Source organism: Streptococcus sp. FSL K6-1323, assembly GCF_038630745.1.
GTDB lineage: Bacteria > Bacillota > Bacilli > Lactobacillales > Streptococcaceae > Streptococcus > Streptococcus salivarius_D.
On record NZ_CP152039.1, the window covers coordinates 1,338,771 to 1,454,113 of the forward strand.

Here is a 115,343-nt window from a genome sequence, read left to right on the forward strand (position 1 = left end):
CCCAACATAAGATTCATAGCATCTATAATAATGGACTTACCAGCACCTGTTTCACCAGTAAGGACGGTCATACCATTCTCAAAGTTTAGAGAAATCTCTTCAATAATTGCGAAATTCTTTATCGTAATTTCGAGAAGCATAGGCCCTCCTATTCTTCAACCCACTTAATGATTTGCCCCTGTAGTTCGATAGCTGCCAACTCTGACTGAGCTACCAAAAAGAGGGTATCATCGTCAGCAATGACACTAAAAATCAAATGCTTGTACTCATCCAAAAGAATCTTCTTGATGAGGCGGCTTGTCCCAGGTTGAACAACGATATTCATAAAGGCATGTTGACGATCAACACGCAACAAGCGACGGGTCACAACAGAAGTTCCACCCACTCGTCTAGGAGCAGTTGAGAGCCCATAGATGTATGAACCGTCTTCAGTTGGTACCTTGGTAATACCAATTTCATTGATATCACGCGATACGGTCGCTTGAGTAGCCTTTAATCCCTCATTTTGGAGTAATTTTACCAATTCTCCCTGAGTCGTAATTTTATTTTCTTGGACAATCTTTCGGATTAACTCCAAACGATCATTCTTCTTCATTCTTTTTAAACTCCTTATGTGCTTGTGCTACAACGTCCTTAATAGAGGTTTGAGCATCATTTTGAGGAGAACTTGTCTTCTCCAAGTGTGCGAGAAACTCAATGTTACCATGACCACCTTGGATAGGTGAAAAGTCCAGTCCCTTAACTGAAAAGCCATAGTCAACCGCAAAAGCTGTCACTGTTTCTAACACTTTTTCATGGACACTGCTCTCACGGACAATCCCGTTTTTCCCAATTTGTTCACGGCCCGCCTCAAATTGTGGTTTCACAAGAGCAACTACTTGCCCTCCATCAACCAATATCTTAGCTAAGGCCGGTAGAATCAGATTAAGAGAGATGAAGCTGACATCAATTGATGCAAAAGATGGTAATCCTTCAGTAAAATCAACAGGTTCAGCATAACGGAAATTATATTGCTCCATGGAACGAACACGCTCATCTTGACGCAATTTCCAAACCAACTGATTGGTACCGACATCCACAGCATAAACCAGTTTAGCCCCATTTTGAAGCATAACATCAGTAAACCCACCTGTTGAAGCTCCGATATCGATGGTCGTCATGCCTTCAACTGACAGATTGAATACTTCCAAAGCTTTTTCAAGTTTGAGTCCTCCACGGCTCGCATACTTGAGTTTTTCTCCTTTAAGCTTCAACTCTGTACCGTCGTCGATTTTTTCACCGGGTTTATCGTAACGTTCACCATTGATAACATTAACAACTAAACCAGCCATAACGCCACGTTTAGCTTGTTCTCGTGTTTCAAAAAGGCCTTGTTTATAAGCCAAGACGTCTACTCTTTCCTTAGGCATGGAGTCGTAACCTTTCTATGATTTCTATAATACTGTCTTTCTTGAAACCTTGAGTCTCAGCTAGATTTTGGAAAATAGCCTCCGCTTTATTAAGTGATTCCTCGAGGATAGCATGTGATTTTTCAAGACCAAGCAGAGCCGGATAAGTCGATTTTCCAGCAACTACATCTTTTCCAGGTGTCTTCCCAAGTTCTTCGAAATCAGCAGTCACATCCAAAATATCATCACGTACTTGAAAGGCAAGACCAATCAAGCGACCAGCTTCTTGAAGGTTTTCCAAGACCTGTTGATCTTTTTGAGCAACAATACCAGCCGCCACAAAAGGAAAGGTTAAAAGCTTACCTGTCTTATGCTCATGAATCTTAGCCAGTTGCGATAAATCAAGTTCCTGACCTTCACCCTTCATATCCAGCATCTGACCACCTACCATACCGAAGGTTCCTGAGGAATGAGACAATGCTTGAATCAATTGAACTCGAATTTCTGCAGATAGCTCTGTTTGTGCCAGGAGGTCAAAGGGATCCAAAAAGAGAGAATCTCCAGCCAAGATTGCCGTTGCTTCATCAAATTTCTTATGGTTGGTTAAACGTCCTCGACGGTAATCATCATCGTCCATGGCCGGCAGATCATCGTGAATCAAACTTCCAGTATGAATCATTTCAAGACTTGCTGCGACATCGAAATGACTAGGAGTAAGCTCTAAACCAAATCCTTCAAGTAAATCTAAGAAAATCAGTGGACGAATACGCTTGCCTCCACTATCAACTGAATAAAGGATGGCAGTGATTAAATCACTTGATACAGAAAGATTCTTTTTTTGGTAGTAATCACGGATAGCCGCATCAATTTTATTTAGCTTGCTCATTAGGCATCCATTTCCGTTTCTGTACCATCTGCTTGCATAACCTTAACCAGTGTCTTTTCAGCATCTTCCAAGGTCTTCTGCAAATCTTTAGACAAGGCCATACCTTTTTGGAACTCAGCAATAGCATCCTCAAGAGCAACATCACCTGTTTCGAGCTTAGTGACGATGGCTTCTAAGTCCTGTAAATTTTCCTCAAATGTTTTTTTAGTTGACATTTTTCACCTCTACTTCTAGTTCTCCATCTCTCATTTGGACGGTTAATTGATCACCTTCGGTAATATTCTTGGTACTTGTTAAAGGTTTATCATCTTTCTTGACAATGGCATAGCCCCTTGCAACAATACGACTAGTATCTAGAGACAATAAGGCATCCTGTGCCTTTTCTAATCTCACACGCTTACCATTAATGGTATTCTTGGTTGTAGTCACCAATAAACGTTGCAAAGACTCTCGACGGTCTTGGTAGTTCTGAACACTAGTCAGAAGATTTAAGCCTTGTAATCGTTGTCTCAAAAGTTCCGCTTCTTTTTGTTTGCGTGCGAAATCTTGACTCATGAAGGTTTCAAGCCTTGTTGTTAGTCGATCCAACTTTTGTAGATAACCATCGTAAAGGCGTTCAGGTTGCCTAAAGACAACAGATTGTGACAATTTGGCCAAGCGTTCCTGGTTATATTGTATACGTCTCAAACAGGCTTGATAGGCTCTATTTTGTCTTTCACGAATCCAAACCAAGGTATCAGCCTTTGATACCGGAGTCGCAAGTTCTGCCGCTGCTGTAGGCGTAGCAGCTCTACGATCTGCAACAAAGTCAGCCAAAGTTGTATCTGTTTCGTGACCAACACTTGAAATCACAGGTAGACGACTCTCAAAAATCGACTGAACCACAATTTCCTCGTTAAAAGCCCAAAGATCTTCAATAGAACCTCCACCTCGACCAACGATAAGTAAATCTAGGCCATCCCTTTGATTGGCTTTTTGGATATTTTCAGCAATTTCCTGTGCAGCTCCTTCACCTTGAACCTTGGTTGGGAAAAGTAAGATTTCTACCCCAGGAAAACGACGACTAACAGTCGTAATAATATCTCGAATAACCGCACCACTAGGACTAGTAACAACTCCAATTTTTTTGACAAAATTAGGCAGAGCTTGCTTATGACAATCATCAAAGTAGCCTTCTGCAGTCAATTTTTTACGAAGCTGTTCAAACTGGATGGCCAAAGCCCCAATACCATCAGGCTCAGCCTTCTCGATAATAATGGAATAAGAACCACTAGGTTCATAAATCTGGACCCGACCAACGACATTGATCTTCATCCCTTCTTCGAGTTCAAAACCAAGCTTTTTGAAAACCCCAGCCCAAATCGTCGCCTGAATAACAGCCCCTTCATCCTTTAGTGAAAAATATTGGTGACTCGGGCGTCGACGGAAATTGGAAACCTGTCCCGTCAAATATACCCTCTCAAGATAAGGATCACGGTCAAATTTCATTTTCAAATATTTGGTTAAGGATGTGACCGATAAATAGTCTGACACGACAACTCTCCTTTATTTAAGCTATCCTTGAAAACCTGAAGACATTAAAAAAGTTCTGCAGAACTATCATCCCCAAATCTTCTCAGTCGGCTTTTTAATTGTATACACGATTACTTAAAATTATACCAAAAAAGACTGTCAAAAGACAGTCTCAACCACCATTGTCAGGTGTTTTATATGGTTTCATTAATCGGTTGTATATTTTTTTGAAACAACGTCCCAAGAATCGCTTGAACCGTCAATACCACCATAAGCTTCGAGTTGTCCCTTCTTGTCCACACGGAAAAGAAGAACATCATTACCATAGGCATCATAAAGTTGAGCATAAACTAGGTTATCATCATCATCCGTCCATGAATAGACATTCCAACCTAAGTTTTTATAATTTTCTCCTGTTGACCCTTGTTCTTTAGCATAAGTAGAAACTACCCAGTCTTCTAACTGTTGGTCAGACAAGGATGAGGTATCAACTTGAGAGGATTGGTTATCAGATGATGCTGCTGCTTGTTCCTTACTTTTAGCTAACTGACCATTTTTCCATGGATTTGTTACACTCTCTTTTTGGTTATTACTATACCACATCAAGGTAACCACAGGAATAACCACTGCAAGTACTGCAACAACTCCAATTACCCATCTAATGATATTAGGATCTTTGAGTTTATCAAAACTCGTAACTTTTCTTCCCTTTGTAGTTTCATTTTTACGACGTCTAAATTCGCTCACAGCTTTTTCCTCTTTTTCTTGAAAGTAGTCCCTTTTTTTCTTTTCCTCTTGTTCCAAGAGTTTTTGCACTTCCCTACGACCCTGCGGATCACTCGTTTGAGCCAATGAAATCTGCAACTGAAAAATACGATTATCCAAAGCTTGCTCATATTCTTTGGCTGCTTCTCTATCACCATTATCAGCTAAGGCTCTCAGATACTCTTCATTACTGAATTCAGCCATTCACTATATCGCTCCTGCTTCTAAATCGTTTCTTCTATTTTCTTAAAGCCTGAGACTTTTGTCAAGTTACTAGTTTGTAACAAATTCTTACAGCTGTAAAAAGCCGAAGAAAACCACATTCTCCAGCTTATTTCTTGGTTGTTTCTTTATAATACTTACAATAACTTTGAAGAGGACATGTCTGGCATTTAGGATTCTTAGCCAAGCAATGATAACGTCCAAAGAAAATCATACGGTGATGACTGATAATCCAATCCCTCTTTGGGATTTTCTTCATCAGTTCCGCTTCGATTTCCTCTACACTAGCATCCTCTGGGGCGATATTTAGCCTTTTAGATACACGTGAGACATGCGTATCTACAGCAATAGAAGGAATACCATAGACTTCAGCCAATACTACGTTAGCTGTTTTTCGTCCCACACCAGGTAGACTTTCCAATTCCTTATGCGTTTTCGGAACCTGTCCATCAAAATTCATTAAAACAGCTCTAGCAGTCTTGATAATGTTCTTTGCCTTATTCTTATAAAGACCGATTGTTCGCAAACACATCTCAACATCATCAAGATTAGCAGAAGCCAAATCCTCAATTTCTGGATAACGCGCCCACAAGCCTGGTGTAATCTTATTAACAGCCTTATCAGTTGTCTGGGCTGATAAAATAACAGCAACTAATAGTTGGAAAGGAGTTTCCCACTCCAACTCTCCATGAGCATTGGGAAACATCTCCCCCATGAGAGCTAGAGCCTCATTAACACGTTTTCTTCCTAACATTATTGGCCACCCCATAATTGACGGGCTGCATCCATACCTGTTTTGAAGTCATCCGAAACTTGGTGATGGTGCTTCTTACCTTGATGCTCCAAACGACGCTCTTCAACTTGAATTTTCGTCGTAATACCACTCAATTTCCAGTTACGCAGAACCCCTTTGATGTAATTCCAATTTGTCTTGCGGTTAAATACTGCTTCTTTCAAAGCCTCACGGATAAGTTCGGGATCAGTATGTTCTTCTTGGATTTCCTTGTTTAAATCTTCAATAACCATAGGATTCAAGATTCCCAAAGCTTGTTCTAACTCATCTGTTAACTGCTTGATGAGTTGTGTATTTGTAGGCTGACCTACTACAGGCCCCGTCGTTGTCTTTTCATTGCTCACTAACTTATCCAAAACTGCCAAGGCAGGTGAAGCATCTACAACCATTTCAATTTCATTATTAACCTTAATAGTCGTGAAATCAAGGAGTCCAGCCTCAGTCAGTGTCGTAATACTTTTATTAACCTCAGTTGGTGTCTTTCCAGTTGCTTGCGCTATCTGACTAGAAGCCACTTCTCCAATCTGAGTTGTCGTTTGTAGATAGAGAAATTGCCAAACCAGAAAGTCATCCGCAGATGGAAAAATATCCTTAAAGTGGAAAAATAAAGCATTAGGAAGGACCAGATTGCCTGATCGATACTGTTCAAAAAAACTCATATTTACCTTTCAGAGTAGCTAGACACCCCAAAAAGTCTTTATGCGCTCACATAAATCTTTTGAGACTGTCTACTACAAATAACCGTAGAATGAAAAATCGTCTTCCAACTCTTCTAAACGATAAGGTGTTTCTTGATATACCGCATAGTTAATCCAATTGCTAAAGAAGGCAGATGCCGCAAGATTCCAACGAAGTTTAGGCTCCTGATTTGGATCGTCCCCTGGGAAATAGTTTGCCGGTACGTCTGGATTAATCCCTGCATCCAAATCTCTTCGGTATTCTCTGGCAAGAGTATCACGGTCATATTCAAAATGACCGAAACTATATACTTCACGAAGATTCTTACTTGCTAAGATGGATAAACCGACCTCTGGTCCTGACACAACAATATCTAAATCCGTCTTGTTTTTAATATCCTCGAGCGTAACCTCAGTATAGCGAGAGTGTGGTGACACAAAGCTATCATCAAAGCCATTCATAAGGAAGTTTTCAGGCATGTCAACCGTTTGTTTATAGATACCAGATAGTTTCTCTGACAATGGGACCTTGTCGACTCCATGCTTATAATAGAGACCTGCTTGAGCTCCCCAACACAGATGAAGGGTTGAATAGACATGCTTTTTAGACCAGTCAAAAACCTGTGTCAATTCTTGCCAATAATCAACTTCTTCAAAAGGCATTTGCTCAACAGGAGCTCCTGTTACGATGAGACCATCATAATACTTATGCTTAATTTCATTAAAAGTCTTATAAAAAGTTTCCATATGTTCGGCATGGGTATTTTTTGACTTATGACTAGCCATATAAAGAAACTCGACGTTAATTTGAAGTGGCGTATTGGCCAAAAGACGTAGCAATTGAGTTTCCGTAACTTCTTTAGTAGGCATAAGATTAAGGATTAAGACCTCCATTGGTCGAATATCCTGACTACTAGCTCTGTTCTCATCCATGATGAAGACATTTTCCGAACGCAATACATCAAGAGCTGGTAACTTATTATCAAGTTTTATAGGCATAACAATATCTCCATCCTTATTTATTCTATCTTCATATTATAAACCGGGGAGGTATTGTTATCAAATATATATTTTCTCTAGTTAGCTATAGCTTTAAACTATATTTAGAGAGCACCTTTGCTTTAAAAGAGTTAAAAAGGCCCTAAGGCCTTTTGTTAGTTCATAGATAGATTTATCCTGGGAAGTTCATCAATACTTTAGTATCGTAACCTTCGATAGCTTCACGTCCATTAAGACCATCAAGCTCAATCAAGAAGGCACAACCAGCAACGACACCACCTAGGCGCTCAATCATTTCAATTGTAGCTTTGACGGTACCACCAGTTGCCAAAAGGTCATCAACGATAAGTACACGTTGGCCTGGCTTGATTGCATCGGCATGCATACAAAGTGTATCAACACCATACTCTTTTTCGTAATCGGCTGAAATCACTTCACGTGGCAATTTACCAGGTTTACGAACAGGAGCAAAGCCAATACCAAGTTCAAAAGCAACTGGACAACCAACGATAAAACCACGCGCTTCAGGACCAACAATCATGTCAATCTTCTTATCAGTCGCATACTGAACGATTTCACGGATAGCATAGCTATAAGCATTTCCATCAGCCATCAAAGGACTAATATCACGGAAAGTAACCCCTTCTTTCGGGTAGTTTTCAATAGATGCAATATAATCTTCTAATTTCATTTGTTCTTCCTATAGGCTTTTCGCCAAAAAAATATTTACATATCATTATAGCATGAAATAGTAAATTTAGAAAATGCTAACCCTCATTTCGAGACGAATCCTTTCGATTAAGACTCCCCTACTTATACAGCCAATCATAAATTTCCTGTGGTGTTCCCAGAGCCATAAGTTCTTGGAACTTAACTAGTCGTTTCAGATCTTGGAAAATCTGACTGTCCTCAATCTCACGTTTTTCAGCTTCTTTATTGACTGTCATAACACCATTATCAATAGTCACAAAATCCAATTCATCAAAGATTTGAATCATCTTAATCAGAAGAATCTTATCGATTTTAAGATAATGACTGAGCTCATCCAGTTTATAACGAACATCGAATTCTGGGAATTGGTAAATGGTTTTATAGAGCCTTGCAAATTGCTCTCTTGTTCCATAACCTGTCAGATAATAGGCTTCCTTAATGCTATTTTTAAAATAGATAGCTTGGAATTCTTTACCATCAAACCACTCTTTTAATTCTGTCGCTGATTCAGGTAAGGTGTTGAGGACAACCGCAGGCTCTGTGTCTGCTGCTTCTTCTACCGTTGGTAGGCCCTCAGGCAGTGCCATATTTTTTGAGCGGAAATCAAATAATTGAACACCATCTACACGCGCATCTTCTAGCATGAGCTGTAGCGTTGTCTGACCATTCCAAACATTAACAGACAAGGTCACTGCCAATTCCAAACCCTGAGCCTGTTGGAATTCTTGAAGTAGATTACCTTTATTAAAAGCGACAACGTCAAAGCTATCCTTGTCTTGCTTAACCTTAAACTTAAGATGGGCTCCATTTTGTCCCATTGTCCTAGCTTGAGTAACGGTAATATCATGTAGCCAAAAGACTGGCTTTTTATTATCCATACCAAAAGGTGCTAATTTTTCTAGGCTCTTAATGGTATCCAAGCTAAGCTCACTGAGTTGGAGCTCCTCGTCTAAATTAAGCGTATTTTTGGCACTTGTATCAATGTCATTATCGTAGACATAATGACACAAAATATCTGAGAGTTGACCAAGATTTTCCTCCGGAAGGGTCATCCCAGCGGCTCCAGCGTGTCCTCCAAAAGCAGTAAAGATGTCTCGGTGGTCATCAAGGGCATGGAAGATATTGATTGATTCCAAACTACGGGCTGAACCCTTAGCCAGACCATCTTCAATATTCAAAACCACTACTGTCTGGCTGATTTGTTCCATGATGCGCCCTGCCACAATACCGAGGACGCCAGGATGCCAACCTTCCTTGGCCAAAACCTGAACTGGTTTGTCCAAGTCTACCATGGTCATAGCTTCATCAAAGATTTTTTGAACAACTTCCTTACGTTCTTCATTTTTAGCATTGATTTCCAAAGCAATGGCTTGAGCTTCCTCATCGTCAAATCCGGTCAGCAATTCAATGGCTGGATTTGGATCATCTAAGCGTCCCAAGGCATTGAGTTGAGGAGCCAGTTTGAAACCTACCGTTTCTTCGGAAATCGTTGTTGGGTCCACATCTGAAATGCGGAGCAATTCTTGAAGCCCAATTCGCTCAGTAGTCTTGAGAATTTCCAGCCCGACCTTGACCATAATACGATTTTCATCCGTAAGGCTAACCATATCGGCAATGGTACCAATGGCTACCAAGTCCAACATCTCTGTAGGAATAGTTTCAAGGAGGGCAGTTGCCAATTTGAAAGCTACACCACATCCTGCCAAATACTTAAAAGGATAATCGGCATCCGGATGCTCTGGATGGACAATGGCAAAGGCATCTGGAAGCTGTGCCGGCATACTATGGTGGTCTGTAACGATAACGTCCACACCTTGCTCTTGCGCATAAGCAATAGCCTCATTACCCGCTACCCCATTATCCACTGTAACAATGAGTGAAATACCTTCCTGCTCAATGAAATACTTGTAGACACTTTCGTTTGGCCCATAACCATCTGTAAAACGGTTAGGCAGATAGACTCGAGCTTCAGCGCCCATCATTTCAAGAGCTTCCTTGACAATCGATGCTGATGTCATACCATCTGCATCATAGTCTCCATAGACTAAGATTTGTTCATAATTTTCAATGGCCTGACGAATTCTAGCCACTGCCTTATCCATATCATGAAGAAGATAAGGATCATGAAGGTGTGATAAATCAGCCTTTAGAAAGTCTTCAAGAGCATCTTCTGTCGTAATGCCTCGTTCATAGGCAATCTTGGCTGCTGTTTCTGCCAGCCCTCGTTCTTTGGCAAGTTTAAAAAAGCCAGCATCTGGCTCTTTTGTGTTTATTTTCCAATCATACGTTGATGTAATCATGTTTTTATATTTTCTCCCTGTCATCTAGTCTATCTATTATAACATGAATAAATTTATCATAGTGGATAGAAGCCTAAGTTTCCTAAAAAGAGAATGGAAAACATCGGAAGGTGTTTAGACTCGTGCTACATTTCCAATCAAGACCTGCTTTTCTAGACAAAATAATAGTCTGGATATTGCTCCCTTTTTGACTTGTGTTTTCTCAGATATTCCCTTCTCCTCTTTACGTTAACTAACTCTAGTCTACTATCATTTTTAAGTAATATTAGGAAAAACAAGAAAAAGATTCCCTATTTGGAAATCCTCTACATCAATATTTATAAATCATCCCTGTACAAGCTTGCTCTGAAAGTTCGACAAATCCCAGGGATTGGTAAAAGGCTAAATTTTTCTCGCTACGTTCAGTGACAAGGAGTCGTTGATAAACATTGGGGAAAGTCGCTAAAGCCTCTTCTAAGAGTTTCTTTCCGATGCCTTGGCGCTGGTGATCTGGTCGCACCAAGAGGTCTTGCACCAAAAGGACAGAGTGCCCATCTCCTACTAAGCGAATGTAGGCTACCAGCTCTTTCTCATCATAGACTGCCAGCTGCCAGAGACTGGCTTTGACAGCTTCTTCCAACATGGTTGGATTGTTAGTATAATTGGTCCAGCCGACTGAACTGTATAGTGCGAGTAGGTCTGTCATCGCTGGAATTTCTTTTTTATAATGTAACATCTTAACTCCTCTCCAAACTTCCGACTAGTTGCTAATAGGGGTGATTCTGGGACCGCAAGGCCACCATTTCTTCATTAGGCTCCACAGCAAGGACTTTATTTTCTTGCGCTAGGTGGTTGGCTACAAGGCCAAAGCCACTGCCAAAATCAAGCACTCGCTTTCCCTTGATGTCCTTTAATTGCTCAAAAAGGATATCATAATAGATTTGCCCCCAGGGTTGCTGGAGATTTTCTAAATAGGCTTGAATATTAGCCGCCATCTGGCATCCCCTTATTTGTAGTTAAACACATTGGTAGCTAGTTTGTCCGAGATTCGTGGAAATAGCGTGTAGCCTTTGTGGGCAACTGATAAGAGTCGTGGTAGATTAACTTCACGTTTATTTTTGCCCAGAATACGGACAATCTTTTTAGCCACGTATTTAGGACTGAGGACAAACTTTTTAACACTCTCAAGATAGGCTCCAGAGGGATCAGCTTGATCAAAGAAACCTGTCTCAATTGGACCTGGATTGACCGTAGTCACATAGACTCCCTTATCAGCCAACTCTAAACGCAGGGCATCTGAAAAGCCAATTACCGCAAACTTTGTCGCTGCATAAACACTTGAATTGGCTGTCGCAATTTTTCCCGCCATACTAGCAATATTAACGATATGGCCATGGCCCTGTTGCACCATTTTCTCAGCCATCAAACGTGAAAAGGTCAACGTTGCAAAGGTATTGATGTCAAACATGTCACGGACTTCTTGGCTAGTGTAGTTATCATAAGACTTGAATTCACCGTAACCAGCATTATTGATAAAGACATCAATACGTCCAAATCGCTGATAGAGATAATCGACAATCTCTTTAATGGCCCTGTCGTCTCTTAGGTCAATGGCAAGGCAGGTTTTATTTTCCACGTGGCGATAACATTTCTCAAGTTTGTCCTTGTCTCGTCCTAAGAGGATAATACCATCACTGGGTGAGAGCTGCTTGACAATTTCTTGTGCAAGGCCTCCTGAGGCACCAGTAATAGCGATAATACGTTGTTTAGCCATTAAATCTCTACCTCTTCCAAGTCACGAACGATGTGGGTGTTTTCGAAAATCGTTTTGGCATCTGCTGCCATCTTACCGATATCACGTCCCAAGAATCGTGCTGATACATGATTTAGAAGAAGGCGCTTAGCTGAAGCATCTTTAGCGACCTGTGCTGCTTGCATATTGGTTGAATGCCCATGGCTCTTGGCAATTTTTTCATCGCCCTTACCATAAGTAGACTCGTGAACTAAGATATCTGCCCCCAATCCAAGACGAACACTGGCATTCGTCTTACGGGTGTCACCTAAGATAGTGATAACTTTACCTTTCTTAGGCGCGGAAATGAAGTCCTTAGCAATGATTTTCGTTCCATCTTCAAGAACCACATCTTGACCATTCTTAATTTGACCAAAAAGTGGTCCAAATGGCACACCTGCTGCTTTAAGAGCCTCAGCATCCAAGGTTCCTTCGAGATCCTTTTGAACCACACGGTAACCAACACAAAAAATGGTGTGATCCAACTTATCTGCATAAACCGCAAACTTATCATTTTCCATAACCAAGCCTAGCTTATGCTCATCAATTTCCTTAAAATGCACATGGTAAGGTAGGCGTGTCCCAGAGGTACGAAGACTGGTCATGACATATTGTTTAATACCAACTGGACCATAAACTTCAAGGTCAGTTTGTTCTTCACTAGATTGGAAAGAACGACTAGCCAAGAAACCAGGTAGGCCAAAGATATGGTCTCCATGCATATGTGTGATAAAGATTTTTTTAACTTTACGAGGTTTGATTGTTGTTTCTAAAATCTGACGTTGGGTACCTTCTCCACAGTCAAACATCCAGACTTCGTTGATTTCATCGAGTAGCTTCAAAACCAGACTCGATACATTACGAGCCTTGGATGGCTGTCCGGCGCCCGTCCCTAAAAATTGTAATTCCATGACTTTCTATACTTTCTATCTATCGTTTTTTTTATTTCTGGACAATATAAGCCAGGCATTCACGCTGAGCAAAGCCATAATAAACAGTTTGCCCTTTATATTGAGCTAAAAGTTCCACTAATTCATCTTGATTAAAGCTAGCCAACTTAATGACATTTCCCTTCAGCTTAGTTACACGACTTAGTAACTGAGTCTCTGGTGTCAACTCTTCCAACACTTCTTCATCAAAGTAAACCTTGGCCATTTTAATTTGAGTTCCTTCAAGATAAACCTTATACTGTGGGAAAACTTGAGCAAGCTCAAACAAAATACTAGCCGTTGGAACCTCTGAATGCTCTGCAAAGACTAGGGCCACTTCATCGGCATTTTCATAGCAAAAACCATAAGATTTTCCTGAAAGATTGAGACGAATAAAAGGCTTGTGCTCATCAAAAGATGGTGCAGGGTTAAAGAGGTTCAACTCTTTTGAAAGTTCCAAGTAGTAATCCGTCGCTGCTTCAGGAGATTGTTTCTGGTAAATCTCTGCAAAATAAGCATTAATCACGCTTGGTGGTGGTGTAATGAAGGCCAATTTTTGACTGTCCGAAAGGTCTGATAAGGTATTTTCCAGATAGACCTTATCTAAACTTGTAAAACCACCATATTTTAAAGCTAAATCCATATAATCAGTCATAAAATTCTTCCAATTTCCATTTATTTTTCGGTGAAATATAACCTGTAATTTCTTCTACTTCTGTCTCAAAAGTATAGCTATCTAGCAAGGCTAATTGACTCAACTGATAAAGTTTATACGCTTGATCCTGATGAACCTTAATACTAAAAGGTTCAAAAATCTGTTGAATTTCGTCAATCAAGAGTCTTCTGAGGGCCTCACGACTTCCCTTGTCACGTGCTGAGAGACGAACATTAGGAAAGACTGTTGCTACTAGGTTATCAGCTACATCCATCTTATTGTAGATTGCTAGGCGAGGGATATCAGTCATGTCTAAGTCTTTGAGAATGTCTAAGACCACCTTCTCATGTTCTTCGTGATTAGGATCACTCGCATCAATGACATGCAAAAGAAGGTCCACATTACGACTTTCTTCAAGTGTTGACTTAAAGGCAGCAACCAGTTCTGTTGGCAAGTCCTGGATAAAACCAACCGTATCTGTCAAGGTCACTTGAAACTGATCCTTTAAGTAAATTTTCTTAGTCGTTGCATCCAAGGTCGCAAAAAGTTCATTAGCCTCATATTGCTTATCATCCGTCATAAGGTTCATGATCGTTGATTTCCCAGCATTGGTATAACCAATCAAACCAATTTTAAAGGTAGTTGAATCAACACGCTTTTCGCGAATGGTTTCTCGGTTCTTCTCAACAACCTTTAACTGGCGTTCAATATCAGCAATCTGGTTACGAATCGAACGACGATTGAGCTCCAACTGACTTTCACCAGGTCCACGGCTACCAATGCCCCCTGCCTGACGGCTGAGCATAATCCCTTGACCAGCTAAACGGGGCAACATGTATTTTAGTTGAGCTAAGTGAACCTGAAGTTTTCCTTCATGGCTTCTAGCCCTCATGGCAAAGATATCCAAAATTAATTGCATACGATCAATAACTTTTACGCCAAATGCTGCTTCAAGATTTGTATTTTGACGAGGCGTTAAACGGTTATTGACAATGACTGTAGTAATCTCATCCGCATCCACCATGGCCTTGATTTCTTCTAATTTTCCTGAACCCACGAAAGACTTACTATCATAGCGTTCACGTTTTTGGGTATAGCTAGCTACAACCTCTGCTCCTGCAGTTTTGGCAAGACTGGCAAGTTCCTCCATTGACATGTCAAAATGCTCTGTTTCTTGCAATTCAACACCTACTAAAATAGCACGTTCTTGCTGTTTGGCTGTCTCTATCATAGCAAACCCCTTTTCAAAATAGTCAGCTTCTATTATACCACAGGCAGGAGCAAAGAAAAGGTCACAGACCTTAATTTTTTTCAAAGAAAAACAAGTTGGATTAACCAACTTGCTTCTTCTTAATGTTTACGTGTCGGTTTCTTTTTCGAACCCTTACGACGCTTCCCTTGATGAATGCTTGGCGTATTTTGAGAAATGGTTTGACGCATTTTCTCAGTGGCCTTATCAACCTTATCTTTAGCCTTGCCCAATTCTTGAGTGGCCATAGTAACACTCTTCGAAGGCTTGTTTTTCTTAGACTTACTCTTAGAAATAGGTTTCACTTGACTAGTTCCAGACGTACGCATACGGCGAGACATAGCCAAGAGAATTTTATTTTCTTCGTTGAGGTTGGTTTGATAAGCCATTGAAAGCACCAAACCAACACCAATCAAGTTAGAGATGAGCGATGATCCCCCTTGTGAAATAAAGGGCAAAGGAATACCTGTCAAAGGAAGAATTCCCACTGCTGCCCCAATATTTTCAAAAATATGGAAGACAATCATCATGATAAAACCTGTCGAAATAAAGGTATAGAAACGATTGTTAGACTTAAACGTCACTCGCAACATGCGGTAAATGAGGAAGAGATAGGTTAGAAGAACCAATCCACCACCTACCAAACCAAAATCTTCCGCAATAACTGTGAAAATCATATCACTCTCACGAACAGGTACGTTCAAATCCAGGTGATTAAAACCTTTACCGTAAATTCCACCAGTACCAATTGAAATCATGCCTTGTGTCTGTTGAAAGGCGATACCATCTGCATAGGTGAAGGGATCCAACCAAGCTGAGATACGGTTAATCTGGTAGGTTTGCACTCCCATCTTGAGCAAGGCTTCCTTACCCCAATCTGTGATAAATACCATGACAAACAGGGCTAAACCTGCAGCGAAGGCTAAAACAACTGGTAAGATAATACGCCAGGATATCCCTGAAACCACTATGATACCAGCTAAAATAGCCAGAAAGACCAAGGCAGTCCCCATATCTCCTTGAAGAACTAGTAACCCTAAGACAGGAAGCGTAACAGCTACATATTGGAAAAGTAGCAACCAGTCATCTTTTAGGTCAGTCACTTCCTTTCCTTGCTTGGCCCAAACACCAATTCTGGAAAGGAAAAGGATGTAGGATATCTTCATAAATTCTGATGGTTGGAAAAGGGTGACCGATCCAATACTGACCCAGTTTTTTGCCCCTGTCGAGGCCACCAAAGCAGGCGAATAAAAAACAAGGGGTAAAACCATAAGTCCCAGACCAAAAATATAGAGCCAGGGGGTTATCTTCCAAAGAAACTCTGTATTAAATAACATGACAACAAAAGCAAGTACTGAACCTAAGAAAATCCATAGTACTTGCTGAGACATGACTTGCACAAGATTCTTTGGGTAATCAAAATTTGTCGCTATAAATATCGAAACCAAACCAACCAGTAGCAATATGAGAACTGGCAGGAGAATCGAGTAATCTATCCGACTTTCAATAGTATTTTTTGACTTAGCCATGTGTACTCCAAAATAAAGATTTAGCAAGAGTTATTATACCACTTTTTTACCCAGACAAATGACCTGAATGTATAAAAGTTAGACAATTTTTTACGAAAAAAGCAACCACAAAAGTGATTGACTTCTTTCATTCATTACTCTTAATTTGACACGTAGCCTTTTCCTTGAGCGTTGAAGTATACCCATTGCCCTGAAGGAATTTTAACCCAACGATTAATAGCCTTTTCCCCTGTATGAACATCATAGTAAGAGATTGAGCCATCAGGATTCGTAGCAGTTGCCCCCTTCACTTGCTTACCAGTTTGGTCAAAGTAAAGGTGTTGACCGTTGATCGTCTGTTCACCAACAACAACTTCACCCTTGGCATCTGCATAATACCAGTTGTTATCTCCACTAGTGAAGAAGGTTGATACTAACTTATTACCAGTATTCCAGTGGTAGTATGAGCGACTACCATTCGCATTTGTTGCGAAAGCACCTTTAACCTGCTTACCATCAGTATCAAAGAAGAGTTTTTGACCGTTGATAACTTGAGCTCCTGTAACGACATTACCCCTATCATCAGCATAATACCATCTATCATGACCGGTAGTGAAGAAGGTTGATACCAATTTATCACCGGTATTCCAGTGGTAGAATGAACGACTACCGTCAGTGTTCGTTACGAAGCCACCCTTAACTTGGCGACCATTAGCATCAAAGTAGAGGTGTTGACCATTGATGACCTGAGCACCTGTGACATTACGTCCATATGAGTCTGCATAGAACCAGTTGTTGTCCCCAGTAGTATAGAAGCCTGGTGTATGTGCCTTAGTCACAACACCCTTAGCATCGACATTAAAGGTTTGACCATCAACTACTAGTGATGTATCAACAAGTTTCACACCTGTGATTGCATCGTAGTATGAAGTCGTACCATCAGGATTGTTCACGAACTCACCTTTAACTTGTTTACCTGATTCATCAAAGTAGAGTTCGTCTCCATTGATGGTTTGAGCACCACGAAGAACGTCACCTTCGTTATTTGCATAGTATGTAGCATCACCAACTTGGAAGAAGCGATTCTTAACTTGAACACCTTTTTCATTGAAGTAAAGGTTTTGTTTACCTACCTTAGTAAACCCAGTAGCAACATAGCCTTTATTATTGGCGTAGTACCAGTTACCATCTTGTTCAAAGAAGCCTGAGTACTTACGTTCGCCTGAATCACCACAGAAGAACATTAAATGGCCGTCTTTTGTAGGAACGAAGACACCTTTAGCTTGGTAACCATTATCATAGAAGTATTTTTCCTTACCTTCTACTTCAGTCAAACCAGTAGCCATGATACCACCCTTGAAGAAGTATTGGTAGAATTTCTCTTCCTTACCACTATCATCTTTAACGGTAACTTCTTTCCAACCAGTTTGAGTCGTCAATTTACCTGACTTACCATAAACCAATGATTGACCTTTGGCATTTTTTCTGACACCATCAGTAAACATGACACCATTTGGCAAGAAGAAATAGTTAGAACCATCGATAGTTTGTTCACCAGTTACAAGGTAACCCTTATCGTTAAAGTAGTATTGCTTACCGTTATAAGTTACAAACTGACTCTTAGCTTGAGTACCTGATGTTGTGTAATAAGTTACACCTGTACCATCATAGGCAAAACCAGTCTTAGCTTTTGTATCACCAGTCAAGGCTGCTGGGAGGAAGGTACCTTTATCGTTAACGGTGAAGTACAATTTACCATCGCTGAGAACATAGTCAGAACCACGTTTTTGGATGTTTGTACCGTTAAAGTATTTAGCTTCCCACTGTTTAATCTTCACAGATGGATCAATTGTCTTACCAGACGCTTCCATAACTTCTTTGAAGATTTCTGGATAAAGTTTTTGAAGTTTGTCGAGGAAGGCACCACCGTACTGGGCTTGGAAATCATTACCTGATGACTTGGTATTTGTCACATAAAGTTTATTAACCAAGCTAGTATCATCAAGGACCTTACCATGTGTATCAGTACGCGTAGCAGTCACTACTTCTTTACCTGGAAGGGTGTACAATTGGTCTGGAACCCAGTCAGCAATGACCTGAATACCTTGTTTGTGAAGAGCCTTGAGGGCATCACGAAGGTCTTCTTTTGAACCGTATTTATTGTTTTTGCTCATGGCAAAGTCGTAACGGTCTGTGAAGGCATAACCATTTTCAATAATAGAATCAAGGAAAGTGCCATCCTTAGATGAGACATATTGAGGTGCAATCTCAAATGACGTAATACCCCATGACTTGAAGAGGTCTGCGTTAGCTGCAATCAATTTGTTAGTGTATTGACTATCCTCTTTGACAAAGTCTTGGAAGTTTGAGAAGCCTTCGTAAATCACTTGTGCTTCAAGTGCTGCAGAAGAGCTATAAACCTTATCCCCTTCTTTATAGGCTTTTGTTGATGGTTTAGCAAGAACGTTTTGATCTTCAGCCGCACCTACTGGTACCCAAACTGAAAGGTAACCACTCATATCAACAGTCTTAAAGCCTTTGATTTCATCAGCTGTGAAGACAAGATTTCCTTGTGCATCTGTGTATTTAACAATCTTAGTATCTGAATCATTCAATGATGACACAATACCTTTTTCCGTACCAAGCAAGAGTGGACGATAAGCTTGATTCTTGTGGGCAGCTCCCATATTTACGGTAATGGTTTCACCGTCAGCTAATTTCAAATCTGGGTTATTAGCAATAAGAGTCAACATACCAGAATTTCGGCCGTATTTTCCACCTTCTGTATCTGTTTTAGACATCAAATCTTGACCATAACGGACAGAGACAAGAACTTCTTTGTTGTCTTTAGCAGATGACACGCCATCACCAGCAAGGTTGTGGATATAAGATGTTTGACCACCAGCTACATACTTAGGACGCGCTTTAAGAAGAGTTGTGATTTGATCAAAGTATGGTGATTTCTTAGCCATGTATTGACCGTTATCAGTATACAAGTCTCCGTAGTATACACGTGTTGCTGCACCCATTGTTTGAAGCATCAAAGCATAGGCAGCAGGAATATTTGAGTGTGTATATTCCTTATCAACTTTCAACATATCCGCATTATAAATATCGAAAGCCTGTTTCAATTGATCTAATGTGAAAGTGAAACCATCAGTTGTAGGATCAATTTTCTTACTGATGATGTCTGCGATAACCGTTTGAACTTCTGAGTCGTGTGCACGAACAAAGAGGTAGGTTGCAAAACCAAGTTGATCATATGATGTAACTTCCGCACGGTTTGAAAGACCGAAATAACCACCATTAATAAGGTCCTTCATTGATGCATTACGTGCACCAGTACCCTTATTAGTTACCGGACGAGTCAATCCATGAACAATAGACAAACGAAGACCATTGTCCATAGAAAGGGCAGCTGTGTTGTGCTCATTCACATAATATGGGTCATTTTGTGACCAGGCTTCAAGAATTGAGATATTAGCAAGTGCACGAGCTTCAGACTCATTAACCTTGTAAGCAGCCTTCATGTATGAAGACACCAATTGAAGCATGTCAACGCTAACATTATCCACAGCATCAACACGGATACCATCAAAGTGAGCATCCTTGTCCTTATCACCAAAGACGATTTGTCCCCAGTTCATAAAGTAATACAATTGGTTAAGCATTTCTGCTTGAACGACTGGATTAGAGTTGTCAATGTCATTTGAGAGCAAGAATTCATAACCACCATCGCTACCATTAACAATCTTATGATTTTTAATATAACTTGTCGCCGTTTGATTAAGCTTACGATAATCAGAGTTAGCCCATTTAGTTGAATCACTGTTCACAAAAAGAAGCGCACCTTTTTGGAAGTGTTCCTTACCTGGCGATTCAGAATTAATGTTCCATTTATCTTGGTCTTTAACAAAAGCCTCGATTGACTGACGCAACCAGTCTGTTGACTTATTAGCAGCAATCTTAACTTCAATCTTACGTTGGAGGATTTGAGCTGCGGCATTCAAGCTAGTTTGAGAATTTTCAATCGTAAAGACATCTTTTGTTTCTTCACCGTTGCTAAGAGCCTTAGTCATGTAATTCAAGTAAGCTACTTGAGTATCCTTATCAGGCCACCAAGACATCAAAAGTGGACGAAAATCTTTTTCGGTTGACGCTTTCCAAGTTGTACCAGCTTCAAGGATTTCTTTTGGACGGTACCAACTGTCTGCTGTCAAATAACCATCAACAAGTTCAAAGCTTGCTTTAGTTGAATCGTAGGCAGCATTATTTTTTGTAAAATCAGTGACTAGATTTGTTGTTTCTTGTGTAAATGAATACGTTGATGTGCTTGAAAGGGCACCATTTTCATCAAAATAAAGGACCTGACCATTTACAGTAATGGCAAAGTTTTTCTTGTGTGATCCATCTTCTAAAAGATAGTAATATTTACCATCTTTTTCTTTTTTAATATTATCGAGTGAGACTGCAGCCTTAATTTCGGCTTCAGAAAGCTCTTTAGACTTCTCAGTCGTTGGAGCAGCTACTCCAGCATTTGCAGCGACTTCTGATGTTGTAGCTGTTTCTGGTTTAGTAGCAACTTCTGGCTTAGCAGTCGTTTCAGGTTTGGCTTCAACCTCTACTGCTGCAGCTCTATCACTAGTTGTTCCTGAATTTGGTTGAACTGTCGTTCCAGCTGGTTTTTCAGCAGTAACTTCTGCTCGCTCTGTTGTTGTGGCATTTGAAGTATTTGCAACCTCAGTTGTTGTGCCTACCTCTTTTTCAACCACAGGATTTGTATTTTCCCCGACCGTAGTTGTTGAAGGTGATCCATTAGAGTTATTTGTTTCTTCTGCCGAAGCGAGTGAAGATGTGGCAACACTACCACCAACAATGGTAGCCAAAGCTACTGAAGCGACAGCCAAAGTAACCCACTGCTTCTTCACTTTGTGCAGTTTATAGCGTACTTTATTTTCCATATTCAATTTTTCCCCAATATATTTTTTGTCTTAAAATCTACATCTTAAAGACTTACTTATTATATCATTTTTTATTATCAAAAAAAGTTAATAAAACTTATTTTAATGATATTTTTATCACATTAACAATAGATTATAATTTTGTCATAAAAAGACTCGTTCCCATAAAATTTAAAAAGGAGAACCAAAGTCCTCCTTTTTAAATCAATTAGTTTAGCACTCTAGGTGGATAAGCAATACCATTCTTATCAAAGTAAACGTAAACTCCTGGTTGAATTTCTATCCATGTGCTAACAGCTCTCTTACCACTATCACCATAGTAATAGCTAATTCGACCATTGCCAGCACTTACTGTTTGACCTTTTACTTGTTTACCATCCTTAGCGAAGAAATAAGTATCGTCACCAATTTTAACTTCACCAGTCACTGACTTACCATTAGCACCAATGTAGTACCAGTTGTTGTCGCCTGTTGTGAAAAACTCATTAGTCAAGCGTTCACCTGTTGAAGCATTATACTTACTATAAGTACCATCTGCATTCTTAACAACACCACCCTTAACTTGGCTTCCGTCTGCATTAAAGTAGAGGTGTTGGCCATTGATGACTTGTGCACCTGTAACAGTCTTACCATTAGCGCCTGCATAGTACCAAACATTGCCATCAGTTGTGAAGAATTCGTTAGTCACTAGCTCTCCAGAACCTTCTTTGTACTTGCTGTAAGTACCATCTGCATTCTTAACAACGCCACCTTTAACTTGGCTTCCATCTTCATTGAAGTAAAGTTTTTGACCATTGATGACTTGTGCACCTGTAGCAGCAACACCGTTTGCATCAAAGTAGTACCACTTACCATTGATATTTCTCCAAGTATCCTTGATAGCATTACCAGTGTGTGCGTCAAAGTAATAAGTTTTACCTTTAAAGGTTACTAACTTATCTTTAGCTTGGAAACCGTCTTCTCCAAAATATTGTGTGAAACCATCAATAACCGTAACACCTTTAACCATGACACCTTCATTAGTGAAGTAACGGAATTTCACAACCTTAGATTCTTTACCGTCTTTATCAGTTTCAGAAACATCAAATTTAGTGTAACCACCCTTGTACATTTGACCTTTAGAGTTATAAAGGTAGGTATTACCATTAGCATCAATGTAGAAGGCATTACTCAACATGATACCATTTGGTAAGAAACGATAAACGTCTTTACCATTTGGTGAGTATTCACTGTTAGTAACCATGTGACCACGAGCATCAAAGTAATAAGTGTTACCATTGAAGGTTACAAAGGCAGATTTAGCTTGTGTACCACTTGTACCGAAGTAAGTGATTCCTTTACCATCACTTGAGAATCCAGTAATAACCTTTTCTTTACCTGTCAATTGAAGAGGAATGAAGTTACCTTCTTTAGTGACAGTGAAGTATTTACCAGTTGCTTCATCGCTAAGTACGTAGCCAACACCACGTTCAAGAACGTTTGTTCCGTTGAAGTATTCAGCCTTCCATTGTTTCAATTTAACAGAATCATCAATTGGTTTACCAGTTGAGATCATGTTTACCTTGAACATTTCAGGGTATTTAGCTTTAAGTTCAGCCAAGAATTCACCACCGTATTTAGCTTGGTAGTCTTTGCCTGATGACTTAGAGTTAGCCACATAAAGTGAATGGTCGATGATAGCGTCCGCAATCGTACGTCCTGCACCATCAGTACGAGTTGCAGTTACTACTTCTTTACCTGGCAATTGGTAAATTTGGTCTGGAACCCAGTCAGCGATTGCTTGGATACCAGCCTTGTGAAGTGCTTTAAGAGCATCACGTAGATCTTCTTTAGAACCGTATTTATTGTTCTTACTCATGGCAAGATCGTAACGGTCTGCAAAGGCATAACCATTTTGGATGACTGAGTCAAGGAAGGTACCATCGTCAGCAGATACAAATTGAGGTGCCATTTCAAATGATGTTACGCCCCATGATTTGAACAAATCAACATTTTCAGCAATCTTACGGTTAGTGTAGACTGAAGGGTCTGAACCATCTGGAATAGTTTGGAAGTTAGAGAATCCTTCGTAGATCAATTGTGAATCATAAGCTTCAGTCGCTTTAAGAGTCAACTCTCCATCTTTTTTAGCTTCTGTTGAAGGCGCTACTCGGATATCTTGATCATCTGAAGCTCCAACTGGAACCCAAACTGCTACGAATCCAGACATATCAAATGTTTCATAACCCTTGATATCATTCGCACCGAAAGTCAAGACACCATTGCTGTCTGTTTCTTTCACGTAACCTGCTGCGATTGCATCTGCATCAGATGTAAAGTTCTTGATACCATCAGCTGTACCAACAATCAAAGCACGGTATTTTTGGTTGGCATGGATTTTACCCATTTCAACATTAAGTTTAGCTGATTGATCCAAAGTCAATTTTGGATTGTTCACTACAAGTGTTACCTGACCAGAAGTACGGCTATATTTAGAACCTTCTGTATCATCAGCTGTCATGATATCTTTACCATAACGTACTGAAGTGTAGACTTCATTTGTGCGGTAAAGTTCAACATCTGAATTGTCCATCTTACCATCAGTTGGCAACCAGTATGAACGTTGCGCTTGTCCACCAGATACATACTTGATACGACTCTTCATCAAGTTAACAATTGTATCGTAATATGGAGACTTAGTTTCCATGTAGTGACCATTATCTGTATAAAGGTCTCCATAGTAGACACGAGTGATAGTTTCCATGTTTTGCAACATAACAGCGTAGGCTGCTGGGATGTTGTTCAAGGTATATTTTTTGTCGCTGCTGAGCATGTCTTTGTTGTAAATCTCAAAGGCTTGCTTCATTTCAGCATCAGTAATCGTGAAACCATCTGATTTTGGATTGATTTCTTTCTTGATGATTTCAGCAATAATATCTTGAACGTTGTTATCATGGGCACGGATAAAGACGTAGTTTCCTGACGCATCTCCGTATTTCTCGTTGTATTTACCGATTGTAGACTGTTTAACTGTTCCGTCTTCGTTATAGGCCTTACTTCCATCTTTGTTAATCCAGTCAGTCTTAACATCACGTTGTGTCGTGTTGAAAGTATTGTTATACAAAGGACTTACAGCTGGTGTACGTTCTTTGATTGGTTTAGCCAATGAGAAGAGGAGAGCCAAACGTTGTTTGTTTTCCATGGCAAGCGCAGCACCATCTGTCTTGTCATTGTAGTGGTTGTCATTAAGACTCCATGCTTCAAGGACTGAGATGTGGGCAAGAGCGTTTGCTTCAGATTTGTTAACACCATAGTACTCACGGAAGTAGTTTGTGTAGAGTTGAAGCATGTCTGCATCGACATTATCTACCGCGTCGACACGGATACCATCGAAGTTAGCATCCTTGTCACCCATAACGATTGAACCCCAGTTCATAAGGTAGTGGATTTGGTTCAATTGTTCCGCTTGAACAACTGGGTTTGACAAATCTACGTCATTAGCTAGCAAGAAGTCGAAACCACCCATGTGGTTTGGATCTGATTGCTCATCAAGAATTGATTTATCAATTGTACCAGTCTGGTTAGTTGCTGTACGGTTCAAACGACGATAGTCAGAATTCGCCCATGGTGTACGTGAATCATTCACATAAAGAAGGGCACCACCTTGAAGGTGATCTTCGCCGCCACCTTTAGAGTAGTTTTCAGTTTCTTTGTTCCATTGTGGTTGTGTCTTAACAAAGGCAGAGATAGTTTCACGCAACCATTGTGTTGATTTTTCAGCCTGAATCTTTTGCTCAATCTTGATTTGAATGTCCTTAGCAGCAACTTTCAAAGTTTCTTGCTTATCTGTACTTGAATATTTAGCATCCAAGTTAAATACTTTAGACATGTAGTTCAAGTAGTTAACTTGTGTATCTACATTTGGCCACCAAGCCATCAAAAGTGGACGGAAATCTTCTGCAGTTGATGCTTGCCAAGTTACACCATCTTTGATGATAGAAGCTGGACGGTACCAGCTATCTGCAGTCAAATAACCATCAATCAATTCAAAGCTAGCTTCAGATGAATCGTAGGCACGGTTATTTATTGAGAAACCATCAACAATATTTGTTGTTCCTGGTGTGAAAGAGTATGTTGATGAACTTGTAAGAGCACCATCTTTACCGAAGTAAAGCAATTGACCATTTACAGTAATGGCAAAGTTTTCTTTGTGTGAACCATCTTCATTAACATAGTAATATTTACCATCAATGTTTTTGATGTTTTTCAAGGAAAGCGCAGCTTCTACTTCTGAATCTTTCAAAGCAGCTTCTGGCGCCTTAACTTCTGTATTAACAACTTCAGCCTTCACTGTTGCTGGTTGTTCTTCTGCTTTTTCAGTTGTAACAGCTGGTGCATCTGTTGTCACAACTGCTTCTTTATTTGGAACAGCTGCCACTGCTACATCAGCTGTTGTTGCTGTTGTAGCTGCTTCAGCTGTTGCTTGTGTGTTCGTTGTAGTCGCTGTTTCTACAGCATTTGTTTCTTTAGCAGGTGTTAAAACATCTGCTTCTTTTGTATTTGTACGTTTATCGGCTTCTTTGGTTGCTTCAGGAGAAGTAACTAAAGAAGCTGTTGTACCTGAATTTGATTGAGTTACTGTCTTATCTTGAGTTTCATCCGCTGAAACTGAAGATGTTGTTACAGACAATCCTCCCAAGACAGTAGCAAGTGCTACAGAAGCAACTGCAATTGTAACCCATTGCTTCTTAACTTTATGAAGCTTATAGTGTATCTTATTTTCCATTATAATTTTCCCCGTGATTTTATTTGTCAAAATCAGACTGAAATCTATCCGATTTCAAACAATTATATTATATCATTATTTTCTAACTATTTCTCGAATTAATTATTTTTTTATAAAATATATGTTACATAACATTAATATTAGAAAAACTTTGTAACACACCTATTTCATAGGTTTTCAATTCTCATTTTCATATCATTTGATAACTAAAACTATTTTTCATAAAAGCCGCCAAAGTCCTTGATACAATAGCTTTTACAATGATTCTGACTCAAAATTGATATTTGTCAGATTTTTTCTTTAAGGAGCATAAAAAGGCAAAATTTCTTAACGATTCTCGTTTTCAAGAAATTTCACCTATAAATTCATGTCAAATCATATCGTTTTTCACTTAATCTCTCAGATTAAGATTAGATTGATTGATTATTTATTTATCAAAATCAGCATAACCATTTTCATCGAAGAAGACAGTCGTACCGTCTTGGAAAGTAATCCATGTGTTTGTCACACGTTCTCCAAGAACTGATTCGTAGTATTCTACTCCTTTTGGTGTGCTGATTGGGCTACCTTTAACTTGACGTCCCAAATTATCAAAGTAATATTCTTTACCATCGATATTTTGGCGTCCTGTTACAGCCTTACCATCTTTGAAGTAGTACCAAACATTGTTACCAGTTGTCAAGAAACGGTTATTGAGACGCTCACCTGAATCTTTGTCATAGTAAGAAAGTGATCCGTCAGCATTCTTAACAAAGTCGCCTTTGACTTGACTACCATCTTCTTTGAAGTAATAGTTTTTACCACCAACACTATAGGCACCTGTCACGATTTCACCATTATCTTTGGCGTAGTACCATGTCTTACCACCATCAAGAGTGAAGAAATCAGATTTGACTTGGCTTCCATCAGCATTGAAGTAATAGTTAAGGTGGTCAATCGTTTGACGACCTGTAGCGAGGTTACCATCCTTATCAGCATGGTACCACTTGCCGTTCACTTCGAAGAACTTGTCTTTAACCTTGTAACCATTATCTACAGTGTAGTAGCTAATCTTGCCATTTTCAGTAACAAATTCACCTTTAACTTGGGCACCATTTGCACGGAAGTAATAGTCGTGACCGTCCAAAGTAAGGGCACCTGTCACATTTTTACCAGCTGCATCACGGTAGAACCATGTTGAGCCATCTGTTGTGTAGAATTCACCCTTCTTAGCTTGTGCATAGCCTTGATCGTTGAATTCATACCAGATACCATCGATTTCTGCCCAACGATTTGTGTAGGCATTACCTGAATTTTTATCAAAGAAGTAGAGTTTTCCGTCTGGAGTCACATACTTAGTACCTTTAGCTTGGAAGCCATTTTCATCAAAGTATTGCAATCCTCCACCAGCATAAGTCAAGCCAACAGCCATTTCTCCAGTTGGTGAGAAATAACGGAATTTAGCTTCTGTTTCTGAAGTACCTTCTTTCGGTACATCGAATACAAAGTAACCATCTTTGTATTGCTCACCAAAGCTACCAAAGTAATAATATTTACCATCTTGTTGATAAATAGAATCACGAAGCTGTACACCATTTGGCAAGAAGAAATAAGTCTTACCATCGATATCTTGACGACCAGTCAACATATAACCTTCTTTATCGAAGTAATAGTAATTTCCAGCATATTTAATGAAAGCATTCTTAGCTTGGAAACCACTATTATCAAAGTAGGCCATACCCTTACCATCATAGTAGAAACCTGTCTTACCACCTTGGTCTGTCAAAGGTTTTGGCAAGAAGATGCCATTATCAGTAACTTGATAATAGCGACCAGTAGCATCGTTACTGAGAACATAACGATTACCACGACCAAGGATATTAGTACCATTCATGTACTTAGCAGACCATTGCTTGATTTTAACAGATGGATCAATCTTCTTACCAGTTGATATCATCACATCTTCAAACAACTGTGGATATTTCTTTTGGAGCTCATCAAGGAACTCACCACCATATTGAGCTTGGAAGTCCTTACCTGATGATTTAGAATTTGCAACATATAAAGTGTTATTGATATAAGCATTGGCCTTTGGAGTACCATAACTATTTGCACGTGTTGCTGTTACAACTTCTTGTCCTGGCAATTGGTAAAGTTGATCTGGAACCCAGTCAGCAATTGCTTGAATACCTTGCTTGTGAAGCGCCTTAAGTGCATCACGAAGATCTTCTTTAGAACCATATTTGTTATTCTTACTCATGGCAAGGTCATATCGGTCAGTAAAGGCATAGCCATTTTGGATAACAGAATCAAGGAAGGTACGGTCATCAGCCGATACAAATTGAGGAGCCATCTCGAATGATGTGATTCCCCATGACTTGAAGAGTTCTGCATTTTCTGCAATCAATTTATTAGTATATTGGCTATCTTTTTCAACAAAATCTTGGAAGTTTGAGAAACCTTCATAGATAACTTGTGAGTCCAATGCTTCAGTAGCAGAAAATGTCTTGTCAAGTTTCTTATCTGAACCTTTAACACGGATATCTTGGTTATCAGGTGCACCTACTGGTACCCATACACCAAGATAACCTCTCATATCAACAGTTCGATACCCCTTAATTTCATCTCCACTAAAAGTCAAGTTCCCTTCAGCATCAGTGTATTTAATTTTTCCAGCTGCAGCTGCATCATTCTCGTAAGTGACAATTCCCTTATCAGTACCAAGAAGTAATGGACGGTAGGCTTGGTTAGCATGAAGTTTACCCATGTTAACTTTCAAAGTACCATCACCCAATGAGAAATCCTGATTATTGGCAATAAGGGTCAACATACCAGAATGTTTACTTGTTTCTGCTACACCCGTAGTTTGGTCAGCAGTCATAATATCTTTACCGTAACGAACAGATGACAAGATTTCTTTTCCATTGAACGTGTCGACTTTCATCGATTGTCCACCTGAAACATATTTCATACGGTTCTTCAAGAGTGTTGTGATAGCATCGTAGTAAGGAGACTTGGTAGCCATATATTGGCCGTTATCCGTATAAAGATCTCCATAATAAACACGAGTTACCTGCTCCATATTTTGAAGAATCAAAGCATAGGCGGCTGGAATATTGTTAATAGTATAACGTTTTTCTGCCTTCTTCATATCTTCATTATAGATTTCAAAGGCACGTTTCAATTCAGCATCAGTCATGGTATAACCATCTGATTTTGGATTGATTTCTTTTTGAACAATATCACGAATGATATCTTGAACAAGGTTATCATGAGCACGCGCAAAGATATAGTTAGCTTGTGTATCTCCATACTTACTATTATTTGTACGGTCTGTCAAACTGCTAGTAATCAAATCTTTCAATGAAGAGCCCGAACCATAAAGTGCACCCATAATTGCATAACGAAGGTTATTATCCATGGCAAGGGCTGCACCATCATGTTTTTGATTATAATCATTATCATTTAAATCCCAAGCTTCAAGGATAGAAATGTGAGCGAGTGCATTAGCTTCAGATTTATCCACACCAAAGGCTGCGCGGAAGTAGTTTGTATAAACTTGGAGAAGGTCTGCATCAACATTATCAACTGCATCAACACGGATACCATCAAAGTTAGCATCCTTATCACCCATAACAATTGATCCCCAGTTCACAAGATAGTGAATTTGGTTCAACTGCTCAGCTTGCACAACTGGGTTTGAGTTATCAACGTCATTGGCAAGTAGGAATTCATAACCACCCAAGTATCTTCCTGTACCATTTAGAGAACCATCTTGGTTACTTGGTGTACGGTTAAGCAAACGGTAATCGGAATTTGCCCAAGGTGTCTTATCATTATTGACATAAAGAAGAGCTCCCCCTTGAAGGTGGTCAGCAAGGGTATAGTTTTCAGTTGTAGTATTCCACTGGTCTTGTTCTTTTACAAAAGACTCAATTGCTTGACGAAGCCATTCAGTTGATTTTTTAGCTGAAATTTCTTGTTCAATCTTAATTTGAATTGTCTTAGCAGCTGCATTCAATTCAGATTGACTTTGGCTAGTTGAATAAGTTGCGTTAAGGTTAAAGTGTTTAGAGAAAGTATTGAGGTAGGCAACTTGTGTATCTACATCAGGCCACCATGCCATCAAAAGTGGACGGAAGTCTTTCTCAGTTGATACACGCCATTTTTCACCATTTTCCAAAATAGTAACTGGACGGTACCAGCTGTTTGGTGTCAAGTACCCATCTACCAACTCGAAGCTTTCTTTCTTAGAATCGTAAGCACGGTTATGTGAAGAGAAAGCATCAACTAGATTAGTTGTACCTGGTGTGAATGAGTGTGTTGATGTGCTTGTCAAAGCACCGTCTTTACCGAAGTAAAGCAACTGGCCATTAACTGAAACAGCAAAATTTGTTTTGTATGAACCATCTTCTTTGACATAATAGTATTTACCATCAACTTGTTTGATGTTGTCCAAAGAGAGTGCGGCTGTTTCTTCTTTTTCAGTAACACCAGATTTTGGTTTTTCAGCTACTGTAAGCGTTGTATCTGTCGCTGCTGCAGCTGGTGTTTCTGTTGTCGCACCATTTGCTACTGCTGCACGATCTGTTGTTACTGGTGTTGCAGTATTAGTAGTTGTATCTGCTGCAGTGGTTGCTGCCGCAGGAGTTTCGACTGTTGCAGCATCAGCAGCCTTGTCAGTTGTTGTTGCTGTCGCATCTGTCGTAGCAGTTGCTGCAGGAGCGGCTACTTCATGCGTTTCAACGACAACATCGCTTTCAGCTGTCGTAGAGGCAACTGGTTTAGTTGTTTCATCAGCTGAAACTTTTTGATTGGCAACTGTAGCACCACCTACGATAGAGGCAAGTGCTGCCGAAGTGACGGCAATCGTCACCCACTGCTTCTTAACTTTGTGAAGCTTATAATGTACCTTTTTTCCCATTTTAGGTCCTCATTTCATTTTCCTAGTTTGAATAAAATCTACATAATTCAAACAATTTCATTATAGCATATTTTTTTCAGTCAACCAGAGTCTTTATCAAATCATTTCATTTTTTAATCATATTGTAAATTGATTAACATTTCGACAAATATTAAAAACTACCGAATGTAGAAAACGGTAGTCTTTTTCTATTTTTAGGAAAGTTTTTAGAGGTAATTTAATAAGCTATCTCTATTCAATCAGTAGCAATTTAAAAGTCAGCTATTAAGCAAAAACGACGTTATGTTGGACCCTGTAGCTAACTAAAAAGAGCAAGGTTTCTGTGACTAATTTTGCCAGAACCAGTCCTAAACCAATAGCAACTAGACTACTAAGTAAGAAATAGTTACAGGCCAGGAGGACCAAGACCAACATAAAGTAACGAACACTCGATCTAAAGAGAGAGCTTGTCGGATTGAAGACCACATTGGCGTTCAGCAAACACTGGCTGGAAGCCGAAATCACACGAGCTAGCACGACCGAAAGGAGCAGATTTTTCGTCAAGGCAAAGAGCACAAATAAGGCTGTTGCATCAATGACTGAGGCCAAGACGGCCGTGCCAGAGAACTTTAAAAAAGGGCTGTAAATACGGATGGAATCACGAATGGGCCGAAAGTGCGAACTTTTATTTTCCTCCAGATAAACGGTTTCGATAGGGACTTCAGAGATTTGGTGGCCTGATTTTTTGGCTTCAAGCAACATATTAAACTCATACTCGAAACGATTGCCGTCCAGGTTAAGAAGCCATGGAATCAGGTCGGTTGACATGCCTCGAAGTCCTGTCTGAGTATCTGTTACCTTCTGACCAGTTACCAGATGGAAGAGCCCTGCAGTCACCTTGTTGCCGATGCGACTACGTGCTGGTACCTTACCAACAAAGGCACGCGCACCTAAGATAAGATGGCTTGGATTTTCCTCGGTTGCCTTGGCCACACGGACAATATCTTTAATCAGGTGCTGACCATCACTGTCAACTGTGACTATAGGTTGAGCCGAAAGGTGCTGACCGACTACTTCTTCTTGAATATAAGCGAAAGCAGTCTTAAGAGCAGCTCCCTTTCCTTTATTGACAGGATGGGTAAGGACAGTCGCTCCAATAAAAGCCGTTTCGTCGTAATAGTCGTTATAGCCTGGGCCACTCCCATCATTAACAACAATAATACGGGCTTTAGGGAGTTTTATGGTAATATCTTGAACCACCTGAATCAGGCGTTTGTCTGGTTCATAAGCTGGAATAATAATATACATAGGCACTTCCTTTCTGTTTCATCCTATGACTCTTTAGTGACCTCCTCCAAAGCCACCTGGTTGCCCACCACCTTGGGGACCACCGCCACCTTGAGGGCCTCCGCCGCCAGGCATTGAGTTCTCAATCTTAGTTTGTTTTTCACCATTGATAGTAATGTCACCACCGGTATAGGTCGCTGAACCATCGAAGTCAAAGCCAGACTGACCAGTCAGATTGATTGTTCCACCCGATACAATAATATCGCCGTTAGAATCAATTGGATCTGTATCACCCTCACCAACCTCAACATTTAGGGTTCCACCGGTCATCTTGAAGAAAATCTCACTTTGACTGGCATTAGCATTGGCCGCATTGACACCATCATCCGTCGCATAGACATCTATATTTCCACCATTGATGGTCACAGATTTACCTTCGATACCTTCAGTTGATTTTTCAACCTTGTAAGTACCACTATCAATAATCAGGTCGCCGGACGCATGAATACCGTCGTCACCAGCCTTGATGGTCATGGTATTGTCAGACAGATACATGGTACCTACTGAGGTGTCGTCATCATTGTCGACCTTGACACCATCTTCTTCCGCTTCAATGGTCATAGTTGTTCCTGTGATATTGAGTTCATCATTGACATTGAAGGCATCACCGACTGAGGAAATCTTATAGGTACCGCCAGTTATATGAAGGCTGTCATTGGCTTTAATACCGTTGTTTTTCTTGGCATCAATGTTTAGGGTGCCTGTACCGTTAATGGTCAAATCTCCTTTAGAGAAAATCACAGCATCCGCATCTTCATCACTATTAGAACTTGAATCAGAAAGTGTGTTTGTAGTGCCATCTTTAAGTGTCAGATAGACATGACCAGCTTTTGTGGCATTGATTGCTGCATTTGTATTTGTCATGGTAGCACCATCCAAAACAATATGGACATCGTCTGAATCACCAGCGTCTACCTTGATTTGCACACCGTCGGATTTTCCTGAAATGACGTAGGTCCCTGCTTTAGAGATGGTTACAGTTGAACCTGATAGGGCTGCACCATCACCTGAAACATCCGCAGATGAGCCTGATAACTTAATCTTAGTAGCTGAGCTTTCGTTATAAGAGGTATCAGAATCTTTAGAAGTAAAATAGTTGCTGTTGCTGTTGTTGTTCTTATTTGTTTTCTTACTGGTCGTTGCTGTTACAGCACTTGTTTTTGATGTCGTGCTTGACGTCGTCCCAGTTGACTGACTGCTTGATTGGCTACAAGCTGTCATGACTGTTAGGGCAGTCGCACAAGTTAATAAAGTCGTCCATTTTTTTAGTTTTTTTGATTTCATATTATTTCCTCTCGTGTTCGTTTGGATGATTACAGTTTACGGGACTTACCTAAAACATTTCTAAAGGTTAACTAAAATTTATCTTAAGTTAAGTTTGGTGAAAGTTTGGCTTAGGACTTCTTTCAGAAAAGTCCCATAGACTAATAGGCGAGCAAGTAAGTGCTATATAGAAATAGTACATTTTCGCTCAACTTTTCTACTATAAAAAAAGAATTAAAACAATAAGTCGACTGTTTGGAAATAGATGTTTCTACAATAAATTCCCTATTTTCCTGGGAGTTGCTTTACGGCTTTGTATCTTATCTAATTGAACACGCCTACAACTCGGGGGAAAAAGATGGGCCCTGCTTGGAGATAAACTCCTGCGGCTGGTCCCCCTATTTTCCTGGGAGTTGCTTTACGGCTTTGTATCTTATCTATAAAAGGAGTTTTTTCATGATTAAACAATTGGAAACACGTTTTAAACGTATTGAAACAAAATATGTGGTCTCAAAGGAAAATCTTGAAGACCTGCTCACTGATCTTAAGGAGTATTTGGTAGAGGATGATTATCCGACATCTACCATTTCAAATATTTACTTTGATACGGATAATTTTGACGTCATCCAAGATGCCTTAGATGGTAATCACCGTCAAGAGAAAATCCGCATGCGTACCTACCTAGCCAATCCCAAAATTGATAGTAAGGTCTTTTTAGAGGTAAAAGCCAAAGATGATGAAGGAATCGGTCATAAGTTTCGTCTTGTTTCAACTCCACTTGCCATCACTAACTTGCTGACAGACGGTAAGAACCATGGTCAAATCACTGACCGCCAGCTATTACAGGATATCCACCACTTACGTCAACGCTACGATGAGGGGCTCAAACCTCGTATGTATATCTACTACGACCGTTTTTCGATGAAAGAAAAAGAGACTATCGAAGGCTATGCCTACAATAAAGTTCGTGTTACCCTTGACCAAAATCTGACTTACCGTGATGAAGACGTCAGTCTCTTTAAGGGAAATCATGGTTCTCCCCTTCTAGATGAAGATACGATAATCATGGAAATTAAGGCACCTGGGCAAAAACCAGACTGGCTTCAAGCTATCTTAGACAAACATGGTTTGGAAGAGCAAAAATTCTCAAAATATAGCTGCGCCTATCATAAGTCTCAAGGTCTAGACTACGGACCACATCCAGTTCAAGAAAAAGGAGCTGCCGCCTATGTCTAATCTCTTCAATTCTATCTTTAATGATGCGACAGCAACCGCTAGTCCTCTTCAACTCATGCTGGCCTTACTGGTCAGCCTTGTTTTAGGATTGGCTCTAACCTGGACTTACAAATACCGGACCCTCTACACCAGAGAATTTGTTATTAGTTTGACCCTGCTTCCATGTTTGATGACCCTAGTTATCTTCCTTGTTAATGGTAGTTTGGGGACCTCTATCGCCGTGGCAGGGACCTTTAGTCTCATTCGTTTTCGTTCAGCGACTAGTGGTTCCAGAGAACTAATCGCTGTCTTCATGACCATGATTATTGGTCTGGCATCTGGGACAGGCTATCTCTTACTGGCTGTCCTCTTTACCATTTTCCTTCTAGCTGTTTGGCTTCTTTTAGAAAATCGTCAAAGTCGTACTGACAACCAACGTCGTAGACTCCTGACCATTAACGTCCCCTACCAAGACTTGATTGATCAAAAAATCACTAAAGCCTTGCTCAATTTCACCAGTGAATGTGACTTGATTTCCCTTAATACCACAGGTGGAGGTGAAATCATGCAACTGGTCTACGAAGTGGACTTGAATCCCCAAGTGGACGACTTCCAATTGACGAATCACCTGATTTCAAACATTGAAAATTGTGATCTTGCCCTAACCAAAAAAGCTAAAAAGAAAAAGAATTTGTAAGACAAAAAGACATCTCCGACTGATTTTCGGAGATGTTTTTGTATGTTTTGAGGTTAACATTTTCACTTAGCTATAGCCTATACTTCTATGCCGCCAGTATGGAGTGCGAGATTATCGCAGGAATCAAAGTATCATCTAATCATCTTCATCTTGGACAACCTTGCCATCTTGTATGTTAAAGGTATAGCCAATATATCCGGAATTGTCATAATAAGCGGAATTTTCTTTATCAGTTGTGAAATAATAAAATTCGTACTCTCCGTCTGGTAGCTTGCTAGCATCCAGTTTCTTCGCTACCTCTTCTAAATCTTTCTTACTGGTATTTTCTGTATCACTTACTCTTATTGACATAGTAACAATATGTTCATCAATCATTGTTTGATAAGGAATTTGATAATACCCATAAAAATCATCCTTCCCGTTTTTACGGTTTTCCTCAGCTAAATGCTTTTTACGATTACCAGCCTCTTGATCAATCGTAGTATTATCACTGAAGGAGAATTCTTCAATATCAAGGCCTAAAGATTGCCTTTTAAGCTCCTTAAAGAGTTTCTGCTCTTCTTTTTTTACAGATTTTTGTTGTAAGTAGCTTTCCCAGTAATGACCAGGGGTCACATATTCTTCACCATTAACTGTCCAGTCCAGTTTAAACGTAATACTCCCATCTACTGATATGTTTTGATTATCGTAGGTTTCCTCTGAATAGGTATAATCGACATAAATACCTGCACTATCTAGAATCACCTTTTCGATACGCTTAACTTGGACCTTTCCTTTAAAACCATTATGAGCTAAGATTTTTTGCGTTTTTTCCATGGCTTTTGAGTAAGTAATTGGAAGTAGCACTGTGCAACGAACTAAAAGAATAGAACAGAGGAGGAGAATAGCTAAGCAAGAAAGCTTTAAAATATTAGGAGTATTTTTCTTCATAGGACATCCTTCCTTTCCTCAATGATTTGTATAAATAAGCACACCAAATCCTTCAAATAAAACGAGCTTTCTTCACTCCTATTATAGCATTTTAAAGCGCTTTCTTATGGTAGTTAGAAGGATAAAAGATTAGGATGTATCCAGCAAAAAAGCCTGAATATCACTTCAGGCTTTTCATCTTAGTTCAAATCGATTGATATAATCCTTAATAATCCGTTACTTCTTTTCGGTCATGGACATTGCTTTGTTTGCCTTGACGGGCTTTAAGAACAGCTTCAACGTCTTCAGGGCTAACCCCTGTTTCAACGAGCATGACTGCTAGGTGATAAAGGACGTCTGCTGTCTCGTTGGCAATTTCTTCTTTATCAGCATTTTTAGCTCCGATCACAACTTCTGTTGCTTCTTCGCCAACTTTTTTAAGAATCTTGTCTAGACCCTTGTCAAAAAGGTAATTGGTATAAGACCCTTCTTTGGGATTTTTTTTACGATCTAAGGCTTCCTTATAAAGTGTTTCTAACATAGCTACTCCTATCTATCTTGATTGTCATCATATATATCCGTAAAGAAACAGCTGTAGGCTCCTGTATGGCAGGCTGCTCCTTCTTGTTCCACAGCGATAAGCAGGGTGTCCTGATCACAATCTGTCTTGATGCTTTTGACATGTTGGAAATGGCCAGATGTGGCTCCCTTATGCCAAAGCTCATTTCTGGAACGGCTCCAGTAATGCATTTGTTTGGTCTCAAGGGTTAACTGATAGGACAGCTCATTCATATAGGCCAACATGAGCACCTGTCCCGTCTTGTAATCTGTCACAATGACTGGTACCAGTCCGCCTTGTTTGTCAAAATCAAGTTTAACCTCTGTCATTGTCTCACCTCGATTCCTGCATTTGCCAAGACTTGTTTGGTTTCGCCTATATTTACCTCACCAAAGTGGAAGATAGAGGCTGCCAGAGCACCCGTCGCTGTTGTCTTTTCAAAGACTTCTACAATATCCTCAATATTTCCTGCACCACCAGAGGCAATGATTGGAACATCGACGACCTCCGCTACACGATTGAGCATTTCCAAATCAAAACCAGACTTAGTGCCGTCCTTGTCCATGCTGGTTAAGAGAATTTCTCCAGCCCCCAAAGCGACGACTTCTTGAGCCCATTGGATGAGGTCCCTACCTGTATCCTTACGGCCACCTGCCACAAAGACATGCCAGCTCCCATCAGTCATCTTTTTAGCATCAATCGCAGCCACTACACACTGATTCCCAAATTTTTGAGCACAATCAGCGATTAGTTGTGGATTGGCTAGGGCTGAGGAATTGACGGCAACCTTGTCAGCACCAGCTTTGAGCATCTTGTTCATATCTTCAACTGAACGGATACCACCACCAACTGTGAAAGGGATAAAGACCTGATCGGCAACACGACGCACCATGTCTACCGTTGTTTCACGATTATCTGAAGTCGCTGTGATGTCCAAGAAAACAAGTTCGTCACAACCAGCCTCATAATAAGCACGCGCAGAATCAACAGGGTCTCCAACATCTGTCAGATTCACAAAATTAACCCCCTTAACGACACGACCATCCTTGACATCCAAGCAAGGAATAATACGTTTTTTAAGCATATTAACCTCCGAAAGCCTTGAGCTGGTCTAATGTGATATTACCGTTATAGTAGGCTTTGCCAACAATGGTTCCTGCCACACCAATCTCTTCTAGGTGATCTAAGTCAGCTACTTCTGCAATTCCACCTGAAGCAATGACTTTGGCGGTTGTGAGTTCAGATACCAAACGTTTGTAGTGATCAAGATTGGGTCCTGTCAGTGTGCCATCTCGATCAACATCAGTATAGACAAAGAGGGTTACGCCCATCTTTTCCATTTCCTTGGCCAAGGTGATGTAGTCTACATTGCTTGTTTCCAACCAACCTTCGGTAGCGACAAACCCTGCCTTGGCATCAATACCTACGACAATTTTATCGGCACCAAATTCCTCTAAAGCTGCTCGAACGAAGTCAGGATTTTTAACAGCCATTGAACCGATAATGATACGGTCGATGCCAACTTCCAAATAGTCACGAATCTGCTCCAAGGTACGGATACCGCCACCAACTTCGATGCCAAGTCCAGAAACCTTCTTGACCTCTGCAATCAAGTCACGGTTAGTGGCACGACCATCAAGGGCACCGTCCAAATCGACGACATGAATAAACTGAATGCCCGCATCCTTAAAGGTCTTTGCCTGCTCAATAACATCTGGATTGACAACGGTTTGTTGATTGAAATCTCCTTTAAAGAGACGAACAGCCTGTCCATCCTTAATATCAATTGCTGGTAGAATTTGCATCTCCCCTACCATCCTTTCTAACTAAAAAGTCTTTGCTCTCACTAGCTTCTAGGCTTTACATAAACCTGCAAATTTTTCAAGAATACCTAAGCCAATATCCCCTGATTTTTCAGGATGAAATTGGGCCCCATAAACATTGCCTTTATGGATCATGGCTGGCACTTCAATGCTATAATCTGCGGTAACATCAATGTATTGGCTAGGGACATCTGTGAAATAACTGTGAACGAAGTAGACGGCTTGGCCATCTAAACCATCTGTCAAAGGGCTGGCTTGCTTAACAGCCAAATCATTCCACCCCATATGTGGGACAGGTTGCTCCTTGCTGGCTGGAATAGGACAGCAGACACCTGGAATAAAGCCAAGACCATCTGTTTCTTCATGTTCTAGCCCTTTTTCTGTTAAAATCTGCATGCCTAAACAAATTCCCAAAAGGGGAACTCCCTGTGCGACTGCCTCTTTGATAACAGCTACCAAGCCTCTTCGCTCCAGCTCTGCCATAGCCGTTGGATAAGCACCTACACCAGGTAAAATCAAACCATCTGCAGCTAGGATTTTTTCTTTATCGGCAGACAGTTCTGCAGTCACTCCGATTTTTTCAAGGGCACGCAGAACATTTGCGGTATTCCCCGCATCGTAATCAATGACGATAATCATAGCATCCCCTTTGTCGAGTTTACGCCGTGAATGTCAGGATTGACTGTGATTGCCTCACGCAAGGCACGTCCTGTTGCCTTGAAAAGACTTTCTGACTTGTGGTGATTGTTTTTTCCGTGGAGAATCTTGAGGTGAAGATTCATTTGAACATTGAAAGCCAAGGCTTGGAAAAATTCTTCAACCAGTTCTGTGTCAAAATTACCCAATTTTGGATTATCAAAACTAGCATCAAAGACCAAGAAGCTACGTCCAGACAAGTCTAAACTTGCCATTCCGAGGGTTTCATCCATAGGTACAAAAGCCGTTCCATAACGGTTGATTCCTGCTTTATCGCCCAAGGCCTCTTTAAGAGCTTGACCAAGGACAATACCGACATCTTCAACAGTGTGGTGACTATCAACCCAAAGGTCGCCATCAGCCTTAACCACCAAAGACATACGACCGTGGCGGGCAAACAAGGTCAACATGTGGTCAAAAAATCCGATACCTGTTTGAATGTCTACTGGTTCTTGAGCATCTAAATTGAGGCTTAACTTAATTTTGGTTTCAAAGGTATTACGTTCAATTTCTGCTTGTCTCATAACTTCTTCCTCTACTCTCTCAATTATTGTCGTTTCTGACTTCAATTGCCTTGGCGTGGGCCTGCAAACCTTCCGCATAAGCCAAGGTTGTGATATCGTGCTGAGCCTTATTGACTGCTGCCTTGTCGTATTGTGTATATTGGATACGTTTGACAAAATCGTGCACGCCTAAAGCTGATGAAAAGCGACTAGTCGCTGTCGTCGGAAGAACGTGGTTGGCACCTGCATAGTAGTCGCCAATTGGTTCACTAGTAAAGTGACCAAGAAAGACGGAACCAGCATTTTCCACTTTTTCCAAGTAATCATAAGCATTGTCCATAGCAATTTCCAAATGTTCTGGCGCAACCAAGTTCATAAGTTCGAACATGGCATCTGTATCATTGGCAATAATAATACGACCGTTATTTTCGACAGATGGACGAGCAATCGCCTCGCGTGGCAAAAGCTTGAGTTGACGTTCAATCTCACTTTCAACCGCATCAGCCAAGGCTTCAGAATCTGTTACCAAAATGGCGCGTGCGCGTGTGTCGTGCTCTGCTTGAGACAAGAGGTCAGCTGCCACATAGGTTGGATTGGCACTACTATCAGCAATAACACCAATTTCTGATGGCCCTGCAATCATATCAATACCGACAATACCGTAAACTTGTTTCTTGGCAGTCGCCACGAAAATATTACCAGGACCTGTAATCTTGTCCACCTTTGGAATCGTTTCTGTACCAAAGGCCAAGGCCGCAACCCCTTGAGCCCCACCAACTTGGTAAATGCTATCCACACCGGCCAATTTGGCGACTACCAGAATCGCAGGAACAAAATGCTCTTGAGGCGGCGTAATCATAATAATCTCTTTAACCCCTGCAATTTTAGCAGGAATAACATTCATAAGAACTGACGATGGATAAGCCGCAGTTCCTCCAGGCACATAAACACCCACACGATTGATAGGACGAATCAATTGACCACGAATAACACCCTCACTTGGTTGGTCCTCAAAACCAGTCTCCAACTGATGTTTGTGATAGGATTCAATGTTTTCTTTGGCATTAACTAGGGCTTGGTAAACCTCTGGATCAATCTCTTTAAAGGCTTGATCAATCAAGTCCTGTCCAACTTCAAAATCAGTCAAGCCAACCTTATCAAATTTAGCTGAATAGTCACGAAGGGCCTCGTCTCCACGCTTTTTAACGTCTTCAATGATAGCCTGAACCGTGCTTTCAACGTCTCTATTTTCTTTTGACAGTTCCAATTGCTCCTGATAAAGAAGCTCCGCAATTTCTTTATTTGTTCCAGTTAATCGTTTCATTCGAACGGTACCTCCTCGTTCCCTACAAGTGATTCAATCTTACAAATGAATGGTAGAACTTCCTTGTTATTTTTCAAAGAAGCCTTATTAACAATCATTCGTGCTGAAATCCTGCAAATATCTTCATAAACTTTTAAGCCATTAGCAACAAGGGTATTCCCTGTTTCCACAATATCGACAATGGCATCCGCTAGACCAATGACCGGGGCAATCTCAACACTCCCCTGAATTGAAATAATCTCAACATCCTCACCCTTTTGATTAAAATAGTCCGTCGCAATGGTTGGATACTTGGTGGCGATACGTTTACGCTTATGGTCATCAGGATTATAGTCTTCTGTTGATGCTACGGAGAATTTACAAAGGCCAAAATTAAGGTCTAACATTTCCAAATAGCCTGTCGGATGTTCAACCAAAACATCCTTTCCGACAATCCCAATATCTGCGACACCGTGTCTAACATAGGTGGTCACATCTGGTGCTTTGACTAGGAGAAAACGGAAACGTTTGTCAGGACTTTCAAAAATCAAATTACGTCCCTTATCAGCCATGAAAGACATATCAAAGCCAGCTTTTTCTAGTAATTTAACCGTATCTTTCTCAATACGTCCCTTGGTCAAGGCAATTGTGATTTGATTGCTAGTCATCCAAGTCACCTCCAAATTCCACATCATCATGCACTGCTTGATAAACCGAATCGACATCAATGGCCCAACCAACCGCTGTTAACTCGGTGGCACCAAAGCGTTCAAATAGTTTATCGTAACGACCACCTGATACAAAGGCATCTGGTACCTTATCACCGAAGACCTTAAACATCATGCCTGTATAGTAAGGCACTGCTGGCAATTGAGCTAAATCAAGCGTCGTCTCTGGGAGACTATCTGCTAGGCGATTGGTTAAGACTTCCAAACTATCTAGAGCCGTCAAAAAGGCTTCACTGTCTGTCAACTGTCTAGCCTTGGTCAAGACATCCTTTGTCTCACCAAAGAGGAATGGCAACTGTTCCAAGACCTTGTCATATTGACTTGGATTTTCTTTGGTGAATTCCTTGAGCCCTGTGATTGACTTATCACGGATATAGGCCGCTAACTCTGCTTCTTTTACAGCTGGAAGGTCTAATTCTTCAAAAATGAGTTGCAAGAGACGAGCATGTGAAAACTCAAACTTGTAATTTTTGACACCGGCAGCATCCAGAGCCTCTTTAGCAGATATTACAGCTTCTTCCATGGCCCGGTGAACGGGGAATCCTATGATCTCAATACCAGCCTGCGTATGCTCATTGGATAGGCCACGCATCTCCTCATTGTAGTTAAATACTTTTCCAGAGTAAGAAAATTTTATGGGTGTATGAACTTGTGTCGAAGCAATCACGCGCCCAATTTGGCTGGTAATATCCGGACGTAAGCTAACAAGATCTCCATTTTTATCAAAGAAATTGTAGTTACCATTGTCCACAACATCGCTAAAGACTTCGAAATGCTCCAAGGTTGGTGTCTCAATTCGAAGAAAGCCCTTTGTCATCAACAAGTCACAGATACGATGCTCAATCCGATACATGGTACGGGCACGTTTGAAAAGTTTATCGTGCATTCCTAAGGCTAATGTCGTTTTTTTCATGCTTGTAACTCCTGTATTGTCATTAGTACGCGCTCCATCTCATCCTGAGTTCCAATCGAGATGCGTAGTCTGTCTGAAATACGCTCCACTTTTGGAAAATAACGGACATAAATTTTCTTACTTTGGAGATAGTCAAACAATTGGCCTGCTGTCACTCCGTGTGGTTTGACCAAAACAAAATTGGTTTTTGAAGGAAGCACATCAAAGCCGATAGCCTTCAATTCTTGACTAAACCAGTCACGTGTGTCCATAATCTTAGCGCAGCTATCCTCATAATAATCCCAAGACTTAACGGCTGCAGTCGCCAAAACTTCTGCGATGCTATCCACATTATAGGGATTGACTGAATTCTTGACGGCATTGATCACAGCCATTAGCTTTGGACTTCCTATGCCATAACCGACACGCAAGCCAGCAAGTGAGGCGTCCTTAGAAAAGGTCCTTGTGATAAACACATTGTCATACTTTTCTAAGAGAGGTAAGGCAGTCTCCCCACCAAAGTTAATATAGGCTTCATCAATAATCACAACTACTGACTGATTGACCTTTACGATTTCTTCAATTTGATCGAGAGGTTTATAAATACCTGTTGGCGCATTTGGGTTAGTAAGGACAATCCCACCATTTTCAACCAGATAATCTTGAGTATCAATCTCAAATGAAAAGTTCAAGGGCACTTCTCTAAATGGGATGCGATACAAATCTGCCCATACCTTGTAAAAACCATAGGTCAAATCTGGAAACAAAACTTCTTCCTCGCTATTAAAGAAAGCTAGAAAAGCCATTGATAAAATATCGTCTGACCCATTTCCAATAATCACTTGATCAGCAGGAACACCTAACTGATTAGACAGAGCCTGACGTAAAGCCGCTTGATCCAAAGTCGAATACTTGCGTAACTGATGGGCATCAAAGGATGCTAAAGCTTGATGGACTGCTGGACTTGGTCCATAGGCATTTTCATTAGTATTCAACTTAATGATATTTTTCTCAGCAGGCTGACTACCTGCCACATAGGGTTCAATCTTTCGTAATCCTTTGATTTCCATAGTTTATCCTTTCTGTTCAACTCCAACCAAGTGTACGGCTAGCTACAAATGCTAAAAGCAAGGGTAACAAAAAACGCCCTCGCAAAAACAACTTTTGCAAGGACGTTGGCACGTGGTTCCACCTTAATTCGAACAGGGGTCACCCCCTCTTCCTCATGAAGTCGCAAGGTCTCTCTTGTAACTCCCAGTCTCTAACGGAACCACCCGTCGTACACTACTGTCATCCAGAGTTCGCATACGCTCTCAAGAATGTGTCGTCTTTGATCTCATGCGTTCTCAGCTTCCCGCATTCTCTGTGAAACGATCTGACTTTTTCTATCAACGATTTCGATTTTAATTTATTTTACCTGAAAATTCAGAACAAAGCAAGTCTTTTTTGTATATTTTTATAAAAAGTTGAAAATCATGTATATTTAATAGCAGAAAGAAGCCTTTTGAGACTTTCCTTAGGTGATGGCGGACGTTGGTGAAATTATCTGGTGGATGATTCTAGCTATCCAAAAAGTTCCATGACTAAGTTTTGAACTTCATTTCTCAAAAATTCCTAGCACTGGAAATACGATAGATTCAGGCACTTCCATCACTATAGACAGTCTCGTTCTATCTAAATTCCTACCACAAAAAATCAGGCTCAGTTATTTTTTATGAAAATATCTTTAGGGTAATTCCCCATTTTAAAAAATTTCTTCCTATTATGATTTGTATATTTATCCTAAATATTTTTTCAAAGCAAGACAAAAAGCCTGAAGCACAGCTCCAAGCTCTTATGGTTAAGCTAATTTTCTAGGTCTGATAAATCCTGTCATAATACTCAAACAAAGTAGCCCCGCAGCAACATACCAATAAGGCATATCCACGCTAGTCGTACGACCTGAAACCTCAACGATTCCCTTAACCAGACAAGCACTAGCTACAACTGCAATAGACGAATTAAAGAGTAGTTTTGAAAGACGTGTTCTCACCCAAGACATACCCACTCCTGTTAGCAGATAGATAAGTGCTCCAGCTAATGGGGCAAAAAACATCATACGCATAAACATGGACGATTCCCCATAAGAAAAGCGTTCATAGACAAAGGTAAATAGAAGGCTGAAAATAGTTAAAGCAATGTAAGTGAAAAAGTGTTTGCTGGCTGATTTTTTAGTAACCGATGTAAACAATATCGCTCACCGCCCTTTCTGAAATTTTGTTTCCGTTTGTGGTTGGCTTGTTAATGACTTGACCATTGAAGTACATAGTAGATGAGCCACCACCGTCAAGGTTATAGGCTGTCGTCACACCATAGGATTTCATCAACTCTGCCATTTCATAGAGGGTCAACCCTGACGATTCACTGGTACGACCATCAGAAACAATGACAATATAGTGCACACTGCCATCACTCTCTTCGATGACTCCGATGGCTGTACGTGGATTGTCAGCCATAGCTTGACCAACCTCTTCATTTTCCGATACAGCTATCTTGCCATTTTCAACCAAGGTTGGACCAAAGGCGAAGGTGTTCACCACACCTGAATCGACCAATTTTTGAGCTGTTGTATCGCTCTCCTTAAAGGTCTTGAAGCTACCATCTGAGTATACTGCAAGGTCCTCGTAGTCACTGTTTCGATCAGTATCACGATAGACTTGACCATTTTTAATCACATAGCCCGACTGGTTAGCTCCATAATAGTCACCATTGATGGCAAAGATTGCATTATTCTGCTGGGCAATACTTGAAGTAGTGTCGGTGATGTTAGTCCCATAGGTATTTTGTGCCAAAGCCGTTTTAAGGTAATCTGCACTCGAAAGCTTGATATCTGCCACATAGTATGTGGTATCACTGGTTTTACCTGTCGTGATTTTGATATCCATATTGTCATCTTTATAAGTCGTATCCGTCTTAGTTACCTTACCAGTACTGGTAGATGCCGTCGACGACGCTGTGGTTGAACTAGTTGTATTGGCTGAAACCGTTGAGACCGCTGAGGGAATGACAAAGACCTTTAAGAGAGAGTAAACATTTGCCCCCATCAGAAAAAGGGTAAAAACTAAGGCATAGGCATGCCTTTTGAGAAATTTCATAGAAGACCTCCAATTTTGAAAGATAAGATTGAAACCATATGTTCCTTTTACTTGACATTAGCATAACAAGCGAAGCTTAAAATCTTCTATAATTCCCATAACCACGCCTTTTCTTTAAGCTTTCCTTCTGATATTGCCAGAAAGCTTCGTGTGTCGACGTCCACTGTCTATCGTAAGCTCGACCAGTTTACTTTCAAGGAACATTATGACAAGCTCCCTACTGTTATGTCCTGGGATGAGTTTGGGTTCAAGAAAGGGGAATTCGCTTTTGTAGCCCAGAATTATGAGACAAACGAACTCATAACCATCCTTGATAATCGTCGCCAAACCACTATACGAAACTACTTTTTGAAGTATCCATTGAAAGTCCGACAACAGGTACAGTTTATCACGATGGATATGTCTGGGACCTATATGCCACTAGCCAAAAAACTTTTTCCAAACGCCAAAATCGTTCTTGATCGTTTCCACATTATCCAGCACCTTGGTCGAGCATTTTTAAAGACAAGAATTGCTATTATGAACCAGTTTGATAAGAAGTCACTACCCTATCGAGCCTTGAAAAATCACTGGCGACTCTTTCAAAAGGACAGCCGTAAGCTATCGCTCAACTCTTTTTATTCAAAGACTTTCCGACAAACTTTAGCACCACATGAAGTCGTTGAGAAGACTCTAGACTTTTCAGAAGAGCTCGCTAATGACTACAACCTCTATCAGCTTTTGCTTTTTCACTTTCAGGAGAAGAGGGTAGATGAGTTTTTTGAGTCAATAGAGGAGAACATGAGCAAGGTCAATCACTACTTTCAAACGGTCTTTAGGACTTTTCTTAGACACAAGCAATACATCAAGAATGCGCTAGAAACTGACTATTCAAACGCGAAACTCGAAGCGACTAACAAGTTGATCAAAGACATCAAACGGTTGGGCTTCGGTTTTAGAAACTTCATCAACTTTAAGAAACGTGTCTTCATCACTCTAAACATAAAAAAAGAGAAGACCTATCAGGTCCTCTCTAGATGTTAGCTTTTCGTCACCCACTACAGTTGACAAAGAGCCGAAAAAGACAGCTTCAGTTGAAGCTGTCTTCGCTATATAATCATATCTTTTGTAATGCCAAATTCTCTCAAGATCTCCTGAATCTTGTCAAAGTTCAGACGGAAATGCTCCAACTTATGACCATCAGACCCAATAGAATACTTACGACATCCCAAATCCCTAACAAGGCCTAGGGCATAACGGTAAAGGCCCTCGTGATGATAGAGGTACATACTCTTTGCATTCAGTTCAAAAGCCAAATCATTAGCAATCATTTTCTGGAAAATACGTTTGAGTTGTTCTTCATAGACTTTTAGCTCATCAACAGTCACATCAAACAGGCGGAAACCATAGTCAAAGTGGGCCAGAACATCTGCGTCCACACGACCAATAGCGTACTCCAACTTGTCCAGATACTCTTGAATAATGCTTGCCTTGTCCATATCCGCTACCTCATCATCAAGATAATCATTGACCCCATTATGGTGAACAGATAAAAGTTTGAGATCATAGTCCTTACCATCCAGAAAGTCTAAAATATCCCTTTCCCTAGGTTGGTAATAACCAATCTCGATACCACGTTTAATACGATTACCATACTTACGGTTAAGACTTTCAATCTCACGACTATAGGCCTCATACTCGGGCACATCATCCTGTTTGGTATAAGGATTAGAGAGATCATAATGCTCAGTCGTTACAATCTCCCCATCAAAATGCGTCAAATAATCAGTAAAGTTCGCATCCGAATCATAGGAATGATGGGTATGCAAATGGTTATCACGAATAGACATAACTACTCCTTATTTTTCAAATACATTGTAAGTTGCTTATGGGCCAACCAAGTCAAGCTCACCATGATTCCCTCATAAATAATAAAGAAAATCACAAAGCACTGAAGAAAGTACTCTTCTGGCAAAACATTGATAATCGGGTCCAAGATTGGATTAAAGAGCCAACTGCTATCCCCAGGAAAGAGGGCTTCATGAAAGAGCGTAAAAAACTCATCAAATCCGAGAAAAAGCCCCACAACCCCAATAAGGACTGGCAAGAGTGCTAGACTCATATAAAGTTTAACGTAAAGACCAAAGGTCCCTTTCTTCACATTTCGCCAAAGAGAAGTTACTGCTGGATAAGCTAGTAGAATAACAAGCCCCTGTACCAAATGAAAGAGCCACTTCACATCATGAAAATGCTTAAGCCCACTCTCCGATGATGTAAAATCAGGCATGGACAGATGACCAACCCAAGGAAAGGTCAGGTACTGCATGAGGATATTGAAATCATGCCAGAGCTCTGTCTTGCCAAGAATGACATAGTCCAAAAGATGCATCCAATCAATATCAAAATAATAAAAGCCCCATGCCAGATAAATCGTCACTAGGATAGACAGGGCCAAGAGCCAAATCGGAGTCAGAACAGCCTCAATTTTAGTTCGCATCAAAATCCCACTCCACTAGACTAGAAAGTACATGGTCGGGTTTTACTGGTAAATTCGCAACCTCTTCCGCCTTGGTAAATCCAGTTGTCACAAGAAGTGTTGGAAAGTCATTTTTAATGCCAGCTGTAATATCAGTCAAGTAATTGTCACCAACCACGATAGTTTGGCTACGTTCTGTCCCAAGGATTTCAAGAGCCTTGTTCATGATAATAGCTTCAGGTTTACCGATAATGATTGGTTTCACGCGTGTTGCTGCCTCAATAAGGGCTAAAAGGGAACCGGCACCTGGAAGAAGGCCGCGTTCTGTTGGGATATTCAAATCTGGGTTTGTCCCAATAAACATAGCTCCTTTATGGATGGCAAGCGTTGCTTTAACCAACATTTCATAAGTGACTTCACGGTCCAAGCCCACCACAACATAGGCAGGATTTTCTTCGTCTACCGTATAACCTGCATCCGCAATAGCAGATTTAAGCCCAGTCTCACCGATAACATAAACCGTCTTGCCACGATTCATATCGTTCATGTAGTCAACTGTCGCCAAAGTAGCTGTGTAAATGGTCTCAAGAGGTGTTTCCAATTCACACTGATTACGCAAAAGCTCTTGCACCATCTCTGGTGTACGCATACTATTATTAGTCACAAAAAGATAGGGAATCTGACGCTTCTGTAACTCCTTAACGAAGGCTTCTCCCTCAGGAATACGGTCCTTCCCCTTGTAAATGGTTCCATCTAAATCAATCAAATAACCTTTATATGTCATCTTACTCGTCTCCTATTTCTTTCCATTGGATAATGGCCTGAGCATGAATATTGCCATCAACACAAATCTGATGTTGACTGCTCAAACTTTCTTGGTCAAACTCATAGCCTGAATAAATCTCTGATCCATGATGAATTTCCTTAACATACTTGAGGTCAATATGGGCTGGTGTGTACTTGATCAAAAAATCCAAATCGAAAACATCAAACATCCACTCCAAGTACTTGCTATTATTAACGTGGCCATTCATGTCTAGGTCAAAATAACGCACACGATATAAAGTCTCAATTGGATTTTCCAAAGCATTATAGCGAGGTCCTCTAAGCAACTTTTTAGTCTTATCAGCTCCATAAGGTGCTACCACCTCATCTGGTACTTCTGCTACCTTACGCGTTTCATAATCCATGAGAGCAAAGGTAGTCTTAAAGAGCATAATTTGCTGACCAGTTTCATCTGTGATGTAAAAATTACGGTAACAGAAAATCTTATTATAGGAAATAGCTTCCGTTGTAATGGTCACCTTTTCATTGTAGCGAGGCAGACGGTCAATCTCAATCGCATAGTCTGTCACAATCCAAACCAGACCGTACTTATCAAAAACGTCCTTATCCGTATTTCCCAGAGATTCTGACTGCATACCAGATACTTGCAATGAAAACGCCAATAAGTGCGGTAATTTCACCTGATGCGTGATATCCGTCTCATAAAACGGAATCTGATAAGAAATACTAAATTTTAATCCCATCTAATCCTCCAAGATAAATTGCTCAGCGACACTATCACCCAAAAAGAGTCCTCGTTTGGTCATACGAACCACCTCTGGATCCTTGACCAAGAGCCCATCTTCCTGTAGTTTTTTCACAATGTCTCCATAAGTATCCGCGAATGACAAGCCAAACTTCTCTTCAAAACGTTTGATGGACACTCCCGACTTTTTACGCAAGCCAAGGAAGAACTCCTCTTCCATCATCTCCGCCTTAGTCAGATGCTCCTCGTGAAGTCTAGCATGACCATCCTCAGCTATAGCCTTTAGATAATGCTGGATAGGCCCTCTATTGCGATAACGAACACCATTAACATAACCAGAGGCTCCAGCACCCACACCATAATACTCATCATTATTCCAATACATGAGATTATGTCGACTCTCCATCCCAGGTTTGGTAAAGTTTGAAATCTCGTAGTGCTCAAAACCATTGTCTTCCAACTCTTGGATAATATAGTCAAACATCTCTGCCTCCAAGTCCTCAGTCGGAAGATTGAGCTTACCCCGACGCATCTTATTCATAAAGACCGTATGATGTTCCAATATCAAACTATAGAGACTTAGGTGTGGAATATCCAGTTCCAGTGCCTTTCTCACATTTTCCTTGACCTGATCCATAGTTTGACCAGGTAGTGCATAAATAAGGTCAATGGAAATATTATGAAAACCAGCAGCCTTTAAGCTATCAATACTTTCATAAATCTGTGCTTGATTGTGACTGCGACCAATTTGACGCAAGTGCTTGTCATCAAAGGTCTGAACCCCTAAAGATACGCGATTTACAGCTGATTTTTTGAGCACCTCAATCTTATCAACCGTCAAATCCCCAGGATTGGCCTCAATGGTAAACTCCTCCAACTTAGACAAATCCAAATTTTTCTGAAGATTGCTTAAAAGGTAGTCCAATTGCTCCGCAGAAATAGCTGTCGGTGTCCCACCACCAATATAAAGGGTGCGAAGCTCCTTGATATCTAAAAGCTCCCACTCACGAATCAAAGCCCGTAGGTAGTCATCAACGGGCTGATTTTTAATAAAGACCTTGGAAAAGTCACAATAATAACAAATTTGTGTGCAAAATGGAATGTGCACATAGGCTGACGTTGGTTTTGTTTGCATGTAACTATTCTACCATTTTTTAAACAGAAATGAGACCTCGAATGATAAGAGTTTGAGCCAAAAAAGAAGCCATCTCTCCAGATAGCTTCTATTCTTTATTTTGTTAATGAGAATGGGAAAGCATTATAGTTGCTATAATCAAAGGTTGGTCCCAAGTCAGAGATGAATTGAACTGGCGTGTAAGTTCCATTTTCAAGAATAAAGCCAGGCTTAGCTTGAAAACCAGCTCCCCCTATTCCTGTAATACCAGGAAGCAAGGTAGAAAAATCGCCACCCTCCCAAACGTAGAGATTTCCAGAAATTTGAACAGCTTTTGCAGTTGTAGAGCTTTGACGATAGGGTTCGTAATCGACATTGAAATTTGCCTTTGAAGTGATGTTGCCATCAGCATCAACTGTAAAACTAATGTCCGTTGCTTGAGGACTTGTACCAGTCCAAGTTCCAACCAAAGCTGCTGGGACAGGAGCGTCACTTTGGGTATCAGCTGTTGCTTGACTAGACTTGTTTGACTCAGAAGCAACACTACCATTTGTCCCTGCTTGAGCATCATTTCCAGCTGAGGCTTGATTTTTTGAAGAGCTAGCTCCAGGAGCACTCGCTTCTTCTTGACCTTGAGAATCCTTTGAAGATGAAGCTTCTGTCTTTGACTTTTTAGCAGACTTCTTCTCAGATGTTTTTGTTTTAGCAGATGACTTCATTACTTTAGAAGTTGACGTTGTAGATGATGCTGCAGTGTCTTTTTCTGACTTAGAGCCACATCCGACAAGTGCTGTAGAAACAGCTACAGACAACAAAACAAGGGAACAAACACGGATAACTTTACTTTTCATTTTCATAAACCTCTTATATATATTTCTATTATATCTATTTTGTTACAAAAATCAAGTATTTTATGTAATTTTTGTAACAATCATGTAATTAATTGTATCGCTGTCATAAGTTAATATCGTATTTACAAGTAAAAAAAGCCCATCACTCCTAGAGGAATGATAGGCTTCTGCATCTTATTTAGGTACTTCTTACCTGCTAGAGGTATCGTGATTAATCTTTGTCTTGTCTTTCGATATAACCTGAATAGAGATCTCCATAGCTATCCTCTAAGATAACAATGCGCTTGCCACCATCTACAACTGCAAAATAGTAGGAACTTCTCTCATCGTGGTAGATATCATTAACACTCTTAGCCTGATAACCATGTGACTTAAGAGACTTCTGTATTTTATCAAATTCTTTCTGCACCTTATCATTATCTACTTTACCTGATTTGTTCACCAGATATTCTCTTAAAGGTTTAGCAATTAAGATATCTGTATCATCGGAATCTGTAGAAATAACACCATTTTCAGAGATAGTAGCTTTTCCTTCGGCGTCATCATCCTCATCAAATTTCTTCCAGTTACCAACAAAGGCTTTTGGAACCTCTGCCTTATGAAAAAGACATTTCTTTTTTAAATCTTTGGTACTTCTTGATCCGTAGTAGAGGTCTGATAAGAATAAATCTAGAACTAAGTTTGTCCCATCTTTCTGAATCAGATTATAGTATCCAAACACTTTCGTCTTTACCAGGATGATCTCTTTTGTCTGTAATTGGTATTTCTTGTCAAAATCAGCAATCGTTTTTAGTTTTGAATCACTGACGTCCTCTAAGCTTGTTTCAAACTTCTGTCTTACTTTCTGGCCAATAGAGATTTCTTTGATTTCTTCTTCCCTATGGCCTGCAACAAGTTTTGACTTTTTCCCACTTAACTCATAAACCAAACCAGCATTATTACCATTTACCCACAAGCCACCCAAGTTTGTTCCTTTGGAAGAAAACAAAAAGAGGCCAAGACTTGTTGCTACAACAAGAAATAAAGCAATCCCAAGACCAATAAAAGTCTTCTTGCCAAACTTTTTCTTCTTAACAAAGACCATTTGCTGTGAATAAGCTGGGTTGACCATTTGACCACTCATTTGATTTGGTAAAGGCATGACTTCTTCAGTCACAGACTTTCCATTGTTGGAAAAAGTGGCTTGTTTTCCTTCCATAACAAATTCACCATTTAGAAGGGCCTGCTGACACTCCTGAATAGTGGGCTTACGATTATTAATCGCTTCAAAATATTCAATCCATTCTTTTCTATTCATCATCTCTCCTAATATTTCTTAATAGAAAAATCTATCACTAGCTTGGAAGTGATAGATTTCCCAATTATTTAAGCACTTCTTGTGTCTTAGCGTAGTTAGCTTCAACAGCTTCTTTTTCGGCTTTCCACCAGTCTTGGTGATCTGTGTACCACTTGATTGTTTCTTCCAAACCTGATTCAAAGTTTGTGAATTGTGGTTCCCAACCAAGTTCTTCACGCAATTTTGTTGAGTCAATAGCGTAACGCAAATCATGACCAGCACGGTCTGTTACACGATCGTAAGCATCTTTGGGTTGCCCCATTTTTTCAAGGATAAGCTCGAGCACTTCCTTGTTGTTCTTTTCACCATCGGCACCAATCAAGTAAGTTTCACCGATACGGCCTTTAGTGAGGATAGCCCAAACACCAGTTGAGTGGTCGTTAGTGTGAATCCAGTCACGGACGTTTTTACCTTCACCATAAAGTTTTGGTTTAATCCCTGACAAGATGTTGGTGATTTGACGTGGAATGAATTTTTCGATGTGTTGGTATGGTCCATAGTTGTTTGAGCAGTTTGAAATAGTTGCCTTAACACCAAATGAACGCACCCATGCTTTAACGATAAGGTCTGAAGCAGCCTTAGTTGATGAATAAGGTGATGATGGGTTGTATTTTGTTTCTGCTGTGAATTTTTCACCAGGACCTTCACCGTGTCCAGGAAGATCTTCGCGCAATGGAAGGTCACCATACACTTCGTCTGTTGATACGTGGTGGAAACGAATATCGTATTTACGAGCAGCTTCCAAGAGTGTGTAAGTACCAATGAAGTTTGTGTGGATAAATGGTGATGGGTCGTTCAATGAATTATCATTGTGGCTTTCAGCCGCATAGTGAACGATAGCATCAGCCTTAGCAGCCAATTTATCAACCAATTCAGCATCAGCAATATCACCAACAACCAATTCAACACGGTCACCAAGGATTTCTTCAATGTTGGCACGGTTACCAGCGTAAGTGAGTTTGTCAAGGACAGTCACATGAACGTCTGGATGATTGTTGTAGACATAGTGTACGAAGTTTGAACCGATGAAACCTGCGCCACCAGTTACGATGATATTTTTATATTCAGTCATTTTTTCTCCAAAAATTTTAGTTTTTTTATCGTTCCTTTCGCTAGTGAGGGACGCCAGCAACCCTTCGGTTTCATGGCTAAATCCGAAGCCGAAGTCTCCGGATTTCCCTACAAGATTCCCTACGGCAATCTTGTTATCACTAGGGCAGGAACGATACTACCAGGCTCCTTGCAGTCGCAAAAATACTGTGCAAGGTTTATTCTTACAAATCTTCTGCTCTTAGTGGTTTAACGTCTTTGAGCAATGGGTGATTTTTATCTGCTTCTGAGACTTCTGCTTCTTCCAAGTTTTCCCACTTAATATCAAGGCTTGGGTCAGCGTAGTTGACAAAGGCATATTTAGGTTTAAGTTCAAGTGCCCAGTAATCGTTTACGAGGTAGCTATATGACACTTTGTCAGACAAAACTTGGAAACCATTGGCAACACCACGAGGAACAAAGATTCCTTTTGAGGCATCAATAACAGTTTGGTAAGTATTCCCAAACGTTTCGCCTTCACGGAGGTCAACCCAAGTTCCAAGAACCTTTCCTTCATCTGCTACTGAGATGTATTTATCCCAAGGCTCAGCGTGCAAGCCACGCAAAACATTTTTACGTGAGAAAGAAACGTTATTTTGCAATTTTCCTTCTGCAAAGAATGACTCTGGAAAACCAAGTGGCAACATCTTTTCCTTTTGGAAGTTTTCCTTGAACCATCCACGGTTATCTCCATGAACAGGAATATCAAATTCAAGCAGACCTGGGATAGCATCAATCTTGCGGGCAGCTAGTTCTTTACCAAAAAATTGTTCAGTCATTATGCTTCTCCAATCAAACGGAGCAAATATTGTCCGTATTCGTTTTTCTTAAGTGGTTGTGCCAATTCAAGAACCTGTTCTTTAGTGATATAACCCATGCGATAGGCAATCTCTTCAAGGTTAGCTACTTGGACATTTTGCAAACGTTGAACTGTTTCAATGTATTGAGCAGCTTGCAAGAGGCTTTCATGAGTGCCTGTATCCAACCAAGCAAAGCCACGTCCCATTAGCTCAACAGAGAGATCTCCACGTTCTAAGTAAGCCTTGTTAACATCCGTGATTTCAAGTTCGCCACGAGGGCTTGGCTTGATATTTTTGGCAATTTCCACAACATCATTGTCATAGAAATAAAGACCAGTTACAGCAAAGTTTGATTTTGGATGCTCAGGTTTTTCCTCGATAGAGATGGCATTCATATTGTCGTCAAACTCAACAACTCCAAAACGTTCTGGGTCCTTAACTTGATAACCAAAGACTGTGGCACCTTTTTCCTTAGCTTCAGCACGTTGAAGCATGGCAGAAAGACCATTGCCATGGAAAATGTTATCCCCGAGGACAAGTGCAACACTATCGTCACCAATGAAGTCTTCACCAATGATAAAGGCTTGAGCCAATCCATCTGGGCTTGGTTGTACTGCGTAAGAAAGTGAAATACCGAACTCAGAACCATCACCAAGAAGCTCTTCAAAACGTGGAAGGTCCTGTGGCGTTGAGATGATGAGAATTTCCTTAATACCAGCCAACATAAGCGTTGAGAGTGGATAGTAAATCATTGGTTTATCGTAAATCGGCATCAGTTGTTTTGATGCAGCACGTGTCAATGGATACAAACGTGTCCCTGAACCACCTGCAAGAATAATACCTTTCATAAGAAGGCTCCTTTTTTCTCTAATATATTATCTATATTTTAGCATTTTTCAGCCCTCTTGTCACGGTAAACCCTATGTTCTTAAGCTTTCATTAAGAAAATCACAAGTGCCCATTTTCTTAATCCAATCTAAAAAAGGATTTCGATTGAAACCCCTTTAGATTGAGGATAATATCTTGTAATATTCCCTTTGGGGAGTGTGATTATCATCCTCTTAGTGTCTTTGTGCACTCATCCAGTCAAAGATACTGTTATAAGTTTGTCCATTGACACTGGCACGAGAGCCACCTCCATTAGTTGGATCGGTGGCTACCATACCGCTGTAACCGTCCCAATTTTTCGTATTTTCAGGATGCTGAACGCCAATCACCTGGTCATGGAAGAAATAAATCCAAGCCCAATGCCCATCATACTCTGTCCCAGGAAGATCAGTCCCAGTAGCTGTTTCAAAGTATGAGAACCACTTGTTAGTAGCTCCAGAGGTAATCAAGCTCTTATATAAAGGCAAGACACTATTTTCTGGTTGGACTGTTGCGTCTGCCTTTGTGTGAATCAACCACATAGGCTGGTTCTTCAGTTTATCAATTCCAGATTGGTCAACAGTTAGTGGCGCTGCTATTGGAATGAGAGCTGCAAAATAATCTGGATAGGTTGCTCCCATGGTCAAGACCATACCACCACCATTTGAAACTCCCGCAAGATAGATTCGTCCCTTATCTACCTCAGGGTGATTAGCTAGGTAGGTATCAATGGTCTCTTTGAGTTGGGCTGCATTATCTGATCCCCAAGGTGTCTGCGTTTGAACAGCCAGAACATTAACCCCACGCGCCTGATCACCAGTTGTTAAGAAATGGCCTTGAATCTCAGGCTGGGTAAGCGCATAGACGTCATTTGAAAGAAGCGGAATATTCATATCTGTCCCTCTTTCACCAATACCGTGTAACCAGACTATCAATGGTTTGGTGCTATTCCCTGTACCAGTCTGGGCACTATAAGCCGCATACTGCATGTTACCTACCTCTCCTCGCTCGTCGAAAACCTCCGTCGTTGGCATCAAACGATTGTTGATGGCATCTTGCTCAGATGAAACCATCTGTGACTGACTACTACCTTCTGCCACTACTGACAAGTCTTTCATTGATACCATATAACTTTCCAGCCATTGGTTAGTCCAAGTAGAAAGGTTGAAATACATAGGTTCAGCATTCCCACCCATGTTGTAGCGGTTATAAGACGGTAGGCTCAATTCAAGCGTCACGTACTTGCTATTGTCATAATAGACCACATGCCCCTTATCATCAGAAACATAAGAGTTCGTTACCTGACGACTGACCCCTGCTGTTGTAACCTGAGTTGAGCTGTGGACAACCTCTGGCGTGACCTTCTGATTAAATTCAAAAATGACTTTGGTTACAGCCGGTCCAAACTCATAACTTTCTAGAACAATACTTGTCTTTGTCACAGCCAAGTCTTCTGCTGCCCCTGCTTTGACAGATAGGCCTAAACTTATGGCTAGCAAAGTAACAAGGACTGTCACATATACTTTAACTTTTTGGAACATAGTCCCTCCCCTTTTTTATTAGTATTCACCTACAATCGATGAACAGTTACTATTTTATCATTTTCTAATCAAATAAGAAATAGATGCAAAGAAATTCTAATAAAAAGAATCAGCTAGCATCCCTCAATAAGGAGAAATAGCTAACTGATTCATAAATTTCAATATATTGGAGGGCTTTAATACTATTAGTCTTTTTTCTTAACGTACTGAGCCACTGGATAATCTGCACTGTCCAAACTACCAGATCGGTTCATAACCAAATCAACCAAATTTTTTCCAATAAGTGGCCCTGTCGTAAGTCCTGAAGATCCTAAACCAGAGGCGACAAAGACACCCTCAAGCTCTGGAACTTCTCCAAAGAAAGGTGAGAAATCACTCGTGTAGGCTCTAGTTCCCACACGTTCTGAGAAGGACTTGGCCGTACTTAAGTCAGGGAAATAGGTCTTAGCCTCTTCCTCCAGACTTGCAAGTACAGTCTCATCAACTGTCAAATCAAAGCCTTGGTCATTTTCATGGCTGGCCCCTACCGAAATCTTTCCACCAGCAAAAGGAATGACATCCAATTCGCCCTCTGGCATCAGAACAGGTAATCTACCAGTATCCATGCCCTCAAAGAAATAGTCGCGCAATTGCCCCTTTTGGGGGCGAACATCTACGTCAAAACCAAGGGGCTCGAGTGTTTGACCTAGCCAGGCACCACAAGCGAGAATGACCTTATCAAAAGTTTGCCCATTAATCTCGTAAGTGCCATTATCAAGAGGAGATAGTATGACTAGACCCTCTACCTTTTCAAAACCAGAGGCCTCAATCAAAGTAGATGTTAATTCTGCCCCCTCCACTCTGGCACCTCCAGAAGCATAGAGATAACGGTCAAATCCAGTAAATTCAGGGAGGTCGGCAGCATTTTTTATAGAGAGTTCACCAATAATGGGTGATTCTTCTAGCCTAGTTTCTGCATGCTGATACAAACCGTCCAACTTACTATCATCTTTCTTGAGAAGGGCTACACCAGACTGATCATAGAAGCTCGTGTCATAACCATCATTTTCAAGATCTGAAACTAAATCTTGGTAAAAATCGGCTCCCAAACGGGCCATTCGATACCAGGCTTTATTACGACGCTTGGAAAACCAGGGGCTGATAATCCCTGCTGCCGCCTTGGTGGCTTGCCCGAGACCATGATCAAATACTGTAACCTCTGCGTCTTTTTCTTTTGATAAGTAGTAGGCAGCCGTTGAACCGACGATACCTGCACCAACAATTGCTATTTTCATTTTTTACTCCATCTATTTGAAAAGAGCTGAGTCCTATATCAATAGGCACAGCTCTCTAGTATTTTTAACCTAAGGCCACGTCCATGACCATCATGACGACAAAGCCAACCATGAGTCCTAAGGTGGTGACGTCAGTATTACCATTGGTTTGTGATTCAGGAATCAATTCCTCCGTTACCACAAAGATCATGGCACCAGCCGCAAAAGCCAAAGCATAAGGAATAATCGCCATCATCCACATAACAAGAGCAGCTCCCATAACAGCCCCTATAGGCTCCACGATGGCTGACATAGATCCCCAATAAAAGGCCTTGATACGAGATTTTCCATCTGCTCGAATAGGAATAGAGAGGGCTGCACCTTCAGGGACATTCTGCAAACCAATACCGATAGCTAGACCAATGGCTCCCATGAGACCAGCAAGTGTCATATTCCCACCAGCTAGGGCACCAAAGGTAACACCAACCGCCAATCCCTCTGGAAAATTATGAATCGTGATAGCCAAAAAGAGCAAGGCTGTTTTAGACAACTTTTTCTTACGAGGTTGAATCCCTTCTGCTTTTGAGATGTCATTTCCTAAATGCAAATGAGGAACGACGGCATCAATTAAACGGAGGGCAACACCACCAAGCAAGAAGCCAGCTGCCGCAGGGAACCAGGACCATTTCCCATAGCCATTTTGAGTCGCATAGGTTAAAGAGGGATCCAAAAGTGACCAAAAAGAGGCCGCAATCATGACACCAGCCGCAAAGCCCATCATGATATCTAACAATTTACGACTAATATTCTTGAAGAAGAAAACAATGGCCGAACCGACAATGGTACAGCCCCAAGTAAAAAGACCTGCAAGTAAGGCCAAAAAGACCACATTTTGATGTAAAAGCCAAGTCAAAGACACATCCTCCTACAAATGATCAAAAGGATTAGTTGAGGACTGACTCTCAAGTATGGTCACATTCCAATCATGCTCACGTTTCCAAGCCTCAAGTTTTTCAGCAATCTTTGAGATAAAGAGGGCTTCAACATGGTGCCCAGGGTCAATAGCCAAGAGACCATTAGTAATCATTTCTTGCCCTGTATGGTAGTAAACATCACCAGTGATAAAGACTTGTGCGCCCTTTTTCAAAGCATCCTTGTAAAATCCTTGACCACTACCCCCACAAATAGCCACACGGCTAACAAGAGGATTATTATGGTCATAACGAACCAAGCGAACACTGTCCAAGCCAAAAACTGCTTTTACTTTAAGAGCAAGTTCTTCAATGGTCTGTGGCACGATATCACCCACTCGACCGATTCCATGATTTTCAGAAGTCTGTGTTAAATAAGTGGTGTCTTTAATGTCAAGTATGTCACAAAACCAATCATTAAGCCCATCATTGACAACATCAATATTAGTATGACTCACATAGACTGCAATATCATGCTTAACCAGGTCAAGCAAAATATCTCGGTCAGGCGAAGAGACCAAATCCTTAACTGGACGGAAAATTGGAGCGTGTTTAGCAATGATAAGGTCCACACCTTTTTCAATAGCTTCAGCTACTGTATTTTCACGAACATCCAAGGTAACCATGACCTTCTGAATCTCCTTATCCAGACTGCCAATTTGCAAGCCAACCACATCACCTTCCATGGAAAGCTCCTGTGGACAAAATTCCTCATAAGTCTTGATAAGTTCACTAGCTAACATGGTTCAAAACCTCCTTAATGGTTTGAATTTTATCTTCAATAGCTGCACGGTCAGTCTGATTGGCAAGAGGAATGGATCCTAAGGCAATCTCAAGTTTATTGATTTCTCGCTGCCATTTGAGCTGGAAAACCTGAGATTGTTCTTTCATGAGATGAGGACCAAAACGCACTTCCTTGTCTGAAAGGCTCATATGTCCAGCTTCTGCCACCATGATTTCGTAGTATTTGCCATTTTCAGTCATGATGGATTCGGCAATAATCTCAAAACCATTTTCCATCAACCAAATACGGAGATCATCTTCACGATTATTTGGTTGTAAAATCAGACGGTCTACGCCTGTTAGTTTGTCCTTTCCAGCATCTAGGATATCCGCAATAAGACGTCCTCCCATGCCACAAATCGTGATAGTTGTTACCTCATCAGCAGGTTCGAAGGCAGCCAAGCCATTAGCCAAGCGCACGTCGATTTTATCTTGGAAACCAGAAGCTGAGACATTAGCAAGAGCAGATTCATAAGGGCCTTTTACCACTTCACCAGCAATAGCTGAAGTAATCAAACCTTTTTCAAGTAAATAAATCGGAAGATAGGCATGATCACTGCCTACATCCAAGAGTTTTGCGCCTTTCGGAACATAGGTTGCTACGTCCTTGAGGCGTTGAGATAATTGTACGTACATGTTTCATCTTTCTATTTTTTTAAGTCTCTTCAATTATATCAAAAAAGGAGGTTGGTAAGAAATGCTTTTAACACATTTCCTAACAACTTCCTTTTTGTTTATACTTTCTCGCCTGTAAAGACGAAAAATTTAGAAATAATGTAGTTCAATACAATGATAAGGACCTGAGAGAACAAACTCTCGATACCATTTACCCAAGCATGACTATGACCAACAAATTGACCAATAATTTCTGGATAGGTATCAACCAAGAAATAGGCCAGAGCCAAATCCAAGACCAAGGTCAAGAGGCGGGCTCCCACGAACTTAACAAAGCGCGTGACCATACCTGTCTTTTCCTGATTAAAGACAAACATGTCATTTGTAAAAAAGGCAAAGATAATGGCAATCGCATTTGCTAAGACTGCTGAAAGTGTTCCTTGTTGAGTAAACTGGAAAATCAAAGTACGACTAACCATATAGACCAAAGTTGCCAAGACACCAAAGAAAAGGTACTTGAAAACTTCGGTAGCCATGAAGGCTCTCAGTTTAGCTATCATACTTAGTCCAATCCAATTTCTGCACGAACAACATCAGCAATCGTATCAACGTAGTAATTCACTTCATCATCTGTTGGTGCTTCTGCCATAACACGAAGGAGAGGTTCTGTACCACTTGGACGAACCAAGATACGGCCATTTCCAGCCATCTCAGCTTCCATTTTTTCAATGATAGCCGCAATTGCAGGAACTTCCATAGCCTTATCTTTCATGCTATTTTCCACACGGATATTAACCAATTTTTGTGGATAGATAGTCACTTCTGAAGCCAATTCAGACAAGCTCTTACCTGTTTCAACCATGACTTTAGTCAATTGGATTGCTGTCAATTGGCCATCACCAGTTGTGTTGTAATCCATGATAATAACGTGTCCAGATTGTTCACCACCAAGGTTGTAGCCGTTTTTACGCATTTCTTCGACAACGTAACGGTCACCAACAGCAGTCACTGCCTTGTTAATACCTTCACGGTCAAGTGCCTTGTGGAAACCAAGGTTTGACATAACTGTTGTCACGATGGTATTTTTAGCCAACTGGCCTTTTTGTGACAAATGTTTACCGATGATGTACATCACCTTGTCACCATCAACAATATCACCATTTTCGTCAACAGCGATGAGACGGTCACTGTCACCATCAAAGGCAAGACCGATAGCTGAGCCAGTTTCTTTAACCAAGTTTTGCAACTGCTCTGGGTGTGTCGAACCAACACCAGCATTGATGTTAAGGCCATCAGGTTGGTCACCAATGACAGCGATTTCTGCGTTCAAGTCAAGGAAAATGTTACGTGCAGATACCGCAGCCGCACCGTTGGCCGCATCCAAGGCAACTTTCATGCCACCAAGGTCAACACCTGTAGCCACCAAGAATTTTTCGTATTTACGAAGACCCTCTGGATAATCCACAAGGGTTCCAAGTCCTTCAGCTGAAGGGCGTGGAAGCGTATCTTCTGCAGCATCGAGAAGGGCTTCAATTTCCGCTTCACGCGCATCATCCAATTTAAAGCCATCACCACCAAAGAACTTGATGCCATTATCAAGAGCTGGATTATGGCTGGCTGAAATCATAACACCGGCACTTGCATTTTCTGTACGAACCAAATATGAGACACCAGGTGTTGCAAGTACTCCAAGTTTGTAGACTTCAATACCCACTGAGAGCAAACCTGCTACTAAGGCAGATTCCAACATCTCACCAGAAATACGTGTATCACGTGCCACAAAAACTTTAGGACGGCCAGTCTCATGTTGGCTAAGCACATAACCACCAAAACGACCTAATTTAAAGGCCAATTCAGGCGTAAGTTCAACGTTTGCTTCTCCACGAACACCGTCTGTTCCAAAATATTTACCCATAATTTTATTATTAGTGCTTGAGCACTAAATCCTCCTTAAACTGTGATGCTGTTTAGCAAGAGTCAATCTAGTGAAATCTATCTAGATAATCTAACTTTATAAGATTTCGCCAATATTTTCAACCCTTGATTTTAAACATTTTTAATTGGTTACATTTTTATGAGATTAGGCCCTCTCAGTCCCATCCATTATACATGAATTTGGGGAAAATGTAACTCCCCTATTTTTGCGTGACTTTTAAGTTAACCTTAACAGTGCCAGGCTGAACCGTAACACCTTCTGCCTTAAGGTCTATTGTTTTTGAAGTATCCTTAGTCACTTGGCTAATGTCCACAGGGACTGTGATGCTATCAATCTTATCCATAGCTTCTTGGCTACCAACGATAGTCACATGCCCACGATCAAAGCTATAGCTGATATTAGACACATTGCTAGCCTTATCTCCAGTCAGTTCAACCTTGACAGGAACAGATTTGCTTAATTTTCTCAAATTAATCTTGGCGTGTACCTTAGCTGGTGAGATAGAACTTGCTAGGACTGTTCCATTTGCCGAAACGGCTTGAAGAACCAGGTTACCATCATAATCTTCAGACAGGTTGGAATCACCTTCCAATACTGCTTGAACATGGTCAATCTGGTTAATGATATCTTCACTCGACGTCACTTCTACCTTGGTTTCATCCAGGCTAACTTTTTTCACTTCATAACCATTTGCCAACTTATCTGATGTAATATTAGCTACTACATCAAAGGTCTTGCTGGCTTTTTTGCCAATAGTTGCCGTCAAGGTTGATGGAGATACCTGCGCAGACATTCCGGCTGGAAGATCCTTAACCTGAATAGGTACTCGACTGGTTCCTTGGCCTAAATTTGACAAATCAGCAACTAATTTAAAGTGACGTGTATCACTACTTGTCTCAGTCGTTAAAGCCAGCTGTGTTGTCGCCGTCAAATAGACTTCGGCATCATAGGAATAACCACTGATAAAGTACTTATCACTATCATATTTTATATCCACAGGAACCGACTCAATGGTTTGTGTAAAGGTATTAGATGCACTTGAACTATTCTGTTTATTTTGCGCGTTCCCCGACCAGGCTGTGAAAAAGAGTACTACAGCAAAGAAGAGTGCAACTAGTATCTGCCATAAACGATCGTTTTTAAAGAAATTTACAAAACACTTCATTTTTTGCTACCTCCAATCCAACGTTGGAAGAATGACTGACGTGGTTCTTGTTCTTTCAACAAGATAAGACTCAACTCTTGTTCAAATTCTTGAACGGAGAGATCGTGTATGAAATTTCCCTTGTAAGCAATGGAAATCGCACCAGTCTCCTCGGAAACAACAAAGGTAAGCGCATCTGTTTGTTCTGAAAGACCAATAGCAGCTCTGTGCCTAGTTCCAAACTCTTTGGAAATCTTATTAGATTCCGTCAATGGCAGATAAGAACAAGCCGTCGCAACCTTGTTATCTCTGATGATAACTGCTCCATCATGAAGCGGTGTATTTGGGATGAAAATATTAATTAATAGTTCCCCAGTCACCACCGCATCAAGCGGAATCCCCGTCGCAATCTGCTCTTGTAAGGTCTGAGTCTGTTCAATAGAAACCAAGGCCCCAATCTTACGAGGACTCATGTACTTAACAGCTTTAACAAAGGCTTGAACCAACTTCTCGTCTGAACTAACCTCTTTACTTTGCAAAAAATGCTGAGGCGTACGCCCAAAGGTTTCAAGTGCAGAACGAAGCTCTGGCGCAAAGATCACAACCGCCGCAATGGCTCCATAGTTGATGACCTGATTCATCAAATAAGAAATCGTCGTGAAGCCTATAAAATCAGAAATCAGTTTGACAAAAATAAATAAGACAACCCCTTGAACAAGGGTCATAATTTTTGTCCCTCGTAGGGCCCTAATAAAGCGATAAATTAAAAAAGCAACAATCAATATGTCCAAACTATTGACGATAACTTTCAGCGGACTATCGAAGAGTGACCGCCAAAAATCAATATCAATGGACGAAAGTATTCCCATACATATCACACTTTCTTTTAATTTTTAAACAGTTTCTATTATACCACGAATTCTAACTATTTTGAGACTACAATCACTACTTTTTGTGATAAAATAAATTCATGACTATGAAAACTACCATGGGAATTCTGGCGGGTAAAGCTAGCCATTTCGTCCTTTCAAAATTGGGACGTGGTTCAACCCTGCCTGGAAAAATTGCCCTTAAATTTGACAAAGATATTTTAGACACTTTAGCCAAGAACTACGAGATTGTCGTTGTCACTGGAACCAACGGTAAGACTCTGACAACAGCTTTGACAGTAGGTATTCTTAAAGAAGCTTTTGGTGAGATTGTGACCAATCCTAGTGGGGCCAACATGATCACAGGGATCACTTCTACTTTCCTAACAGCTAAAAAAGCCAAGTCTGGTAAGAAAATTGCTGTCTTGGAAATTGACGAGGCCAGCCTTCCAAAAATCACTGAATACATCACTCCAAGTCTTTTTGTTTTCACAAATATTTTCCGTGACCAAATGGACCGCTATGGTGAAATCTATACCACTTATCAGATGATTTTAGATGGTGCTGCTAAGGCGCCTGAGGCTACTATTTTGGCTAATGGAGACAGTCCTCTTTTCAATTCTAAAGAGGTAGTCAATCCCGTGCGTTTCTACGGTTTTGACACTGAAAAACATGATCCAGAGCTGGCTCATTATAATACTGAAGGTATTGTCTGCCCTAAATGTGAGAGTATTCTTCAGTATCGCCTTAATACTTACGCTAACTTGGGAGACTATGTGTGCCTTAACTGTGACTTCCACCGTCCAGAATTAGATTATAAGCTGACAGAGTTGACTAAAATCACCAACACTACTTCTGAATTTGTTATTGATGGACAAGATTACAAGATTAATGTCGGTGGTCTTTATAACATCTACAATGCCCTTGCTGCTGTTTCTGTCGCTGAATTCTTCGGAGTAGCTCCAGAGCAAATCAAAGCTGGTTTTGATAAGAGCCGTGCTGTCTTTGGACGCCAAGAAACTTTTAAGATTGGTGACAAATCATGTACCCTCGTACTAATTAAGAATCCCGTAGGAGCCAGCCAAGCTCTTGACATGATTAAACTTGCAGATTATCCATTTAGCTTGTCAGTCCTTCTTAATGCTAACTATGCTGATGGTATTGACACCAGCTGGATTTGGGATGCCAACTTTGAAAGCATTCTCGAGATGGATATCCCTGAGATTAATGCTGGTGGTGTTCGCCATTCTGAAATTGCTCGCCGCCTTCGTGTGACTGGCTATCCAGAGGATAAGATTACGCAAGCAGAAAAACTTGAAGATATTATGGCTTTGATTGAAAAACAAGATTGCGACCATGCCTATATCTTGGCGACCTATACTGCCATGCTTGAATTCCGTGACATTCTTGCTCAACGTCATGCTGTTGGAAAGGAGATGAACTAATGACCTATACTTCACTCAAATCTCCAGAAAATCGTGACTACACCTATGACCTTAATGTCGCCCATCTTTATGGGAATCTGCTCAATACCTACGGTGACAACGGTAATGTCCTTATGATCAAATACGTGGGTGAAAAACTTGGTGCTAAGATGACCTTCGACATTGTTTCAGTTGGAGATGACTTCGACAAGGACCACTACGACATGGTCTTCTTTGGAGGTGGTCAAGACTACGAACAATCTATCGTTGCCAAAGATCTCCCATCTAAACGTGATGCCATTGGTCAATTCATCCAAGATAATAAAGTAATCCTAGCCATCTGTGGTGGTTTCCAACTTCTTGGACAATATTACATCCAGGCTAACGGTGTTCGTATTGATGGTATCGGCGTCATGGGCCACTACACCCTTAATCAAGAAAATAACCGTTACATTGGTGATATCAAAATCCATAACGAAGAGTTTGATGAAACTTACTATGGTTTTGAAAATCACCAAGGGCGTACCTTCCTTTCTGATGATGAAAAACCACTTGGCAAAGTGGTCTACGGTAATGGTAATAACAAGGAAGATGGTACTGAAGGGGTCCACTATAAAAATGTTTATGGTAGCTACTTCCATGGACCAATTCTTTCTCGTAACGCCAACCTTGCCTACCGTTTGGTCACTACTGCTCTTCGTAACAAATATGGCCAAAACATTGAATTGCCAAGTTACGATGACATTCTCTCAAGTGAGATTGCTGAAGAATACGCAGATACTAAATCAAAAGCAGAATTTGAGAAATAATTCTATGACATAGCAAAATAGCGAAACCTTTGGGTTTCGCTATTTTTTCGTATCTATTTCCAAAGACGTCTTTTCTTCAATCTATCTTCAATTTTACGATTATCAATCCTTAAAATGGCAATCATATCAAACAAGAGCCAAGTTCGTTTAGGATAAACAATGTATTTTGGAGACCATATTGGAGAGAACTTCTCCTTATAACGTTGGAGTCCACTAAAAGAGTAAAAACGCTGGGCAAAGACATAGACCAAATTGGCAACCTTCTCTTCTAAGAAACTATCTTCTTCAGTACCCACATTCGCGAGTGGAGCCATTCCCATATCGAAGTACTGCTTTCCTTCTGCTTGGAAATACTGGAAGAGTTTGACAAAGAGGTAATCCATGATACCTTCAGGTGCCTTTTCAAAATCATAACGCATAAGGTCAATCGTCGCCACCCGTTTGTTTTTGGTTGGCATGATATTAGCAAAGGCTACAATTTCTCCTTCCTCACTCTCCACAATAGCAATCGGTGCTTGCTGCAGATAGGCTTCATCAAAGAAACCAAGAGAGAACCCCTTCTCCTTACGGCCGTTAAGCCAAATATCTGAGACAGCCTTCATTTCTTGCATCTGAGTCTCTGAAAATGGAGGTTGAAGTAACTTAAACTGGAAACCTGCTTTTTCGACACGATTGGTTGGTTTACGGAACTTCTTACCATGCTTACCATCGACAGAGAATGTCGTCAAATCAACCATGGCGTTTTCCCCAAATTTCATAAAATCAAAGCCATAATCATGAAGCATCAGGGTAATACTCTCGTCTGCCTCATAAAACAAGGCTTGTAAATTCCAATCCGATAAAGTCTTCAAGAAAGATTCCCAAGCTGGACGGTAATAGTTTTCATTACCAATTGGATTTCCCATAACCACACACTTATTGCTGGTTTGTGCAAATTGGAAAACTACCTGGTCTTGTCCATCAACACGATACCAAAAGAGGCGTTTATCATGTAAATAAGCCAAGGCACTTTCTGATGCACCCCCATATTTCTCAAGGAGAGCTGTGAAGCGCTCATCATCCATACTTTGACCAAAAGTCCTGCGGGGTGCCAAAATTCTCAAGACTCCCCAAACAATAGTTGCAATGATAACTGATGCCAGTAAAATATCAAACCAAATATGAACAAAATGTCCAAGAACATCCCGGTTCTTAGGTGGCAATAAATGAGACCAAAAACCGCTGCCACCCAGAACAAGAAGAACCAGAATAGTAAAGGCTAGGAAAAGGAAATCCTTTGTTTTGTCTTCCCAACTATAAACAAAGTAACGATGATACAACCTCTTTCTGATGATCAACATAAGCACCAAAGAGAGTACAATTAGGAAAGACATGGCCCAAGAAATACCATTGAGATTGACATAAATCAAGGTCAAGACAAAGGTTATTAAGGAAGTAATGAAAGCTCCCTTAACCCGACGCCTGATGAGCCGAGCCATGAAAATGAATAGAGTTCCAAATAGGATACTTGGGAATTGCCAAATCAACTGTTCCTGAATAGGATTAAAACGGCTAATAAAGTAGACATTTGCCAAGCGTTCTGGGATTAAGGCTGACAAAATCAAGAAAATCCCTGAAAAACGTAGCAAATACACAAGAAAGCGGTGGAGACTTCCACCAAATACTCGTGAAGAAAGTTTGAAGTATTTCTCGTTGATACGCCCTCCCATGTGTTTGAAAAAGAAGACAACACCTAACAAGAAAGGAATAATGTAGTAGGTTAAACGAAAGAGCAAGAGCAGACTAACCGCTAGAGCATTGCTAACCCCCATAGAGGTCAGACCGGTAATCACAATCAAATCGAAACTACCAATCCCACCCGGAATCATAGAGAAGATACCAATAATAACTGCTAGGAAATAAAGAGGAATCAAATTATAAAGAGGAACATGCAAGCCCATTAAATAAGCTACACTTACAAAGCTTCCAAGGGCCGTTCCCCATTCAGCTGTCGAAGCTAAAAGAAGACTTAGCCTCGTTTTCAATGGTACTTGACCAAAATAGGCTAATTTTTCACGACTAGAAACAAAGAAAATAAAAGGCAGATAAAGGAAAATCCCCAATAACAGTAACCAATACTTTCTTAAATCTGGACTTAGAGGGAAGAACCAAAAGACAGCGAATACCAAACCACTTAAAAGGGATAGGCCCGACATAAAGTAAGGCAATAAACGAGAAAGTGCCTTAACACCCGTCTTTTCCTGCCCATCCTCAGAATAAAAGGAATATCTCAGACCCACATCGACCAAACCAGCAAAACCAGCTAAATTATTAATGGTGTTAACAGCCCAACTAGTTTCTAAGATATAGGATTTGGAATAATCCGTTTCTAGCTCCTTATTCAGTATAATGTCATAAAAGAGCATAGGGGAGACAGCGACTAGTCCGATGATAGCCATCAAAACAAGATGCCAAATAGACAAACCGCCCAGAGCTGACTCAAGTGACTCTAAAGTGATGGTCCGTTTGAGGCGAACCAATTCTATGACGACAAGAACCGTAATCGAGATAAAGAAGATAGATTTAACGGCCGCTTTTAAAGGTTGAAGTCTCTCTAAAAGACGCTTCATGCCACCACCTCTTTTCGACTAATTCTCACAAGCTCACGAATCATTTGATTGAAAATCTTATATTTACGTTGAGCTAGACGATGCCCTTCTCGACGTTGGACATAAAGCTTATGAATTGGAAAGAGTTCCGAAATCTCCCTAGAATGCCTGATACTGATAACATCCCTTTGCCCCATAACTACCCAAACAGGATAGGCAGCCTGATGTAGACGTTCCCTATCTAGTGGCAAGTCATGAAGCATAAGCCCCGTTACCTGAGCCATGATATCCATTTTAGATGAAAATGGTGACAAGGCTTTTAAGCAAAGATATTGTATATAGACCGCGAATCTTGAGCGTCTCGTCAACCCATTAAAGGTCATATTTCCCGCATTAAGCAAGAGCCCTGCAATCCGGTCAGGATAACGACTAGCATAAACCATAGCCAAATTGGCACCGTCACTATGACCGACAAATAAGGCCTTCTTGATATTCAAATATTGCAAAATTTCCTCCAAATCGGCAGCCATCTGTTCAAAGGTCATCTTAACACTTTGACGACTGGACCTGCCGTGATTACGACTATCAATGAAAATTAAACGATAGTCTCGATACAGAATTCCTTGCTTACCAAAGTAATTTCCTGACAAATTATTGCCATGCAAAAAAACAATTGGAAAGCCTTTACCGAGATCACGATAATAGATGATTTGACCATCTTTCACTTTGAATTCCATAATATTACCTACCTTTTCACTAACGCATTCTTATACGATAATTAGTCTTATAAGGCATTGAGGCTGATGAATTGGACTTACTCATTCCAAAATCATCTAACCCTCTTCACTCCATTATAACACTTCCACTAGGAAAGAGTCAGAATATTTGTGCATTTTCTGCAAAAAGAAAAAGCCTTTTCAGGCTTCTCTTCTTATTGTTCGAAAGTTTGTTGAGCGATGAGTTTGTTATAGTTTTCTTCATCTTCTTGGTTATCACGGACAACCTTAGATACTGTAAATGATGATGAAATCAATCCTACACATCCCATGAGGTAGTAACCCTTAACCATCAAAAGCTCTTTAAGGGTATAGAGGCCTACCAACATCAAGATTACGAAGAAGGCAAATGATCCCCATGCCATCATGTTGAAAGATGTTGTGTTACGATACACTTTTTCTTTACTTTGTTCATAAAGTTAGTCTCCTTTTATATACTAAGACTATTATACCAACATGTAAGCCTTTCACAACTCAAAACATGAAAAGGTTCTCATCATCCCTTAACCTTCCAATTGTTCTGATAAATCACTCCACTCTTCCATCAGAGCTTCTTGAGAAACTGATAAGTCATCCAGCTCTTTCTGCAAGTCAGACAATTCCACCACTTCATTTGTTTCAAGCATGGCAGCAGAAATTTCCTCCAAGCGTTCCTCAATTGTCTCTAGCTCATTTTCAATTTGCTCAATGCGTCGACTTAGTTTACGCATCTCTTTTTGATTGGCTTTTTGAGCTTGATAATCACTAGCACCCGCTGAAGCCACTTGGACTTCCTCTGATACTTGATTTTCCTCTGCCTCAAGACGTGCTAACTCTTCAAGCTCCGCCTTCTTCTCAAGGTAGTAATCGTAGTCTCCAAGATAAATGGTTGCTCCATCCTCAGAAATTTCCATCACTTTGGTTGCCACTCGGTTGATAAAGTAACGGTCGTGGCTGACAAAAAGAAGCGTTCCATCAAAGTCAATGAGGGCATTTTCCAAGACTTCCTTACTATCAATGTCCAAGTGGTTGGTCGGCTCATCTAGGATGAGGAAATTGTTGTTTTCCATTGATAATTTAGCTAGGAGCAGGCGAGCCTTCTCACCACCCGAAAGCATAGAAACCGACTTTTTGACATCATCTCCTGAGAAGAGAAAGGCTCCCAGACGGTTACGAATCTCAACTTCAGGAGTTGTCGCAAAATCATTCCACAACTCATCAAGAACAGTGTTGGACGGTGTCAAGGCAGATTGGGTTTGGTCATAGTAACCCACTTCAACATTGGCACCATAAGTTGATGTTCCCTTGATAAATGGCAGCTTACCTACTACCGACTTGATAAAGGTTGTTTTCCCTATACCATTAGGTCCCACAATAGCAATGGCATCCATCTTCTTAACATCCAGGGAAATCGGCTCTGAGAGAATCTCATCGTCATAACCAATGGCAGCATCCCTCACAGTCAAGACCACATTCCCAGAGACCTTATCCGCATGGAAAGTCATATTAGCTGACTTTTGACCTTCTGTTGGCTTATCCAGACGTTCCATTTTCTCTAGCTGTTTACGACGGGCTTGAGCACGCTTAGTTGTAGAGGCACGGACAATATTACGATTAACAAAGTCCTCCAGCTTAGCAATTTCCTTTTGTTGCTTTTCGAAGTTCTTTGCTTCAGTAGCCAATTTTTCAGCCTTGAGATCCATGAATTTTGAATAGTTTCCGACATAACGATCTAAACTATGTTTGGTCAAATCCAGGGTTACTGTCGCCACCTTGTCCAAAAAATAACGGTCGTGACTGACAATGATTAGAGCTCCCTGATAATTGACCAAGTAATTTTCCAACCAAGCAATGGTCTCGATATCCAAGTGGTTGGTCGGTTCGTCCAGTACCAAGAGCTCAGGCTTCTCAAGCAGCATTTTCGCCAAAGCCAGGCGCGTGTTTTGCCCTCCAGAAAGATCGGAAATGGGCATCTCCCACATGCTTTCATCAAACTTAAAACCATTGAGAATAGCTCTGATATCAGATTCATAGGTAAAACCACCACGCTGTCTGAAATCCTCGGAAAGGCGATCGTAGTCAGTCATTAACTTGTCCAATTCTGCCCCAGTCAACTCGGCCATCTTCATTTCCATGTCACGAAGACGTTTTTCATCTGCACGTAAGTCTGCAAAGACATTTAACATTTCTGCATAGATGGTATTGCTAGACTCAAAGCGACTATCCTGAGCCAAGTAAGACAAATTCAAATCACGTTTTGTATTGATTTCACCACTCGTCGGCGCTTCCTCTCCAACCAAGATTTTCAATAAGGTTGATTTCCCAGCACCGTTACGGCCAACCAGGGCAATACGATCACGTTCATCTACCTGAATATTAATATTATCAAAGAGCACATCTCCTGAGAAAGAGCGCTCAATCTTGTTTCCTTGTAAAATAATCATAACGTTTCAATTATACCAAAAAAGCCAAGCTCCTGCTTAGGCTTTCTGACTTTCTTTCAAAATGCTTGCTACCTTAGTATTAATCAAGTCGATAGCAACAGTATTTGTGACACCTTCAGGAATCACCACATCTGCGTAGCGTTTCGTAGGTTCGATAAACTGGTGGTACATAGGTTTAACCACACTGATATATTGCTCAATGATACTATCCAAGCTACGGCCACGCTCTTCCATATCACGCTTGATACGACGGATAATACGAATGTCATCATCAGTATCTACAAAAAGCTTGATATCCATCAAATCACGCAAACGTTTATCCTCAAGTACCAAAATCCCTTCAACAATGAAGACATCCTGTGGTTCCTGACGATAAGTCTTTTCACTGCGAGTGTGTTGGGTGTAGTCATAAATCGGAATATCTACAGGACGCCCAGCAATCAGCTCATTGATATGTTCAATCATAAGATCTGTATCAAAGGCAAAAGGATGGTCGTAGTTCGTTGACACACGCTCTTCAAAAGTCAAATGTGACTGATCCTTATAATAAGAATCATGCTCAATCATGGCAATTTTCTCATCTGGAAAATTTGATAGAATGGCACGAGAAACACTGGTCTTACCGCCACCAGAGCCACCCGTAACCCCAATAATAATCGGTTTTTTAGGCATGGTAAATTCCTATCTAATATAGTCTTTCTTATCTATTCTACACTAAATCATGATATAATAAAAGCAAATCCATATAGAAAATGAGACTTTTATGTTTAAAAACTTTCCTGAACAATGGCAAGACCTCCTTAAAGAAAAAGGAATCACTACAGAGACTGCCATTCAAAAAGAACTCTTTGCACCAATCACTGAAGGAGACAATGTCCTAGGTATCAGTCCTACAGGAACAGGTAAAACCCTTGCCTACCTTCTTCCACTTCTTCTTTCACTCAAGCCAAAAAAAGCTCAACAACTGCTTATCCTAGCACCTAATTCTGAACTTGCTGGACAGATTTTTGATGTAACCAAACAATGGGCTGAGCCACTAGGACTCACTGCCCAACTCTTCCTTTCTGGCTCTAGTCAAAAACGACAAATTGAACGCCTGAAGAAAGGACCAGAAATTCTCATCGGAACCCCTGGCCGTGTTTTTGAGCTGATTAAACTCAAAAAAATCAAGATGATGAATGTCAACACCATCGTCCTCGATGAATTTGATGAGCTTCTCAGTGATAGCCAATACCACTTTGTGACAAAAATCAGCCACCATGTTCCTCGTGATCATCAAATGATCTATATTTCGGCAACCAACAAAATTGACGATCAAGTTCTTGTCGAAAATACTATCGTTTATGACTTATCTGATCAGGAATTAGATACTATTAAACATTATTATATCAGTGTTGATAAACGTAACCGTGTCGAACTTCTTCGTAAGTTCTCCAATATTCCTGATTTCCGTGGCCTTGTCTTTTTCAACAGTCTTTCTGACCTTGGGGCTACTGAAGAGCGCCTCCAATTTAACGGAGCTTCAGCAGTATCATTGGCTAGTGACATCAACGTCAAATTCCGTAAGGTTATCTTGGAAAAATTCAAGAACCATGAGATTTCACTCTTACTAGGTACTGACCTCTTGGCACGAGGCATCGATATTGAAAATCTGGAAGTGGTCATCAACTTCGATATTCCTCGAGACCGTGAAGCCTACACTCACCGTGCAGGTCGTACCGGCCGTATGGGAAATGAAGGTAGCGTCATTAGCTTGGTAACTCATCCAGAAGACCTCAAAAAACTTAAAAAATTCGCTAAAGTATCAGAACTGGTTCTTAAAAACCAAGAGCTTCACGAAAAATAAGCCATTACAAAAGCACTTCAGAGTAAACTGAAGTGCTTTTAACATATACAGATTAGGCTTTTTTACCAAAGTCCTCAATCATTTGTTCCATTTCCTCACGACTTGGAGTTGTCAACATATAAAGGAAGTCACCTTGCAACTCTGCAAAGGCTGCAGGCATGATTTTCTTAACTTTAAGTTGTTCACGATACTTATCAAAAAGTTCTTCTTCTGAGTAAGCATAGTGTGAGCTTACACGACGTGAAGTAGCCAAACAGTAAAGTGGCTCAAACTGAGAAGCTGGGAATGGTTCGCCAGCAACGATATCCGCATAGCCCTTGTACAAATCAAACGAATGAGCATAGTTATAGACGTCGATTGTGAAACCACCTGCTGGACGGTTATTATATTCAATAGCAATATAATCGTCACCATCACGGAAGAACTCAATATGGAAGAAACGTTCCTTCATACCAAATTCTTTGACAATTGCCTCACCATACTTACGTAACTTAGGATCCATATCCTTAAGAACGTAGTAAGAATTATCCATCTTGTAAATCATCAAGTCAAGTGGAGTGTGGGCATAATCGAAAGTTGTTGAGAAAACAATATTACCATCATGGTCAATCAAACCATCGAAAGTACAGATTTCACTTGAAGTTACAAATTTTTCAAAGAAATAAACTGTTTCATGGTCCCACTCAGCCTTGAAATGATTGATATCATCTTCTGTTTCAAGTTTGAAGGTTGCAGCTGCACCAACCCCATTATCTGGCTTAGCAATCATTGGAAGACCGATTTCTTTCACAGCTTTATCCACATCTTCGTCAGTTTTAATGACAGCACCTGGCACAACTGGAACACCAGCTTTTTGGAAGAGTTTCTTCATTTCAGACTTGAATTTAGTCTTCTTAAGGTCTTCTGGCTTAGCACCAAAAACACTGAACTGTTCACGAAGAGCAGCATCCAATTCCAACCAGTATTCATTATGAGATTCGATACGATCGATTGGACCATGTTTGTAGAAAAGAAAGGCTACGGCACGCTTAACTTCATCCAAGTTTTCCAGATTATCTACACGGAAGTACTCTGTCAAAGCATCTTTCAAAGGTTGATCTAACTGTTCATAAGGCTCTTGACCAATACCAAGAACAGTGATTCCCTTATTAGCAAGTTCAACTGTAAACTGTTGGAAGTTTTGTGGATAGTATGGTGAAATAACAAGATAATTCATTAGTGATTCCTCTTTTATAGTTATTTAGATAGGATAGACAAAGAAATTATAGGTTCATATTGTCAAGGAAATAAGGCATTTGTTTACGCCACCATTCCCAATCGTGAGCGACATCATGGCCCCACTCAGAGAACCAGGCTGGAATATTCTTTTGTTCAAAGGCTTCCTTAAGTTTATAGTAAGAAGGAAGACCATCTTGTTCCCAAGCACCAAGACCTGTACATACGATGATTTCAGCTTGACGGTAGCGGTCGATAAACCAACCATCATTTTGGTTCCAGATATAATCTGATGGGGAATTTTGGTAAATAGCTTCATCCCCTCCAAACTCACCCACAAAGAAACGAGCATCGTAGACACCACTAAGAGCTACTACTTTATTGAAAACATCAGGATGTTGCAAGAAGAAATTAAGCGCATGGTAAGCACCCATTGAACATCCTGTTGTCATCATTGGATCAAACCAACCAGTTTTGTGTTTGATAAATGGAATAGCTTCTTCAATAACATAACGTTCATAAGCACGATGCATTTCAGCACGATCGTGTGGATTTTTCCAATCACAAAGCCAGCTTTCACTGTCCACACTTGACAGCGTAAAGAATTGTACGCGCCCTTCTTCGATAAAACGTGCACAAGCATCAATCATACCGAAGTCATAGTATTCGTTATGGCTACCACCTGATGAAGCAAAAACCACAACAGGGATACCAGCGTGCCCATAACGGTTAACATACATTTCACGATTAAGTTGACCACTCCAGTGGCTAAGATGTTCGATATTCATATTTATATACCTTTTCCTAAATTAAAATAATTTGCGTTAATATAGACTAGTCCCACTTTTCAGCGAAAAAGCGAAGACAGTCTGGTAAATTCTCAGCCCAAGCTTCTTCATTGTGTTCAGCACCAGACTGAATGTGAATCTTGATATTTTCCAAATCAACCCCACGAGCAATCAAATCATGGTAATAGCTCAATGAAGAGTCAATATAAGCCTGCTTAATGTTACCAGCCATCAAGGTCTTGTCAGTATCATCAGCTTCCTCAGTCCCTACATAAATGTAGACACGTTGATCTGCATCGAGCTTTTGACGCGACATGTAACGATCAAAGGCATCTTGATGCAACCAGTTAGCTGAAGAAAATACCCCAAGACAACCTATCTGCTCCTTATAATCAAGCCCCATAAACTGAGTGATATTACCACCAAGGGATGAACCAATCATAGCTGTATGCTGACGGTCTGAGAGGGTACGGTACTCCTTGTCAATAAAGGGTTTAACCACATCCATGACAAACTCCGCATACTCTACTCCCTTGCCTCCGAACTGAACACCAGGGATATTAGATTCTTGGTACTTCCACGCAGAATACTCATTCATACGGCCAGGACCATCATTATCGATGGCTACAACAATCATGCGCGAAATATCAGGATTACGCTTGATTGTTGGGATAATCTTCCAAGAATAGCCCGAAAATGACTCCTTACTATAAAGAACATTCTGACCATCATGGAAATACACGACAGGGTAAGAACGATCTGTATCCGTTTCATAGTTCTTAGGTAGAAGAACACGCACACGACGAAGTTTACCAGTGTATGGCACCTCTAATTCATGGGTCTTCATAACCAAGTAAAAATAAGATTTATTCATTGTCAGAAAACTCTCTATATTCGAAATTTAGTTCTATTATACCATATTTTAAAAGAAAAAGAGTCCCTATAATGGGGACTCTTTACACTTTTTAATGATTGAATAGCTAAACTCTTAGTAGTTTGCGATATCAAATACTGTTGATTTCACACGAGTCATAGCTTCGATAGAGTATTTCACACCTTGAGTTCCGGCACCAGATCCTTTAACACCAAGGAATGGGAAGTTATCTGTACCACGTTGTGTTTTGTTGTTGATGTGAACTGTACCAACTTCAAGTTGTTCAGCAATTGCAAATGCACGTGGGTAGTCTTGAGTGAAGACTGCACCTTGAAGACCAAATTCAGATTCGTTAGAAATCTTGATTGCTTCTTCAACTGAAGATACACGGATGAATGGCAATACTGGACCAAATGGTTCTTCCCAAGCAAGACGCATGTCAGTTGTTACATGATCAAAGACAGCTGGGTAGATAAGGTTACCTTCACGTTTCAATTCAGTTTTAGCAGTAGCACCTTGTTCAACGGCATCATCAATCAAACCTTGAACGAAGTCAGCTGCTTTTGTATCGATAAGTGGTGTAACGCTTGCACTTTCTTCAGGCATACCAACAGTGATATTACCTACCAAAGCAGTTACTTTTTCTACCAATTCATCTGCAACACTATCCATTACAAGAACACGTTTGATAGCTGTACAACGTTGACCTGAATAGTCAAAGGCACCAGCAACAATGTTTTTAGCAGTCAAGTCAAGATCAGCATCTTCAAGAACGATAGCGGCATCTTTACCACCAAGTTCAAGCATGATTGGACGCATAGCTGCCAAACGACCGATATTTTCACCAACTGGTGTTGAACCTGTGAAGTTGATGAAATCAACTGCTTTGTGTTCAACGATATAGTCACCGATAACAGAACCACGACCAGTGATAGAGTTCAAGACACCTGCAGGGATACCAGCTTCAACAAATGCTTCAACCAAAAGAAGACCTGAGATAGAACCTTGTGTTGGTGGTTTGAAGGCAACAACGTCACCAGCAATCAAGGCAGGAGCAATTTTAGAACCAGCCAAGTTTACTGGGTAGTTAAATGGAGAGATAGCAAGGACAAGACCTACTGGTTCGCGACGAACAACAGCGATTTTTTTCTTGCTACCTGCGTCAAATGAACCACCTTCAAGTACTTCACCTTCCAAACGCAAACCTTCTTCAGCTGCATAGTGGATGATTTCAGCAGTACGAACAACTTCACCGATTGCAGATTTCAAACCTTTAGAGATTTCTTTAGAAAGAACTTGACCGATTTTTTCTGCATCACGTTCCAAGATATCTGCTGCTTTATGAAGGTAAGCTGCACGTTCAGCATATGAAAGTGCACGCCATGCTGGAAGTGCTGCTTTAGCTGCTGCGTAGACTTCGTCTACTTCAGCTTGGCTCATCGCTGGAACTGATCCAAGTTCCTCACCGTTTGCAGGTGCGTAGATAGTAATTTCGTTTTCAGATGTTTTCCACTCACCATTGACATAGTTTTTGTATTGTTTAGCCAAGATAGTAACTCCTTTTATCTATTATAAGACCTATTTTATCATTTTTTTAGAAATAATCCAAGATTTAAACGAGAATTATTCAGAAAATTTTGACAAAAAATAGTTTTAATTATTAACCTAGGTTAGCCGTATTCTACTCCTAACCAATGAATGAGTCAATTATTTTGTCTCTGTTTAGTTATAAAAAAAGTGAAAGCCTAGGCCTCCACTTTTTATGATTAGTCTACGTTAACGTATTCTTTTGAAAGTTCAAGAACTTCTTCCATTGTTGAACATTCAGTAAGCGCACGGTTAGCATATTCTTCCATTTTAGCTGTGTCAAGTTTCTTCATCAAGCTACGTGTACGAAGAACAGATGTCGCTGACATTGAGAACTCATCCAAGCCCATTCCGACAAGAAGTGGAACAGCAGTTTGGTCACCGGCCATTTCACCACACATACCAGCCCATTTACCTTCAGCGTGAGCCGCTTTGATAACATTGTTAATCAAACGAAGGATTGATGGGTTATATGGTTGGTAAAGGTATGAAACTTGTTCGTTCATACGGTCAGCAGCCATAGTGTATTGGATAAGGTCGTTTGTACCAATTGAGAAGAAATCAACTTCTTTAGCAAATTGGTCAGCAAGCATAGCTGCAGCAGGGATTTCAATCATGATACCTACTTCGATATCGTCTGCAACGGCAACACCTTCAGCAACCAATTTAGCTTTTTCTTCTTCAAGAATACCTTTAGCAGTACGGAACTCAGTCAACAAAGCAACCATTGGGAACATGATACGCAATTTACCGTGAACAGATGCACGAAGCAAGGCACGCAATTGTGTACGGAACATTTGGTTACCAGTTTCAGAGATAGAAATACGCAAAGCACGGTAACCCAAGAATGGGTTCATTTCTTTAGGAAGATCGAAGTAAGGGAGTTCTTTATCCCCACCGATATCCATTGTACGAACGACAACAGGTTTACCGTTCATACCTTCAAGAACTGCTTTGTATGCTTCATATTGGTCATCTTCAGTTGGGAAGTCTTGAGAATCCATATACAAGAATTCCGTACGATAAAGACCAACTGCTTCTGCACCGTTATCATTTACACCTTCAACGTCTTTAGGTGTACCGATGTTAGCAGCCAATTCGAAATGTTTTCCATCAGCAGTAACTGTTTGAGCATCTTTAAGGAGAGCCCATTCAGCTTTTTGTTTAGCGTAAGCTTCACCAGCTGCTTTAAACTCAGCAATTTGCTCTTCAGTTGGGTTGATAACAACTTCACCAGTAATACCTGAAACCGCCAAAATGTCGCCATCTTTGACAAGTTCTGTGATGTTATTTGTACCAAGAACGGCTGCGATTTCAAGTGTACGAGCCATGATTGCAGAGTGACTTGTACGTCCACCGATATTAGTAACAAAAGCTTTTACGTACTTTTTGTTCAACTGAGCTGTATCAGATGGTGTCAAGTCATGAGCAACAACGATTGATTCTTCGTTGATTGTTGCTGGGTTAGGCAATTTTTTACCAAGCAAGTTAGCAAGCACACGTTTTGTAACGTCACGAATATCCGCTGCACGTTCTTGCATGTATGGGTTGTCTTCCATACCTTCAAAAATAGCGATAAACATGTCTGTTACTTCTGTCAAAGCAGCTTCAGCATTAACTTGTTTAGCACGGATAGTTTCTTTAATTTGACCAGTCATTTCTGGGTCAGCAAGAACCATCAAGTGAGCATCAAAAACGGCTGCCGCTTCTTCACCAAGGCTTTCAACTGCTTTTTCACGGATAACAGAAAGCTCGTCTTGTGACGCCACTAGAGCAGCATCTAGACGAGCCTCTTCTGCACTTGTATCTTCAACTGTTACAGTTTCAAATGACAAGTCCGGTTGAACAAGCAGATATGCCTTAGCAACTGCAACACCATCAGATGCTGCGATTCCTTTAAGCATTTCTGTCATATTCTTATGCCAATCCTTCTTTTGTCATTGTTTCTGCGATTGCTACGATTGCGTCATCAGCATCAGCACCTTCTGCAGAGATAGTTACGTCAGCACCTTGACCAACACCAAGGCTCATAACACCCATGATAGATTTAAGGTTAACTGCTTTACCTTTGTAGTCAAGAGTGATATCTGAAGCAAATTTGCTAGCTGTTTGAACAAGCAAAGTAGCTGGACGTGCGTGGATACCTGTTTCTGCAACAATGTGGAAATCTTTAGAAGCCATAATGGATTCTCCTTCTTCATTTGGAATATTTGAGTTATCAATGATAACCCTTACAATTTAGAATTATAACATAGCTAATTGAGATTATCAAGGTTAAAACGTACTTTCTACAAGTTTTTCGAAAGCTTGTCTCTCATTTTACTGGTCATTTTCATTTTTCAAAACATAAGCAAATACTAGTCTCTAGTTATTTACAACATTTTCAGAAAATTTCTTTCATGGTGTTTTCAATCGTTAATTTTCATTTTCGAGCAAAAACAATCACATAATTGAAAGAATTTGATTGCTAAAGGCACTCGTTGAATAAGCTTGTTTCCCAAATGCTAAGTCAGCTGTAAAGATATCAGCTTTAAATGTCTTCTCAATAGCACTTGTAATCAGTTGAGCTGCCTCAGTCCAACCAATATAATCTAGAAGCATGCAGCCAGATAATAAAACTGAGCAAGGATTAGCCTTATCTTGATCTGCAATATCCGGAGCTGTTCCATGTGTTGCTTCAAAAATAGCATGGCCTGTTTGATAGTTAATGTTGGCTCCAGGGGAGATGCCGATACCACCAACTTGTGCAGCCAAGGCATCACTGGCATAATCACCATTCAAGTTGGTTAAGGCAACAACATCAAATTTTTCTGGATTTAAAAGAATCTGTTGGAGAAAGTTATCAGCGATTATATCATTAATCTCTAAACGACCAGCCAGCAATTCTTCTTTATAGTCTTCCTGAGCTACTTCATAACCCCATTTACGGAAGCCACCTTCTGTGAATTTTTGAATATTCCCTTTATGAACCAATGTCACTTTCTTTAGATTGTTCTTGAGAGCATAGTCGATAGCAGAGCGAATGAGACGTTTACTTCCTTCTATTGAAATTGGCTTAATTCCGATACTACTTGACTCTGGGAAGCGAATTTTATTAACATTCATTTCTGTCTGGAGAAACTCAATCACGCGCTTGACATCTGCCGTTCCTGCTTCCCATTCAATCCCAGCATAAATATCTTCGGTATTTTCACGGAAGATAGTAATATTTGTTTTTTCTGGTTCCTTAAGTGGACTTGCTACTCCGTCAAAGTAACGAACAGGTCTAACACAAGCGTAGAGATCAAGTTCTTGACGTAATGCTACATTTAATGAACGGATACCACCACCTACTGGCGTCTCAAGCGGTCCCTTAATAGCTACTAAACTTTCTCGAATAGCTTCCAAAGTTTCTTTCGGCAACCATTCACCTGTTTTGTCATAAGCCTTCTTACCGGCTAGAAGCTCTTGCCATTCAATATGACGCTTTCCTTCATAGGCTACTTCTACTGCTTTATCAAAGATTGCTTGGGCATTCTTCCAGATATCATGTCCAACACCATCGCCTTCAATAAAAGGGATAATTGGACGATCAGAAACTTGAAGCTGTCCATTTTTCATTACGATTTTTTCTGCCATATAGCTTTCCTCCCTAGCGTTTTTCTAAAGGAATATACGTCATATTTTCTTGTCCGATGTATTGTGAGCGTGGACGAATCAATTTGTTATTTTTTTGTTGCTCTTGAATATGAGCAATCCAGCCGGCAACACGACTCATAGCAAAGATAAGTGTGAAGATATCGCTGTCAATTCCTAGAGTATGATATACAGTGGCTGAATAGAAGTCCACATTGGGAATCAATCCCTTCTTTTCTTTCATGAATTCTTCAATTTCTTGAGACATGTTAAAGAATTCTTCATTCTCAGTACCCTCTGTCAACTTTTTAGCCATATCTCTTAAGAAAATTTCACGAGGGTCCTGTTTCTTGTATACACGGTGTCCAAATCCCATGATTTTCTCTTTAGAGTCAAGTTTTTCCTGCAAGTAAGCATTAACATCACCAGATTCACGGATTTCTTTAAGCATATCAAAGACGCGTTCATTAGCTCCACCATGCAAGGGACCTTTTAGAGCACCAATAGCTGTTGTGACACAAGAATAGATATCTGTCAGAGTCGAGGCACAAACACGCGCTGCAAAAGTTGAGGCATTCAACTCATGATCAGCATGAAGAATTAAAGCCTTATTCATAGCTTCAATTTCAATTTCAGAAGGTTCAACACCATTCAGCATGTAGAGAAAATTAGCCGCAAAACCTAAATCTTCTCTTGGTTTGAGGGGCATTTTACCAGTACGTAAGCGTGCAAAAGTCGTAATAATTGTAGGCAATTTAGCCATCAATTCAATACTTTGCTGATAAATTGCCTCCATGGATCTTTCCTCGGCGTCCACATTGTAAACCCCAAGAAGGGAGACTGTTGAACGTAAAACACTCATTGGGTGCAAATGGGGACGAGATTGGATAAGAATGCATTGCTCAACAGCATCAGAAATATCATAGTTCTTACGCAACTCAGCTTCAAAATACTTGAGTTCCATTTGCGTAGGAAGATGACCATTCCACAAGAGATAAATCACTTCCTCAAAAGACGCTTTATTATCCATAAACTCGGAAATATCATATCCCGAATACGATAAATGATCATCAATAATAGATGAAATCCTAGTATTACAGGCAATCATGTCCTTAAGTCCATTAATTTCAACTGTTGTCATATTAGGCTCCCTTCAATTTTTTTCTTACAACCATTGGCAAGATACCACCATTTTTATAGTAGCGAATATCAGCATCTGCATCAAAGCGTACCAAAGCTTTAAAAGTTTTGGTTTGTTCAGGTGTTGAAGCTGTAACGGTGATAACATCATGGACACCTGGATTTTCTGAAAGGTCAAAGCTAAAGGTCTCATGTCCTGTCAATCCAAGACTTTCAGCATTTTCTCCTTCCATAAATTGGACTGGTAAAATCCCCATCATAACGAGATTTGAACGGTGAATACGCTCAAAACTCTCAGCAAGCACTACTTTTACACCAAGAAGATTAGCACCTTTAGCCGCCCAGTCACGACTTGAGCCCATACCATAATCCTTACCGGCAATTACAAGCGTATCTTGATTAGCTTCTTTATATTTCATAGCAGCATCGTATATAGGTAGAATGTCACCATCATATTTAGTATATCCACCAATTTTTCCATCTGCTAACTCATTCTTGATACGAATATTAGCAAAGGTTCCTCGCATCATGACTTCGTGATTTCCACGACGGCTACCATAAGAATTGAATTCTTGATAATCAACACCATTCTCAGTCAAATAACGAGCTGCTGGACTATTTCTGGCAATATTGCCTGCTGGAGAAATATGGTCTGTTGTTACCGTATCTCCGAATTTAGCCAAAACCTTCAAATCTTTCAATGGTTCAATGCTCAAATCATCTCCTAAAGCATCAAAATAAGGTGGGTTTTGAATATAGGTAGAGTTTTGATTCCATTTATAATTTTGACTTTGTTCAGTAGGAATGGCATTCCACTTCTCGCTATCAGAAAAGACATTAGCATATTCATCTTGGAAAAGTTGACGAGTGACGTATTTATCAACATAAGTCTCAATTTCTTCACGAGATGGCATAACATCCTCTAAATAAACAGCTTGACCATTGTCGTCAAAACCTAAAGGTTCAGTTGTCAAATCAATATTCGTGTTACCAGCTAAGGCATAAGCAACAACCAATGGTGGGCTAGCCAAGAAATTCGCTTTAACAAGTGGATTAATGCGCCCTTCAAAATTACGATTTCCTGACAAAACAGCACTCGCTAATAAATCAGTGTCTACAATAGCCTTAGCCACCTCAGGACGTAAGTCTCCTGAGTTCCCAATACAGGTTGTGCAACCGTAACCTACCAAGTTAAAGCCAAGCTTATCTAGATAGGTTTGCAAGCCTGAAGCTTTGAGATAACCAGTAACAACCTTAGAACCTGGTGCCAAAGATGTCTTCACTGTTGGAGATACTTTTAATCCTTTCTCAACCGCTTTTTTAGCTAAAAGACCGGCTGCCATAAGAACGTAAGGATTTGAAGTATTGGTACATGATGTGATAGCTGCAATGGCCACATGACCTGTTTGAATTGTTTCTGAATGATCCTCAAAGTCAACGTTTGCAGTTTTTGCTAGCTCTTCCTTATCCAAACCAAAACCACGGACACCAGCTTCTCGTACCACTGCATCTTGAAATTCTTGCTTAGCATCTGATAAGAGAATCAAATCCTGTGGACGTTTAGGACCTGAGATAGAAGGTTTAATGGATGACAAATCAATTTCAACAATCTTAGTATACTTGGCTTCTTTACTTGGATCATAGAAAAGATGATTGGCTTTTGTATAGGCTTCAGTGACTTGGATGTGTTCCTCATCACGGTTAGTTAAACGCATGTAGTTAAGAGTCTCGTCATCAATAGGAAAATAACCACAGGTCGCTCCATATTCTGGTGCCATATTAGCGACTGTAGCACGGTCAGCTAGAGACAAACTCTTCAAGCCAGGTCCAAAGTACTCAACAAATTTACCAACCACATTTTCAGAACGAAGTACCTGAGTAATCTTGAGAGCCAAATCTGTTGCTGTAGCAATTTTAGGCAACTCTCCCGTCAGATGTACACCAATGACCTCTGGAATTGGGAAATAAGATGCTTCACCGAGCATAGCTGCTTCAGCTTCAATACCGCCAACACCCCAACCAAGAACGCCAATACCATTAATCATAGTTGTATGACTATCAGTACCAAACATAGAGTCAGGATATAGGAGCCCATCATTTTCAATAATAACATCACTCAAAAATTCAATATTAACCTGATGAATAATCCCTGTAGCTGGTGGAACAGCACGGTAATTTTCAAAAGACTGTTCGGCCCACTTTAGAAATTCATAGCGCTCGTTATTACGTTTAAACTCTAGATTAATGTTATCTTCAAGAGCAGTATCACATCCGTATGAATCCACTTGGACAGAGTGGTCAATAACCAAATCCACTGGAATCTCAGGGTTAATAAATTCGGCTTTACCACCATTAGCCACTATAGCATCACGCATTGAAGCTAAATCAACAACAACAGGAACTCCTGTAAAATCTTGTAAGATAACACGACTTGGTTTAAAAGGCACTTCGGAAACTGTCGGAAAATTCGGAAATTTCATCAGGTCAGAAATGTGAGATTCCTTAACATCGACGCCATCTTTTTTTCGGAGGAGACTTTCAAGTAGTATTCGAATGGTATAAGGTAGTTCTCCGACCTTAACATCATGAGATTTTGCTGCTTTTTCGAGATCATAAAAAGAGAATGTCTTACCATTTACAGTTAGATTTGAACAGTATTCTTGCATACTTGAACCTCCATTAGTTAAAAATTTTCTTCATTCTACACTGTTTTTTTTGAAAAAACAAATAGAATCGGCATTTTGATGTCATATTACATAACATGTTTGGTTAGATATTTCTGTTTTAGCCATTTTCATAAACAAATCCTATTTAATTTAGGAAACTTAAAAAAGCCTTTAAAACACAAGATATAGGGTTGTGTTTTAATACTAAACACAAAATCTTGTATTTCCTTAAGATATTTAGCTTGATTTTTCCCAATATTTTGGGTATCCTATTAGAGTTCTAAAAAGTGACTCCTAGTCACTTAAAATCTTTTAAAAAAAGGAGTAATTGCAATGGCAAAGATTACATTGTTTTCTAAAAACAACTGCATGCAGTGTAAAATGACTAAAAAATTCTTGGAAAAGGAAGGTGCTGATTTCGAAGAAATCAACATTGATGAACAGCCGGAAAAAATCGATTACGTAAAAAGTCTTGGTTTCACTGCTGCTCCAGTCATTGAAGCAGGCGATATCGTCTTTTCAGGCTTTCAACCGGCTAAACTTAAAGAAATCCTTTAATTTTCAAGTTTTTATAGAAAGGAACTTGTTTGCTTAGTTTAATATGTTAACCTTAATCTACCTTTAAACTAGGCCTGGTATCTGTATTATGTCTTTAAAAAATCTTGGCGATGTTTCTTACTTCCGCCTCAACAACGAAATTAACCGTCCTGTAAACGGTCAAATTCCTTTGCATAAGGATAAAGAAGCGCTTCGTGCCTTTTTCCTTGAAAATGTTAAGCCAAATTCAATGGCATTCAACAGCATCACAGATAAAATTAATTATTTGATTGAAAACGACTATATTGAGTCTGAATTCATCGGTAAATACGAACCTGCTTTCATCGAAAAATTGTCTGCTGAAATTCATGCTCAAAAATTCCGCTTCCAATCTTTCATGGCAGCCTACAAGTTCTACCAACAATATGCTCTCAAAACAAACGATGGCGAGTCATACCTTGAAAGTATTGAAGATCGTGTTCTTTTCAATGCGCTTTACTTTGCTGATGGTGATGAAAACCTAGCTAGTGACCTTGCCAACGAAATGATTCACCAACGTTACCAACCTGCTACTCCTTCATTTTTAAATGCTGGACGCAGTCGTCGTGGAGAACTCGTTTCATGTTTCCTTATTCAAGTAACGGATGACATGAATTCTATCGGTCGTTCTATTAACTCAGCTCTCCAATTATCACGTATCGGTGGAGGGGTAGGTATTAGCCTATCTAACCTACGTGAAGCTGGTGCTCCTATCAAAGGATATGCTGGTGCTGCTTCTGGAGTTGTCCCAGTTATGAAGCTTTTTGAAGATAGCTTCTCTTACTCAAATCAACTTGGTCAACGACAGGGTGCCGGAGTTGTTTATCTGGATGTTTTCCACCCAGATATCCTTGCCTTCCTTTCTACTAAGAAAGAGAACGCTGATGAAAAGGTACGTGTTAAGACATTGTCACTAGGTGTTACCGTACCTGATAAGTTTTACGAATTGGCACGTAATAATGAAGATATGTACCTCTTCAGCCCATATTCTGTCGAAAAAGAATATGGTAAACCATTTAACTACATCGACATAACAGCTATGTATGATGAATTGGTTGCCAATCCTAATATCACAAAAACTAAGATTAATGCACGTGAGTTAGAAACTGAAATTTCTAAACTCCAACAAGAATCTGGTTACCCATATATCGTCAATGTTGATACAGCTAACAGACATAACCCAATTGATGGTAAAATTGTTATGTCCAACCTCTGTTCTGAGATTCTACAAGTTCAAACACCAAGTGAACTTAACGATGCTCAAGAATTTGTTAAACTTGGTACAGATATCTCATGTAACCTTGGATCTACTAATATCCTGAACATGATGACTTCACCTGACTTCGGTCGTTCCATTAAGGCTATGACACGTGCGCTTACCTTTGTTACAGACAGCTCAAGTATCGATGCTGTTCCATCAATCAAAAAAGGGAACCAACAAGCTCATACCTTTGGTTTGGGAGCTATGGGGCTTCACTCTTACCTTGCTAAACACCATATCGAGTATGGTAGCCCCGAATCTGTTGAATTTACTAATATCTACTTCATGCTTATGAACTACTGGACTTTAGTTGAATCTAACAATATCGCCCGTGAACGTCAAGAAACCTTTGTCGGCTTTGAGAATTCAAAATATGCTGATGGTTCTTACTTTGATAAATACGTTACAGGGCAATACGTTCCTAAATCTGACCGTATTAAAGAACTTTTCGAAGGCCACTTCATCCCACAAGCCAAGGATTGGGAAGAACTACGTGAACTCGTTAAGAAAGATGGACTCTACCATCAAAACCGTTTGGCTGTTGCACCAAATGGCTCAATCTCTTACATTAACGACTGTTCTGCTTCTATTCATCCAATCACACAACGTATTGAAGAACGTCAAGAGAAGAAAATCGGAAAAATTTACTATCCAGCCAACGGTCTTTCAACAGACACTATTCCTTTCTACACTTCAGCCTACGACATGGACATGCGTAAAGTTATCGACGTTTATGCCGCTGCGACTGAACACGTTGATCAAGGTTTGTCATTAACCCTATTCTTGCGTAGTGAGTTGCCTAAAGAAATTTACGAATGGAAAACAGAAAATAAACAAACAACTCGTGACCTTTCTATCCTTCGTAACTACGCCTTTAACAAAGGAATCAAGTCAATCTACTACATCCGTACTTACACAGATGACGGTGAAGAAGTTGGCTCTAACCAGTGTGAAAGCTGTGTCATCTAAGATAGTGATTTGAGGCTAACAACTTCACTACTCTTATTTATAAAATGCATAAAAAGGTCGGTTCGCCGACTTTTTTAATAGATAAACTCAAAAAACTACATCATGATTTTTAATTATGATAAAATAGAATTGATATCAATAAAGAAAGAGGTTTCTAATGGAAACTTACTATAAAGCCATTAACTGGAATGAAATCGAAGATGCGATTGATAAATCTACTTGGGAAAAATTAACTGAACAATTTTGGTTAGATACTCGTATCCCCCTTTCAAATGACCTTGATGACTGGCGTAAACTTTCAGCTGAAGAAAAAGATTTAGTTGGAAAAGTTTTCGGCGGTTTGACCTTGCTAGATACCATGCAATCTCAAACGGGTGTTGAAGCCATTCGTGCAGACGTTCGTACACCTCATGAAGAAGCTGTCTTGAACAACATTCAGTTTATGGAATCTGTCCACGCAAAATCTTACTCTTCTATTTTCTCAACTTTGAATACTAAATCAGAAATTGAGGACATTTTTGAGTGGACAAACAGCAACGAGTACTTGCAAACTAAAGCAAAAATCATTAACGATATTTATGAAAACGGAACGCCACTTCAGAAAAAAGTTGCTTCCACCTATCTTGAAACCTTCCTTTTCTATTCAGGCTTCTTCACTCCTCTCTATTATCTTGGTAACAATAAGCTAGCTAACGTCGCTGAAATTATCAAACTGATTATCCGTGACGAATCTGTTCACGGAACCTATATTGGCTATAAGTTCCAACTAGGATTCAACGAATTACCTGAAGAAGAGCAAGAGAGTTTCCGTGAATGGATGTATGATCTCCTCTATCAATTGTATGAAAATGAAGAACTCTACACTAAATCTCTTTATGATGGTGTTGGATGGACTGAAGAAGTAATGACTTTCCTTCGCTATAATGCCAACAAGGCATTGATGAATTTAGGACAAGACCCTCTTTTCCCAGATTCTGCAAACGATGTTAACCCAATCGTTATGAATGGTATTTCTACAGGAACATCTAACCACGACTTCTTCTCTCAAGTTGGTAATGGTTACCTTCTAGGGACTGTTGAAGCCATGCAAGACGATGATTATAACTACGGACTATAAGAAAAAACTAGCTGAGCTAGTTTTTTTATTGTGTTCAATACTATATTCGAAAAACAAACAGAAAAAGAGTTCAAGTTGAACTCTTTTTATTTTATTTTGCTTTTACTTCAAAACCTTCTGCGACACCTTCAGCAAAGTTTTCTTCAACAATGCTAGCACAGTGATCACAGATAGTCGCATTGTAGCTACGTTCTTTGGTAGTTGGATCGATACGACGGCAACGATCACAGACATCACCTTCAGCACGTTCTACTGTGAATGCTACACCTTCAAAGCTTACAGCAGATTCAGGAGCATCTCCTTCAGCAATAGTCAATGCTGAAACAATCAAAAGTTGAGCAAGGTTAGTGTTCAAACCTTCAAGAAGTTCTTTGACTTCAGCATTAGGATAGATTGTCAAATGAGCTTCAAGTGATTTACCGATAACTTTTTCGTTACGCGCTTCTTCCAAAGCTTTTTGAGCTTGGCCACGGAAATCCATGAAGGCATTCCATTTTTCAAGAAGTGCATCTTGACCAGCGAAATCTTCTGCTTCTGGCAACTCTGACAATTGAACATAGTCTTCTGTTTCAAATTCAAGATATGACCAAATTTCTTCTGCAGTGTGAGGAAGAATTGGAGTCAATAGTTTTGTAATCTTAACAAGAACATCGTAGAAGACTGTTTGCATTTGACGACGTTCAAGTGATTCTGCACTCTCAATATAAACCACATCTTTGGCAAAATCAAGATAGAAAGCAGACAACTCAACGTTAATAAAGTTAACCAAGGCTTTGTAGATAGTTAAGAATTCAAAGTTTGCATAGGCATCACGAATAGTCTTAACTAATTGGTTAAATCGAATAGTCATGTACTGATCTACAGAACGCAAGTCTTCAAAGGCTACTGCATCAGTTGTTGGATTGAAGTCAGATGTATTAGCAATCAAGAAACGAAGTGTGTTACGAATCTTACGATAAGATTCTGATACTTGGCTAAGGATATCCATTGAGATACGAACGTCATTAGTTGTATCAACACTTGTTACCCAAAGACGAAGAATTTCAGCACCAAATTGTTTCTCAACATCACTAGGAGCAATAGTATTACCGAGGGATTTAGACATCTTTTCACCCTTACCATCAAGCGCAAAACCTTGAGACAAGAGTTGTTTGTATGGTGCAACACCATTATTAGCAACAGATGTGATAAGTGATGAGTTAAACCATCCACGATATTGGTCTGAACCTTCAAGATAAAGGTCAGCTGGATAAGTCAACTCAGGACGGTTAACAACGACACCATTCCATGATGAACCTGAGTCAAACCATACGTCCATAATGTCAGTTTCTTTAGTAAACTCTCCGTTTGGTGAACCTGGATGTGTAAAGCCTTCTGGAAGAAGATCTTTGGCATCACGTTCCCACCAGATAACTGAACCGTGCTCTTCGAAAAGTTTAGCCACATGTTCGATTGTTTCTTCAGTCATGATTGGTGTTTTATCTTCAGCATAGAAGATTGGGAGTGGCACACCCCAGGCACGCTGACGAGAGATTACCCAGTCACCACGGTCACGAATCATGTTGTAAAGACGAACTTTACCCCACTCAGAATGGAATTTAACTTTTTCAATCTCATCCAAAATCTCTTGACGGAATTTAGAAACAGAAGCAAACCATTGTGGTACGGCACGCCAGATGATTGGTTTCTTCGTACGCCAGTCAAATGGGTATGAGTGTGAGATTTCTTCTTTAGCAAGGAGCAAATCACCGAGTTTTTCCATAACAATTGGAGCCACTTTATCGTAGAACTGACCTTCAAAATCAGGACCAGCATTTTCCATCATGATACCACGCTCATTAACGGTTACGGCAACTTCAAGGCCATTAGCGATACCTACGTTATAGTCATCCTCACCAAAACCAGGAGCCGTATGGACGATACCTGTACCTGAATCTGTAGTTACGTGATTACCAAGGATAACAAGCTCATCAACTTCTGTATCCCACGGGTGTTCAGTGACGATTTGATTCAATTCCTCTCCACGGTATGACTGAAGTACTTCCACATCAGTCCAACCAAATTTCTCAGAAAGACTATTAAGTAATTCAGAAGCAACAACAAATTTGCGGTCTTCTCCGGCAGGTTTTACGAGAACGTATTCGATATCAGCACCAACAGTCAAACCACGTGAAGCTGTTACTGTAAATGGTGTTGTTGTCCAAACTACGATATATGTATCTGTGTCTAGTACTCCTTTACCATCCTTAACCTTATTGGCATAGTAAAGTGAAGTTGAAACCAAATCATGGTACTCGATTTCGGCTTCAGCAAGCGCTGATTCTGATGACCATGACCAATAAACTGGTTTTGCACCTTGATAGATGTAACCTTTTTTAGCCATCTCACCAAAGACACGAATCTGAGCTGCTTCATAATCTGGTGTCAAAGTAACATATGGGTTATCCCAATCAGCCGAAACACCAAGACGTTTGAAATCTTCACGTTGTTTGTCAACTTGTGAAAGTGCATAATCGCGACACATCTTAAGATATTCAGCACGATCAAGTTCTTTACGTTTCACACCTTGTTTTGCCAACACTTGTTCAATTGGAAGACCATGCGTATCCCAACCAGGAACGTAAGGAGCATAGAAACCAGACATTGATTTTGAACGCACAATGATATCCTTAGAAATTTTATTCATCGCATGACCAACGTGAATATTACCATTGGCATAAGGAGGACCATCATGAAGAGTGAAGTGAGGTTTACCTTGGTTCAACTCTTGACGACGTTGATACATGTTAGCATCTTCCCACTCTTTTTGCCAGATTGGTTCTTTGTTAGGAAGTCCAGCTCGCATTGGAAAGGCTGTCTTACCTAGATTTAAGGTTTCTTTGAGTTTCATTATATCTCCTCTTTAATTTAATTTACTAAATAAAAAGAGCCTTCATCAAAAAGGACGAAAGCTCGTGGTACCACCTTAATTCAGAGCAAAAGAATTTGCTCCCTCATATGTCCGTAAGGAGGACCATCCTTCTAACTTACTTATTTCAGTTAGAATGCTTGAAAATGATAACTATCCAAATAGGGAATGTAGGACTCACACCATCTCCCACTCGCTGTTAATATACTTGGTAAGTTGTATTTTTCTTATTCGCTAATATTCAATTTAAACGTTTGTGTTTCGTTTAGATTAATTTCACCTGTTGTCTCAGGTTGCAAATCAAAATCTTCATCTACTGGTGCTGAAGTTGGGAAATCTGGCACTTCACTCTCAAAAGTGTCTGGAATACCAAACTCAACTGGAGTTGAAACAACTTCGTTTGTTTCATCAACTTCTGGACTAGAGAAATCTTCAACTTGCTTATTACTTTCAGCAACGCGACGTTGAAGTTCAGCCATTTCATCAGGAGTGAATTGACGAGTTGCATCAAATGAAGCTGCATCATTTGAATCAGGTACATGCTCATCCAAAACTTTTTCAACAACTTCTTTAAAGGCAGCATCTGAATTTTGAAGATAAATAGCTGTTGGTTGCAACAATTCACCCCATTCTGGAGCACTTGCTAAGCTAAGCTGCCCTTCAACTGCAGCCAATAGGCGTTGGTGGAAGACACGACTTTGACGTTTAAGTTCTTCTGTTTCGATGGCAACACGTTTGGCTTCATCTGTTGCATCACGAAGAATTTCAGATGCCTTAGATTTAGCTTCTTCAACCAAATGAGTAGCATTGAAGTTAGCCTTATTAATCAAGTTAGCTGATTCGTCAGCCGCTGAAGCTTTAACTTTTTCTGCTGTTTCTTGAGCCAAAATAACTGATTGACTCAATGATTCTTTCATTTCATCAAAATAAGCCAATTTTTCTTCAAGCTCTTTTACACGAGCAGCAAGTTCACGATTGTCACGAACTAAATCTTCATAATCGTCTACAATAATATCAAGAAATTCATCAACTTCTTGCTCATTATATCCACGAAATTTAGTTGTAAACTGTTTATCTTTAATATCAAGTGCTGTAATAGCCATTACAGGCCTCCTTTATTTTTCATTACCATATTTAATGGTTTAAATTAAATAACTACTTTTTTCTCCGTCTTAACAGACTTTCAATAACGATTTTAGCTTTTCCGGACTTTGAAAATCCGTCTTGTTGAGCTAGTCGAAATCGACCATAACCTCTAACCGAAATCATACCACCAATAATAACCGCCTGATCAGCCTTCTCAACTTGTCTATAATTTAATTTTACTTTTCCTGAAGCAATAAGTTTTAAGGCGTTAGAACGAGATAAGTTTAATACCGTTGCCAACACATTATCAAGACGCATACTGGAAAGTAAGACAAAAGTTTTTGAATACTTTTCTTGATTTGAAATCCAATCGTCTTTACTTACTTCTTTTAGAGTAACCGAAACATTACCAATCTTAGTAATAGTTATTATCGCATAACTTGCTAAATGAGAAGCAATGTAAAATTGAACGCGTCCTTCTTCATCAAGAATAATATCTCCAAATACTTGACGATCAAGACCAAGCTGATTAATCAGTGCTCCCAAAACTTTTGGGTGTGTCAATTTATTGAACTGTCTCGCATATGAGATTTCTAGTCGTTTAATTTCAAAGTCATCGTCATCAAGCTCGTAATATTCGGGAGCAAGAATAACTCTTCCATACTCTTCAGATTCAAGAGTAGAACTCACAAAAAATTTTAAATTGTAGTAATGAGCTAACTCTTCAACAATCTGAATTTCACGAGGATTCAAGAAATCAGTTAAGTAAGGACTGTACCTATCATCAACTAATTGACAAAATCCCCTAACCTTCTCTAGAAAAGGACGTTCATCTAACGAGTAATGTTGTTCAATATTTTTAATATCTGACATCAGAGTAGAATAAATCTAAGAATTCTAAGTGAAAAGTTTAGTAGAAGTACAATTACCAATATTGAAAAATCAATACCAGCAAAAGATAAATTCAGGCGACGAAATGGTGCGAGAATCGGTTGAACAATTTGTCTAATGATTCTTCCAAGGCTAGTATCATAAGCTCCTGGAAACCAGGACAACAAAGCATAGACTACAAGAAGAATCTCTATCACGTTAACAACACGTGCCCAAATAACATAAAGTAATACTGACATCGCTTAACGTCTCTTCATGTCGAAGTCAAAATTAGCTTCTTGGTTGCCATGTGCCAACCCAATCTCTTCGATGTCAACAACGACATTAATTGGCGTAAGCAAATACATTGAAGAGCCAACTTTTTGTAAGTTGCCTGTAAGTACCTTGCTAGCACCATCAATAAAGTCAAGACAACGACGAGCTTGCGCTTCCAACATATATTGAAAATCGATTAAAACACATTCGTTTTCAATCAATAGTTCTACAATTTCCTGAGCATCTTCATACTTTTTAGGATATTTAATTGCAATTGTTGTTTTAGTTGTATTCATTTGTTGTGGTCCCTGATTTGCTTGTGAACGACTCAGAGGTAAACTACGAAGGACTTGAGTTTCCTGTAAGTCTGAATGAACATGTTGGCGACGAGGAGGGACTGTTGCCTGAGAACGCTCAGGTTGACGTTGCTGACGAGGAGGTTGTGTCTGCACAGGTTTCTGTGCTTTCACTGGACGTTCTTTAGCCTCTTCTTTAGCAGCATCTTCATAATCTGTTACTTCGTCGGTATCAAAATATGAAACAATTTTATCAATTGCGTCTTTTAATGCCATAAGGTTATTCTCCGTTCTCTTTAAAGAATGCACTGCCTATTCTGACAAAGGTTGATCCATTCTGAATAGCCATGTCATAGTCTCGACTCATCCCCATGCTTAACTGATCACAAGGAACATTCTTTAGTTTTTTCTCTTGAATTGATTGTCTAAGTTCATTTGTCTCAGCAAAAATCTTATCAAGTTCTTGAGCATCTGCATCAATTGGAGCCATAGTCATGAGTCCAACTATACAAATCTTATCAAGATTTTCAATTTGTTTTAGAACAGTATCAAGTTCTTCAGGTGAAAAACCATGTTTTGACTCTTCACCTGAAACGTTAACTTGTAGGAAGCAATTAATGGTGTGGTCGGCACGCTTTTGAATTTCCTCTGCCAATTTAACAGAATCCAAAGCATGAAAATAATCAACTAAATTAATAACATCCTTTACTTTACGACGTTGCAGGGTACCAATAAGGTGCCAAGTCAAATCATAATTTTTTAAAGCTTGATACTTATCTAAGAATTTATCAACGCGATTTTCAGCAATGTGCTTGATTCCCGTTTTAACCAATTCTTCAGCGACATCACTTGAAACATATTTGGTTACGGCAACAATATTGACGTCATCGCTAGAGCGATTAGCATTTTCACAAGCTCTTTTTACCGCTTGATAAACATTATTTTTATTCTCTTCTATAGTCATTATTAACGATTTTTAAAGAATGGTGGTGTCTCCAATTCATCATCATCTTCAACATCACTTGAGAATGTAGACATAGTCAATTGACTATCTAGTTGACCAGTTTCAGGACGAGAAATATTATCACGTCTCAAATCCCAATTACCAAAAGCTGACTGCTCTTGTTGAGGAGCTGCCGCTGCAGGACGAACTCCTGCTTGAGGCATTGAAGGTGTTTCATTATAGTCAAAATTTGGTTGACGTTCAAATGAAGGTTGAGAAACTGGACGTTGCTCTTCTTGAACAACTTGTTGAGCAGGAGCTGATGGTTGTGAAGGAGCTGTAGTCACTTTACGTGGCTGAGCTTTCATACCAGATACTTTTTCAGCACGATCTTGACGAACTCCAGTTGCAACAACAGTTACACGGATTTCATCTTTCAATGTATCATCGATTGATGTACCAAGCCAAATGTTAACACCGCTACCAGCTGCTTGACCAACAATTTCAGATGCTTCTTCTGCTTCTGTAAGCGTCATATCAAGACCACCAGTTACGTTAACGATAACATCTTCTGCACCATCAATAGTAGTTTCAAGAAGTGGTGAATAGATTGCTTTGCGCGCAGCTTCAACAATACGTTCTTCACCTGAACCAATACCAATACCCATAAGTGCATTACCTTTATTTGCCATAACTGTTTTCACATCGGCAAAGTCGAGGTTGATCAAACCTGGGTTAGTGATAAGGTCCGTAATACCTTGGACCCCTTGACGAAGAACATTATCTGCTTCACTAAGAGCTTCAAGAAGTGGTGTTTTCTTATCAACGATTTCAAGAAGGTTATTGTTAGAGATAATAAGAAGGGTATCAACTTGCTCACGCAATTCTTGAATACCTTCGACAGCGAAGGCACCACGTTTGTTACCTTCGAATCCAAATGGACGTGTCACAACTGCAACTGTCAATGCACCCAAGCTTTTCGCAATACGTGCAATAACTGGTGCTGCCCCTGTACCAGAGCCACCACCCATACCAGCAGTGATAAAGACCATATCAGCTCCTGTAAGTGCTTCTGTAAGTGTTTCTTCACTTTCTTCAGCTGCCTTACGACCAACTTCAGGTTGACCTCCGGCACCAAGGCCACGAGTCAATTTAGGACCCAATTGGATAACTGTTTCTGCTTTAGAAGAGCTGAGTGCTTGAATATCAGTATTAGCTGCAATAAATTCAACACCAGCAAGACCTTCTTCAATCATTCGGTTGATGGCGTTTCCGCCACCTCCACCGACACCGATAACTTTAATTACCGCACCTTGAACTGATGCGCTATCAAATGAAAAACTCATTTTATTTCCTCGCTTTTACTAGATTCAATTAATCAAACATACTGCCGAAAATACCACGAACACGATCACCAAGTTTTTGTTTTTGTTCATGATTTTCTTCTTCAACTGGCAGAGGTACCTCAATGGTGTTCTCAACTGGAACAGGACTTGGCTGAGGAGCCACTCGAGGTGCTGGAGCAGGAGTTCTATCAAAACTCAAGGCAGGAGCCTCATTGTCGATTGGTTTACGACGAAGATACTCTTCACCAGACACAGCCTGTTGTGCAATGATATCAACTTCTGTAAGAAGACCAACATACTCAACAAGACTAATCACATTTGCAAACATTGGATTACGGATACCAACTTGATTTGGCACGTAAAGTTTAACATTTGTCTCAAAAATTTCTTGAGCAACTTCAACCACACCTGGCATGATAGCTGTTCCACCTACAAGGACAATGCCACCAGGCAAATCAAGTAGACGTCCTCGAGTCAAGTCTTGTTTAACTCTATCAAGGATATGCTTCACACGAGCTGAGATAATCTCAGCAAGGTATTTTTCTGTAATCTCAACTGGTGAATTCTCACCTACAACTTCTACTTGGACAGTTTCTGTTTCGCTTGCTTCTTCAATATCTGCATTACCAAAATTGAACTTAAGTGCTTCAGCAATCTGCATTGAAGTCTTCAAAACTTTTGAAATATCCTTAGTGATGTACTCGCCACCTTCAGAATAAATATTGGTAAATTGAAGTTCTTGAGCACGCATGCTTGCAACAGTTGTTTGACCGCCACCCATATCAATAACAGTAGCACCAAACTCACGTTCACCTTCATTTAGAACAGCACGTGTCATTGCAAGAGGAGAGATGATAATATTCTCTACTTGAATACCCGCACGTTCAACTGTCTTACGAAGGTTGTGAAGAATCGTTGTTGGACCTGTGTAAATGAGACCTCTCATTTCAAGACGAATCCCCATCATTCCACGAGGATCACGAATTCCTTGGAAGCCATCAACAATAAACTCTTCAGGAACTAGTGAGATAACCTCACGCTCAGGTGTAATGCTCTTTGTCAAGGCTGAGCGAACAACACTTTCAACATCTTCATCTTTGATTTCTTTTGATTCACTTGTTACAGGAATCATACCTTGTGTAGGCTCAATTTGAAGAAGATTAGCTGGAAGCCCAACGTTCACTTGCTCAATAACAATCCCAGCTTTTTCTTCTGCTTGTTCAATAGCTGTTTTGATTGATTTCGCTGCAGCGTCAATGTCAACAATGATGCCATCTTTCACACCAGAACTCTTAACATTACTTACTCCGATGACATTCATTGATCCATCAATAAACTCAGCAACAAGAACCTTAATCGAGCTAGTTCCTATATCTAATCCTGTAAAAAAGCCATCTCTAGCCATTCACTCGACCTCTCAATCTTTCCATTCAATATCTTTGTAAACTGTATAAAAACAGAATTATTCGGATACTATTGTACCATAAAAAAACGTAAAATGTCAGCATTTTACGTTTTTTATTATCTTACGAAAACCACTAGCTGTGCTAGTGGTTCCGAAAAGCTTTTAGCGATGTATCAAAAAAAGTCCCCCTAAAGTGTTATATTAGATAAGGTTTCCCGACCACTAACTAATATACTAAAGGAGGACCCCTGATGAGACAGGATAATAATAGTTTAGCACATACTACATGGAATTGTAAGTATCATATTGTTTTCGCCCCAAAATATAGACGTCAGATAATCTATGGGAAATACAAAGCAAGTATTGGTCAAATCTTACGGTTATTATGTGAAAGAAAAGGCGTTGAAATTCATGAAGCAGAAGCTTGCCCAGATCATATTCACATGTTAGTGAGTATACCACCGAAACTAAGTATTTCTTCATTTATGGGATATTTAAAGGGTAAAAGTAGCTTAATGATATTCGACCGACACGCAAATTTAAAGTATAAATATGGGAATCGCAAATTTTGGTGTCGAGGGTTTTATGTTGATACGGTTGGGCGAAATCAGAAGCGAATTGAAGAATATATTCGTAATCAATTACAAGAAGACGTGATAGCAGATCAGCTTAGTCTGTTTGAGGAGTATGATCCGTTTACAGGTGAGAAGAATAAAAGAAAGTAATCTTAAAGAGACCCGCTAGACGGGTCAGCTAGCAAAGGTGGTGCTGAAGGGAAACCATTCGGTAGGCCTTTAGGCCTCGGCCGGTAGCAGAGGCTTTCAGCCGAAGAGCAAGCCACCCGTTCTCACGGGTGGTTTTGACTATTCAATATTAGCCTTGAGCAGGGGAAGTCCGATGAGTTGTTTCTTGACCAACAGTTGGATTTTCTTGTCCTTGAATACCCGGATTTTCAGAATTAGACTCTTCCTCAGAATGCTGTTCCATTGATGTTGTAGTATCTTGACCTTCTTCAGAAGTTGCATTTTCTTCTTTTTTATCAGTCTTATCTTTATCTTTCTTTTTATCCCCATCAGTTTTTGATGATTCAACTTCAGGAGTCGTTGTATAAAGTCCAACTTCCATATCTACAATACTTCCATCTGAAAGTTGACTCTTAATTTTCTCGTAGTAAGGAAGCTTAACTGTTAATTGAGAAAGTGGAACACGAATGGAATTGCCATCATACAGCTCAATCGTTAGTAAATCTGAAGTTGCTTTAGTAGGCGTAAGATTAATAATTTGAATATTATTCTTGATTTTTGTATCAAGTTTATTTAATTCTTTTACTAACTCTTCAATTTTCTTCTCGTCATCCATCTTTAAGGTGATGAATTTATCAGGTAGATTACTAGTTGAAACTGTTCCTCCTGTCTTACCACTTTGAAGAATAGAAACATAACCATTTGTAGTTTGACGATAAGCCACGATTGGGTATTCTTTTACTGCAATATTAAATTGATTTGGAAAACTATATGTTACTGTAGCCTTTTTAACCCAAACATTGGTTTTTTCAACAGTTGATGCAATCTTTCCTTGGTTGAAAAAGACATGAGTGATATAGTCTGTATCAAGAATACCACTTGCAACTTTCACATCTTCTGGTAAAGCATTTTTTGTTCCTGATACAGTGAGAACCTTTTGTTTTGACCAAGGTGAAATAAAGAAAAGTGAAAATACGATTAGGAGTGCAGCGATAAAAATAACTAGTCCTGCAAGATTTTGTTGTGCAATTGGAATATTACTAGCCGTGTTCCCTTTTTTTCGTTTCTTCCTTTTGGTCTTTTTTTTCTTTCTAACCTTCTTTTTCACTGGTGGCTGGTTCTCATTTGAAGTCGCTTCTTCTGAATGCACGACCTTTCCATTCGCAAATTCTTCAGAATCTTCGGTTTCTTTTTTTCTCAAAAATTCGAGGTTTCTCTTCTGCCACTCTGTGAGAACTTGTTTTTCTTGTGATTCTTGATCCTTTTTTGCCATGAAATTCCTTTATTTTTTTGAAATACTAGTCACTAATAGGTTATAAAAATCATCAGGAGAAGTGATTTCCTCAGATTTAGCCATAGCTTCTTTGTAAGTCTCTGCATGTTCAACAAGTTGTTCAAGCTCATGATTTAAGGTTTCCCAACTTAATTCTGTTTCCTGTAATTGACGTGCGTAACCTTTTCGTTCAAAATAAGCAGCATTTTCAAGTTGGTCTCCTCGGCTAGCTTCTTTCCCTAAAGGAATAATTAAATGAAGTTTTTTCATAGCCAACAATTCGAAAATCGTATTTGAGCCACCACGAGTTACAACTAAATCTGCCGTATCCATAAGAGGTTGGTACAAATCTGTCACATAATCAACTCTATAAAGATGACGTTCTAAGGTATTCAATGAAGAGTCCCCAGAAATATTAATGACATTATATTTTTCCGTCAGTTGTGGAGTATTACTAATAAAATCATTAAATACCTTTGCACCAGCTGATCCACCAATAAAAAGGACAGTTTTTAAGTTGTCATCAAACTGTTCTTTAATCTTATCAAAGGCATCAGACTGATTAGATGTCGCCATTCCTACCTTTGTAATCGCACCTACATGTTTTGTCTTCGCCAATCCTTTTGATTGTTCAAAAGTCGTAAACATAGTAGTCGCAAATTTGTAGGCAATTTTATTGGCCAAGCCCATAGAGAGGTCAGACTCATGCACATAGACAGGAACCCCTAATAATTTAGAAGCAATTACCGGTGGCACTGAGACAAATCCACCCTTTGAAAAGAGTGCTTGGGGACGAATCTTGGCAACAATTGCAATAGACTGTAGAATCCCCCAACCAACTTTAAAGACATCCAACATATTTTGCCATGAAAAATAACGACGTAGTTTACCTGTAGCAATACTATGGAAAGTCACATCTAAGCCAGATTTATCAATCTGCTCATGTTCAATCCCGTGCTTATCACCGATATAGTGCACTTCCCATCCATCTTTGAGAAATTTTGGAATTAAGATAAGATTTAAAGTCACATGTCCAACGGTTCCACCACCGGTAAAAACAATCTTTTTCGCTTTTGCCATAGACTATCCCTTCAATTGCTCAACAGTTGTAATAAATTCGTCACCACGCACTTCGAAATTCTTGTACATATCCCAGCTTGCGTTTGCAGGACTCAACAAGACAACATCTCCTGCACTGGCTTGATCAAAGGCAATACGTGTCGCATCTGCCACATCTTTGGCATCAAGATAAGTCACGCCCGCTTTATCAGCAGCACGTTTGACACGAGGAGCTGATTCCCCTAAAATCACCATTTTCTTAAGACCAGTAATGTCAGGAATGAGTTCATCAAATTCATTACCACGGTCCAAACCACCGGCAATCAAAATGACTTTACTATTATCAAACCCAGAAAGTGCTTTTTGTGTCGCTAAAATGTTTGTTGACTTACTGTCATTGTAGAATCTTACTTCATTGATAGTGTCAACGAATTGGAGACGGTGCTTAACCCCACCAAAGCTTGCGAGGGTTTCCTTGATAGCTTGGTTTGAAATACCTGACAATTTTGCTACAGCTATAGTTGCCAAGGCATTTTCAACATTATGACTACCAGGAACGCCAATCTCATCAGCTTGCATCACCAATTCACCTTTGAAGTAGAGGCCACCATTTTCAAGATAGGCACCATCTACTTTTTCCACTGTTGAGAATGGTACTACTTGTGCTTTAGTTTGTGTAGCTAATTCCTTAGCCAAATCTTGATTGAAGTTCAAAACAACAAAATCATCCGCAGTCATCTGATTTTGAATATTCCATTTGGCAGCCACATATTCTTCAAAACTACCATGATAGTCAATATGTGTCGGCATCAAGTTAGTAATCACAGCAATATGTGGATGGAAGCTATCAATCCCCATCAATTGGAAAGAAGACAATTCCATAACTAAGATATCTTGAGCAGTAACTGACTGTGCAACTTCTGACGCAGGGAAACCGATATTTCCAGACAAGACACCCGATTTGCCACCATGGTTTAGGACATCAGCAATCATAGTTGTCGTTGTTGTCTTACCATTTGAGCCTGTAATACCGATAATAGGTGCTTCAGATACTAGGTAAGCTAATTCCACTTCAGTCCAAACAGGAATGCCTTTTTCAAGTGCACGAGCTACCATTAGATTGTCATAACGAATTCCAGGATTTTTCACCATTAATTCAAAATTTTCATCCAATAGTTCAAGAGGATGTCCGCCACAGACAACCTTAATCCCTTCTTCAAGAAGCGTCTGTGCTGATGGATTTTCCTCAAATGGTTTCCCATCATTTACTGTGACAATAGCACCCAACTTAGCCAATAGGCGGGCAGCTGCTTCACCAGATTTAGCCAAACCAAGGACCAAAACTTTTTTATTTTCAAATTGTGTTACTGATTTCATAATTCGTCCATTCTCTCAAATTGTATCATAATCATTTTACCCTTTATCCCAAGCTATTTCAAGGAGTTACCTCTTCTTGGCAAAAGAAAAAGCCAATCTATTCGATTGACTTTTAATCTCATGCTACTTATTTATCTTCATGTTCAGCTTTTTCATGATTAAGCTCTGACATGGCGAAAAAATCTTTCAAGGTGAAATAGCTCAATACAAGCATTCCCACCGTAACAAAGAACTCACCAGGTAAACTGAAGAATTTAATGATTGATAGCACTGCTAAAAGTAGGAGCAATGCTAAGGTAGCCATGACAAAGAGAAGATTCATGGTGTTTTTTACCGACTTTGGTGCAATAAAGAAATAGAATGATGCAATCAATATAGCAACAATCAGATAAAACATCTCTTCTCCTCTCTATATATTATTCAGCTTCTGCTGCTTTTTTCTTACGTTTATTGGCTTTATCACGCTCTGCTTTATTCAAAATTTGTTTACGCAAGCGGATAGATTCAGGCGTTACTTCCATGTACTCATCGTCATCCAAGAATTCAAGTGATTCTTCAAGAGTCAAGATACGTGGAGTCTTGATAACAGCCGTTTGGTCCTTAGTTGCTGAACGCACGTTTGTCATTTGTTTTGCTGTAGTGATATTGACACCAAGGTCATTTTCACGAGCATTTTCACCAACAATCATACCTTCATAAACTTCAGTACCTGGGTTAACAAAGATTGTACCACGTTCTTCGATACGCATGATTGAGTAAGTTGTCGCTTTACCTGTATCGATAGAAACAAGGGCACCACGGTGACGTCCACCAATTTCACCAGCAACAACTGGCAAGTATTGGTCGAAAGTATGGTTCATGATACCGTAACCACGTGTCATAGACAAGAATTCAGTTGAGAATCCGATAAGACCACGAGCTGGTACAAGGAAGATAAGACGTGTTTGACCGTTACCAACCATTTGCATATCAAGCATGTCACCTTTACGTTCTGAAAGGGCTTGGATGATAGAACCTTGGTACTCTTCTGGAGTATCAATTTGAACACGTTCAAATGGCTCACATTTCACGCCATCAATTTCTTTGATGATAACTTCTGGACGAGATACTTGAAGTTCGTAACCTTCACGACGCATTGTTTCGATAAGGATTGACAAGTGCAATTCACCACGACCTGAGACAGTCCATTTATCAGGAGAATCAGTTGGATCAACACGAAGAGAAACGTCTGTTTGCAACTCTGCCAAAAGTCGTTCTTCAACCTTACGTGATGTCACGTGTTTACCTTCACGACCTGCAAATGGTGAGTTATTAGCCAAGAAAGTCATTTGAAGTGTTGGTTCGTCAATACGAAGAACTGGCAATGGTTCAACAGCATCAGTTGGTGTAATTGTTTCACCAACGAAGATGTCTTCCATACCTGAGATGGCAATCAAATCACCAGCTTTTGCTTCTTCAATTTCACGACGTTCCAAACCAAAGAAACCGAAAAGTTTAGTAACACGGAAGTTCTTTGTTGTTCCATCAAGTTTTGAAAGGGTAACTTGGTCACCGACTTTTACAGTTCCACGGAAGATACGTCCAATACCGATACGTCCAACGAAATCATTGTAGTCAAGAAGTGACACTTGGAATTGAAGAGGCTCATCTGAGTTATCTACAGGAGCTGGGATGTGGTCAATAATAGTGTCAAAGATTGGAGCCATAGTGTGCTCTTGATCAGCAGGGTTATCTGACAACGATGATGTTCCGTTAATCGCTGAAGCATACACAACTGGGAATTCCAACTGATCATCATCAGCACCAAGCTCGATGAAAAGTTCAAGAACTTCATCAACAACTTCTTCAGGACGAGCTGATGGTTTATCAATCTTGTTAACAACAACGATAGGTGTCAAGTTTTGCTCGAGTGCTTTTTTCAACACAAAACGTGTTTGAGGCATTGTACCTTCGTAGGCATCGACAACAAGGACAACCCCATCAACCATTTTCATGATACGTTCAACTTCTCCACCGAAGTCCGCGTGACCTGGTGTATCCATGATGTTGATACGCGTACCATTATAAGCAACGGCTGTATTTTTGGCAAGGATGGTAATTCCACGTTCTTTTTCAAGATCGTTTGAGTCCATTGCACGCTCATCAAGCTCTTTACGCTCGTCAAGAGTGTGTGATTGTTTCAACAATTCATCAACAAGTGTTGTTTTACCGTGGTCAACGTGGGCAATGATGGCTACGTTACGGATATCTTCTCTAAGTTTAGTCATTTTTTCCTCTTTAATTTTTATTTCAACTTTTAAAGTATACCACATTTTCAACAAAATGGCAGAGCTCAGCTGATTGTAAACGTTTTTCAACAAGAAAAAGGTGCTGTCCACCTATAATTGGTCAGACACACCTTCTGTCATTCATTAGTTATCAATTATAAGTGCAAGGCTAGCAGCTCCAATGATACCAGCATCATTTCCAAGCTCTGCTAATTTCACTTTTGTTGTACGGCGAACTTGTGGGAATGCATAACGTGTAAAGTATCCTTCAACACGGCTACGCAAGAATTCACCAGCTGCCGAAACACCACCACCGATGACAACTGAATCTGGGTTGAGAATATTTGAGATATTTGCTGTTGCAAGTCCTAGGTATTCAGAGACTTTGTCAACGATGCTATCAGCAAACTTGTCGCCTTCGGCAGCGGCAACGAAAATATCTTTACTTGTTACTTGCTCACCATTATCTACAGCAGCTTTAATAGAAGAGTCACCTTCATATCCTTCTGCTAAATGACGTGCCAAACGTACGACACCTGTTGCAGAAGCTACAGTTTCCAAGCATCCTTTGTTTCCGCAAGTACATTCAAATCCTGTTTCAGGCTCAACGATAATGTGGCCAATTTCACCACCAGCACCGCCAACACCATGGATCAAGTTACCATCAGCGATAACGCCGCCACCAACTCCTGTTCCTAATGTCACAAAGACAACATCAGGATTGTTAGCACCAGCACCAACCCAACGTTCACCGAGGGCAGCAACGTTAGCATCATTATCAATTGCAAATGGAATACCGAGTTCTTTTTCGATGACAGATCCAACTTCTTGAGTTTCTGCCCAGTTCAAGTTGAAAGCACCAGTGACCGTTTTATTTTCACGATTAACAGCTCCTGGAGAACCCATACCAATTCCAATGAAATCTTCTGCAGTAAGTCCGTACATTTCCAAACGGTGTTTCAAAGACTCCACGATGTTAGGGACGATGTGACGACCATTTTCAAGCGTATTTGTTTCAATCGCCCATTTTTCTTGGACTTCACCTTCTGAAGTCAAAATACCAAATTTAACAGTTGTTCCACCAAGGTCAATTCCCAAGAGTTTTTTACTCATTTTCTTTCTCCATTTCAATGCGATGTTCACGTCGTAAAATCATTTCAGCAGTAAGATAGTTGTCCTTATCCACCAAACCATTCTGGTAGAGGGCTTCTAACTCAATCTTCATCATTTCGATATCATAAAGCCTTTTCCCTAGGTGAACTACTATGCCAAACTGTTTCAACAACTGTTGAACGTCATATAAAGTTTTCATAGCAATATTTTAGCAAAAAGCTTCTGCCATGACAAGATAGTTTTGAAAACCTTTACAGATTATTGTATACTTCAAAAAAACCTGAGTCATTTAGACTCAGGTTTTTGACAATTCGGGCAAATCCCATGTAAAATCATCTGTTCACGAGTAATGCGAAATCCTGTTTGTGATTCTACCTCTTCCTTGAAAGACGGAATCGGTAAGTCTAAGTCAGTAATGTGACCACATTTTTCACAAACAATGTTTAAGTGGTCATGCCCCATAAAATCATAATAGGTTGTATTATCATTATTAACCTTAATTTCAGAGACAATCCCTTCTTCAACCAACACCTTCAGGTTGTTATAGACCGTCGCTAAACTCATCCCAGGATTGTCAGGGAGTAGGTCATAATATATCACATCTGCACTAGGATGTTGATCAGACATCATCAAATAGCGAATAACAGCTTTACGAGATTCCGTCAACCGAATTCCTTTAGCTTTTAACTGATTTAGGACATCTTCATAAACGCCTAGACTACGTCGATGTACAGACATATCGCCACCCCCCCTTCTTCTAAAAGTATTTTACGTCTATTATACACTTTTAGAGGAACTCTTGACAATCATCTTAACTCAAAAATGCTTATCTCAAGCCTGGCGCTTGTCCAAGCTCAGCAGTCAACATCCAGATTGTCTTATCAATTTCAGATTTAGCTGCAGTGAAGATATCATTTGAAGGAGCATCTCCTTCTTCATCTGTGATATCCAAACCAACTTGGAACAATACTGACAAATATTTGTATGTATCAACCAATAATTGAATTTGATCAGACATTGGTTTATCAAATGTACCAGTAGTTTCAGTCAAGCCTGAATTGGATGAAAATTCTACCAAAGTTGAGTATGGTTCCCCACCAATAGTAATCAAACGCTCACTAATAACATCAAGATGAGCATTCAAACTATCCATCAATTCATCCATTTTTGGATGAAGATAGAGGAAACCAGGACCACGCATATACCAATGAACTTGGTGAACGATCGAAGCTGCTACAGACAAATCAGCAACTGCTTGATTCAAAACTGCTTTAGTTTTTGTATTTGAGGGTGTTTCAGCTTGTTGGTTAACTGTTTCATTGATTGTTTCTTTAATTGAATATACCATATTAATTCTCCTTATTTAGAATTACTATTATTTATATTTTTATTTTAGAATATTTCTAAATAAGATGCAAGCAAAATGTTTTTTCTCACTCTTTTTCGAATAATTAGGTATGTTAAGTATTATTTATTTTTTTCTGGGAGCCTCTTTAGGTTCATTTATCGGACTGATTTGTGATCGTTTCCCTGAGAAGTCGATTATTTTCCCTAGTAGTCACTGTAGTCATTGCAAGCATCAGTTGCGTTTTTTCGAGATGATCCCTATCCTCTCACAACTTTTCTTAAGATCTCGATGTCGATCATGTCAGACTTCTATACCTCTTCGTTACCTCTTTATGGAACTATTTTGTGGAGTAATATGCCTGCTATATTTCTATGACTTTTTGAGTCTTGAAGTAACCTACTTTCTTTACTTCAGCCTTTGTTTATCAATTTTTGATTTGAAGCATAAATCCTATCCGCTTCTGATTTGGATAGTTGGAACACTCCCGCTCCTATTCATGGGAAACCACTATCTCACTTTTACCTTAGGACTCATATTAGCAATTATATCCTATATTAAACGTTTAAACATTGGAGAAGGCGATTTTCTCTACTTAGCTAGTGCCTCACTTATTTTCCCACTTTCAAAAACACTACTAATTATTGAAATTGCCTGCCTATTAGGACTAGCTTACTTCCTTCTACGAAGAAATCTCAAGGAATACATCGCATTTGTTCCATTTCTTTTTCTCGGGATAGTACTCCTTACTTTTTGTTCAATTGTGATAGAAAAAAGCCGATAAACCTCGGCTTTTCTTTATTAGTTCATATTAACACGGTGCCACTCATTAATGACATAACAAAGCATCTCTAATTGTTGCAGTCCTACATTATTAATTTCTGAAGTCTCTTCGTCCGAACCACCTAAATAACGTGTATAAATGGCTATAAGATACGGTGTATCTTCCATCACGATAGCATCAACATTTAAGGCTTCACGGACATAACCTGGTTTCTGATAAATAGTCAATCCTTGATTATATGTTTTATAATAATATTCTGGGAAAGACTCTCCCAAATATTTGAGAATATCTTTATAATCCTCTTGGTGTTTCCAAAGATAATCCAAAACTTGGATATAATAATCCGTTGTTGTCTTATTACCATGCATTTGGATAGTCTTCACTTCACCTTTTGATTTACCGTATTTATCGAGCATACCATAGAATTTTTCCATACCACCAAGGCGTTCTGCCAAAGCGTAGGCTGGTGTATTCTCTGAGTAAACTAGAGAATATTCCTGCATCTCTGGAATAGTCATTGAACCACCAAAAGCAGCAACATAATTATCATGTTCACCCTGATACTCATACTCAGTATTAGTAATATCAAAACGTTCAGTTAAAGAAAGTTTGCCTTTATTAACCTCATCCATGACCAGCATGTTTAGTGGCAATTTATAAGTTGATCCTGCAGTCATTGGCTGAGTATCATTCATAGAGTATTGCTCATTTGTCTTGGTATTTTTATATGAAAAAGCAATTTGGCTAGACTCAATACCTTGGTCAGCCATAAATGCTTCAACTACCTGGCTCAATGTCATGTTAGCATAATCATAATACAATCCATTACCATACATGGTATCTGCATCTGCTTCCATGACTGCTTGTTTAGCTTCGGCTGATTTATTAGTTGGAGTTACCTTTTCCTCTTTTTCTTTGTCTTCTTTTTTAGTGACTTTAGAATTAGAACCGAAGATATTTCCAAGGCTACCGGTGTTACTAGCTTGTTTACCACGTCCTGCTAAAGCAAGCATAGCAATAAATAAAAGAATTACCAAAACACCTAGGAAAGCTAAGATAAGATAAGCTTTTTTATCATCACGAGATGATTTTGATCTAGATTTCTTAGAGCGCTTACTTCTAAGTGCCAAGGTTTCAGTTTTTGCTTCTTTTTCCTTGTGCTCTACTGGTACTACTGTTTCCTCAGTTGCTTTCTGGTCTACTGATTTTTTAGAAGTCTTTTTAGTATCTTCTTTTACTTCTTTTTTGTTGCCTTTCTTGACATCTTTATTAGTGTCTTTTTGAAGGTCTTGTTTTAACGAATCTTTTTTCTTGTCTTTAGTTTTTCGGCGATTGCCACTATACTTTTTGCTTGAATGTTTTTCCTTTTTTTTCATAACAATTATAGTTTAAGCTATAATTCACTAAAAATCAAGGAAATTTTACAATCATATTACAAAAAAATATCCTCTTTTATTGAGGATAATTTCAAATTTATTTAGCTGCTGCATATAGCTCCGCAACTTTATTCCAGTTAATGATTTCAAAGAAAGCTTTGATGTAGTTTGGACGTACGTTACGGTAGTTTAGGTAGTAAGCATGTTCCCAAACATCAAGTGCCAAGATTGGTTTCTTACCGTCTGAGATAGGAGTGTCTTGGTTAGCAGTTGAAACAACTTCAAGCTTACCTTCAGCGTTAACAACAAGCCATGCCCAACCTGAACCAAAACGAGTTGTTGCTGCCGCTGTGAAAGCTTCTTGGAAGGCTTCAAATGAGCCGAAAGCTTCGTTAATAGCAGCTGCTACTTCTGCAGTTGGTTCTTGTTTTTCAGGAGACAAGAGTTCCCAGAAAAGTGCGTGGTTAAGGTGTCCACCACCATTGTTAATAAGTGCTTGACGGATATCTGCTGGAATTTGTTCCACGTCAGCCAAAAGTGCTTCGAGATCTTCACCAATTTCTGGGTGTTTTTCAAGAGCAGCATTAGCATTTGCTACATAAGTTGCGTGGTGTTTGTCGTGGTGAAGAGTCATTGTTTCAGCATCAATGTATGGTTCCAATGCATCGTAAGCGTAAGGAAGGTCTGGAAGGATAATTGCCATAGTAAAGGTCCTCTTTTCATTTTTTCTTCATTTTACCGTAAAGTGGTAGAGCTTTCAAAAATTTTGCTTACAAAATCAAAGAAGACTCTAAATCTCTAGCGGTTTGATACGATTTTTAGAAGTGCTAAATCAAACAAGTAATCTTTATCTAAAGTTCCTGTTTTTATCTGGTAATCTGTCTCTACTAAAATCTTAATCGTCATTTTTAAGAATGCTACTGACAAAGGACGGCTATCTCTCAGTGCAAAACGAACCTGAAATTGGTTAACTTTACGCCCTAAATAATCTGACAGACTTGAAACAATTTGCTGCTCACTTTTTCCTTGAGCAGATAAGAGTTTAACCTGTAAATAGGTACGAAATTGTCCCAACATCACAGCAATCAACTTAATCTCATCTTCACCCTGAAGCCGTAAATCATGAACCAATTCACGAACACTCTGAATCTGACCTCGCAAAAGTAGTTGCGTCATATCAAAAATATTATCTTGCAAACTTTTCGGAATGGCTTCAGCAATATCTTGCGATGAGATATTTCCTTCCGTTTTATATCCCTTTAGAAAAGCTAAGTTTTTTTGAACATCTGAAAAGTCAAAATTTGACTTAATCAAAAGTTCCTCAAAGACTCCTGTATCAAATGTAAGCCCCTCTTGATGCGCCTGCTTTTGAAAATAGGTTCTAAGTTCTGCATCTTTTAAGGGACTGGCTTCAAGCACCATGGCATCACGCTTGAGAAGTTTGACTAAACGACGCTTTCCATCTAGCTTTCCTGCAGACATCAAGACAAGACGTGTTGTTTCAACAGGAGACTCAAGATAATTTTCAAGGCGCTTCAACTCTTTCTCATCCAGATATGATTTTTTAGCAGTAGTCATATCTGCGAAATGATCAAAAATAACCACCTTCTCATCTGCAAAAAAAGGCATGCTTTCTATATCGAGCTCAGCATCTTGATAATCAGTCTCAGACATATCAAAATAAGAATAGGTTAAGTCACTCGGATCAAAACCAATTTGTTTTAAAAATTTTTCTTTAGCTTGACTATACTGCCCTAAATCCTCGCCCGCTAAGACCGTTATCATGGGGAGCTTTTCTTTGGACAGCTTTTCAATCGTTTCCATAGCAATCATGGTTTTATTATAACAGAATTTTCACCATAACAAAAAGCCCACCACCAAAGTGATGAACTTTACTTTACTTTATTAACCAGAGTTACGAAGACCTGTTGCAATACCATTGATGGTAATGTGAATAAGGCTAATTTCGTCATCGGTCAAATCATTGTTACGAAGACGTTTAATCAATTCAATTTGGATGTAATTCAAGACATTGAAGTATGGCAAACGGAAGTCCAAACTTGCTTTAAGCGATGGACTCTCATCAAGGAAGCCATCATGTTTTTCAATGGCAAGAATAACATCCTTAGTCATCTGCCACTCATCCAAAATAATATTGAAGACACTGCGTACTTCTTCACTCTCTGCCAATTGTGCATAGTGGAAGGCGATATTCATGTCTGATTTTGAAAGCACCATGTCCACGTTTGACAAAAGTGAACGGAAGAATGGCCATGTTTCAAACATATGTTGAAGTTTCTCGAGGTTGCCTTCTTCAGCTTGGATAAAGCGATTAAAGGCAGAACCCACACCATACCAACCTGGGAACATGATACGATTTTGTGACCATGAGAATACCCAAGGAATCGCACGAAGACCAGAAATCTCAGTAATTGTCTTACGAGCCGCTGGACGAGAACCGATATTCAAACTTGAGACTTCTTTAATAGGGCTTGCTTCAAAGAAGTAATCATAGAAATGTTCGTTTCCAAAGACAAGATCACGATAGATAACATTAGAATCATGAACAATACCGTCCATAATTTCACGGAAATCAACCAATTCATCTGGGTCGGCAATTTGACGTGTTACCATACGGTCAAGGGCAGCTGAAACAAGCATTTCAAGATTGTAGTAGGCAGCATCCTTATTACCATATTTATTACCGATAACTTCACCTTGCTCAGTCAAACGGATACGGTCCTTAATGGTACCAAATGGTTGAGACGTAATAGCATCGTATGATGGGCCACCACCACGACCGACAGTACCACCACGGCCATGGAAGAAGGTAATCTTAATGCCACGCTCTTCACCAATCTTAGTCAACTCATTTTGAGCTTTGTAAAGCGTCCAACCTGAAGACAAGTAACCACCATCTTTGTTAGAGTCTGAGTAACCCAACATGATTTCTTGGTAGTTGTTACTATTCTTGATCCAACGTTTAACGATATCATAACCAAGATATTGTTTCATGATATCATTAGAGTTTTCCAAGTCTTCGATAGTTTCAAAAAGTGGAACAATTTGGACACGCGCACGTTCAGTATCAACCAAACCAACTTCTTTAAGAAGGATAGCCAACTCAAACATATCAGAAACGCTCTCAGTGTGAGAAATGATATGTTGTTTGATGACATCTTCACCGATATAGTCTTTCAAGAGACGAGCAGTGCGGAATATTGCCAATTCTTTTTCAAGTGTTTCAGACTTAGGCACATTAGTTGATGACAAGGTACGAGGATCTTCTTGCAATTCTTTAAGAAGAACAGCAACCTTTTCAACCTCTGTTAATTCACTATAGTTATCAACAATATTTGCAGATTTAAGCAACTCTGCTACACATGCTTCATGAACACTTGAATCTTGACGCATATCGATTGTAGCAAGATAGAAACCAAAGACTTCTACAGCTTGAAGAAGCTCTTCGAAATCACCTGAAATCAAGACAGCATCGTCGTTTTCAAGAAGTGAATTTTTGATTGCCAAAAGATCATCATGGAAGGCATCTGCTGTTTCGTAGAATTCTGTTGTTTGTTGTGAGACAACTTGAAGACTTTGGCTGAGACGTTGTTGCACGTAATCAGCTACTACTTCACCTGTTGAAGCTGAACCCAGACGAACATTTTCAGAAAGACGTTGAGCAACTCTTTCCTTACTGAAGTTTCCTTCTTTAAAGAAAAGAAGGGTTTGAATCAACTTAGACTGGATGTAACTGAAAGCACGACGGTAAGGTTCATTTTCACGATAAACAGATGTATCTGGAGAATGTTTCGCCATCTCTGCTACTGTATCTGAAACCTCAGTCAAGCGTGATGAGAGGGAGAATGAACGGTAAAGATTATCAACTTTTTCGATATAGTAGTTGAGGATAACTTCACTTTGCAATGTTGCAGAAAGTTTAAGAGTTTCTGCTGTTACAAATGGGTTCCCGTCACGGTCACCACCAATCCACATACCCATAGT

Annotated in this window: 99 protein-coding genes and 3 pseudogenes (2 of these 102 cut by a window edge); 11 read left to right on the forward strand and 91 right to left on the reverse strand. The window is 39.9% G+C overall.

Going from position 1 to position 115,343, the window contains the following annotated elements; all coding sequences use genetic code 11:
* From recN to NST80_RS06240, 24 genes and pseudogenes are all read right to left on the reverse strand, one after another.
* Positions 1-140, reverse strand: partial view of a DNA repair protein RecN gene (gene recN / locus NST80_RS06125; protein WP_175060674.1) — the 5' end (the start) only. It extends 1,531 nt beyond the left edge of the window; only the first 140 of its 1,671 coding nucleotides appear in the window; its start codon is at positions 138-140; its stop codon lies off the left edge, out of view.
* A gap of 8 nt (positions 141-148) precedes the next feature.
* Positions 149-595 (reverse strand): ArgR family transcriptional regulator, encoded by a 447-nt coding sequence (locus NST80_RS06130; protein WP_004182652.1) that lies wholly within the window; start codon positions 593-595, stop codon positions 149-151.
* Positions 582-1,409 carry a TlyA family RNA methyltransferase gene (locus NST80_RS06135; RefSeq protein ID WP_175060675.1) on the reverse strand — a complete coding sequence of 276 codons (828 nt, stop codon included), beginning with the start codon at positions 1,407-1,409 and terminating at the stop codon, positions 582-584. Before NST80_RS06135 ends, NST80_RS06130 begins: the two co-directional genes overlap by 14 nt.
* On the reverse strand, positions 1,402-2,274 hold the full coding sequence (locus NST80_RS06140; protein ID WP_175060676.1) for a polyprenyl synthetase family protein: 873 nt from the start codon (positions 2,272-2,274) through the stop codon (positions 1,402-1,404). The genes NST80_RS06135 and NST80_RS06140 overlap by 8 nt, the downstream gene beginning before the upstream one ends.
* Positions 2,274-2,489: an exodeoxyribonuclease VII small subunit gene (locus NST80_RS06145; RefSeq protein ID WP_002884058.1), complete on the reverse strand. Its 216-nt coding sequence runs from the start codon at positions 2,487-2,489 to the stop codon at positions 2,274-2,276. The genes NST80_RS06140 and NST80_RS06145 overlap by 1 nt, the downstream gene beginning before the upstream one ends.
* Complete coding sequence (gene xseA, locus NST80_RS06150) at positions 2,479-3,807, reverse strand: exodeoxyribonuclease VII large subunit (protein ID WP_175060677.1); 1,329 nt, start codon at positions 3,805-3,807, stop codon at positions 2,479-2,481. The genes NST80_RS06145 and xseA overlap by 11 nt, the downstream gene beginning before the upstream one ends.
* 186 nt (positions 3,808-3,993) lie before the next feature.
* Entirely contained in the window at positions 3,994-4,755 is a 762-nt protein-coding gene (locus tag NST80_RS06155; RefSeq protein ID WP_175060678.1) for a hypothetical protein, read from the reverse strand.
* A 127-nt stretch (positions 4,756-4,882) separates the two neighbouring features.
* Positions 4,883-5,527 (reverse strand): endonuclease III, encoded by a 645-nt coding sequence (gene nth, locus NST80_RS06160; RefSeq protein WP_155198178.1) that lies wholly within the window; start codon positions 5,525-5,527, stop codon positions 4,883-4,885.
* Positions 5,527-6,225, reverse strand: coding sequence for a DnaD domain-containing protein (locus tag NST80_RS06165; RefSeq protein ID WP_004182658.1), 699 nt, complete (start codon positions 6,223-6,225; stop codon positions 5,527-5,529). The genes nth and NST80_RS06165 overlap by 1 nt, the downstream gene beginning before the upstream one ends.
* 72 nt (positions 6,226-6,297) lie before the next feature.
* Positions 6,298-7,242 carry a homoserine O-succinyltransferase gene (gene metA, locus NST80_RS06170; RefSeq protein WP_175060679.1) on the reverse strand — a complete coding sequence of 315 codons (945 nt, stop codon included), beginning with the start codon at positions 7,240-7,242 and terminating at the stop codon, positions 6,298-6,300.
* A gap of 172 nt (positions 7,243-7,414) precedes the next feature.
* The gene (locus NST80_RS06175; protein ID WP_004182660.1) at positions 7,415-7,933 is read right to left on the reverse strand and encodes an adenine phosphoribosyltransferase; all 519 of its coding nucleotides are present in this window, start codon (positions 7,931-7,933) and stop codon (positions 7,415-7,417) included.
* Positions 7,934-8,051: 118 nt separating this feature from the next.
* Positions 8,052-10,253, reverse strand: coding sequence for a single-stranded-DNA-specific exonuclease RecJ (gene recJ, locus NST80_RS06180; RefSeq protein WP_175060680.1), 2,202 nt, complete (start codon positions 10,251-10,253; stop codon positions 8,052-8,054).
* A 310-nt stretch (positions 10,254-10,563) separates the two neighbouring features.
* On the reverse strand, positions 10,564-10,968 hold the full coding sequence (locus NST80_RS06185) for a GNAT family N-acetyltransferase (RefSeq protein WP_175060681.1): 405 nt from the start codon (positions 10,966-10,968) through the stop codon (positions 10,564-10,566).
* A gap of 34 nt (positions 10,969-11,002) precedes the next feature.
* A pseudogene (locus NST80_RS06190) lies at positions 11,003-11,227 on the reverse strand (methyltransferase); the annotation flags it as partial.
* A gap of 11 nt (positions 11,228-11,238) precedes the next feature.
* Positions 11,239-12,006 carry an SDR family oxidoreductase gene (locus NST80_RS06195; RefSeq protein WP_175060682.1) on the reverse strand — a complete coding sequence of 256 codons (768 nt, stop codon included), beginning with the start codon at positions 12,004-12,006 and terminating at the stop codon, positions 11,239-11,241.
* Complete coding sequence (gene rnz / locus NST80_RS06200; protein ID WP_175060683.1) at positions 12,006-12,935, reverse strand: ribonuclease Z; 930 nt, start codon at positions 12,933-12,935, stop codon at positions 12,006-12,008. The genes NST80_RS06195 and rnz overlap by 1 nt, the downstream gene beginning before the upstream one ends.
* Positions 12,936-12,966: 31 nt before the next feature.
* Positions 12,967-13,608: a cystathionine beta-lyase gene (locus NST80_RS06205; RefSeq protein WP_175060684.1), complete on the reverse strand. Its 642-nt coding sequence runs from the start codon at positions 13,606-13,608 to the stop codon at positions 12,967-12,969.
* Positions 13,601-14,839: a GTPase HflX gene (hflX, locus tag NST80_RS06210; protein ID WP_014634308.1), complete on the reverse strand. Its 1,239-nt coding sequence runs from the start codon at positions 14,837-14,839 to the stop codon at positions 13,601-13,603. Before hflX ends, NST80_RS06205 begins: the two co-directional genes overlap by 8 nt.
* A gap of 377 nt (positions 14,840-15,216) precedes the next feature.
* A pseudogene (locus NST80_RS06215) lies at positions 15,217-16,386 on the reverse strand (FtsW/RodA/SpoVE family cell cycle protein); the annotation flags it as partial.
* A gap of 140 nt (positions 16,387-16,526) precedes the next feature.
* Positions 16,527-21,326 (reverse strand): glycoside hydrolase family 70 protein, encoded by a 4,800-nt coding sequence (locus NST80_RS06220; RefSeq protein ID WP_118171964.1) that lies wholly within the window; start codon positions 21,324-21,326, stop codon positions 16,527-16,529.
* A gap of 208 nt (positions 21,327-21,534) precedes the next feature.
* Positions 21,535-26,091: a glycoside hydrolase family 70 protein gene (locus NST80_RS06225; protein WP_118171963.1), complete on the reverse strand. Its 4,557-nt coding sequence runs from the start codon at positions 26,089-26,091 to the stop codon at positions 21,535-21,537.
* A gap of 427 nt (positions 26,092-26,518) precedes the next feature.
* Positions 26,519-30,994: a glycoside hydrolase family 70 protein gene (locus tag NST80_RS06230; RefSeq protein WP_049528834.1), complete on the reverse strand. Its 4,476-nt coding sequence runs from the start codon at positions 30,992-30,994 to the stop codon at positions 26,519-26,521.
* Between the two features lie 264 nt (positions 30,995-31,258).
* A complete protein-coding gene (locus tag NST80_RS06235; RefSeq protein WP_118171962.1) occupies positions 31,259-32,281 on the reverse strand; it encodes a glycosyltransferase family 2 protein in 1,023 nt (340 codons plus the stop codon).
* Between the two features lie 33 nt (positions 32,282-32,314).
* The gene (locus tag NST80_RS06240; RefSeq protein ID WP_118171961.1) at positions 32,315-33,604 is read right to left on the reverse strand and encodes a carbohydrate-binding domain-containing protein; all 1,290 of its coding nucleotides are present in this window, start codon (positions 33,602-33,604) and stop codon (positions 32,315-32,317) included.
* 435 nt (positions 33,605-34,039) lie between these two features.
* Between NST80_RS06240 and NST80_RS06245 the strand changes: the two genes are divergently transcribed.
* Both NST80_RS06245 and NST80_RS06250 read left to right on the forward strand, forming a co-directional pair.
* Positions 34,040-34,819, forward strand: a complete 780-nt coding sequence (locus NST80_RS06245) for a polyphosphate polymerase domain-containing protein (RefSeq protein ID WP_014633258.1) — start codon at positions 34,040-34,042, stop codon at positions 34,817-34,819.
* The gene (locus NST80_RS06250; RefSeq protein WP_183138219.1) at positions 34,812-35,495 is read left to right on the forward strand and encodes a DUF4956 domain-containing protein; all 684 of its coding nucleotides are present in this window, start codon (positions 34,812-34,814) and stop codon (positions 35,493-35,495) included. The genes NST80_RS06245 and NST80_RS06250 overlap by 8 nt, the downstream gene beginning before the upstream one ends.
* A 135-nt stretch (positions 35,496-35,630) precedes the next feature.
* On the opposite strand, the gene NST80_RS06255 is transcribed toward NST80_RS06250, so the two are convergent.
* The 13 genes from NST80_RS06255 to NST80_RS06315 form a co-directional block, all read right to left on the reverse strand.
* The gene (locus tag NST80_RS06255; RefSeq protein WP_102787827.1) at positions 35,631-36,425 is read right to left on the reverse strand and encodes a hypothetical protein; all 795 of its coding nucleotides are present in this window, start codon (positions 36,423-36,425) and stop codon (positions 35,631-35,633) included.
* A 205-nt stretch (positions 36,426-36,630) separates the two neighbouring features.
* Entirely contained in the window at positions 36,631-36,945 is a 315-nt protein-coding gene (gene hisE / locus NST80_RS06260) for a phosphoribosyl-ATP diphosphatase (RefSeq protein ID WP_002884043.1), read from the reverse strand.
* An 8-nt stretch (positions 36,946-36,953) separates the two neighbouring features.
* On the reverse strand, positions 36,954-37,292 hold the full coding sequence (hisI, locus tag NST80_RS06265; protein WP_004182677.1) for a phosphoribosyl-AMP cyclohydrolase: 339 nt from the start codon (positions 37,290-37,292) through the stop codon (positions 36,954-36,956).
* On the reverse strand, positions 37,289-38,047 hold the full coding sequence (hisF, locus tag NST80_RS06270) for an imidazole glycerol phosphate synthase subunit HisF (RefSeq protein ID WP_014633261.1): 759 nt from the start codon (positions 38,045-38,047) through the stop codon (positions 37,289-37,291). Before hisF ends, hisI begins: the two co-directional genes overlap by 4 nt.
* A gap of 1 nt (position 38,048) precedes the next feature.
* Complete coding sequence (gene hisA / locus NST80_RS06275; RefSeq protein WP_014633262.1) at positions 38,049-38,768, reverse strand: 1-(5-phosphoribosyl)-5-[(5-phosphoribosylamino)methylideneamino]imidazole-4-carboxamide isomerase; 720 nt, start codon at positions 38,766-38,768, stop codon at positions 38,049-38,051.
* A 48-nt stretch (positions 38,769-38,816) separates the two neighbouring features.
* Positions 38,817-39,425: an imidazole glycerol phosphate synthase subunit HisH gene (hisH, locus tag NST80_RS06280; RefSeq protein ID WP_049554198.1), complete on the reverse strand. Its 609-nt coding sequence runs from the start codon at positions 39,423-39,425 to the stop codon at positions 38,817-38,819.
* Positions 39,422-40,006 (reverse strand): imidazoleglycerol-phosphate dehydratase HisB, encoded by a 585-nt coding sequence (gene hisB / locus NST80_RS06285; protein ID WP_049554197.1) that lies wholly within the window; start codon positions 40,004-40,006, stop codon positions 39,422-39,424. Before hisB ends, hisH begins: the two co-directional genes overlap by 4 nt.
* Positions 40,007-40,025: 19 nt before the next feature.
* On the reverse strand, positions 40,026-41,309 hold the full coding sequence (gene hisD, locus NST80_RS06290; protein ID WP_118171960.1) for a histidinol dehydrogenase: 1,284 nt from the start codon (positions 41,307-41,309) through the stop codon (positions 40,026-40,028).
* Positions 41,306-41,956: an ATP phosphoribosyltransferase gene (gene hisG, locus NST80_RS06295; RefSeq protein ID WP_002883998.1), complete on the reverse strand. Its 651-nt coding sequence runs from the start codon at positions 41,954-41,956 to the stop codon at positions 41,306-41,308. Before hisG ends, hisD begins: the two co-directional genes overlap by 4 nt.
* The gene (locus NST80_RS06300; RefSeq protein ID WP_004182682.1) at positions 41,949-42,929 is read right to left on the reverse strand and encodes an ATP phosphoribosyltransferase regulatory subunit; all 981 of its coding nucleotides are present in this window, start codon (positions 42,927-42,929) and stop codon (positions 41,949-41,951) included. The genes hisG and NST80_RS06300 overlap by 8 nt, the downstream gene beginning before the upstream one ends.
* Positions 42,926-43,978, reverse strand: a complete 1,053-nt coding sequence (hisC, locus tag NST80_RS06305; RefSeq protein ID WP_073686679.1) for a histidinol-phosphate transaminase — start codon at positions 43,976-43,978, stop codon at positions 42,926-42,928. Before hisC ends, NST80_RS06300 begins: the two co-directional genes overlap by 4 nt.
* 770 nt (positions 43,979-44,748) lie before the next feature.
* Positions 44,749-45,138 carry a hypothetical protein gene (locus NST80_RS06310; RefSeq protein ID WP_048790760.1) on the reverse strand — a complete coding sequence of 130 codons (390 nt, stop codon included), beginning with the start codon at positions 45,136-45,138 and terminating at the stop codon, positions 44,749-44,751.
* Positions 45,119-46,042 carry a phosphodiester glycosidase family protein gene (locus NST80_RS06315; protein ID WP_070849136.1) on the reverse strand — a complete coding sequence of 308 codons (924 nt, stop codon included), beginning with the start codon at positions 46,040-46,042 and terminating at the stop codon, positions 45,119-45,121. Before NST80_RS06315 ends, NST80_RS06310 begins: the two co-directional genes overlap by 20 nt.
* Before the next feature lie 126 nt (positions 46,043-46,168).
* Between NST80_RS06315 and NST80_RS06320 the strand changes: the two are divergent.
* A pseudogene (locus NST80_RS06320) lies at positions 46,169-47,058 on the forward strand (ISL3 family transposase); the annotation flags it as partial.
* A 72-nt stretch (positions 47,059-47,130) separates the two neighbouring features.
* Here the strand turns inward: NST80_RS06320 and NST80_RS06325 are convergent.
* The 19 genes from NST80_RS06325 to cdaA all read right to left on the reverse strand — a co-directional run bounded on the left by NST80_RS06325 (position 47,131) and on the right by cdaA (position 65,197).
* The gene (locus NST80_RS06325; RefSeq protein WP_048790775.1) at positions 47,131-47,865 is read right to left on the reverse strand and encodes a PHP domain-containing protein; all 735 of its coding nucleotides are present in this window, start codon (positions 47,863-47,865) and stop codon (positions 47,131-47,133) included.
* Between the two features lie 8 nt (positions 47,866-47,873).
* A complete protein-coding gene (locus NST80_RS06330; protein WP_073686680.1) occupies positions 47,874-48,518 on the reverse strand; it encodes a TIGR01906 family membrane protein in 645 nt (214 codons plus the stop codon).
* Positions 48,508-49,281: a TIGR01457 family HAD-type hydrolase gene (locus NST80_RS06335; protein WP_048790757.1), complete on the reverse strand. Its 774-nt coding sequence runs from the start codon at positions 49,279-49,281 to the stop codon at positions 48,508-48,510. Before NST80_RS06335 ends, NST80_RS06330 begins: the two co-directional genes overlap by 11 nt.
* A 1-nt stretch (position 49,282) precedes the next feature.
* Entirely contained in the window at positions 49,283-50,026 is a 744-nt protein-coding gene (locus NST80_RS06340; RefSeq protein WP_045768869.1) for an acyl-ACP thioesterase domain-containing protein, read from the reverse strand.
* Positions 50,027-51,163: a radical SAM family heme chaperone HemW gene (gene hemW, locus NST80_RS06345; RefSeq protein ID WP_004182690.1), complete on the reverse strand. Its 1,137-nt coding sequence runs from the start codon at positions 51,161-51,163 to the stop codon at positions 50,027-50,029. It abuts the gene before it with no gap.
* A gap of 95 nt (positions 51,164-51,258) precedes the next feature.
* Positions 51,259-51,999, reverse strand: a complete 741-nt coding sequence (locus tag NST80_RS06350) for a hypothetical protein (protein WP_037605587.1) — start codon at positions 51,997-51,999, stop codon at positions 51,259-51,261.
* 205 nt (positions 52,000-52,204) lie between these two features.
* Positions 52,205-53,290 (reverse strand): hypothetical protein, encoded by a 1,086-nt coding sequence (locus NST80_RS06355; protein ID WP_342504572.1) that lies wholly within the window; start codon positions 53,288-53,290, stop codon positions 52,205-52,207.
* Positions 53,291-53,354: 64 nt separating this feature from the next.
* A complete protein-coding gene (rfbB, locus tag NST80_RS06360; protein ID WP_002884100.1) occupies positions 53,355-54,401 on the reverse strand; it encodes a dTDP-glucose 4,6-dehydratase in 1,047 nt (348 codons plus the stop codon).
* A 202-nt stretch (positions 54,402-54,603) separates the two neighbouring features.
* Entirely contained in the window at positions 54,604-55,197 is a 594-nt protein-coding gene (locus tag NST80_RS06365) for a dTDP-4-dehydrorhamnose 3,5-epimerase family protein (protein ID WP_014633275.1), read from the reverse strand.
* Entirely contained in the window at positions 55,197-56,066 is an 870-nt protein-coding gene (gene rfbA, locus NST80_RS06370) for a glucose-1-phosphate thymidylyltransferase RfbA (protein ID WP_002883992.1), read from the reverse strand. The genes NST80_RS06365 and rfbA overlap by 1 nt, the downstream gene beginning before the upstream one ends.
* Before the next feature lie 213 nt (positions 56,067-56,279).
* The gene (locus NST80_RS06375; RefSeq protein ID WP_004182694.1) at positions 56,280-57,626 is read right to left on the reverse strand and encodes a PHB depolymerase family esterase; all 1,347 of its coding nucleotides are present in this window, start codon (positions 57,624-57,626) and stop codon (positions 56,280-56,282) included.
* 185 nt (positions 57,627-57,811) lie between these two features.
* Positions 57,812-58,900: an FAD-binding oxidoreductase gene (locus NST80_RS06380; protein WP_004182695.1), complete on the reverse strand. Its 1,089-nt coding sequence runs from the start codon at positions 58,898-58,900 to the stop codon at positions 57,812-57,814.
* Positions 58,901-58,964: 64 nt separating this feature from the next.
* Complete coding sequence (locus NST80_RS06385; RefSeq protein WP_004182696.1) at positions 58,965-59,792, reverse strand: ZIP family metal transporter; 828 nt, start codon at positions 59,790-59,792, stop codon at positions 58,965-58,967.
* Positions 59,793-59,804: 12 nt separating this feature from the next.
* Complete coding sequence (locus tag NST80_RS06390; RefSeq protein WP_004182697.1) at positions 59,805-60,593, reverse strand: Nif3-like dinuclear metal center hexameric protein; 789 nt, start codon at positions 60,591-60,593, stop codon at positions 59,805-59,807.
* Positions 60,583-61,269, reverse strand: a complete 687-nt coding sequence (locus tag NST80_RS06395; protein ID WP_004182698.1) for a tRNA (adenine(22)-N(1))-methyltransferase TrmK — start codon at positions 61,267-61,269, stop codon at positions 60,583-60,585. Before NST80_RS06395 ends, NST80_RS06390 begins: the two co-directional genes overlap by 11 nt.
* Before the next feature lie 98 nt (positions 61,270-61,367).
* On the reverse strand, positions 61,368-61,808 hold the full coding sequence (locus NST80_RS06400) for a GtrA family protein (RefSeq protein ID WP_013990768.1): 441 nt from the start codon (positions 61,806-61,808) through the stop codon (positions 61,368-61,370).
* A 2-nt stretch (positions 61,809-61,810) separates the two neighbouring features.
* A complete protein-coding gene (gene glmM, locus NST80_RS06405) occupies positions 61,811-63,163 on the reverse strand; it encodes a phosphoglucosamine mutase (RefSeq protein ID WP_183138220.1) in 1,353 nt (450 codons plus the stop codon).
* Positions 63,164-63,383: 220 nt separating this feature from the next.
* Positions 63,384-64,349 (reverse strand): CdaR family protein, encoded by a 966-nt coding sequence (locus NST80_RS06410; RefSeq protein WP_004182701.1) that lies wholly within the window; start codon positions 64,347-64,349, stop codon positions 63,384-63,386.
* Positions 64,346-65,197: a diadenylate cyclase CdaA gene (gene cdaA, locus NST80_RS06415; protein WP_004182702.1), complete on the reverse strand. Its 852-nt coding sequence runs from the start codon at positions 65,195-65,197 to the stop codon at positions 64,346-64,348. Before cdaA ends, NST80_RS06410 begins: the two co-directional genes overlap by 4 nt.
* 101 nt (positions 65,198-65,298) lie before the next feature.
* Here cdaA and murT point away from each other — a divergent pair, with 101 nt between their 5' ends.
* The gene (gene murT / locus NST80_RS06420; RefSeq protein ID WP_070579417.1) at positions 65,299-66,642 is read left to right on the forward strand and encodes a lipid II isoglutaminyl synthase subunit MurT; all 1,344 of its coding nucleotides are present in this window, start codon (positions 65,299-65,301) and stop codon (positions 66,640-66,642) included.
* Complete coding sequence (gatD, locus tag NST80_RS06425; protein WP_002884008.1) at positions 66,642-67,430, forward strand: lipid II isoglutaminyl synthase subunit GatD; 789 nt, start codon at positions 66,642-66,644, stop codon at positions 67,428-67,430. The genes murT and gatD overlap by 1 nt, the downstream gene beginning before the upstream one ends.
* A gap of 53 nt (positions 67,431-67,483) precedes the next feature.
* Here the strand turns inward: gatD and mprF are convergent, their stop codons facing one another.
* The 5 genes from mprF to udk form a co-directional block, all read right to left on the reverse strand.
* Positions 67,484-70,039, reverse strand: coding sequence for a bifunctional lysylphosphatidylglycerol flippase/synthetase MprF (gene mprF, locus NST80_RS06430; RefSeq protein ID WP_118171946.1), 2,556 nt, complete (start codon positions 70,037-70,039; stop codon positions 67,484-67,486).
* Positions 70,036-70,755 (reverse strand): alpha/beta hydrolase, encoded by a 720-nt coding sequence (locus NST80_RS06435; RefSeq protein ID WP_013990774.1) that lies wholly within the window; start codon positions 70,753-70,755, stop codon positions 70,036-70,038. Before NST80_RS06435 ends, mprF begins: the two co-directional genes overlap by 4 nt.
* A gap of 194 nt (positions 70,756-70,949) precedes the next feature.
* Entirely contained in the window at positions 70,950-71,162 is a 213-nt protein-coding gene (locus NST80_RS06440; RefSeq protein WP_014633286.1) for a YiaA/YiaB family inner membrane protein, read from the reverse strand.
* A gap of 135 nt (positions 71,163-71,297) precedes the next feature.
* Positions 71,298-73,217 (reverse strand): ABC-F family ATP-binding cassette domain-containing protein, encoded by a 1,920-nt coding sequence (locus tag NST80_RS06445; RefSeq protein ID WP_014633287.1) that lies wholly within the window; start codon positions 73,215-73,217, stop codon positions 71,298-71,300.
* Between the two features lie 36 nt (positions 73,218-73,253).
* Complete coding sequence (gene udk, locus NST80_RS06450) at positions 73,254-73,889, reverse strand: uridine kinase (RefSeq protein WP_002890688.1); 636 nt, start codon at positions 73,887-73,889, stop codon at positions 73,254-73,256.
* Between the two features lie 91 nt (positions 73,890-73,980).
* On the opposite strand from udk, the gene NST80_RS06455 reads away from it, so the two are divergent.
* A complete protein-coding gene (locus NST80_RS06455) occupies positions 73,981-75,063 on the forward strand; it encodes a DEAD/DEAH box helicase (RefSeq protein WP_014633289.1) in 1,083 nt (360 codons plus the stop codon).
* A gap of 52 nt (positions 75,064-75,115) precedes the next feature.
* On the opposite strand, the gene NST80_RS06460 is transcribed toward NST80_RS06455, so the two are convergent.
* From NST80_RS06460 to acnA, 9 genes are all read right to left on the reverse strand, one after another.
* Positions 75,116-76,279, reverse strand: coding sequence for an ATP-grasp domain-containing protein (locus NST80_RS06460; RefSeq protein WP_118171936.1), 1,164 nt, complete (start codon positions 76,277-76,279; stop codon positions 75,116-75,118).
* Between the two features lie 46 nt (positions 76,280-76,325).
* Positions 76,326-77,066, reverse strand: coding sequence for an alpha/beta hydrolase-fold protein (locus tag NST80_RS06465; protein WP_002884014.1), 741 nt, complete (start codon positions 77,064-77,066; stop codon positions 76,326-76,328).
* 46 nt (positions 77,067-77,112) lie between these two features.
* Positions 77,113-77,940: an alpha/beta hydrolase gene (locus NST80_RS06470; RefSeq protein ID WP_002884105.1), complete on the reverse strand. Its 828-nt coding sequence runs from the start codon at positions 77,938-77,940 to the stop codon at positions 77,113-77,115.
* 114 nt (positions 77,941-78,054) lie between these two features.
* A complete protein-coding gene (locus NST80_RS06475; RefSeq protein WP_045772117.1) occupies positions 78,055-79,488 on the reverse strand; it encodes an NADP-dependent glyceraldehyde-3-phosphate dehydrogenase in 1,434 nt (477 codons plus the stop codon).
* A 218-nt stretch (positions 79,489-79,706) separates the two neighbouring features.
* Positions 79,707-81,440 (reverse strand): phosphoenolpyruvate--protein phosphotransferase, encoded by a 1,734-nt coding sequence (ptsP, locus tag NST80_RS06480; protein ID WP_342504573.1) that lies wholly within the window; start codon positions 81,438-81,440, stop codon positions 79,707-79,709.
* A gap of 4 nt (positions 81,441-81,444) precedes the next feature.
* Complete coding sequence (locus NST80_RS06485; RefSeq protein ID WP_045772118.1) at positions 81,445-81,708, reverse strand: phosphocarrier protein HPr; 264 nt, start codon at positions 81,706-81,708, stop codon at positions 81,445-81,447.
* A gap of 261 nt (positions 81,709-81,969) precedes the next feature.
* Positions 81,970-83,145 carry an NADP-dependent isocitrate dehydrogenase gene (gene icd, locus NST80_RS06490; protein ID WP_045768878.1) on the reverse strand — a complete coding sequence of 392 codons (1,176 nt, stop codon included), beginning with the start codon at positions 83,143-83,145 and terminating at the stop codon, positions 81,970-81,972.
* Between the two features lie 13 nt (positions 83,146-83,158).
* The gene (locus NST80_RS06495) at positions 83,159-84,283 is read right to left on the reverse strand and encodes a citrate synthase (protein WP_002884029.1); all 1,125 of its coding nucleotides are present in this window, start codon (positions 84,281-84,283) and stop codon (positions 83,159-83,161) included.
* A gap of 1 nt (position 84,284) precedes the next feature.
* A complete protein-coding gene (gene acnA / locus NST80_RS06500) occupies positions 84,285-86,948 on the reverse strand; it encodes an aconitate hydratase AcnA (protein WP_004182713.1) in 2,664 nt (887 codons plus the stop codon).
* 333 nt (positions 86,949-87,281) lie between these two features.
* Here acnA and nrdH point away from each other — a divergent pair, with 333 nt between their 5' ends.
* The 3 genes from nrdH (at position 87,282) to nrdF (ending at position 90,871) form a co-directional block, all read left to right on the forward strand.
* A complete protein-coding gene (gene nrdH, locus NST80_RS06505) occupies positions 87,282-87,506 on the forward strand; it encodes a glutaredoxin-like protein NrdH (protein ID WP_003096895.1) in 225 nt (74 codons plus the stop codon).
* Positions 87,507-87,594: 88 nt separating this feature from the next.
* On the forward strand, positions 87,595-89,754 hold the full coding sequence (gene nrdE, locus NST80_RS06510; protein ID WP_342504574.1) for a class 1b ribonucleoside-diphosphate reductase subunit alpha: 2,160 nt from the start codon (positions 87,595-87,597) through the stop codon (positions 89,752-89,754).
* Between the two features lie 157 nt (positions 89,755-89,911).
* Positions 89,912-90,871 carry a class 1b ribonucleoside-diphosphate reductase subunit beta gene (gene nrdF / locus NST80_RS06515; protein ID WP_201552681.1) on the forward strand — a complete coding sequence of 320 codons (960 nt, stop codon included), beginning with the start codon at positions 89,912-89,914 and terminating at the stop codon, positions 90,869-90,871.
* A 91-nt stretch (positions 90,872-90,962) separates the two neighbouring features.
* Here nrdF and ileS read toward each other — a convergent pair whose 3' ends face one another.
* The 8 genes from ileS to ftsA all read right to left on the reverse strand — a co-directional run bounded on the left by ileS (position 90,963) and on the right by ftsA (position 100,001).
* Positions 90,963-93,761 carry an isoleucine--tRNA ligase gene (ileS, locus tag NST80_RS06520; RefSeq protein WP_265107555.1) on the reverse strand — a complete coding sequence of 933 codons (2,799 nt, stop codon included), beginning with the start codon at positions 93,759-93,761 and terminating at the stop codon, positions 90,963-90,965.
* A gap of 245 nt (positions 93,762-94,006) precedes the next feature.
* Positions 94,007-94,882: a DivIVA domain-containing protein gene (locus NST80_RS06525; RefSeq protein WP_265107556.1), complete on the reverse strand. Its 876-nt coding sequence runs from the start codon at positions 94,880-94,882 to the stop codon at positions 94,007-94,009.
* 52 nt (positions 94,883-94,934) lie between these two features.
* Positions 94,935-95,738 (reverse strand): YlmH/Sll1252 family protein, encoded by an 804-nt coding sequence (locus tag NST80_RS06530; RefSeq protein ID WP_265107557.1) that lies wholly within the window; start codon positions 95,736-95,738, stop codon positions 94,935-94,937.
* A complete protein-coding gene (locus NST80_RS06535) occupies positions 95,738-95,995 on the reverse strand; it encodes a YggT family protein (protein WP_014634256.1) in 258 nt (85 codons plus the stop codon). The genes NST80_RS06530 and NST80_RS06535 overlap by 1 nt, the downstream gene beginning before the upstream one ends.
* Positions 95,996-95,998: 3 nt before the next feature.
* The gene (locus NST80_RS06540) at positions 95,999-96,583 is read right to left on the reverse strand and encodes a cell division protein SepF (protein WP_021144368.1); all 585 of its coding nucleotides are present in this window, start codon (positions 96,581-96,583) and stop codon (positions 95,999-96,001) included.
* A 4-nt stretch (positions 96,584-96,587) separates the two neighbouring features.
* The gene (locus tag NST80_RS06545; RefSeq protein ID WP_021146998.1) at positions 96,588-97,271 is read right to left on the reverse strand and encodes a YggS family pyridoxal phosphate-dependent enzyme; all 684 of its coding nucleotides are present in this window, start codon (positions 97,269-97,271) and stop codon (positions 96,588-96,590) included.
* Between the two features lie 2 nt (positions 97,272-97,273).
* Entirely contained in the window at positions 97,274-98,596 is a 1,323-nt protein-coding gene (gene ftsZ / locus NST80_RS06550; protein ID WP_002884133.1) for a cell division protein FtsZ, read from the reverse strand.
* Positions 98,597-98,624: 28 nt separating this feature from the next.
* Positions 98,625-100,001, reverse strand: a complete 1,377-nt coding sequence (gene ftsA / locus NST80_RS06555) for a cell division protein FtsA (protein WP_002884067.1) — start codon at positions 99,999-100,001, stop codon at positions 98,625-98,627.
* A gap of 251 nt (positions 100,002-100,252) precedes the next feature.
* Here ftsA and tnpA point away from each other — a divergent pair, with 251 nt between their 5' ends.
* Entirely contained in the window at positions 100,253-100,726 is a 474-nt protein-coding gene (tnpA, locus tag NST80_RS06560; protein WP_002891962.1) for an IS200/IS605 family transposase, read from the forward strand.
* A 148-nt stretch (positions 100,727-100,874) separates the two neighbouring features.
* Here tnpA and NST80_RS06565 read toward each other — a convergent pair whose 3' ends face one another.
* The 9 genes from NST80_RS06565 to NST80_RS06605 form a co-directional block, all read right to left on the reverse strand.
* On the reverse strand, positions 100,875-102,017 hold the full coding sequence (locus NST80_RS06565) for an FtsQ-type POTRA domain-containing protein (RefSeq protein WP_013990787.1): 1,143 nt from the start codon (positions 102,015-102,017) through the stop codon (positions 100,875-100,877).
* Between the two features lie 9 nt (positions 102,018-102,026).
* Complete coding sequence (locus NST80_RS06570; protein WP_045771813.1) at positions 102,027-103,097, reverse strand: UDP-N-acetylglucosamine--N-acetylmuramyl-(pentapeptide) pyrophosphoryl-undecaprenol N-acetylglucosamine transferase; 1,071 nt, start codon at positions 103,095-103,097, stop codon at positions 102,027-102,029.
* Positions 103,098-103,100: 3 nt separating this feature from the next.
* On the reverse strand, positions 103,101-104,453 hold the full coding sequence (murD, locus tag NST80_RS06575; RefSeq protein WP_342504575.1) for a UDP-N-acetylmuramoyl-L-alanine--D-glutamate ligase: 1,353 nt from the start codon (positions 104,451-104,453) through the stop codon (positions 103,101-103,103).
* A gap of 127 nt (positions 104,454-104,580) precedes the next feature.
* Positions 104,581-104,850 carry a DUF3165 family protein gene (locus NST80_RS06580; RefSeq protein ID WP_002884134.1) on the reverse strand — a complete coding sequence of 90 codons (270 nt, stop codon included), beginning with the start codon at positions 104,848-104,850 and terminating at the stop codon, positions 104,581-104,583.
* A gap of 19 nt (positions 104,851-104,869) precedes the next feature.
* Positions 104,870-106,720: a translational GTPase TypA gene (typA, locus tag NST80_RS06585; protein WP_002884130.1), complete on the reverse strand. Its 1,851-nt coding sequence runs from the start codon at positions 106,718-106,720 to the stop codon at positions 104,870-104,872.
* Between the two features lie 144 nt (positions 106,721-106,864).
* Entirely contained in the window at positions 106,865-107,833 is a 969-nt protein-coding gene (locus tag NST80_RS06590; RefSeq protein WP_183138224.1) for an ROK family glucokinase, read from the reverse strand.
* The gene (locus NST80_RS06595; protein WP_149561267.1) at positions 107,826-108,032 is read right to left on the reverse strand and encodes a YqgQ family protein; all 207 of its coding nucleotides are present in this window, start codon (positions 108,030-108,032) and stop codon (positions 107,826-107,828) included. The genes NST80_RS06590 and NST80_RS06595 overlap by 8 nt, the downstream gene beginning before the upstream one ends.
* An 86-nt stretch (positions 108,033-108,118) precedes the next feature.
* Positions 108,119-108,571 (reverse strand): Fur family transcriptional regulator, encoded by a 453-nt coding sequence (locus NST80_RS06600; protein ID WP_004182730.1) that lies wholly within the window; start codon positions 108,569-108,571, stop codon positions 108,119-108,121.
* A gap of 88 nt (positions 108,572-108,659) precedes the next feature.
* The gene (locus NST80_RS06605; protein WP_004182731.1) at positions 108,660-109,181 is read right to left on the reverse strand and encodes a Dps family protein; all 522 of its coding nucleotides are present in this window, start codon (positions 109,179-109,181) and stop codon (positions 108,660-108,662) included.
* Between the two features lie 109 nt (positions 109,182-109,290).
* Between NST80_RS06605 and NST80_RS06610 the strand changes: the two genes are divergently transcribed.
* Complete coding sequence (locus tag NST80_RS06610; protein ID WP_004182732.1) at positions 109,291-109,962, forward strand: A24 family peptidase; 672 nt, start codon at positions 109,291-109,293, stop codon at positions 109,960-109,962.
* Between the two features lie 17 nt (positions 109,963-109,979).
* On the opposite strand, the gene NST80_RS06615 is transcribed toward NST80_RS06610, so the two are convergent.
* From NST80_RS06615 to ppc, 4 genes are all read right to left on the reverse strand, one after another.
* Positions 109,980-111,338 (reverse strand): serine hydrolase, encoded by a 1,359-nt coding sequence (locus NST80_RS06615; RefSeq protein WP_004182733.1) that lies wholly within the window; start codon positions 111,336-111,338, stop codon positions 109,980-109,982.
* 97 nt (positions 111,339-111,435) lie between these two features.
* Positions 111,436-112,041 (reverse strand): superoxide dismutase SodA, encoded by a 606-nt coding sequence (sodA, locus tag NST80_RS06620; protein ID WP_004182735.1) that lies wholly within the window; start codon positions 112,039-112,041, stop codon positions 111,436-111,438.
* A 95-nt stretch (positions 112,042-112,136) separates the two neighbouring features.
* Complete coding sequence (gene holA, locus NST80_RS06625) at positions 112,137-113,171, reverse strand: DNA polymerase III subunit delta (protein ID WP_014633307.1); 1,035 nt, start codon at positions 113,169-113,171, stop codon at positions 112,137-112,139.
* 72 nt (positions 113,172-113,243) lie between these two features.
* A protein-coding gene (gene ppc / locus NST80_RS06630; RefSeq protein ID WP_045771814.1) for a phosphoenolpyruvate carboxylase crosses the window boundary here: on the reverse strand, positions 113,244-115,343 show its 3' portion. Its footprint extends 723 nt past the window's final position; only the last 2,100 of its 2,823 coding nucleotides appear in the window; its start codon lies off the right edge, out of view; its stop codon occupies positions 113,244-113,246.

Excerpts from the sequence above, each read along its gene's own strand:
- NST80_RS06130 (WP_004182652.1), bottom strand. The coding sequence starts at position 595 with ATGAAGAAGAATGATCGTTTGGAGTTAATCCGAAAGATTGTCCAAGAA.
- NST80_RS06135 (WP_175060675.1), bottom strand. The coding sequence starts at position 1,409 with ATGCCTAAGGAAAGAGTAGACGTCTTGGCTTATAAACAAGGCCTTTTT.
- NST80_RS06140 (WP_175060676.1), bottom strand. The coding sequence starts at position 2,274 with ATGAGCAAGCTAAATAAAATTGATGCGGCTATCCGTGATTACTACCAA.
- NST80_RS06145 (WP_002884058.1), bottom strand. The coding sequence starts at position 2,489 with ATGTCAACTAAAAAAACATTTGAGGAAAATTTACAGGACTTAGAAGCC.
- NST80_RS06155 (WP_175060678.1), bottom strand. The coding sequence starts at position 4,755 with ATGGCTGAATTCAGTAATGAAGAGTATCTGAGAGCCTTAGCTGATAAT.
- nth (WP_155198178.1), bottom strand. The coding sequence starts at position 5,527 with ATGTTAGGAAGAAAACGTGTTAATGAGGCTCTAGCTCTCATGGGGGAG.
- NST80_RS06165 (WP_004182658.1), bottom strand. The coding sequence starts at position 6,225 with ATGAGTTTTTTTGAACAGTATCGATCAGGCAATCTGGTCCTTCCTAAT.
- metA (WP_175060679.1), bottom strand. The coding sequence starts at position 7,242 with ATGCCTATAAAACTTGATAATAAGTTACCAGCTCTTGATGTATTGCGT.
- NST80_RS06175 (WP_004182660.1), bottom strand. The coding sequence starts at position 7,933 with ATGAAATTAGAAGATTATATTGCATCTATTGAAAACTACCCGAAAGAA.
- recJ (WP_175060680.1), bottom strand. The coding sequence starts at position 10,253 with ATGATTACATCAACGTATGATTGGAAAATAAACACAAAAGAGCCAGAT.
- NST80_RS06185 (WP_175060681.1), bottom strand. The coding sequence starts at position 10,968 with ATGTTACATTATAAAAAAGAAATTCCAGCGATGACAGACCTACTCGCA.
- NST80_RS06195 (WP_175060682.1), bottom strand. The coding sequence starts at position 12,006 with ATGGCTAAACAACGTATTATCGCTATTACTGGTGCCTCAGGAGGCCTT.
- rnz (WP_175060683.1), bottom strand. The coding sequence starts at position 12,935 with ATGGAATTACAATTTTTAGGGACGGGCGCCGGACAGCCATCCAAGGCT.
- NST80_RS06205 (WP_175060684.1), bottom strand. The coding sequence starts at position 13,608 with ATGACTGATTATATGGATTTAGCTTTAAAATATGGTGGTTTTACAAGT.
- hflX (WP_014634308.1), bottom strand. The coding sequence starts at position 14,839 with ATGATAGAGACAGCCAAACAGCAAGAACGTGCTATTTTAGTAGGTGTT.
- NST80_RS06220 (WP_118171964.1), bottom strand. The coding sequence starts at position 21,326 with ATGGAAAATAAAGTACGCTATAAACTGCACAAAGTGAAGAAGCAGTGG.
- NST80_RS06225 (WP_118171963.1), bottom strand. The coding sequence starts at position 26,091 with ATGGAAAATAAGATACACTATAAGCTTCATAAAGTTAAGAAGCAATGG.
- NST80_RS06230 (WP_049528834.1), bottom strand. The coding sequence starts at position 30,994 with ATGGGAAAAAAGGTACATTATAAGCTTCACAAAGTTAAGAAGCAGTGG.
- NST80_RS06235 (WP_118171962.1), bottom strand. The coding sequence starts at position 32,281 with ATGTATATTATTATTCCAGCTTATGAACCAGACAAACGCCTGATTCAG.
- NST80_RS06240 (WP_118171961.1), bottom strand. The coding sequence starts at position 33,604 with ATGAAATCAAAAAAACTAAAAAAATGGACGACTTTATTAACTTGTGCG.
- NST80_RS06245 (WP_014633258.1), top strand. The coding sequence starts at position 34,040 with ATGATTAAACAATTGGAAACACGTTTTAAACGTATTGAAACAAAATAT.
- NST80_RS06250 (WP_183138219.1), top strand. The coding sequence starts at position 34,812 with ATGTCTAATCTCTTCAATTCTATCTTTAATGATGCGACAGCAACCGCT.
- NST80_RS06255 (WP_102787827.1), bottom strand. The coding sequence starts at position 36,425 with ATGAAGAAAAATACTCCTAATATTTTAAAGCTTTCTTGCTTAGCTATT.
- hisE (WP_002884043.1), bottom strand. The coding sequence starts at position 36,945 with ATGTTAGAAACACTTTATAAGGAAGCCTTAGATCGTAAAAAAAATCCC.
- hisI (WP_004182677.1), bottom strand. The coding sequence starts at position 37,292 with ATGACAGAGGTTAAACTTGATTTTGACAAACAAGGCGGACTGGTACCA.
- hisF (WP_014633261.1), bottom strand. The coding sequence starts at position 38,047 with ATGCTTAAAAAACGTATTATTCCTTGCTTGGATGTCAAGGATGGTCGT.
- hisA (WP_014633262.1), bottom strand. The coding sequence starts at position 38,768 with ATGCAAATTCTACCAGCAATTGATATTAAGGATGGACAGGCTGTTCGT.
- hisH (WP_049554198.1), bottom strand. The coding sequence starts at position 39,425 with ATGATTATCGTCATTGATTACGATGCGGGGAATACCGCAAATGTTCTG.
- hisB (WP_049554197.1), bottom strand. The coding sequence starts at position 40,006 with ATGAGACAAGCAGAAATTGAACGTAATACCTTTGAAACCAAAATTAAG.
- hisD (WP_118171960.1), bottom strand. The coding sequence starts at position 41,309 with ATGAAACGATTAACTGGAACAAATAAAGAAATTGCGGAGCTTCTTTAT.
- hisG (WP_002883998.1), bottom strand. The coding sequence starts at position 41,956 with ATGACTAGCAATCAAATCACAATTGCCTTGACCAAGGGACGTATTGAG.
- NST80_RS06300 (WP_004182682.1), bottom strand. The coding sequence starts at position 42,929 with ATGAAAAAAACGACATTAGCCTTAGGAATGCACGATAAACTTTTCAAA.
- hisC (WP_073686679.1), bottom strand. The coding sequence starts at position 43,978 with ATGGAAATCAAAGGATTACGAAAGATTGAACCCTATGTGGCAGGTAGT.
- NST80_RS06315 (WP_070849136.1), bottom strand. The coding sequence starts at position 46,042 with ATGAAATTTCTCAAAAGGCATGCCTATGCCTTAGTTTTTACCCTTTTT.
- NST80_RS06330 (WP_073686680.1), bottom strand. The coding sequence starts at position 48,518 with ATGCGAACTAAAATTGAGGCTGTTCTGACTCCGATTTGGCTCTTGGCC.
- NST80_RS06335 (WP_048790757.1), bottom strand. The coding sequence starts at position 49,281 with ATGACATATAAAGGTTATTTGATTGATTTAGATGGAACCATTTACAAG.
- NST80_RS06340 (WP_045768869.1), bottom strand. The coding sequence starts at position 50,026 with ATGGGATTAAAATTTAGTATTTCTTATCAGATTCCGTTTTATGAGACG.
- hemW (WP_004182690.1), bottom strand. The coding sequence starts at position 51,163 with ATGCAAACAAAACCAACGTCAGCCTATGTGCACATTCCATTTTGCACA.
- NST80_RS06350 (WP_037605587.1), bottom strand. The coding sequence starts at position 51,999 with ATGAAAATGAAAAGTAAAGTTATCCGTGTTTGTTCCCTTGTTTTGTTG.
- NST80_RS06355 (WP_342504572.1), bottom strand. The coding sequence starts at position 53,290 with ATGAATAGAAAAGAATGGATTGAATATTTTGAAGCGATTAATAATCGT.
- rfbB (WP_002884100.1), bottom strand. The coding sequence starts at position 54,401 with ATGACTGAATATAAAAATATCATCGTAACTGGTGGCGCAGGTTTCATC.
- NST80_RS06365 (WP_014633275.1), bottom strand. The coding sequence starts at position 55,197 with ATGACTGAACAATTTTTTGGTAAAGAACTAGCTGCCCGCAAGATTGAT.
- rfbA (WP_002883992.1), bottom strand. The coding sequence starts at position 56,066 with ATGAAAGGTATTATTCTTGCAGGTGGTTCAGGGACACGTTTGTATCCA.
- NST80_RS06375 (WP_004182694.1), bottom strand. The coding sequence starts at position 57,626 with ATGTTCCAAAAAGTTAAAGTATATGTGACAGTCCTTGTTACTTTGCTA.
- NST80_RS06380 (WP_004182695.1), bottom strand. The coding sequence starts at position 58,900 with ATGAAAATAGCAATTGTTGGTGCAGGTATCGTCGGTTCAACGGCTGCC.
- NST80_RS06390 (WP_004182697.1), bottom strand. The coding sequence starts at position 60,593 with ATGTTAGCTAGTGAACTTATCAAGACTTATGAGGAATTTTGTCCACAG.
- NST80_RS06395 (WP_004182698.1), bottom strand. The coding sequence starts at position 61,269 with ATGTACGTACAATTATCTCAACGCCTCAAGGACGTAGCAACCTATGTT.
- NST80_RS06400 (WP_013990768.1), bottom strand. The coding sequence starts at position 61,808 with ATGATAGCTAAACTGAGAGCCTTCATGGCTACCGAAGTTTTCAAGTAC.
- glmM (WP_183138220.1), bottom strand. The coding sequence starts at position 63,163 with ATGGGTAAATATTTTGGAACAGACGGTGTTCGTGGAGAAGCAAACGTT.
- NST80_RS06410 (WP_004182701.1), bottom strand. The coding sequence starts at position 64,349 with ATGAAGTGTTTTGTAAATTTCTTTAAAAACGATCGTTTATGGCAGATA.
- cdaA (WP_004182702.1), bottom strand. The coding sequence starts at position 65,197 with ATGGGAATACTTTCGTCCATTGATATTGATTTTTGGCGGTCACTCTTC.
- murT (WP_070579417.1), top strand. The coding sequence starts at position 65,299 with ATGACTATGAAAACTACCATGGGAATTCTGGCGGGTAAAGCTAGCCAT.
- gatD (WP_002884008.1), top strand. The coding sequence starts at position 66,642 with ATGACCTATACTTCACTCAAATCTCCAGAAAATCGTGACTACACCTAT.
- mprF (WP_118171946.1), bottom strand. The coding sequence starts at position 70,039 with ATGAAGCGTCTTTTAGAGAGACTTCAACCTTTAAAAGCGGCCGTTAAA.
- NST80_RS06435 (WP_013990774.1), bottom strand. The coding sequence starts at position 70,755 with ATGGAATTCAAAGTGAAAGATGGTCAAATCATCTATTATCGTGATCTC.
- NST80_RS06440 (WP_014633286.1), bottom strand. The coding sequence starts at position 71,162 with ATGATGGCATGGGGATCATTTGCCTTCTTCGTAATCTTGATGTTGGTA.
- NST80_RS06445 (WP_014633287.1), bottom strand. The coding sequence starts at position 73,217 with ATGATTATTTTACAAGGAAACAAGATTGAGCGCTCTTTCTCAGGAGAT.
- udk (WP_002890688.1), bottom strand. The coding sequence starts at position 73,889 with ATGCCTAAAAAACCGATTATTATTGGGGTTACGGGTGGCTCTGGTGGC.
- NST80_RS06455 (WP_014633289.1), top strand. The coding sequence starts at position 73,981 with ATGTTTAAAAACTTTCCTGAACAATGGCAAGACCTCCTTAAAGAAAAA.
- NST80_RS06460 (WP_118171936.1), bottom strand. The coding sequence starts at position 76,279 with ATGAATTATCTTGTTATTTCACCATACTATCCACAAAACTTCCAACAG.
- NST80_RS06465 (WP_002884014.1), bottom strand. The coding sequence starts at position 77,066 with ATGAATATCGAACATCTTAGCCACTGGAGTGGTCAACTTAATCGTGAA.
- NST80_RS06470 (WP_002884105.1), bottom strand. The coding sequence starts at position 77,940 with ATGAATAAATCTTATTTTTACTTGGTTATGAAGACCCATGAATTAGAG.
- ptsP (WP_342504573.1), bottom strand. The coding sequence starts at position 81,440 with ATGACAGAAATGCTTAAAGGAATCGCAGCATCTGATGGTGTTGCAGTT.
- NST80_RS06485 (WP_045772118.1), bottom strand. The coding sequence starts at position 81,708 with ATGGCTTCTAAAGATTTCCACATTGTTGCAGAAACAGGTATCCACGCA.
- icd (WP_045768878.1), bottom strand. The coding sequence starts at position 83,145 with ATGGCAGAAAAAATCGTAATGAAAAATGGACAGCTTCAAGTTTCTGAT.
- NST80_RS06495 (WP_002884029.1), bottom strand. The coding sequence starts at position 84,283 with ATGACAACAGTTGAAATTAATGGACTTAAGGACATGATTGCCTGTAAT.
- acnA (WP_004182713.1), bottom strand. The coding sequence starts at position 86,948 with ATGCAAGAATACTGTTCAAATCTAACTGTAAATGGTAAGACATTCTCT.
- nrdH (WP_003096895.1), top strand. The coding sequence starts at position 87,282 with ATGGCAAAGATTACATTGTTTTCTAAAAACAACTGCATGCAGTGTAAA.
- nrdE (WP_342504574.1), top strand. The coding sequence starts at position 87,595 with ATGTCTTTAAAAAATCTTGGCGATGTTTCTTACTTCCGCCTCAACAAC.
- nrdF (WP_201552681.1), top strand. The coding sequence starts at position 89,912 with ATGGAAACTTACTATAAAGCCATTAACTGGAATGAAATCGAAGATGCG.
- ileS (WP_265107555.1), bottom strand. The coding sequence starts at position 93,761 with ATGAAACTCAAAGAAACCTTAAATCTAGGTAAGACAGCCTTTCCAATG.
- NST80_RS06525 (WP_265107556.1), bottom strand. The coding sequence starts at position 94,882 with ATGGCTATTACAGCACTTGATATTAAAGATAAACAGTTTACAACTAAA.
- NST80_RS06530 (WP_265107557.1), bottom strand. The coding sequence starts at position 95,738 with ATGTCAGATATTAAAAATATTGAACAACATTACTCGTTAGATGAACGT.
- NST80_RS06535 (WP_014634256.1), bottom strand. The coding sequence starts at position 95,995 with ATGTCAGTATTACTTTATGTTATTTGGGCACGTGTTGTTAACGTGATA.
- NST80_RS06540 (WP_021144368.1), bottom strand. The coding sequence starts at position 96,583 with ATGGCATTAAAAGACGCAATTGATAAAATTGTTTCATATTTTGATACC.
- NST80_RS06545 (WP_021146998.1), bottom strand. The coding sequence starts at position 97,271 with ATGACTATAGAAGAGAATAAAAATAATGTTTATCAAGCGGTAAAAAGA.
- ftsZ (WP_002884133.1), bottom strand. The coding sequence starts at position 98,596 with ATGAGTTTTTCATTTGATAGCGCATCAGTTCAAGGTGCGGTAATTAAA.
- ftsA (WP_002884067.1), bottom strand. The coding sequence starts at position 100,001 with ATGGCTAGAGATGGCTTTTTTACAGGATTAGATATAGGAACTAGCTCG.
- tnpA (WP_002891962.1), top strand. The coding sequence starts at position 100,253 with ATGAGACAGGATAATAATAGTTTAGCACATACTACATGGAATTGTAAG.
- NST80_RS06565 (WP_013990787.1), bottom strand. The coding sequence starts at position 102,017 with ATGGCAAAAAAGGATCAAGAATCACAAGAAAAACAAGTTCTCACAGAG.
- NST80_RS06570 (WP_045771813.1), bottom strand. The coding sequence starts at position 103,097 with ATGGCAAAAGCGAAAAAGATTGTTTTTACCGGTGGTGGAACCGTTGGA.
- murD (WP_342504575.1), bottom strand. The coding sequence starts at position 104,453 with ATGAAATCAGTAACACAATTTGAAAATAAAAAAGTTTTGGTCCTTGGT.
- NST80_RS06580 (WP_002884134.1), bottom strand. The coding sequence starts at position 104,850 with ATGTTTTATCTGATTGTTGCTATATTGATTGCATCATTCTATTTCTTT.
- typA (WP_002884130.1), bottom strand. The coding sequence starts at position 106,720 with ATGACTAAACTTAGAGAAGATATCCGTAACGTAGCCATCATTGCCCAC.
- NST80_RS06590 (WP_183138224.1), bottom strand. The coding sequence starts at position 107,833 with ATGAGTAAAAAACTCTTGGGAATTGACCTTGGTGGAACAACTGTTAAA.
- NST80_RS06595 (WP_149561267.1), bottom strand. The coding sequence starts at position 108,032 with ATGAAAACTTTATATGACGTTCAACAGTTGTTGAAACAGTTTGGCATA.
- NST80_RS06600 (WP_004182730.1), bottom strand. The coding sequence starts at position 108,571 with ATGTCTGTACATCGACGTAGTCTAGGCGTTTATGAAGATGTCCTAAAT.
- NST80_RS06605 (WP_004182731.1), bottom strand. The coding sequence starts at position 109,181 with ATGGTATATTCAATTAAAGAAACAATCAATGAAACAGTTAACCAACAA.
- NST80_RS06610 (WP_004182732.1), top strand. The coding sequence starts at position 109,291 with ATGTTAAGTATTATTTATTTTTTTCTGGGAGCCTCTTTAGGTTCATTT.
- NST80_RS06615 (WP_004182733.1), bottom strand. The coding sequence starts at position 111,338 with ATGAAAAAAAAGGAAAAACATTCAAGCAAAAAGTATAGTGGCAATCGC.
- sodA (WP_004182735.1), bottom strand. The coding sequence starts at position 112,041 with ATGGCAATTATCCTTCCAGACCTTCCTTACGCTTACGATGCATTGGAA.
- holA (WP_014633307.1), bottom strand. The coding sequence starts at position 113,171 with ATGATTGCTATGGAAACGATTGAAAAGCTGTCCAAAGAAAAGCTCCCC.